This is a genomic window from Nocardia sp. NPDC004860 (assembly GCF_040609015.1).
In the GTDB taxonomy this organism is placed as follows: Bacteria; Actinomycetota; Actinomycetes; order Mycobacteriales; family Mycobacteriaceae; genus Nocardia.
The window spans coordinates 343,461-458,803 of sequence record NZ_JBEXJI010000001.1 but is presented as its reverse complement, the minus strand read 5'-3'; the positions used below and the strand labels follow the sequence as shown (position 1 = coordinate 458,803).

General features: G+C 69.4%; 83 protein-coding genes and 1 pseudogene (2 of these 84 cut by a window edge). 62 read left to right on the top strand and 22 right to left on the bottom strand.

Annotation, left to right across the window (positions count from 1 at the left end; all coding sequences use genetic code 11):
- On the bottom strand, positions 1-454 hold the 5' portion of the coding sequence (locus ABZV44_RS01860; RefSeq protein WP_354830657.1) for a nitronate monooxygenase. The gene continues 590 nt to the left of window position 1, outside the view; the window shows 454 of its 1,044 coding nt (coding positions 1-454); it begins with the start codon at positions 452-454; its stop codon lies beyond the left edge, outside the window.
- Between the two features lie 198 nt (positions 455-652).
- On the opposite strand from ABZV44_RS01860, the gene ABZV44_RS01855 reads away from it, so the two are divergent.
- The 7 genes from ABZV44_RS01855 (at position 653) to ABZV44_RS01825 (ending at position 35,261) form a co-directional block, all read left to right on the top strand.
- On the top strand, positions 653-1,492 hold the full coding sequence (locus tag ABZV44_RS01855; protein WP_354830654.1) for a M23 family metallopeptidase: 840 nt from the start codon (positions 653-655) through the stop codon (positions 1,490-1,492).
- A gap of 59 nt (positions 1,493-1,551) precedes the next feature.
- The gene (locus ABZV44_RS01850; protein ID WP_354830651.1) at positions 1,552-2,532 is read left to right on the top strand and encodes a helix-turn-helix transcriptional regulator; all 981 of its coding nucleotides are present in this window, start codon (positions 1,552-1,554) and stop codon (positions 2,530-2,532) included.
- A gap of 285 nt (positions 2,533-2,817) precedes the next feature.
- Positions 2,818-10,074: an amino acid adenylation domain-containing protein gene (locus ABZV44_RS01845; RefSeq protein ID WP_354830649.1), complete on the top strand. Its 7,257-nt coding sequence runs from the start codon at positions 2,818-2,820 to the stop codon at positions 10,072-10,074.
- Positions 10,075-10,335: 261 nt separating this feature from the next.
- On the top strand, positions 10,336-17,676 hold the full coding sequence (locus ABZV44_RS01840; protein ID WP_354830647.1) for an amino acid adenylation domain-containing protein: 7,341 nt from the start codon (positions 10,336-10,338) through the stop codon (positions 17,674-17,676).
- Positions 17,677-17,928: 252 nt separating this feature from the next.
- Positions 17,929-32,739 (top strand): amino acid adenylation domain-containing protein, encoded by a 14,811-nt coding sequence (locus tag ABZV44_RS01835; protein WP_354830645.1) that lies wholly within the window; start codon positions 17,929-17,931, stop codon positions 32,737-32,739.
- A gap of 147 nt (positions 32,740-32,886) precedes the next feature.
- On the top strand, positions 32,887-33,879 hold the full coding sequence (locus ABZV44_RS01830; RefSeq protein WP_354831603.1) for an alpha/beta hydrolase family protein: 993 nt from the start codon (positions 32,887-32,889) through the stop codon (positions 33,877-33,879).
- A gap of 131 nt (positions 33,880-34,010) precedes the next feature.
- Positions 34,011-35,261 (top strand): Nramp family divalent metal transporter, encoded by a 1,251-nt coding sequence (locus tag ABZV44_RS01825; protein WP_354830643.1) that lies wholly within the window; start codon positions 34,011-34,013, stop codon positions 35,259-35,261.
- A 9-nt stretch (positions 35,262-35,270) separates the two neighbouring features.
- Here the strand turns inward: ABZV44_RS01825 and ABZV44_RS01820 are convergent, their stop codons facing one another.
- Positions 35,271-36,065: an enoyl-CoA hydratase-related protein gene (locus tag ABZV44_RS01820; RefSeq protein WP_354830641.1), complete on the bottom strand. Its 795-nt coding sequence runs from the start codon at positions 36,063-36,065 to the stop codon at positions 35,271-35,273.
- A gap of 129 nt (positions 36,066-36,194) precedes the next feature.
- On the opposite strand from ABZV44_RS01820, the gene ABZV44_RS01815 reads away from it, so the two are divergent.
- Positions 36,195-37,445, top strand: coding sequence for a TetR/AcrR family transcriptional regulator (locus ABZV44_RS01815; protein WP_354830639.1), 1,251 nt, complete (start codon positions 36,195-36,197; stop codon positions 37,443-37,445).
- Positions 37,446-37,492: 47 nt separating this feature from the next.
- Here ABZV44_RS01815 and ABZV44_RS01810 read toward each other — a convergent pair whose 3' ends face one another.
- Entirely contained in the window at positions 37,493-38,974 is a 1,482-nt protein-coding gene (locus ABZV44_RS01810) for an aldehyde dehydrogenase family protein (RefSeq protein ID WP_354830638.1), read from the bottom strand.
- Between the two features lie 332 nt (positions 38,975-39,306).
- On the opposite strand from ABZV44_RS01810, the gene ABZV44_RS01805 reads away from it, so the two are divergent.
- The 4 genes from ABZV44_RS01805 (at position 39,307) to ABZV44_RS01790 (ending at position 43,130) form a co-directional block, all read left to right on the top strand.
- The gene (locus ABZV44_RS01805; RefSeq protein ID WP_354830637.1) at positions 39,307-40,329 is read left to right on the top strand and encodes an ATP-binding cassette domain-containing protein; all 1,023 of its coding nucleotides are present in this window, start codon (positions 39,307-39,309) and stop codon (positions 40,327-40,329) included.
- Positions 40,326-41,135, top strand: coding sequence for an ABC transporter permease (locus ABZV44_RS01800; protein WP_354830636.1), 810 nt, complete (start codon positions 40,326-40,328; stop codon positions 41,133-41,135). The genes ABZV44_RS01805 and ABZV44_RS01800 overlap by 4 nt, the downstream gene beginning before the upstream one ends.
- An 8-nt stretch (positions 41,136-41,143) precedes the next feature.
- Positions 41,144-42,031: an ABC transporter permease gene (locus ABZV44_RS01795; RefSeq protein WP_354830634.1), complete on the top strand. Its 888-nt coding sequence runs from the start codon at positions 41,144-41,146 to the stop codon at positions 42,029-42,031.
- A gap of 70 nt (positions 42,032-42,101) precedes the next feature.
- The gene (locus tag ABZV44_RS01790; protein WP_354830632.1) at positions 42,102-43,130 is read left to right on the top strand and encodes an SDR family oxidoreductase; all 1,029 of its coding nucleotides are present in this window, start codon (positions 42,102-42,104) and stop codon (positions 43,128-43,130) included.
- A 3-nt stretch (positions 43,131-43,133) separates the two neighbouring features.
- On the opposite strand, the gene ABZV44_RS01785 is transcribed toward ABZV44_RS01790, so the two are convergent.
- Positions 43,134-44,384: a lycopene cyclase family protein gene (locus tag ABZV44_RS01785; RefSeq protein ID WP_354830630.1), complete on the bottom strand. Its 1,251-nt coding sequence runs from the start codon at positions 44,382-44,384 to the stop codon at positions 43,134-43,136.
- A gap of 174 nt (positions 44,385-44,558) precedes the next feature.
- Between ABZV44_RS01785 and ABZV44_RS01780 the strand changes: the two genes are divergently transcribed.
- A complete protein-coding gene (locus ABZV44_RS01780) occupies positions 44,559-44,882 on the top strand; it encodes a hypothetical protein (protein WP_354830627.1) in 324 nt (107 codons plus the stop codon).
- A gap of 79 nt (positions 44,883-44,961) precedes the next feature.
- On the opposite strand, the gene ABZV44_RS01775 is transcribed toward ABZV44_RS01780, so the two are convergent.
- Both ABZV44_RS01775 and ABZV44_RS01770 read right to left on the bottom strand, forming a co-directional pair.
- Positions 44,962-45,507 (bottom strand): DUF5666 domain-containing protein, encoded by a 546-nt coding sequence (locus ABZV44_RS01775; RefSeq protein ID WP_354830625.1) that lies wholly within the window; start codon positions 45,505-45,507, stop codon positions 44,962-44,964.
- Between the two features lie 73 nt (positions 45,508-45,580).
- Positions 45,581-46,057: a hotdog fold domain-containing protein gene (locus ABZV44_RS01770; RefSeq protein ID WP_354830622.1), complete on the bottom strand. Its 477-nt coding sequence runs from the start codon at positions 46,055-46,057 to the stop codon at positions 45,581-45,583.
- 211 nt (positions 46,058-46,268) lie between these two features.
- Between ABZV44_RS01770 and ABZV44_RS01765 the strand changes: the two genes are divergently transcribed.
- From ABZV44_RS01765 to ABZV44_RS01705, 13 genes are all read left to right on the top strand, one after another.
- Positions 46,269-46,700, top strand: a complete 432-nt coding sequence (locus ABZV44_RS01765; protein WP_354830620.1) for a hypothetical protein — start codon at positions 46,269-46,271, stop codon at positions 46,698-46,700.
- Between the two features lie 493 nt (positions 46,701-47,193).
- Positions 47,194-47,499, top strand: coding sequence for a 30S ribosomal protein S10 (gene rpsJ / locus ABZV44_RS01760; protein ID WP_003938093.1), 306 nt, complete (start codon positions 47,194-47,196; stop codon positions 47,497-47,499).
- A 14-nt stretch (positions 47,500-47,513) separates the two neighbouring features.
- Positions 47,514-48,179 (top strand): 50S ribosomal protein L3, encoded by a 666-nt coding sequence (gene rplC, locus ABZV44_RS01755; RefSeq protein ID WP_354830589.1) that lies wholly within the window; start codon positions 47,514-47,516, stop codon positions 48,177-48,179.
- The gene (rplD, locus tag ABZV44_RS01750) at positions 48,176-48,847 is read left to right on the top strand and encodes a 50S ribosomal protein L4 (RefSeq protein WP_354830586.1); all 672 of its coding nucleotides are present in this window, start codon (positions 48,176-48,178) and stop codon (positions 48,845-48,847) included. Before rplC ends, rplD begins: the two co-directional genes overlap by 4 nt.
- A complete protein-coding gene (gene rplW, locus ABZV44_RS01745; protein WP_014981657.1) occupies positions 48,844-49,149 on the top strand; it encodes a 50S ribosomal protein L23 in 306 nt (101 codons plus the stop codon). Before rplD ends, rplW begins: the two co-directional genes overlap by 4 nt.
- A 33-nt stretch (positions 49,150-49,182) precedes the next feature.
- Positions 49,183-50,013: a 50S ribosomal protein L2 gene (rplB, locus tag ABZV44_RS01740; protein WP_354830583.1), complete on the top strand. Its 831-nt coding sequence runs from the start codon at positions 49,183-49,185 to the stop codon at positions 50,011-50,013.
- Positions 50,014-50,027: 14 nt separating this feature from the next.
- Positions 50,028-50,309, top strand: coding sequence for a 30S ribosomal protein S19 (rpsS, locus tag ABZV44_RS01735; RefSeq protein WP_019931198.1), 282 nt, complete (start codon positions 50,028-50,030; stop codon positions 50,307-50,309).
- The gene (gene rplV, locus ABZV44_RS01730) at positions 50,306-50,707 is read left to right on the top strand and encodes a 50S ribosomal protein L22 (protein ID WP_040855202.1); all 402 of its coding nucleotides are present in this window, start codon (positions 50,306-50,308) and stop codon (positions 50,705-50,707) included. Before rpsS ends, rplV begins: the two co-directional genes overlap by 4 nt.
- The gene (gene rpsC, locus ABZV44_RS01725) at positions 50,708-51,514 is read left to right on the top strand and encodes a 30S ribosomal protein S3 (RefSeq protein ID WP_354830580.1); all 807 of its coding nucleotides are present in this window, start codon (positions 50,708-50,710) and stop codon (positions 51,512-51,514) included. It abuts the gene before it with no gap.
- 3 nt (positions 51,515-51,517) lie between these two features.
- Positions 51,518-51,934, top strand: a complete 417-nt coding sequence (rplP, locus tag ABZV44_RS01720; protein WP_040804212.1) for a 50S ribosomal protein L16 — start codon at positions 51,518-51,520, stop codon at positions 51,932-51,934.
- Positions 51,934-52,173, top strand: a complete 240-nt coding sequence (rpmC, locus tag ABZV44_RS01715) for a 50S ribosomal protein L29 (RefSeq protein WP_040855205.1) — start codon at positions 51,934-51,936, stop codon at positions 52,171-52,173. The genes rplP and rpmC overlap by 1 nt, the downstream gene beginning before the upstream one ends.
- Positions 52,170-52,466 (top strand): 30S ribosomal protein S17, encoded by a 297-nt coding sequence (rpsQ, locus tag ABZV44_RS01710; RefSeq protein ID WP_354830578.1) that lies wholly within the window; start codon positions 52,170-52,172, stop codon positions 52,464-52,466. Before rpmC ends, rpsQ begins: the two co-directional genes overlap by 4 nt.
- A gap of 286 nt (positions 52,467-52,752) precedes the next feature.
- Complete coding sequence (locus ABZV44_RS01705) at positions 52,753-53,343, top strand: hypothetical protein (RefSeq protein ID WP_354830576.1); 591 nt, start codon at positions 52,753-52,755, stop codon at positions 53,341-53,343.
- A gap of 64 nt (positions 53,344-53,407) precedes the next feature.
- On the opposite strand, the gene ABZV44_RS01700 is transcribed toward ABZV44_RS01705, so the two are convergent.
- From ABZV44_RS01700 to ABZV44_RS01685, 4 genes are all read right to left on the bottom strand, one after another.
- A complete protein-coding gene (locus tag ABZV44_RS01700; RefSeq protein WP_354830574.1) occupies positions 53,408-53,803 on the bottom strand; it encodes a VOC family protein in 396 nt (131 codons plus the stop codon).
- Between the two features lie 101 nt (positions 53,804-53,904).
- Complete coding sequence (locus ABZV44_RS01695) at positions 53,905-56,169, bottom strand: caspase family protein (protein ID WP_354830572.1); 2,265 nt, start codon at positions 56,167-56,169, stop codon at positions 53,905-53,907.
- A 5-nt stretch (positions 56,170-56,174) separates the two neighbouring features.
- Positions 56,175-56,591: a hypothetical protein gene (locus ABZV44_RS01690; RefSeq protein ID WP_354830570.1), complete on the bottom strand. Its 417-nt coding sequence runs from the start codon at positions 56,589-56,591 to the stop codon at positions 56,175-56,177.
- 311 nt (positions 56,592-56,902) lie between these two features.
- Positions 56,903-57,361, bottom strand: a complete 459-nt coding sequence (locus ABZV44_RS01685) for a MarR family transcriptional regulator (protein WP_354830568.1) — start codon at positions 57,359-57,361, stop codon at positions 56,903-56,905.
- Between the two features lie 139 nt (positions 57,362-57,500).
- Between ABZV44_RS01685 and ABZV44_RS01680 the strand changes: the two genes are divergently transcribed.
- Positions 57,501-58,700 (top strand): MFS transporter, encoded by a 1,200-nt coding sequence (locus ABZV44_RS01680; RefSeq protein ID WP_354830566.1) that lies wholly within the window; start codon positions 57,501-57,503, stop codon positions 58,698-58,700.
- A gap of 79 nt (positions 58,701-58,779) precedes the next feature.
- A complete protein-coding gene (locus ABZV44_RS01675; RefSeq protein ID WP_354830565.1) occupies positions 58,780-62,154 on the top strand; it encodes a 3-carboxy-cis,cis-muconate cycloisomerase family FAD/NAD(P)-binding protein in 3,375 nt (1,124 codons plus the stop codon).
- 59 nt (positions 62,155-62,213) lie between these two features.
- Here ABZV44_RS01675 and ABZV44_RS01670 read toward each other — a convergent pair whose 3' ends face one another.
- Positions 62,214-62,633: a DUF5997 family protein gene (locus tag ABZV44_RS01670; protein ID WP_354830563.1), complete on the bottom strand. Its 420-nt coding sequence runs from the start codon at positions 62,631-62,633 to the stop codon at positions 62,214-62,216.
- Positions 62,634-62,693: 60 nt separating this feature from the next.
- Here ABZV44_RS01670 and ABZV44_RS01665 point away from each other — a divergent pair, with 60 nt between their 5' ends.
- The 4 genes from ABZV44_RS01665 to ABZV44_RS01650 all read left to right on the top strand — a co-directional run bounded on the left by ABZV44_RS01665 (position 62,694) and on the right by ABZV44_RS01650 (position 67,319).
- Positions 62,694-63,680: a LysR family transcriptional regulator gene (locus ABZV44_RS01665; protein ID WP_354830561.1), complete on the top strand. Its 987-nt coding sequence runs from the start codon at positions 62,694-62,696 to the stop codon at positions 63,678-63,680.
- A gap of 258 nt (positions 63,681-63,938) precedes the next feature.
- Positions 63,939-64,499, top strand: a complete 561-nt coding sequence (locus ABZV44_RS01660; protein ID WP_354830559.1) for an EXLDI protein — start codon at positions 63,939-63,941, stop codon at positions 64,497-64,499.
- 35 nt (positions 64,500-64,534) lie between these two features.
- Positions 64,535-66,697: an MMPL family transporter gene (locus tag ABZV44_RS01655; RefSeq protein ID WP_354830557.1), complete on the top strand. Its 2,163-nt coding sequence runs from the start codon at positions 64,535-64,537 to the stop codon at positions 66,695-66,697.
- Positions 66,698-66,908: 211 nt separating this feature from the next.
- Positions 66,909-67,319 carry a hypothetical protein gene (locus ABZV44_RS01650; protein WP_354830556.1) on the top strand — a complete coding sequence of 137 codons (411 nt, stop codon included), beginning with the start codon at positions 66,909-66,911 and terminating at the stop codon, positions 67,317-67,319.
- 132 nt (positions 67,320-67,451) lie between these two features.
- On the opposite strand, the gene ABZV44_RS01645 is transcribed toward ABZV44_RS01650, so the two are convergent.
- Positions 67,452-68,216, bottom strand: a complete 765-nt coding sequence (locus ABZV44_RS01645; RefSeq protein ID WP_354830555.1) for a CPBP family intramembrane glutamic endopeptidase — start codon at positions 68,214-68,216, stop codon at positions 67,452-67,454.
- A 46-nt stretch (positions 68,217-68,262) separates the two neighbouring features.
- A complete protein-coding gene (locus ABZV44_RS01640; RefSeq protein ID WP_354830554.1) occupies positions 68,263-69,231 on the bottom strand; it encodes an RluA family pseudouridine synthase in 969 nt (322 codons plus the stop codon).
- Between the two features lie 52 nt (positions 69,232-69,283).
- Here ABZV44_RS01640 and ABZV44_RS01635 point away from each other — a divergent pair, with 52 nt between their 5' ends.
- From ABZV44_RS01635 to ABZV44_RS01625, 3 genes are all read left to right on the top strand, one after another.
- Positions 69,284-70,180: a DUF4190 domain-containing protein gene (locus tag ABZV44_RS01635; RefSeq protein ID WP_354830552.1), complete on the top strand. Its 897-nt coding sequence runs from the start codon at positions 69,284-69,286 to the stop codon at positions 70,178-70,180.
- A 94-nt stretch (positions 70,181-70,274) separates the two neighbouring features.
- Complete coding sequence (locus ABZV44_RS01630) at positions 70,275-72,269, top strand: ABC transporter ATP-binding protein (RefSeq protein WP_354830551.1); 1,995 nt, start codon at positions 70,275-70,277, stop codon at positions 72,267-72,269.
- Positions 72,266-74,002 carry an ABC transporter ATP-binding protein gene (locus tag ABZV44_RS01625; RefSeq protein ID WP_354830549.1) on the top strand — a complete coding sequence of 579 codons (1,737 nt, stop codon included), beginning with the start codon at positions 72,266-72,268 and terminating at the stop codon, positions 74,000-74,002. Before ABZV44_RS01630 ends, ABZV44_RS01625 begins: the two co-directional genes overlap by 4 nt.
- Before the next feature lie 102 nt (positions 74,003-74,104).
- Here the strand turns inward: ABZV44_RS01625 and ABZV44_RS01620 are convergent, their stop codons facing one another.
- Positions 74,105-74,569, bottom strand: a complete 465-nt coding sequence (locus ABZV44_RS01620) for a hypothetical protein (protein WP_354830546.1) — start codon at positions 74,567-74,569, stop codon at positions 74,105-74,107.
- 136 nt (positions 74,570-74,705) lie between these two features.
- Between ABZV44_RS01620 and ABZV44_RS01615 the strand changes: the two genes are divergently transcribed.
- On the top strand, positions 74,706-76,022 hold the full coding sequence (locus tag ABZV44_RS01615; RefSeq protein WP_354830545.1) for a SidA/IucD/PvdA family monooxygenase: 1,317 nt from the start codon (positions 74,706-74,708) through the stop codon (positions 76,020-76,022).
- Here the strand turns inward: ABZV44_RS01615 and ABZV44_RS01610 are convergent.
- Entirely contained in the window at positions 75,977-76,633 is a 657-nt protein-coding gene (locus tag ABZV44_RS01610; RefSeq protein ID WP_354830544.1) for a GNAT family N-acetyltransferase, read from the bottom strand. The two genes, ABZV44_RS01615 and ABZV44_RS01610, sit on opposite strands and share 46 nt — an antisense overlap.
- A 158-nt stretch (positions 76,634-76,791) precedes the next feature.
- On the opposite strand from ABZV44_RS01610, the gene ABZV44_RS01605 reads away from it, so the two are divergent.
- Genes ABZV44_RS01605 through ABZV44_RS01585 form a run of 5 tightly spaced genes read left to right on the top strand, consistent with a single transcriptional unit; the run spans position 76,792 to position 91,883 of the window.
- Entirely contained in the window at positions 76,792-77,547 is a 756-nt protein-coding gene (locus ABZV44_RS01605) for an alpha/beta fold hydrolase (protein ID WP_354830542.1), read from the top strand.
- A complete protein-coding gene (locus ABZV44_RS01600) occupies positions 77,544-78,860 on the top strand; it encodes a polyketide synthase (protein ID WP_354830541.1) in 1,317 nt (438 codons plus the stop codon). The genes ABZV44_RS01605 and ABZV44_RS01600 overlap by 4 nt, the downstream gene beginning before the upstream one ends.
- Entirely contained in the window at positions 78,853-82,248 is a 3,396-nt protein-coding gene (locus ABZV44_RS01595) for an SDR family NAD(P)-dependent oxidoreductase (RefSeq protein WP_354830540.1), read from the top strand. The genes ABZV44_RS01600 and ABZV44_RS01595 overlap by 8 nt, the downstream gene beginning before the upstream one ends.
- An 18-nt stretch (positions 82,249-82,266) precedes the next feature.
- Positions 82,267-87,327, top strand: a complete 5,061-nt coding sequence (locus ABZV44_RS01590; protein WP_354830538.1) for an amino acid adenylation domain-containing protein — start codon at positions 82,267-82,269, stop codon at positions 87,325-87,327.
- The gene (locus tag ABZV44_RS01585) at positions 87,324-91,883 is read left to right on the top strand and encodes an amino acid adenylation domain-containing protein (RefSeq protein ID WP_354830536.1); all 4,560 of its coding nucleotides are present in this window, start codon (positions 87,324-87,326) and stop codon (positions 91,881-91,883) included. The genes ABZV44_RS01590 and ABZV44_RS01585 overlap by 4 nt, the downstream gene beginning before the upstream one ends.
- Before the next feature lie 128 nt (positions 91,884-92,011).
- Here the strand turns inward: ABZV44_RS01585 and ABZV44_RS01580 are convergent, their stop codons facing one another.
- Complete coding sequence (locus ABZV44_RS01580) at positions 92,012-93,106, bottom strand: AMP-binding protein (RefSeq protein WP_354830535.1); 1,095 nt, start codon at positions 93,104-93,106, stop codon at positions 92,012-92,014.
- A gap of 190 nt (positions 93,107-93,296) precedes the next feature.
- Here ABZV44_RS01580 and ABZV44_RS01575 point away from each other — a divergent pair, with 190 nt between their 5' ends.
- From ABZV44_RS01575 to ABZV44_RS01565, 3 genes are read left to right on the top strand one after another with little or no spacing between them, the layout of a single operon-like run.
- Positions 93,297-94,292: an ABC transporter substrate-binding protein gene (locus ABZV44_RS01575; RefSeq protein ID WP_354830533.1), complete on the top strand. Its 996-nt coding sequence runs from the start codon at positions 93,297-93,299 to the stop codon at positions 94,290-94,292.
- Positions 94,289-95,689 (top strand): SagB family peptide dehydrogenase, encoded by a 1,401-nt coding sequence (locus tag ABZV44_RS01570; RefSeq protein WP_354830531.1) that lies wholly within the window; start codon positions 94,289-94,291, stop codon positions 95,687-95,689. The genes ABZV44_RS01575 and ABZV44_RS01570 overlap by 4 nt, the downstream gene beginning before the upstream one ends.
- A complete protein-coding gene (locus tag ABZV44_RS01565) occupies positions 95,686-96,021 on the top strand; it encodes an MmcQ/YjbR family DNA-binding protein (RefSeq protein ID WP_354830530.1) in 336 nt (111 codons plus the stop codon). Before ABZV44_RS01570 ends, ABZV44_RS01565 begins: the two co-directional genes overlap by 4 nt.
- Positions 96,022-96,051: 30 nt before the next feature.
- Here ABZV44_RS01565 and ABZV44_RS01560 read toward each other — a convergent pair whose 3' ends face one another.
- Complete coding sequence (locus tag ABZV44_RS01560; RefSeq protein WP_354830528.1) at positions 96,052-98,106, bottom strand: M13 family metallopeptidase; 2,055 nt, start codon at positions 98,104-98,106, stop codon at positions 96,052-96,054.
- Between the two features lie 78 nt (positions 98,107-98,184).
- Positions 98,185-100,224 (bottom strand): M13 family metallopeptidase, encoded by a 2,040-nt coding sequence (locus ABZV44_RS01555; protein ID WP_354830527.1) that lies wholly within the window; start codon positions 100,222-100,224, stop codon positions 98,185-98,187.
- Positions 100,225-100,568: 344 nt separating this feature from the next.
- On the opposite strand from ABZV44_RS01555, the gene rplN reads away from it, so the two are divergent.
- Genes rplN through ABZV44_RS01535 form a run of 4 tightly spaced genes read left to right on the top strand, consistent with a single transcriptional unit; the run spans position 100,569 to position 102,011 of the window.
- Entirely contained in the window at positions 100,569-100,937 is a 369-nt protein-coding gene (rplN, locus tag ABZV44_RS01550) for a 50S ribosomal protein L14 (RefSeq protein ID WP_033090674.1), read from the top strand.
- Positions 100,938-100,939: 2 nt separating this feature from the next.
- On the top strand, positions 100,940-101,254 hold the full coding sequence (rplX, locus tag ABZV44_RS01545; protein ID WP_040804283.1) for a 50S ribosomal protein L24: 315 nt from the start codon (positions 100,940-100,942) through the stop codon (positions 101,252-101,254).
- Position 101,255: 1 nt separating this feature from the next.
- Positions 101,256-101,822, top strand: a complete 567-nt coding sequence (gene rplE, locus ABZV44_RS01540; RefSeq protein ID WP_354830525.1) for a 50S ribosomal protein L5 — start codon at positions 101,256-101,258, stop codon at positions 101,820-101,822.
- 3 nt (positions 101,823-101,825) lie between these two features.
- Complete coding sequence (locus tag ABZV44_RS01535; RefSeq protein ID WP_029923637.1) at positions 101,826-102,011, top strand: type Z 30S ribosomal protein S14; 186 nt, start codon at positions 101,826-101,828, stop codon at positions 102,009-102,011.
- Between the two features lie 87 nt (positions 102,012-102,098).
- On the opposite strand, the gene ABZV44_RS01530 is transcribed toward ABZV44_RS01535, so the two are convergent.
- Entirely contained in the window at positions 102,099-102,629 is a 531-nt protein-coding gene (locus tag ABZV44_RS01530; RefSeq protein WP_354830523.1) for a hypothetical protein, read from the bottom strand.
- Positions 102,630-102,838: 209 nt separating this feature from the next.
- On the opposite strand from ABZV44_RS01530, the gene ABZV44_RS01525 reads away from it, so the two are divergent.
- Complete coding sequence (locus tag ABZV44_RS01525; protein WP_354830522.1) at positions 102,839-103,048, top strand: type II toxin-antitoxin system VapB family antitoxin; 210 nt, start codon at positions 102,839-102,841, stop codon at positions 103,046-103,048.
- 8 nt (positions 103,049-103,056) lie between these two features.
- A complete protein-coding gene (locus tag ABZV44_RS01520; RefSeq protein ID WP_354830521.1) occupies positions 103,057-103,464 on the top strand; it encodes a PIN domain nuclease in 408 nt (135 codons plus the stop codon).
- A gap of 433 nt (positions 103,465-103,897) precedes the next feature.
- Here the strand turns inward: ABZV44_RS01520 and ABZV44_RS01515 are convergent, their stop codons facing one another.
- Positions 103,898-105,421 carry a plasmid pRiA4b ORF-3 family protein gene (locus ABZV44_RS01515; RefSeq protein ID WP_354830519.1) on the bottom strand — a complete coding sequence of 508 codons (1,524 nt, stop codon included), beginning with the start codon at positions 105,419-105,421 and terminating at the stop codon, positions 103,898-103,900.
- Between the two features lie 325 nt (positions 105,422-105,746).
- Here ABZV44_RS01515 and ABZV44_RS01510 point away from each other — a divergent pair, with 325 nt between their 5' ends.
- Positions 105,747-106,223, top strand: a complete 477-nt coding sequence (locus ABZV44_RS01510; RefSeq protein ID WP_354830518.1) for a DUF4254 domain-containing protein — start codon at positions 105,747-105,749, stop codon at positions 106,221-106,223.
- A 102-nt stretch (positions 106,224-106,325) separates the two neighbouring features.
- Here the strand turns inward: ABZV44_RS01510 and ABZV44_RS01505 are convergent, their stop codons facing one another.
- Entirely contained in the window at positions 106,326-106,643 is a 318-nt protein-coding gene (locus ABZV44_RS01505; protein ID WP_354830517.1) for a hypothetical protein, read from the bottom strand.
- Between the two features lie 951 nt (positions 106,644-107,594).
- Between ABZV44_RS01505 and ABZV44_RS01500 the strand changes: the two are divergent.
- A pseudogene (locus tag ABZV44_RS01500) lies at positions 107,595-107,732 on the top strand (serine protease); the annotation flags it as partial.
- Between the two features lie 89 nt (positions 107,733-107,821).
- On the opposite strand, the gene ABZV44_RS01495 reads toward ABZV44_RS01500, so the two are convergent.
- Entirely contained in the window at positions 107,822-108,922 is a 1,101-nt protein-coding gene (locus ABZV44_RS01495; RefSeq protein ID WP_354830515.1) for a LuxR family transcriptional regulator, read from the bottom strand.
- Positions 108,923-109,516: 594 nt separating this feature from the next.
- Between ABZV44_RS01495 and rpsH the strand changes: the two genes are divergently transcribed.
- The 10 genes from rpsH to ABZV44_RS01445 form a co-directional block, all read left to right on the top strand.
- The gene (gene rpsH / locus ABZV44_RS01490) at positions 109,517-109,915 is read left to right on the top strand and encodes a 30S ribosomal protein S8 (protein ID WP_213558035.1); all 399 of its coding nucleotides are present in this window, start codon (positions 109,517-109,519) and stop codon (positions 109,913-109,915) included.
- A gap of 14 nt (positions 109,916-109,929) precedes the next feature.
- Entirely contained in the window at positions 109,930-110,469 is a 540-nt protein-coding gene (gene rplF, locus ABZV44_RS01485; RefSeq protein ID WP_354830514.1) for a 50S ribosomal protein L6, read from the top strand.
- A 3-nt stretch (positions 110,470-110,472) separates the two neighbouring features.
- Positions 110,473-110,880: a 50S ribosomal protein L18 gene (gene rplR, locus ABZV44_RS01480; protein ID WP_354830513.1), complete on the top strand. Its 408-nt coding sequence runs from the start codon at positions 110,473-110,475 to the stop codon at positions 110,878-110,880.
- Positions 110,881-110,911: 31 nt separating this feature from the next.
- Complete coding sequence (gene rpsE, locus ABZV44_RS01475; RefSeq protein ID WP_354830511.1) at positions 110,912-111,556, top strand: 30S ribosomal protein S5; 645 nt, start codon at positions 110,912-110,914, stop codon at positions 111,554-111,556.
- 1 nt (position 111,557) lies between these two features.
- Positions 111,558-111,737 carry a 50S ribosomal protein L30 gene (gene rpmD, locus ABZV44_RS01470; protein WP_040855284.1) on the top strand — a complete coding sequence of 60 codons (180 nt, stop codon included), beginning with the start codon at positions 111,558-111,560 and terminating at the stop codon, positions 111,735-111,737.
- A gap of 2 nt (positions 111,738-111,739) precedes the next feature.
- Positions 111,740-112,183 carry a 50S ribosomal protein L15 gene (gene rplO, locus ABZV44_RS01465; RefSeq protein WP_354830509.1) on the top strand — a complete coding sequence of 148 codons (444 nt, stop codon included), beginning with the start codon at positions 111,740-111,742 and terminating at the stop codon, positions 112,181-112,183.
- A gap of 168 nt (positions 112,184-112,351) precedes the next feature.
- On the top strand, positions 112,352-113,674 hold the full coding sequence (gene secY / locus ABZV44_RS01460; RefSeq protein WP_354830507.1) for a preprotein translocase subunit SecY: 1,323 nt from the start codon (positions 112,352-112,354) through the stop codon (positions 113,672-113,674).
- Positions 113,671-114,216, top strand: coding sequence for an adenylate kinase (locus tag ABZV44_RS01455; protein WP_354830506.1), 546 nt, complete (start codon positions 113,671-113,673; stop codon positions 114,214-114,216). Before secY ends, ABZV44_RS01455 begins: the two co-directional genes overlap by 4 nt.
- Entirely contained in the window at positions 114,217-115,017 is an 801-nt protein-coding gene (gene map, locus ABZV44_RS01450; protein ID WP_354830504.1) for a type I methionyl aminopeptidase, read from the top strand.
- Positions 115,018-115,156: 139 nt separating this feature from the next.
- Positions 115,157-115,343, top strand: partial view of a nuclear transport factor 2 family protein gene (locus ABZV44_RS01445; RefSeq protein WP_354830502.1) — the beginning only. The gene runs 227 nt beyond the window's last position; 187 of the gene's 414 nt are visible here — the first part of the coding sequence; its start codon is at positions 115,157-115,159; the stop codon falls past the right edge of the window.

The following is a 115,343-nucleotide window of genomic DNA, read 5'->3' as shown; positions in this document are numbered from 1 at the left end:
CCGCTTGCCGGGCCTCGGCCACGGTCGTGACCGTCACCCACACCTCGGACCCGGCCGTGTGCAGGCGCGCGATCTCCCCGGCGGTCGGGCAGCCGAAGGTGGTGGACACCACCGGCACCGGATCGGCGATCAGCAGGTCCAGCTTGGCGGCCCAGCCGTCGCTGTCGTAGCGGGCCTCGCCGAGCGGGAACTCGGCCGCCAGCGTCCTTATATATGTATCGAACCGGTCGGTCGGACTCGGTTCGGAGGGATAGAACAGATTGACCCCGAACGCTCCGGAGGTCAGCGCCCGCGTGGCCTTGATCCGGTCGGCCAATTCGCTCGCGGGCAGGTATCCGGCGGCCACGAAGCCCAGCCCGCCGGCCTCGGTCACGGCGGCGGCCAGTTCGGGGGTGGACGGTCCGCCCGCCATGGGGGCAAGAACGATCGGCGTATCCAACTCGTCGAGAACCATCTCGCCAGTGTGCGCCTTCGGTTACGGTTTGTGACCGAGGGTTCGAGTACTCGACCTGGCGTTATCGCACAAAAGGTTGCGAATTGGTCACGAGCGAGTACAGTTTCCGTCACAGCGATGCCGAATCGTTACCGGACCCACCGAACGCTAGGACTTGCAGTGCCGCACCATCGAACGACCGCGAACTCTGTCACAGTCATGGAACTACTCGGTGATTCCGGTGTGGGCAGCACTGTCACCTTGTCGCGCCGACGCCACCGGGCCGAACCCTCCACCGCCGAGCGCGTGAAGACCGCCGCGGGTGTGGCCGTCGCCGCCGGCGCCCTGATCGGCACCGGAACCCAGCTGGTCCCGGCCCTGGCGCACGCCGCGCCGCTGCTACCCACGCACGACGAGAAGCCCGCCACCATCGGCGAGGACGTCGCCCCGGTCGAACAGGCCGACCTCGATCTGAAGCAGGCCAGGGACTCCGCCCCCGCGGCGCAGACCCCGCAGGCTCAGCCGATCGCGGCCACCACGCCCGACCCGGCCCCGTTCGGCTTGCAGAACCTGCCGCCGGAGATCTCCGCGCCGCTGCAGCAGGCCGAGCAGACCCTCAAGAACCTCCAGCAGCAGCTGAACCCGGGCCCGAACGTGGTCAAGCCGGTCGACGGCCAGCTCACCTCCGGCTTCGGCATGCGCTGGGGCGCAATGCATTACGGCATCGACTTCGCCGACCCGATCGGCACGCCGATCCGCTCGGTCATGGGCGGCGAGGTCATCTCCGCCGGCCCCGCCGCGGGCTTCGGCCTCTGGGTGCGCGTCAAGCAGGACGACGGCACCACCGCGGTCTACGGCCACGTCAACGACATGTACGTGACCGTCGGCCAGCGGGTGAACGCCGGCGATGTCATCGCCTCCGTGGGAAACCGCGGAAACTCCACAGGTCCCCATCTGCACCTCGAGATCTGGGACGCCGCCGACAACAAGATGGATCCGCTGCCATGGCTAGCCAGCAAGGGCGTTCTCATGCAGCAGCAGTGGGGACCGGACCAGTAGACCGTTCACCGCTGCCCTCGACCGGACGCTTTCCGGACCGGCGCCCGCCAGTGGGTGCGGTGACGACACTGGACGAACTCTTCGACCCGGCCTCCGTGCCCGGCCGCTCCTACGCGGTGCTCGTGCAGCACCCGCGCTCGACCGTGCTCGAGGTGGCCGAGCGGCTGGCCATCCCGCCGCGCGTGGCCGAGGCCGCGCTGGAGGCGCTGTGCCAGCTCGAGGCCGCGGTGCGCCTCACCGACGGCAAGGGCGTGGTGCGGTTCGACGCGCATGCGCCGGAAGCCTTGTCGGAGGCCGAGACTCGCCGGCGCAATCAGGACATGCTGCGCATGCAGTCGGCCGCCGCACGCCTGGGCGAGACCTTCCGCTCGGTGCGCCGCACCACCGATGCCGACGGCGCGGTGGTGGCGGTCTATGAACGCCGCCAGCTGCTGGCCGATTTCGAGGACCTGCAGCACACCGCGCACGCCTGCGTGAAGGTGGTGGAGCGCGGCCCGTTCCTCTCCGACGTGGAGACCGAGGAGCGGATGTTCGAGCTGAAGTCCTCGCGTATCACCGCGGGCATCGCCTACCGCACCCTGTACCAGGAGACCATCTACCAGGACCCGGAGCGGCTGCGCCACGTCCTGTCCACCAATGCGATTGGGGCGCAAGCGCGTACGCTGCCCGACCCGCCCATGAAGCTGATCGTCGCTGACGATCGGCGCGCGGTGCTGGTGCTGCACACCGACGAGCGCCGCGGCGACCCCATGGGCGTGCGCGTCGGCCCGTCGCCCACGCTGGACCTGCTGGTCAAGACCTTCGACTCGCTGTGGCTGATGGCCACGCCGATCTCGGTGAACCCGGCCGAAGCCCTCGACGAGCGCGACAAGGCCATCCTGACGCTGATGAGCATGGGCGCCACCGACGACACCATCGCCCGCCGGCTCGGCCTCTCGCGCCGAACGGTGGTGCGCCGCACCGCGAGTCTGCTCGAGCGCCTGGGCGCCAGCACGCGGTTCCAGGCCGGCGTGCAGGCGACACGCCGCGGCTGGCTCTGAACCGCTGTGGCGCAAGTCACTTCATAGCAACAATCATTGCTGCTCAGCGATAGTCACTGTGCTCGGGCCGCTCGAGGCCGCTCGCGAGCATCGATATGATTGTTTGATCCGCTCACCCGTTGGCGATCCATAGGGAACAAGACGCCATTTTTCGTGGGTCGGGCCGAGTGTCTTCGGCCTGCGGAAAAGATGAACCCGAGAGGTGAATGCACGCGAATGGATACTGCCCGCCGTACAGCTCGCGGTAATCGTCGGCGTCGGTCCGGCAGCCCACTCTTCGGGCAGTTGCTCACCGCCGCGGTCGAGTCCGCCGCCGACGACGTCGCCATCCGGTTCAATCCCACTGGAAACCCGGCCGACCAGCGCGAAATCAGCTACCGCGAACTCGATGCCGGGTCCTCGCAGCTCGCCCGGGAATTGATCGGCCGCGGCGTCGGCCCCGGCGACATGGTCGCGATCGGCATCACCCGCTCCATCGAATCGGTGCTGTCGGTCTGGGCCATCGCCAAGACGGGCGCCGCCTACGTGCCGGTCGATCCGGCCTATCCGCCCGATCGCATCGAACACCTGCTCACCGACTCCGGCGCGGTGCTGGGCCTGACGACGCGGGAGTACCGCGCCGCGCTGGGCACCGCCGCCGAGTGGATCGAACTGGACGATCCGGCGCACGCGCAGCGCATCGCCGCGCACCCGGATCACCCCATCTCCTACGCCGACCGGCCGGGCACGCTCACCGAGCAGCATCCGGCCTATGTCATCTACACCTCCGGGTCGACCGGAAAGCCCAAGGGCGTGGTGGTCACCCACACCGGCCTGGCCGGGCTGGTGGCCGCCGAGCGGGAGCACTACGCGGTCACCGCGGATTCGCGTGTGCTGCACGTCTGCTCGCCGAGCTTCGACGTCTCGGTGCTGGAACTGCTGCTGACCTTCACCGCCGGTGCGACCCTCGTCATCGCACCGGCCGGGGTTTTCGGCGGCGTGGAACTGGCCGAGCTGCTGGGCCGCGAGGCCGTCACCCATGTGCTGATCACCCCGGGCGCACTGGAATCGGTGGATCCGGCCGGGCTGACCGAGCTGACCACCGTGGTGGTGGCCGGTGACAAGTTCGGCCCGGAACTGGTGTCGCGCTGGGCGACCGCCGACCGTTCCTTCTACAACGGCTACGGCCCCACCGAGGCGACCATTCTCGCCACCTCGAGCGCCCCGCTGCTGCCCGGCGAGCCGATCACCATCGGCTCGGCCATCCCGGGTGTCGGTGCGTACGTGCTGGATTCGCGCCTGCGGCCGGTGCCGGACGGCGTGGTCGGCGAGTTGTACCTGTCGGGTCCGGCGCTGGCGCAGGGCTACAAGGGGCGGCCGGGGCTGACCTCGGAACGCTTCGTGGCGAGTCCCTTCGGCGAGGCCGCGGGCACGCCGGGCGCACGCCTGTACCGCACCGGCGACCTGGTGCGCCGCACCCCCGCCGAATCGGAAAACCCGGGCGTCATCGAGTACCTGGGCCGCTCCGACTTCCAGGTCAAGATCCGCGGCCTGCGCATCGAACTCGGCGAGATCGACAATGCGCTGAGCGCGCACCCCGACGTGGATTTCGCTGCGACACTGGGCAAGACGCTGCCCTCCGGCGCGACCGCGCTGGTGTCGTACGTGCTGCCGCGGCCGGGCGCGACCCTGGACACCGCGGCGCTGGCGGCGCACGTCGGCGAATCGCTGCCCGCCTACATGGTGCCCGCCGCCCTGCTGGTGCTGGACGAGATTCCGCTGACCCCGGTCGGCAAGCTGGACCGGAATGCCCTGCCGGAACCGGTTTTCGCGGCCCGCGAGTTCCGGGCCCCCGCCACCCGCGCCGAGGAGATCGTCGCGGAAGTGTTCGCCGCCTTGCTGATTCCGGACAACCCGGACGCGCGGGTGGGTGCGGACGACGATTTCTTCGAACTCGGCGGCAACTCGCTGCTGGCCGCACAGGCCGCCGCGCGCATCGGCACCGCACTCGGTGTGCGGGTTCCGGTCCACGTGCTGTTCGAGGGCTCGACCGTGGCCGAGCTGGCCCGGCGGCTCGACGGCGAATCGGCACCGGCCGCCGCCGGACCGGCGCTCGGCTCGCTGCCCCGCCCGAACCGCGTGCCGCTGTCGTTCGCGCAGCAGCGCATGTGGTTCCTCAACCGCTTCGACCCGAACAGCGCGGTCGACAATATGCCGCTCGCGGTACGGCTGTCCGGCGCCCTCGACGTGGACGCCATGCGCGCCGCGGCCGCGGATCTGGTTGCGCGCCACGAGGTCCTGCGCACCATCTACCCGGAGGTCGACGGCGAGGGCTACCAGCTGGTGCTGCCCGCCGGCGATCCGCGCGCGCTACCCGAACTGCCGGTCGCCGACATCGACGCCGCCGAGATCCCGGCCCGGGTGGCCGAGGTGGTCGGCGCCGGCTTCGACGTCACCGCCGCGCCGCCGCTGCGGCTGCGCCTGCTGCGGCTCGCACCGGACGAGCACGTGCTGGTGGCCGCGATCTATCACATTGCCGCCGACGGTGTTTCGATCGGCGTGCTGGCTCGCGATCTGGTCTCCGCCTACGCCGAGCGCATGCGCGGTGCCGCGCCGCAGTGGGCCCCGCTGCCGGTGCAGTACGCCGATTACGCGGTGTGGCAACGGGAATCGCTGGGCAGCGAGGACGATCCGGACTCGGCGCTGTCCCGCCAGATCGCCTACTGGCGCGAGGCCCTCGCGGACCTGCCCGACGAACTGGTACTGCCCTGGGATCGGCCGCGGCCCGCCGTCGCCTCCTACCGCGGCGGTACCCACTCCTTCCGCATCGACGACGAGATCTACGCGGCCGCCCGGCATTTCGCCGAGACGCACAACACCACCCTGTTCATGGTGGTGCACTCGGCGCTGGCCGTGCTGCTGGCCCGGCTCTCCGGCACCCGCGACATCGCCATCGGCACGCCGGTGGCCGGCCGCGGTGAGGCCGAACTCGACGACCTCATCGGCATGTTCGTCAACACCCTGGTGCTGCGCACCGACATCGACCCGGCCGTCTCCTTCGCGGACCTGGTGGCACGGGTGCGCGAGACCGACGTGCGCGCCTTCGGCCACGCAGACGTGCCGTTCGAGCGCCTGGTGGAACTGCTGGACCCGGCCCGCTCGCAGGCCCGCAATCCGCTGTTCCAGGTCATGCTGACCTTCCAGAACATGGCGCCCACCCGCCTCGAACTGCCGGGGCTCACGGTGGCCGGCGCGGACCTCGAGATCCCGTTCGCCAAGTTCGACCTGCAGCTCACCATGCAGGAGTCGCACGACGAGCACGGCGACGCCACCGGCCTGGCCGCCGAATTCTCCTACGCCCTGGACCTGTTCGACGTCGCCACGGTCGCCGAGCTGGCCGCCCGCTTCCAGCGAGTGCTCGCCGCGGTGACCGCTGCCCCGGCCGCCCCGGTCGGCGATCTCGCGCTGTTCTCCGCGGGGGAACGGCAGCGGGTGCTGGGCGACTGGAACGCCACCGCCTTCGACGTGGCGGCGACGCTGCCGGAAGGCGCTGCGGCGACCCTGGTTTCGCGGTTCGAGGCGCAGGCGGCGGCCACCCCGGACGCCGTCGCGCTGAGCTTCGCGGACGAGACCCTCACCTATCGCGAGCTGTCCGAACGGGCCAATCGCCTGGCGCGGCTGCTCATCGCCGAGGGCGTGGGGCCGGAATCGCTGGTGGCGCTGGCCCTGCGGCGCTCGACGGAACTGGTCGTGGCCATGTACGCGGTGCTGCACGCCGGCGCCGCGTACGTGCCGCTGGACCCGGACCAGCCGCTCGACCGCATCGGCCACATTCTCGACACCGCGCGCCCGCGTCTGCTGCTCACCGCCGAGCGGGACGAATTCGACTCCGGCGCACGCGATGTCGTGACGGTCACGGTGGAGCGGGCGGAGGCCGCGGCGGGGTCGCACAGCGGCGCGCCGATCACCGATGCCGAGCGCGTCCGGCCGCTGCGGCCGGAGCACACCGCCTACGTCATCTTCACCTCCGGCTCGACCGGCCGCCCCAAGGGCGTCGCCGTCGAGCACCGGGCCATCGTCAACCGCCTGGCGTGGATGCAGCACGAGTACGCGCTGACCGCGGAAGACGCCGTGCTGCAGAAGACTCCGGCCACCTTCGACGTGTCGGTGTGGGAGTTCTTCTGGCCCTTGCAGACCGGTGCGCGCCTGGTGGTCGCCAAGCCGGACGGGCATCGCGATCCGGTGTACCTGGCGCAGATCATCGCCGGACAGCGCATCACCACAGCGCATTTCGTGCCCTCCATGCTGTCGGCCTTCGTCGCCACCCTGGACAACGACAGCGAGCTCGCGAGTGCGGGCCGCGCGCTGCGGCAGGTGTTCGCCTCCGGTGAGGCGCTGCCCGCGCCCACCGCGCGGCAGCTGCGGGAGCTGACCGGTGCGCGGCTGCACAACCTCTACGGTCCGACCGAGGCCGCGGTCGACGTCACCTATCACGAGGTGACCGAGGCCGACACGGTGTCGGTGCCGATCGGCCGCCCAGTCTTCAACACCCGTGTCTACGTGCTGGATTCGCGCCTGAATCCGGTGCCCGTCGGTGTCGCGGGCGAACTGTATCTCGCCGGTGTGCAGCTGGCGCGCGGCTATGTCGAACGGCCCGACCTGACCGCCGATCGCTTCGTGGCCGATCCGTTCGGCACGGGTGAACGGCTGTACCGCACCGGCGATCTCGTGAAGTGGGATGCTGCGGGTGAGCTGGAGTACCTGGGCCGCACCGACTTCCAGGTGAAGCTGCGCGGTCTGCGCATCGAACTCGGTGAGATCGAGGCGGCGCTGCTGGCGCGGCCGGGCGTCGCGCAGTCGGTCGTGGTGGTGCGCGCGGACGCGCACACCGGTGACCAGCTGGTCGGCTACGTGGTGAGCACCGAGGCCACCGCCGAGGAGCTGAAAGCCGGTCTGGCCCGGGCGCTTCCGGCCTACATGGTGCCCAGTGCCATCGTGGTGCTCGACGCGTTCCCGCTCAATGCCTCCGGCAAGCTGGACCGCAAGGCGCTCCCGGCCCCGGTGTTCGAGGCCAAGACCTTCCGCGCGCCCTCGACCCCGATCGAGGAGAGCGTGGCCGATGTCTTCGCCGAACTGCTCGGCGCGGACCGGGTGGGCGCGGACGACGACTTCTTCGAGCTGGGCGGCAACTCGCTCATCGCCACCCGCGCGGTGGCCCGCATCAACGCCGCCCTCGACGCCAATGTGGCCGTGCGCGAACTCTTCGAGACCGCAACGGTTTCCGGCCTGGCGGCGCGTATCGTGCCGGGGGCGGCGACGGGGCTGCGTCCGCCGCTGGTGGCGGGGGAGCGGCCGGCGCGCGTCCCGCTTTCCCTTGCACAGCAGCGCATGTGGGTGCTCAATCAGCTGGACCCGGAGTCCCCGGCCTACAACATTCCGATGGTCATCCGCCTCACCGGCGCCCTGGATGTGCCCGCCCTGCGGCACGCCGTCGAGGATGTGCTGACCCGCCACGAGGTGCTGCGTACGCGCTACCCCGAATCGGCTCCGGGCGCACCGGCCTACCAGGAGATCCTCTCGGTCGCCGATGTGCTGCCGCACGGCCTCGAGGTGGAGCGGTCCGGCGATATCGGCGCCCGGGTCGCCGAGCTGGTCGGCACCGGATTCGATGTGGCCCAGCGGGTTCCGGTGCGGGTGCGCCTGATCACCGGCGACGACCCGGACGACTACCTGCTGGTCCTGGTGGCCCACCACATCGCCGCCGACGGCGCCTCCATGGCCCCGCTGGCCCGCGACCTGATGACCGCCTACCTCGCGCACGCCGCCGGCGAGGCCCCGGCGTGGGCGCCGCTGCCGGTGCAGTACGCCGACTACGCGGTGTGGCAGCGGGCTGCCATCGGCGTCGAGGACGACGCGGACTCGCCCGCCGCCGCGCAGGTCGCGTTCTGGCGTGAGCAGCTGGCCGGACTGGCGGACCGCCCGATCCTGCCGCTGGACCGGCCGCGTCCGGCGGCGGCCGCCATGCGCGGCGCGCTGCTCGACTTCACCCTGCCCGCCGAGGTGCACGCGGGGCTGAATCGCCTGGCGCGCAATCACAATGCGTCGCTGTTCATGGTGGTGCACGCGGCGGTGGCGGCCTGGCTGTCGCGGCTGTCGGGCAGCGCCGACATCGTCCTGGGCACGGCGGTCGCCGGGCGCGGCGAGCGCGCGCTCGACGATCTGGTCGGCATGTTCGTCAACACCCTCACCCTGCGTACCCGGGTCGACGCGGCCGCGCCGTTCGACGAGCTGGTCGAGCGGGCCCGCGAGACCGACCTGTCGGCCTTCGCCCACGCGGACGTGCCGTTCGAACGGGTCGCCGAACTCGTCGCGCCCGGCCGGACCGCGGCGAATCCGCTACTGCAGGTGGTGCTTTCGCTGCAGAACACCGAGACCCCGGTGCTGGAGCTGCCGGGCCTCACGGTGGCGGCGGTCGATACCCAGCTGGCGACGGCCAAGTTCGATCTGCAGATCAGCGTGGAACCGCGCCCCGGCGCGGCGGGCGCTGCGGGTGAGCTGGCCGTGATCCTCAACTACGACACCGAGCTGTTCGAGGCATCCTCCATGGAGTCCTTCGGCGGGGCCCTCGAGCGGGTGCTCACCTCGGTCGCCGCGGATCCACAGCTGCCGGTCGGCGACATCGTGCTGGCGGACGCCGCGGAATCCGCTGCGGTGCAGGCACTGTCGCAGCCCGCGCCGGAACCCGCCGGGCTCGGCGTGCGTGGTGCCGCCCTGGCCCAGGTGCTCACCACCGCCGCCGAGGACGACCCGGACGGCCCGGCGCTGGTGTGGGGCGACGAGGCGCTCACCTATCAGGAACTCGACGCCCGCTCCTCCCGGCTGGCCCGGGTGCTCATCGCCCGCGGCAGCGGTCCGGGCACCGGCGTGGTACTGCGCCTGGACCGCGGCGTCGACCAGGTGGTCGCGGTGTGGGCGGTGCTGAAGGCGGGCACCATGGTGGTGCCCTTCGCCGCCGCGGAAGTCCCGGGCCGGGATGTGAAGGTCGGCATCACCGTCGGCACCGCGCCCGACAGCGTGCGCGGCATCGAGTGGCTGTCGCTCGACGACTCCGAGACGGCGGCCGAGATCGCCGCCGAATCGGCGCGACCGGTCACCTACGCCAACCGGATTCGCGCACTGAGCGGCACCGACATCGCCTACGCGGCCGCGGACCGGACACTCACCTACGACGGCCTGGCCGCCGCGGTGGACCGGGCCCGCGCCCTCGACCTGACCTTCGAGTCGCGCACCTTCCACCACGGTGCGGCCGATTCGGCGCTGACCCTGATCGAAGTGGTCGCGGCGGGCGCGGTCGGAGCCTCCGTGGTCCTGGTGAATTCGGCCGGACCGGATCTCTCGGAGGCGCTGGCCGACGAGTGGGTCACCCACGTCTTCGCCGACCACGATCGCCTCGGCGAGCTGAATCCCGCTCCGCTCGAGGATCTTCGGGCCGTGGCGCTCGACGCGCCGACGACGGCCGCCGAGCTTTGGACGGACGCCGCCGTGCTCGTCCTGCCCGAATAGCCGAGCGCTAGCGGGTCGTGGTCGCGCCGCCGGATCCACCTCCCGGCGGCGCGAGTAGTAGCGAACAGCAATCGCTATGGTGCAGGTCACATGGTGCAACGCCGGGGCCGGGCCGCCGATAGTCCCTCCAGTTCGAGCCGCCGTAGCTGCTGTGCGCGGCTATGCTGTGCCGGTTCGCCCGGGCGAGTCGGTTCGTCGGCCCGGGCTGTCGAAGAAATTCGACGTGTGTGGATTGCTGGACGTGTGAGGTGGACAACACGGATGGATACAACCCGTAGATCAGTCCGTGGGAGCAGACGCCGCCGGTCCGGCAGCCCCTTCTTCGGTCAACTGCTCACCGCGGCAGTCGAATCCGCCGGCGATGCCGTCGCCATCAGCTTCAATCCCACCGGAAACCCTTCCGACCAGCGCGAACTCACCTACCGGGAGCTCGACGAGCAGTCCTCGCGGGTGGCGCGCGAACTCATCGCCCTGGGCATCGGCCCAGGTGATGTGGTGGCCATGGGCATCGCGCGCTCGGTGGAATCGGTGCTGGCCATGTGGGCCATCGTGAAGACCGGCGCCACCTATCTGCCGGTGGACCCGACCTATCCGGGCGACCGGATCGAGCACATGCTCACCGACTCCGGTGCCAAATTCGGTGTCACCCTGGCGACCCACCGGGCCGGGCTCGGGACCGCGGCCTACTGGATCGAACTCGACGATCCCACCCGGGCCGAGCGCATCGCGGCCCGGCCCGCGCACCCGATCTCCTACGCCGACCGCACCCGGCCGCTGACCGAGCAGCACCTGGCCTACGTCATCTACACCTCGGGCTCGACCGGCAAGCCCAAGGGGGTGGCCATCACCCACTCCGGGCTGGCCGGACTGGCCGCCCGCCGGGAAAGCCGTGCGGTGACCGAGGATTCCCGCATCACCCAGCTCACCACCCCGAGCTTCGACTTCTCCATCGTCGAGATGCTGTACGCCTTCACCGCGGGCGCCACCCTGGTCGTGGTGCCGCCGGACGTGTTCGGCGGCCACGAGCTGTCCGAGCTGCTCCGCCGCGAACGGATCACCCACATCTGTATCACCCCGGCGGTGCTGGAATCGCTGGATCCGGCTGTCCCGCAGGACCTGCGCGCCATCATGTGCGGCGGCGAGCGGGTGCCGCCCGCCCTGGTGGACCGCTGGATCACCCCCGACCGCGACTTCCATATCGAATACGGCCCGACCGAGGTCACCGCGTTGTCCACCGGTACCGCGGCGCTGCCGCGCGGCGGCGGCACGCACATCGGCACCCTGCTGCCCGGCATCGGCGCGTACGTGCTGGACGCGGGCCTGCGGCCGGTGCCGCCCGGCGTGGTCGGCGAACTCTATCTGGCCGGACCGGCACTGGCCGCGGGCTATCTGAACCGGCCCGTGCTGACCGCGGAACGCTTCGTCGCCGGACCCTACGGCGAACCCGGGCAGCGGCTGTACCGGACCGGCGACCTGGTCAAACGCCTGGAGAACGGGAACTTCGAACATCACGGCCGCACCGACTTCCAGGTCAAGATCCGTGGTCTGCGCATCGAACTCGGCGAGATCGACAGCGCCCTCACCGCGCACCCCGGCGTGGACTTCGCGGTCACCCTGGGCACCACCCTGCCCACCGGCGCCGCCGCCCTGGTCAGCTATGTGCTGCCCAGCCCCGGAACTGACCTGGACACCGTGGAATTGGCGGACTTCGCGGGAGAATCCCTGCCCGCGTACATGGTTCCCGCCGCCATCATGGTGCTCGACGAGATCCCGCTGACCCCGGTCGGCAAGGTCGACCGCGAGCGGCTGCCGGAACCGGTCTTCACCACCCGGGCCTTCCGCGCCCCCGCCACCGCCGCCGAGGCCGCTGTCGCGGAGGTCTTCTCCGGCCTGCTCACCCCGCCCGGCGCCGAGCCGCTGCGCGTCGGCTCCGACGACGACTTCTTCGAGCTGGGCGGCAACTCGCTGCTGGCCACCCAGGCCGTGGCCCGCATCGGTACCGCGCTGGGCCTGCGGGTTCCGGTGCGCGTGCTGTTCGAGGCGTCCACCGTCGCCGACCTGGCCGCGCTGCTGGCCGGGGAGGCGGCCGGGAACACCGCCCCCGCACTGGTATCCGGGCCGCGGCCCGATCGCGTGCCGCTGTCCTATGCGCAGCAGCGCATGTGGTTCCTCAATCGGTTTGCACCCGACAGCGCGGTCGACAATGTGCCGCTCGCGGTGCGGCTCTCGGGCGAACTCGACCTCGAGGCGATGCGCGCCGCCGTCCGGGACCTGGTCGAGCGGCACGAGGTGCTGCGCACCGTCTACCCGGAGGTGGACGGCGAGGGCTATCAGCAGGTGCTGCCGCTGACCGATCCCCGTGCGATACCCGACCTGCCGGTCGAGGACATTGATGCCGCGGAGCTGGCCACCCGGGTGCTGGCACTCGGCGGGACGGGCTTCGACGTCACCGCCACCCCGCCCATCCGGTTGCGGGTGCTGCGCCTCGGACCCGGCGAGCAAGTGCTGGTCGGCGTGGTGCACCACATCGCCGCCGACGGCTTCTCCATGGGCCCGCTCACCCGGGACCTGGTGACCGCGTACGTATCCCGCAGTTCCGGGGCCGCGCCGCACTGGGCTCCGCTGCCGGTGCAGTACGCCGACTACACCCTGTGGCAGCGCACGGCACTCGGCGCCGAGGACGACGAGAACTCCACGCTGGCACGGCAGATCGCCTTCTGGCGCGAGACACTGGCCGAGCTACCCGACGAACTGGTGCTGCCGTCGGATCGCCCGCGCCCGCCGGTCGCCTCGTATCGTGGCGGCACCTACCGCTTCGAACTCGCCGACGACGTGTACGCCGCCGTGCGCCGGCTGGCCCGCGGCCACAACGGCACCACCTTCATGGTCGTGCACACGGCACTCGCGGTCCTGCTGGCTCGGCTGTCCGGCACCCGGGACATCGCCGTGGGCACGCCCGTGGCCGGGCGCGGTGAGGCCGAATTGGACGACCTCATCGGCATGTTCGTCAATACCCTCGTGCTGCGTACCGACGTCGATCCCGCCGCCGGGTTCGCCGACCTGCTGGACCTGGTGCGCGACATCGACGTCCGCGCCTTCGGCCACGCCGACGTGCCCTTCGAACGACTGGTGGACCTGCTCGACCCGGCCCGGTCGCAGGCGCGCAATCCGCTGTTCCAGGTGATGCTCTCGTTCCAGAACCTGGCGCCCGCCGAATTCCGGCTACCCGGGCTCACCGTCTCCGGCACCGACCTCGAGGTGCCCTTCGCCAAGTTCGACCTGCAGCTGACCGTGCAGGAGACGGTGGACGAGCGCGGCGACGGCACCGGGATGGCGGCCGAATTCTCCTATGCGCTGGACCTTTTCGACGAGCCGACCATCGCGTCGTTCGCCCGCCGCTTCGCCCGCGTGCTGGAACTGGTCGCGGCCGACCCGGGTGCGCCCGTCGGGGATCTCGACCTGCTCGCGCCCGAGGAACGCCGCCGCGTCCTGACCGACTGGAACGCCACCGGCTTCGACGTCACCGCCGCGGCCGGCCTGCCGAACGATGTCGCGCCGACCCTGCTCTCGATGTTCGAGGCGCAGGTCGCCGACACTCCGGATACCGTGGCACTGGTCTGCGCGGACGAGCGCCTCACCTATCGGGAACTGGCCGACCGCGCCCGCCGGCTGGCCCGCGAACTCATCGACGGCTACGGGGCCGGGCCGGAAACCTCGGTGGCCCTGGCCATCCGGCGCTCCACCGAGCTGGTGGTGGCCATGTACGCGGTCCTCATGACCGGCGCCGCCTACCTGCCGCTGGACCCCGACCAGCCGCTCGACCGCAACGAGCACATTCTCGGTACCGCCGCGCCGCGCCTGGTGCTGACCACCCGGCGGGACGGCTTCGACAGCGGGAGCGGCACTCCCGCCCGCTTCGTCGAGGAGGCCGAGGAGCGGGCGCGGACCCGGTGGACGAGCACACCGATCTCGGACGCCGAACGGACCCGTCCGCTGCGGCCGGGGCACCCGGCCTATGTCCTGTTCACCTCGGGCTCGACCGGCCGGCCCAAGGGCGTGGCCGTCAGTCACGCCGCCATTGTCAATCGGCTGGTCTGGATGCAGGCGCAGTACCGGCTGACCTACGCGGATGTGGTGCTGCAGAAGACTCCGGCCACCTTCGACGTCTCGGTGTGGGAGTTCTTCTGGCCCTTGCAGACCGGTGCGCGCCTGGTGCTCGCCACCCCGGACGGCCACCGCGATCCGGTGTACCTGGCCCAGGCGATCGCCGAACATGGCGTCACCACCGTGCATTTCGTGCCGTCCATGCTCGCGGTCTTCCTTGCGGCACTGGGTGAGAGCAACCCGCCCGGAGCGGAGCGGAGGGCAATCGAACTCCGTCAGGTGTTCGCCTCCGGCGAGGCGCTACCCGCGCCGACGGCGCAGCGACTACGGGAGCTGACCACCGCCCGACTGCACAACCTCTACGGTCCGACCGAGGCCGCGGTGGACGTCACCTATCACGAGGTGACCGATGCCGACACCGTGTCGGTGCCGATCGGCCGGCCGGTCTTCAATACCGCTCTCTACGTGCTGGATTCGCGGCTGCGACCGGTCGCCCCCGGCGTCGCGGGTGAGCTGTATCTGGCCGGTGACCAGCTGGCCGTCGGCTATGTGGCCCGCCCGGACCTGACCGCCGACCGGTTCGTCGCCGACCCCTTCGGTCACGGGGCGCGCATGTACCGCACCGGCGACCTCGTGAAGTGGCGTGCCGACGGCGAACTGGAATACCTGGGCCGCACCGACTTCCAGGTGAAACTGCGCGGCCTGCGCATCGAACTGGGCGAGATCGAGGCGGCCCTGCTGGCCCAGCCCGGGGTGGCCCAGTCGGTCGTGGTTGTGTGCGCCGACGCGCAGGGCGGTGAGCAGCTGGTCGGCTACGTGGCCCGCGAGCCCGCCGCGGAGGTCGATCCTACCTTGGTGAAAGCCGCTCTGACGCAGCTGCTTCCGGCCTACATGGTGCCCTCCTCGATCGCGGTCATGGACGCCTTCCCGCTCAACGCCTCCGGCAAGCTGGACCGCCGGGCACTGCCCGCCCCGGTGTTCGAGCCCCGGCGTTTCCGCGCGCCGTCGACCCCGATCGAAGAGATCGTGGCGGGCGTCTTCACGGATCTGCTCGGCGCGGACCGGGTCGGCGCGGACGACGACTTCTTCGAGCTGGGCGGCAACTCGCTGATCGCCACCCGGGCGGTCTCGCGGATCAACGAAGCGCTGGAAGCCACCGTCTCGGTGCGCGAACTCTTCGAGACCGCAACGGTTTCCGGTCTGGCCGCCCGGATCGTGCCGGGCACCGCGACCGGTGCGCGTCCGCCGCTGGTGGCGGGGGAGCGGCCGGCGCGCGTCCCGCTTTCCCTTGCACAGCAGCGCATGTGGGTGCTCAATCAGCTGGACCCGGAGTCCCCGGCCTACAACATCCCGATGGTCATCCGCCTCACCGGCACTCTCGACGTGCCCGCCCTGGCACGGGCCGCGGAGGACGTCCTGACCCGCCACGAGGTGCTGCGCACCCGCTACCCGGAATCGGGCCCCGGCGGCGCTCCCTATCAGGAGGTGCTCTCGGTCGCGGAGGCGCTGGCGGGTGGTCTCGAGACGGAGCGCGCCCGGGACATCGGCGCGCGGGTGCAGGAGCTCATCTACGCCGGATTCGATGTCGCGCACCAGGTTCCGGTGCGCATGCGACTGCTCACCGGGGACGCGCCCGACGACTACCTGCTGATCCTGGTCGCCCATCACATCGCCGCCGACGGCGCCTCCTTCGCGCCGCTGGCCCGCGATCTCATGATCGCCTACACCGCGCGCGCCGCGGGCGAGACGCCCGGCTGGGCGCCGCTGCCCGTGCAGTACGCCGACTTCGCACTGTGGCAGCACGCGGTGATCGGCTCGGACACCGACGAGGATTCCGTCGCCGCGGCGCAGGTGGACTACTGGCGCGGACAGCTCGCCGGTCTGCCCGCGCGGCCGCTGCTGCCGCTGGACCGGCCCCGCCCGCCGGCGCCGTCCATGGCGGGCGCGCTGGTCGACTACGTGGTGCCCGCCGAGATCCACGCCGAGCTGAATCGCATTGCGCGCCGCCACAATGCGTCACTGTTCATGGTGATGCACGCGGCCGTCGCGGTCCTGCTGGCGCGGCAGTCGGGCAGCGCGGACATCGTCGTCGGCACCCCGATCGCGGGGCGCGGCGAGCAGGTGCTCGACGGCCTGGTCGGCATGTTCGTCAATACCCTCACCCTGCGCAGCACGGTCGATCCCGCCGCCTCCTTCGACGATCTGGTGGCCGCCGCCCGCGAAACCGATCTGGCGGCCTTCGCGCACGCGGACGTGCCGTTCGAGCGTGTGGTGGAGGCGGTCGCGCCCGGCCGTGGCCAGGCCGATCCGCTGCTGCAGGTGGTGCTGGCGCTGCAGCACAACGAGGTGGCCGAGCTCGAGCTGCCCGGCCTATCGGTCTCCGGGGTGGACGCGGCGGTGGAGGCCGCCAAGTTCGACCTGCAGATCGGCGTCGAGGCCGGGCCGCTCGCCGCGGACGGCACCCCCGGCGACCTCGCCGTCGTCTTCTCCTATGCCACAGAGCTTTTCGACGAGTCCACCATCGAGACCCTGGGTGCGCGCCTGGTGCGCATCCTGGCCGCGGTGGCCGCCGATCCGCACATGCCGGTGGGCGACATCGACCTGCTGAGCCCGGCCGAGCGCGCCCGCGCCCGGGCACTGCCCGCGCCCGCCCCGGCGGTGACCGCCACCGCGCACGGCACGGCGCTGCCGCAGTCGCTGTCCGCCGCGGTCGAGGACGACCCCGACGGTCCGGCCCTGGTCCGGGGTGAGGAGACGGTGTCCTACCGGGACCTGGACGCCCGCTCCTCGCGCCTGGCCCGCTTCCTGATCGGGCGCGGCTGCGGCCCCGGTACCGGCGTCGCCGTGCGGCTGGACCGGGGAGCCGACCTGGCCGTGGCCACCTGGGCCGTGCTCAAGACCGGTGCGGCGGTGGTGCCGCTGGCCGGTCTGGACCGGCTGCCGCCCAGTGGACTGGATGTGAAGGTGGGCCTGACCGCCGGGAAACCGGTCGCCGTGCCCGGCATCGACTGGCTCGCCCTGGACGATCCCGCGGTGATCGCCGAGGTCGCCACCGAATCGGCGCGGCCGGTCACCTACGCGCACCGCATTCGCGCACTGCGCGGCGATGACACCGCCTTCGCGGCGCCGGGCCGGGCGTCGCTGAACTACGACGAGGTCGCGGCCATGGTGGATCGGGTGCGGGCCGAGTCCGAGCTCACCTTCGAATCACGCACCTACTGGTCCGGTTTGGCGGATCACCCACTCGCGCTCATCGAACCGGTCGCCGCCGGCGGCGTCGGGGCGTCAATGGTCCTGGCGGGGGCCGGAGCCGATCTCGCCGAGACCCTCGCCGACGAATGGGTCACCCACCTGTTCGCCGACCGGGCCCGGCTCGACGGGCCGGACCCCGCGGAACTGGACGATCTCACCGCCCTCGTGGTGGACGGGCTGCCCGTCCCCGCCCGGTGGTCGGGTCTGACCGTCGTCGCCGTCCCGGGGGCCGCCACCGCCCGATGAGCACCTGGTGAGCGGCCCGGAGTGGCCCTCCCGCCCGCAGGACTGAATACTCCTTTGGGGAAGCGCGCGTGACCGGTCCCCCCGCGGGGGCCGACAGCCCTGCCACCAGCAGGGTCGAGTAACGCGGCCTGCGTGAACCCGATGAACAATGTCGGTGCACGCGGCGGTATGGGCAATGACGGACAGGATGAGGACAGGCTGCATGATTCGGGTGGTCGGGGACCGGAAGATCGAGCTCGTGGCGGTGGCGGCATGACCCGCACGGCTCGCGTACGTCCCACCCGGACCCGCCGTGGACCCCACATTCCGACATTGCCGCAGCTGCTGGCGACCGCGGTCGAGGCCAATCCGGGCGGCCTCGCCATCACGGTCGCCGACGCCGAGCGCAGCCTGGCCGCGCTGAGCTACGCCGAACTCGACGAGCGATCGAACCGGTTGGCGCGCCTGCTCATCACCCGCGGCATCGGCCCGGAGGATCTGGTCGCGGTCGGTATCCGCCGCTCGCTGGAGTCGGTGGTGGCGGTGTGGGCGGTCGCCAAGACCGGCGCGGGCTTCGTCCCCGTGGACCCCAACTATCCGGCCGACCGCGTGCGGCACATGATCTCGGACTCGCGGGCGGTACTGGGCCTGACCGTGGCCGATACCCGCTCGGGCCTGCCGACCACGCTGCCCTGGCTGGAACTGGACACCGAGGAGATCGCGGCCGCCGCCCAGGGCTATCCGGCCGAACCGGTCACCAATGCCGACCGCGCGCGCCCGCTGCGGGCCGAGCATCCGGCCTACGCCATCTACACCTCGGGGTCGACGGGCCTGCCCAAGGGCGTGGTGGTCACCCACACCGGCCTGGCCGCGCTGACCGCGGAGATGCGCGAACGTTTCGGCATCGGGCCGGAGTCGCGGGTGCTGCAGGTCGCCACCCCGTCCTTCGACGCCTCGATCATGGAACTGCTGATGGCCATCGGCGCGGCCGCGACCATGGTGGTCGCGGTGCCCGAGGTGTACGGCGGTGACGAACTGGGCCGCCTGATCGCCCGGGAGCGGGTCACCCACGGCCTGATCACGCCGTCGGTGCTGGCCTCGCTGGACCCGGATCAGCTCACCACCATGGAGGCCATCGTCGGTGGCGGCGAGGCCATTTCGGCCGAGCTGGTGCGCCGCTGGTCCGGCGACCCGTCCGGTCGCCGCCGCTTCCACAATGCCTACGGCCCGACCGAGGCGACCATCGCGACCAATATCTCCGATCCGCTGTCCCCGGACCGGCCGGTGACCATCGGCGCCCCCATTCGCGGCGCCGGCGCGTACGTGCTGGACGAATGGCTGCGGCCGGTGCCGGTCGGCACCCCGGGCGAGCTGTACATCGCCGGTGCGCTGCTGGCGCGCGGATATCACGCCCGGCCGGAACTGACCGCGGCCCGCTTCGTCGCGAACCCGTTCGACGGGGGTGCGGGCGCCCGGCTCTACCGCACCGGTGACCTGGTGCGCGCCAATGCCGCCGGTGAGCTGGAGTATGTGGGCCGCAACGACTTCCAGGTGAAGATCCGCGGCCTGCGCATCGAGCTGGGCGAGATCGACGCGGTGCTCGCCGGGCACGAGTCGGTCGACTTCGCGGTCACCGTCGGTCACGAGGTGAACGGCCGCGCCACCGCGCTGGTCTCGTATGTGCATGCGGCCCCGGGCTTCCCGGTGGACACCGCGGTGCTGTCGGAGCTGGCCGAGCGGACGCTGCCCGCGCACATGGTGCCGGCCGCCATCATCGTCCTCGACACCATCCCGCTGACGCCCGCGGGCAAGCTCGACCGCCGCGCGCTGCCCGAGCCGCAGCTCGAGGTCACCGAATACCGGGCCCCGGAGACGGCGGCGCAGCAGGCGGTGGCCGAGGTCATCGCCGAGGTGCTGCGCCTGGACCGGGTCGGTCTCGACGACGACTTCTTCAGCCTCGGCGTGGATTCCATCACCGCCATCCAGATCGTGTCCCGGGCCCGCGCCCGGGGTCTGGGCTTCAAGCCCAAGGAGATGTTCGCCGCCCGCACCGTGGCCGCGCTGGCCGAGCTCGCGGTGCCGGTCGACACCGCCGCCGCCACCGAGGAACTCGCCACCGGGCCGCTGGTCGAGCTGAGCGCCGACGACGAGGCGCGGCTGCGCGAGCGCTACCCGAACCTGTCGGAGGTGTGGCCGCTCACCCCGCTGCAGACCGGCATGCTGTTCCACGCGCGGCTGGCCGAATCCTCCGTCGACGCCTACATGGTCCAGTTCGCCCTCGACCTGGCCGGTGAGATCGACGTGCCGCGCGTGCACGCCGCCGCCCGCGCCATGCTGGACCGGCACGTGAACCTGCGGGTGGTCTTCGCCGAGGACAGCGCGGGCAATCCGCTGCAGGTCGTCCTCGACGAGGTCGAACTGCCCTGGCAGTACCTGGATCTCAGTGACCGGGTGCCCGCCGAGGCGCTGGCCGAGACCGACCGGCTGATGGCCTTCGACGTGGGCCGCCACTTCGACATGAGCACCGGGCCGCTGCTGCGCGTGGCGCTGTACCGCACGGCCGCCGACCGCTACCGGGTGTGCGTCACCAGCCACCACATCCTCATCGACGGCTGGTCCATGCCGCTGCTCATCCAGGACATGCTGCTGCTGTACGCGGCCGGCGGCGACGCGGCGCAGATCCCGGCGGCGCGGTCCTACCGTGACTACCTGGCCTGGCTGGCCGCGCGCGATCACGCCGCGGCGCGGGAGGCGTGGCGCGAGACCCTCGACGGGTTCACCGAGCCGACGCCGCTCGCGGCCGTCGATCCCTCGCGCGAGATCACCTCGGGCATCGGCGAAGTCGCCTTCCAGCTGTCCGAGGACGACACCACCGCGCTCACCAGGGTGGCGCACGAGGCGGGCGTCACCCTCAATACCGTCGTGCAGGCCGCGTGGGGTCTGCTCATCGGCCGCAGCACCGACCGCGACGATGTCGTCTTCGGCGCCACCGTGTCCGGCCGTCCGCCGCAGCTGGCGGGCATCGAGACCATGATCGGCCTGTTCCTCAACGCCATCCCGGTGCGGGTGCGGCTGACCCCGGGCAGCACGCTCACCGAGGTGCTGCGGGCGCTGCAGGACGAGCAGGCCGCGCTGCTCGACCACCACTACGTCGGGCTGGGCGAGATCCAGGAGATCGCCGGAGTCGACGGGCTTTTCGACTCCATCGTGGTGTTCGCCTCCTTCCCGGTGGACGAGGAGTCCCTCGACGACGCCGCCGCGCCCATCGACGGCGCGGGCATTCTCGGCGCGTCCGCCGTGAACGGCACCCATTACCCGCTCACCGTCATGGTGCAGCCGCGCGGCAAGGGCCTCGGCTTCGGCGTGAAGTACCTGCGCGACCTCTTCGAGGAGGACGCGGCCCAGGCCATCGCGCACCGGCTTTCGGCGCTGCTGTCCCGCATCGCCGCCGACCCGCGGGCGCGGGTGGCCGCGGTGGACGCGCTGCTCGACGGCGAGCGCCGCGAGCTGGCGGCCGTCAATGCCACCGAAGTGCCCGAGCTGCTGGACGATTCGACGCTGCTCACCCTGTTCGACGCCCAGGTGGCGCGGACCCCGGACGCCCCGGCCGTGATCTTCGGCCGCACCACCCTGACCTACGCCGAGCTGGACGCCCGCTCCCGCCGGCTCGCGCAGGAGCTCACCCTGCGCGGTGTCGGCGCGGAATCCCGGGTGGCCGTGGCCATGCGGCGCGGCATCGATCTGGTGGTCGCCGTCTACGCGGTGCTGCGCTCCGGCGGCGCGTACGTGCCGGTGGATCCCGATCACCCGGCCGAGCGCAACGAGTACGTCCTCGCGGGTTCCGCGCCGGTGTGCGTGCTCACGCGCGCGGCCGACGACTTCGAAACCGCCTCCGGCGTACCGCTGTTCTTCGTGGACGCGCTCGCGGGCGCGGATCCGTTCGTGGAGGTCGCACCCGCGGGCGTGCGCGCGGACAACGCCGCCTACGTCATCTACACCTCCGGCTCCACCGGCCGCCCCAAGGGCGTGGTCATCACGCACCGGCAGATGGCCAACCAGTTCCGCTGGGCCCAGCGCACCTACCCGCACCGCGCGGGCGACGTGGTGCTGCACAAGACGCCCATCACCTTCGACATCTCCACCTGGGAGCTGTTCTGGCCGTTGCAGACCGGCGCGGCCGTGGTGGTGGCCGAACCGGACGGGCACCGCGACCCGGCCTACATCGCGCGCACGATCGACGAATACGCCGTCACCTCCGTGCATTTCGTGCCGTCCATGCTCGACGCCTACCTCGACGGCGCGGCCCGGCGGCACCCCTCGCTGCGCTGGGTGTTCGCCGCCGGTGAAGCCCTCACGGCGGAGAGCGCCACGAAATTCGCTGCCGCGCTGCCGGATACCGAGCTGGTGAACTGGTACGGCCCGGCCGAGGCCACCGTGGTCACCGCGCATCCGGCCGAGCGCACCCACGGCGTCGCCGTGCCGATCGGCAGCCCTGTCGCCAATACCCGGGTGCTGGTGCTGGATCGGCAGCTGCGGCCGGTGCCCTTCGGCGCGGCCGGTGAACTCTATGTCGCGGGCGTGCAATTGGCGCGCGGCTATCTCGGCGCGCCCGCGCTCACCGCCGAGCGCTTCGTCGCCCACGAGGACGGGCAGCGGCTCTACCGCACCGGTGACGTGGTCCGCTGGATCCACGTCGGCGAGGCCGAACCCGTCGGCTCGGCCGGCGCCTCGTATGCGCTGGAGTACCTGGGCCGCAGCGACTTCCAGGTCAAGCTGCGCGGCCAGCGCATCGAGCTGGGTGAGATCGAGACCGTGCTGCTCGGCCACCCGGCCGTGCACCGGGCCGCGGTCTCGCTGGTGCGCGGCGCGAGCGGCGACCGCCTCGTCGCCTACGTGGTGCTCGAGGACGGCGCGCAGGTCACCGACGCCGAACTGCTCTCGCACACCCGCGAATCCGTGCCGTCCTACATGGTGCCCTCCGCCGTGGTGCGGCTGGACGCCATGCCGCTCAACGCCTCCGGCAAGCTGGACCGCAAGGCACTGCCGGTGCCGCAGTTCCAGGCCCGCGAATACCGCGAGCCCGCCACCGCCGCCGAGCGCACGGTGGCCGAGGTGTTCGCGACCGTGCTGCACCTGGACCGGGTGGGCGCGGACGACGACTTCTTCGAGCTGGGCGGCAACTCGCTGAACGCCACCCGGGTGGTGGCGCGGCTGGGCGCCGCGGTCGGCACCCGGGTGCCGGTGCGCGCCCTGTTCGAGGCGCCCACCGTCGCCGAACTCGCGAATTCGCTGGGCGCACTGGACGATTCGGCCGTCGCGCCGCTGCGGCCGATGCCGCGGCCGGAGCTGGTGCCGCTGTCCTACGCGCAGCAGCGCATGTGGTTCCTCAACCGCCTCGACACCGATGCCGCCACCTACAACCTGCCCATCGCGCTGCGCGTCACCGGACCGCTCGACGTGCCCGCGCTGCGCGACGCCGTGGCCGACCTGGTCGCCCGGCACGAGGTGCTGCGCACCTACTATCCCGAGCACGAGGGCGTCGGCCACCAGGTGATCCTGGACGTCCACGAGCCCGACGCCATGCCCTCGCTGCCGGTGGTTCCGGTCACCGAAGCCGAGGTGGCGCAGGTGGTCTCGGAGGTCGCCTTCGCGCCCTTCGACGTGACCGCCGCCCCGCCGCTGCGGCTGCGGCTGCTGCGCCTGGACGCCGAGGACCACGTGCTGGTCTGCGTCGTCCACCACATCGCCGGCGACGGCTTCTCCGGCGGCCCGCTCACCCGCGACCTGATGACCGCCTACTTCGGCCGCATGCAGGGGCAGGAACCGTCCTGGACCCCGCTGCCGGTGCAGTACGCCGACTACGCGCTGTGGCAGCGCGAAAGCCTCGGCGACGAACACGATTCCGGCTCGCTGCTGGCCCGCCAGTTCGACTACTGGCGCTCCGCCCTGACCGGACTGCCCGATCAGCTGGAGCTGCCCACCGACCGGCCCCGGCCGGTGGTGGCCTCCGGGCGCGGCGCGGTGCACGCCTTCGATATCGACCCGCACGTGCACGGCGCCCTGAACCGGGTTGCGCAGCAGCACAACACGACGCTGTTCATGGTGCTGCACGCCGCCTTCGCGGTGCTGCTGGCGCGGGTGTCCGGCACCGGCGACATCGCCATCGGCGCGCCCATCGCGGGCCGCGGCGAGGCCGAGCTGGACAACCTGATCGGCATGTTCGTCAACACCCTGGTGCTGCGCACCGAGGTCGACTCCAATGCCAGCTTCGCCGAGCTGCTCGCCGCCGTGCGGCAGACCGACCTGGCCGCCTTCGAGCACGCCGACGCGCCGTTCGAACGCATTGTGGAGCTGCTGGATCCGCCGCGCTCGCAGGCCCGGCACCCGCTGTTCCAGGTGTCGCTGACCGTGCAGAACATGACGCCGGCCGTGTTCGAACTACCCGGCGTCACCGTCTCCGACGTCGACCTGACCGTGCCGGTCGCCAAGTTCGATCTGGACCTGACGCTGGTCGAGCGGACCACCGCCGACGGTGTGGCACAGGGCATTTCGGCCGCGTTCACCTACGCCACCGACCTGTTCGATCCGGAATCCCTGGATCGGCTGGCCGAGCGGCTGCGCCGCACCCTGGTCGCGGCGGCCACCCATCCGGAGCGGGCCGTCGGCGACTTCGACCTGCTGGCCGTGGACGAACGGCAGCGGGTGCTGTCGGACTGGAACGCCACCGCCGTCGATGTGGCGGCCGGGCTGCCCCGCGCGGCCACCACGACCCTGGTGTCGCTGTTCGAGACCCAGGCGCTGCGCACCCCCGACGCCATCGCCCTGGTCCACGACGGCGAGCAGCTCACCTACGCCGAGTTCTCGGCCCGCGTCCACCGCCTGGCCCGTCGCCTCATCGCCACGGGCGTCGGACCGGAATCGCTGGTGGCCCTGCACATCCGGCGCTCGCTGGACTTCGTGACCGCCGTCTACGCCGTGCTGGCCGCGGGTGGCGCGTACGTGCCGCTGGACCCGGACCAGCCCGCCGAGCGCATCGCGCACGTGCTCGACACCGCCGAACCGGTGTGCGTGCTCACCACCTCCCGCGACACCTTCGACGCGGGCGCGCACCCGGTGCTCGAGATCGACACCGCCATCCTCGCGGGCTACGCCGACCATCCGGTCATCGACGTGGAACGCCGCGCGCCGCTGCGCGCGGAGAACACCGCGTACGTCATCTTCACCTCCGGCTCCACCGGCCGGCCCAAGGGCGTGGCCGTGCCGCACGCCGCCGCCGTGAACCAGATCCGCTGGATCACCGCCGAATACGCGCTCGACGGCGACGACATCGTGCTGTTCAAGACCCCGGCCACCTTCGACGTGTCGGTGTGGGAACTGTTCGGCCCCTTGGCCACCGGCGGCCGCATGGTCGTCGCCACGCCCGACGGGCACCGCGACCCGCTGTACCTGGCCGATGTCATCGCCGCCGAACGGGTCACCCTCACCTCGTTCGTGCCGTCCATGCTGCGCGCCTTCTCGGCGGCCGCCGATCCCGCGCTGCTGACGTCGCTGCGGGCGCTGCTGGTGGCCGGTGAGGCGTTCACCTCCGACGCGGTCGACGCCTTCCGCGCGATCAGCCCGGCGGAGCTGCACAACCTGTACGGCCCTACCGAATTCACCGTGCACGCCACCTACGCGCCGGTCGCCGACGACGTCTCCGGCGCCGTGCCGATCGGCGGCCCGGTCTGGAACGCCCGCGCCTACGTGCTGGACTCACGCCTGCACCCGGTCGCCCCCGGCCTGGTGGGTGAGCTCTACCTGGCGGGCGCGCAGCTGGCCCGCGGTTACGTCGGCCGCCCCGACCTGACCGCGGATCGCTTCGTGGCCAGCCCCTTCCGCCGCGGCGAGCGCCTGTACCGCACCGGCGACCTGGTCCGGTGGAACGCCGACGGCGAGCTGGTCTACCTGGGCCGCACCGACTTCCAGGTGAAGCTGCGCGGCCTGCGCATCGAGCTCGGCGAGATCGAGGCCGCCCTCACCTCGCACGCCTCCGTGGACCAGGCGGTCGTGGTCATGCGTTCCGACGCGGACCGCGGCGACCAGCTCGTGGCCTACCTGGTTCCCGAGAGGTCGAACCCCGCCCGGAGCGAATCGGAGGGCAAATTCGACACAGCCGCGCTGAAGGCGCACCTGGCCGCCCGGCTGCCGTCCTACATGGTGCCCGCCGCCCTGGTGGTGCTGGACGCCATGCCGGTCAACGCCAACGGCAAGCTGGACCGGAAGGCGTTGCCCGCACCGGAATTCGAGGCCCGCGAGTTCCGCGCCCCGGTCTCCCCGGTCGAGCAGACCGTCGCCACCGTCTTCGCCGAGACCCTCGGCCTCGGGCAGCCGGTCGGCCGCGACGACGACTTCTTCGCCCTCGGCGGCAATTCCCTGGTCGCCACCCAGGTGGTGGCCCGCCTCGGCGCGACCCTCGACACCCGCGTCCCGGTCCGCATCCTCTTCGACGCGCCGTCGGTGGCGGCGCTGGCCGCCGCCCTCGAATCGGTCACCGGCACCGGCCGCCGCGCCCTGGTGGCGGGTCCGCGCCCGGAGCACATTCCGCTGTCACCGGCGCAGCAGCGCATGTGGTTCCTCAACCGCTTCGACACCGAGTCCGCCGCCTACAACATCCCCGCCGCGGTCCGGCTCACCGGCGCCCTGGATGTGGCTGCGCTGCGCGCGGCCGTCGCGGATGTGGTTGCGCGCCACGAGATCCTGCGCACCATCTACCCCGAGACCGGCAACGGTCCCGTGCAGGTGGTGCTTCCGGTCGCGCAGGCGACGCCCGTTCTCGAGGTTCGCGCCGTCGCCTCCGGCGAGGTTCCGGGCGCGGTGCTCGCGGTGGCCTCGCACCTGTTCGACGTCACCACCGAGGTGCCGCTGCGCATCGCGCTGTTCGAGATCACCGACGCCCCGGGCGAATACGTGCTGGCCCTGGTGATCCACCACATCTCCGGCGACGGCTCGTCGGTGACCCCGCTGACCCGGGACCTCATGGTGGCCTACGCCGCCCGGTCCATGGATCTGGAACCGGCCTGGCAGCCGCTGCCGGTGCAGTACGCCGACTACGCCATCTGGCAGCGCGAACTGCTGGGCGACGAGCACGATCCGCAGTCGGTCGCCGCCGCCCAGATCGGCTACTGGCAGCAGGCCCTGGCCGGACTGCCCGACCAGCTCGACCTGCCCTCGGACCGGCCGCGTCCGGCCGTGCAGTCCTTCCACGGCGGCAAGGTCGAGCTCAGCATCGACGCCGCCGCCCACCGCGCGCTGGTGGAGCTGGCGCGCGCCGAGGGCGCGACGCTGTTCATGGTCGTGCACACCGCGCTGGCCGTGCTGCTGGCCCGGCTCTCGGGCACCGACGACATCGCCATCGGCACCCCGATCGCGGGCCGCGGTGAGGAGGCGCTCGACGACCTGATCGGCATGTTCGTCAACACCCTGGTCTTCCGCACCCGGGTGGACGCGGGCGCGAGCTTCACCGAACTGCTGGCGCGGCAGCGCGAAACCGACCTCGCCGCCTTCGCGCACGCCGACGTCCCATTCGAGCGCCTGGTGGAGGTGCTCAACCCGGTGCGCTCCACCGCCCGGCACCCGCTGTTCCAGGTGGGCCTGTCCTTCCAGAACCACAGCCAGGCCGGTCTGGAACTGCCGGAGCTGACCGTCGCGGGCCTCGACATCGACACCGAGCTGTCGCAGTTCGACCTGCACCTGATCGCCGCGGACCGCTACAGCGAAACCGGTGAGCCCGCAGGCATTCTCGGCCACTTCACCTACGCGACGGCCCTGTTCGACCAGGCCACTGTCGCCGGGTTCGCCGAGCGCTTCGTGCGGCTGCTCACCAGCGTGGTGGCCGAACCGGCCGCCCCGGTGGGCGAGGTGGAGCTGCTCGCGTCTGCGGAACGGGCCCGAATCCTGCAGGGCTGGAACGACACCCGGCACGAGGTCGACACCCGTGCCACGCTGGCGTCCCTGCTCGACCGGACCGCGAGCGCCCACGCCGGGCGGACCGCCCTGGTCGCCGACGGCGAAGGCGAGCTGACCTACGCCGAACTCGCGCAGCGGGTCAACCGCCTGGCGCGCCACCTGATCTCGCTGGGCGTCGGCCCCGAGTCCCGGGTGGCGCTGGCCCTGCGGCGCTCGACCGACCTCGTGGTGGCCATGTACGCGGTCACCGCGGCGGGTGGCGCGTACGTGCCCGTCGATCCGGATCAGCCCGCCGAGCGCACCGGCCACATCCTGGAATCGGCCGCGCCGGTGTGCGTGCTCACCACGAGCGCGACCGGCTTCGTGACCGGTCTCGCACCGATGGTCCGCCTGGACGAGCTGGCGACGGATTCGGTTCCGGCCGGGCCGATCACCGACGCCGAGCGGGTCGCGCCACTGCGGCCGGCGAACACCGCCTACGTCATCTTCACCTCGGGATCGACCGGCCGCCCCAAGGGCGTGGCCGTGCCGCACGCAGCGATCGTCAACCAGTTGCTGTGGAAGACAGCGGAATTCGACCTCGGCGTCGACGACGCGGTACTGCTGAAGACGGCGTCCACCTTCGACCTGTCGGTGTGGGAATTCTGGTCCGCCGCCGTCTCGGGCGGCCGCCTGGTCATCGCCGAGGCCGACGGCCACCGCGACCCGGTGTACCTCAACGCGCTCATGGCCCGCACGGCCGTGACCGTGCTGCACACGGTGCCGTCCATGCTGGACGCGCTACTGGCCGAACCGAATTCGGCCGTCGGACTGGGCGCGCTGCGGCGCGTGCTGGCCATCGGTGAGGCGCTGCCCGCGACGCTCGCACTGCGGTTCCGCACCGCCTTCCCGGCGGTGGGGCTGTACAACCTGTACGGCCCGACCGAGGCCGCGGTGTCCATCACCAACCACGAGGTCACCGCCGCGGACCGCGTCTCGGTGCCGATCGGCGCGCCGGAATGGAACAGCCGCGTCTACGTCCTCGACGCCCGGCTGCGGCCGGTGCCCGCCGGGGTGCCCGGCGAGTTGTATCTCGCCGGTGCGCAATTGGCGCGCGGCTACTTCGGGCGACCGGATCTGACCGCGGATCGCTTCGTGGCCGACCCGTTCGCGACCGGTGAGCGCATGTACCGCACCGGTGACCTGGTCGCGTGGAACTCGACCGGCGAGCTGGAGTACCGGGGCCGCACCGACTTCCAGGTGAAGATCCGCGGTTTCCGTATCGAGCTCGGCGAGATCGAGGCGGCGTTGCTGGCGCTGCCGGAGATCGCCCAGACCGCGGTGCTCGCCAAGACCGACGCCAAGACCGGCGACCGGCTGGTCGCCTACCTGGTCCCGTCCGGCTCGGATATCGAGGTGCCGCAGGTGAAGTCGGCCCTGTCGGCGGCGCTGCCGTCGTACATGGTCCCGGCCGCCTTCGTGGTCCTCGACGCCCTGCCGTTGAACGTGAACGGCAAGCTGGACCGCGCCGCGCTGCCCGACCCCGAATTCGAGGCGGCCGTCTTCCGTGCCCCGGCCACCGCCCTGGAACAGACCGTGGCGGAGGTCTTCGCCGACGTGCTCGGCCTGGAGCGGGTCGGCGCGGACGACGACTTCTTCACCCTCGGCGGCAATTCGCTGCTGGCCACCCAGGTGGCGAGCCGCCTGCGCACGCTGACCGGCGCCGAGGTCCGGGTGGCGTGGTTCTTCACCGCGCCGACCGTGGCCGGACTCGCCGCGCAGATCCTGGCCGCGCTCGAGGGTGAACACGACTTCGACTCGAATTCCGAAGCCGGACTGCAGGTCGTGCTGCCGATTCGCGCCACGGGCACCCGGACGCCGATCTTCTGTGCCCCGCCCATGTCCGGAATGTCGTGGTGCTACGCCGGTCTGGCGCGCTTCCTCCCCGAGGACCAGCCGCTGCTCGGCCTGCAGTCGCCCGCCCTCACCGAGGCCGACTACGACCCGGCCGATCTGGCCGACGTGGCCCGCCGCTACGCCGCCGAAATGCGCGCCATCCAGCCGGAGGGCCCCTACCGGGTGCTCGGCTACTCGCTCGGCGGCATCCTGGCCTACGCCATCGCCACCGAGCTGCAGGCCGCCGGACAGCAGGTCGACCTGGTCGCCATCCTGGACTCCTACCCGGAGTCGAAGTCCGACTTCCGGACCTCGATCCTGGACGAGTTCGCCACCATCGGCATCGGCCCCGAGGCCTTCCCCGACGGCGACCTGCTGAACCTGAGCGAGGAGGCGCTCACCGCGCTGCACGGGGCGGTGCCGCCGGACCTCGGCGTCCTCACCCTGGACCGCCTGCGCCGCATCTACCGCGGCGCGGTGCGCAGCCTCGAGCTCGAATCGCAGTACCGGCCGCGGCATTTCGACGGCCGCGTCGAGCTGTTCCGGGCCGAGTTCCTGAGCGCCGGTGTCCCGCAGGCGAAGTCGTCCGCCGACTGGCGGCCCTACGTCAGCGGGACCGTGGGCGAGCACCCGGTGCCCGGCACCCACCAGATGATGACCACCGCGGAATCCCTCGCCGTGATCGGACCGGTGCTGGCCGGCCTCATCGAGCGCGCCGACACCGAACCGGCCGGCGATACCGCCGCTGCCGCCGAGCCGGTGGGCACCCTGCCCGAGCTCATGGCCGCCGCCGTCGAGGCGAATCCGGACGGCGCGGCGGTGATCATCCGCGGCCGGGCCTTCACCTACGCCCAGCTCGACGCCGAGTCCTCGCGTCTGGCACGGGTTCTCATCGATCAGGGCGCGCGCCCGGGCACCCGGGTGGCCGTGGCGCTGCCCCGCTCGGTGGCGCTCATCCTCGCGGTGTGGTCGGTCGCCAAAACCGGTGCGACCGTGCTGCCGGTGGATCCTGCCACCGGTGACATGGGTGCGATCGACGACCGGACCACGCACGGCCTGACCCTCAGCGCCGCCACGGCCGCGCTGCCCCCGCTGGCCGCCGGCGGGGAGTGGCTCGTGGTCGACGATCCGCGTGTGGGCGCCGACGTCGAATCCCGTTCGCCCGCACCGGTTGCCGACTCGGACCGCCGCGCACCGGTCGCGCCGGGCGACGCGGCCTGGGTCGATCGCGCGGCCGACGGCTCCGGCGAGGTGGTGCTCGCCCAGGCGGACCTGTACGCGATCGCCACCCGGACGCTGTCCTTCGGCCTGCACGGCGAGGCGCGGGCGATCTATCTCGCGGCGGCCGGGTCGAGCCTGTCGCCGCTGGAACCGCTGCTGCCGCTCGGCGCCGCCGCCGCACTGGTGGTCGCGCAGCACCGCGCCTACGAGCCGGCCGAACTCACCGAGCTGCTCACCCGCGAGGCGGTGACCCACCTGGTCCTCGCCGAACCGGTGCGGGACCCCCTGTCCCCGGCGGTCCCCGCGGACGTGCGGGTCATCGCCGCCGAGGACCTGCGCGCCCGGCCCGTGGCCGGCACCCGCGACGCCGCCGTGCCCGCTACCGGCGAGCCGGCGTCCGCCACGGACGAATCCGCGTCCGCCGCAGGGCAGTCCGAGGAGCTCGAGGTCGACTGGGCCACCACCGCGGTGCTGCCGGTGATCAGGCCCGAGGATCTCGAGCGGTCGGTGAAGCTGCGCGATCCGGAACAGGCCGCCGAACCCGAATCGCTCCGGGAGTCCGAGCCGGATCCCGATATCGCGTTCCGGTCGGTTGCCGAGCCCGAGCGGGTGAGCCCGGCCGCCGCCATCACACCGGAGAACGACGCGACGGCCGCACCGGAGGAGACCGCACCGGCCGCGCCGCCGCGCGTGGCCGTCAAGAACCCGGTCATGGGGCCGAGACTCAGTGCGGTGGGCGAGGTTTCGCCGCTGCCCGCGGGCGCCATGGGCCTGCTCGAGGTGGAACCGTCCGGAGTCTGGGTCCGGGCCATCACCCTCGATATCGCCGCCGGCATCTCCGGCACCCGGGTACGCCGCTCGGTCGCCGGACTGCTGGACCGGCATCCGGGCCTGTGGGCGCGACTGCGCCGCAATGGCGACGCGGTGGCGCTCGACATTCCGGCCGCCCAGCCGCGCGGCGCCGCGGTGGTCTGGCAGATCGACCCCAACCTGGAGGCTGTCGGTGACCCCATCGAGGCCGTGATCCACGCCGCCGCCGCCGAATTGGACCCCGAGAAGGGGTACAACATGCGCTTCGTGCTGGTGGAGAACGTGGCGACCGACTCGGCGGAGGACCCGCAGGACCGGCCTGCCGCCGTGCTCGTCGTGGTCGCCAACGGCCTGGTCGTGGACGACGCCTCCTGGCGCACCGTCATCGAGGACCTCACCGCCTCCTGGTCGGGCGGCCACGCCACCCCGCACAGCGCGGACGCCCACCCGCTCGGCATCGCCCGCGCGCTGGCCGAACGCGCCGTGGACGCCGACACCATCGACGAATTGGACTGGTGGCGTGACCAGCTCGCCGGCGTCGCGGAGGGCGTGTCGCCGGAGCTGGTGCTCGGCGACGCCGATTCCGGTGCCCGCGGCCGGGTCTCGGTGTCCATCACCGGCGAGGGCGCGGCGGCCGTCGACGGCGTGGCGCGCCGCTACGGCGCCAGCATCGACGACGTGCTGCTGGCCGCCCTGGCCGCCACCCTGCTCGACCCGGGCGCCGAAACCCTGCGCGACACACTGGGTTCGGTGGTGCGGCTGATCGCCGACGGCCGCACCCCCGGCGATCCGGCCGGGCTGCGGACGGTCGGCGCGTTCAGCACCACCTACCCGTTCCCGCTGCGCCTGGACGGCGTCGACCTCGCCGAGGTGCGGGCCGGCGGCCCGACCGCGGGCGCGGTGATCGAGCAGATCCGCGACCGGGCGCGCGAAGTACCCTCGCAGGGAGTCGGTTTTGGGCTGCTGCGGCACCTGAACCCGGAGACGGTGGCGGAGATCGCCGTACTCCCGGTGGGCCGCATCGGCTTCCGCTACCGTGACCTGCGCCCGGCCCGGGTCTACCCGGAACCGGTCGCCGACGACCTGTACCTGGACGTCACCGTGGACACCAGCCAGGACGGCCTGATCGCCCGCTTCGATTTCGTGGGCACGGTGCTCGGCCTGGACCAGGTCAAGCAACTGGTGGAGGGCTGGGTGCAGGCGCTGGGTGGACTCGCCGAACACGGGCGCTGACGCCCGCGGTGTGAGCGACCCGTAGTATCAGCTGAATTCGACACGAGATGAAGGTGCGAAACATTGATTCGTCGACATGTCCGGAACGGGCGGCGCGGGCTGCGAGCCGCGGCCTTCCTTGCTGCCACAGCGGTTCTCACCGGTCTGATGACCGGCGTCGGTGGCGGCACCGCCTCCGCTGACCCGATCATCGACGGCAAGAAGCTGCTGGCCGATCCGGTCTCGGCGGATGGTTCGAAGATCACCAAGGCCGAGATGAAGGACGACCGGAACATCCGGCTCTACGTCTATTCGGCGGCCATGGGCGCCACCTACCCGGTCGACGTGCAGCGGCCCGCGGACGCCTCGGTGCCGCGCCCGACCCTGTACCTGCTCAACGGCGCGGGCGGCGGTCAGGACGACGCCTCCTGGGTCAAGAAGACCAATATCGTCAACGGCTTCCTGGGCGACAAGAACGTCAACGTCATCCAGCCCATCGGCGGCAAGTGGTCCTACTACCAGGACTGGGACAACGACGATCCGGTGCTGGGCCGCAACAAGTGGACCACCTTCTTCAGCGAGGAACTGCCCCCGCTGATCGACGCCGCGCTCGGCACCAACGGCGTCAACGCCATCGCCGGCATCTCCACCTCCGGCACCACCGTGCTCACCCTGGCCGAGGCCAAGCCGGACCTGTACAAGTCCGTCGCCGCCTACTCCGGATGCGCTCAGATGGCCGACCCGCAGGGCCAGGAGTTCATGCGCCTGACCGTCGAGACGTGGGGCGGCGGCAAGCTCGAGAACATGTACGGCCCGGCGGATTCGTCCGAGTGGGCCCAGCACGATCCGGTCATCAATGCCGACAAGCTGCGCGGCATCAACCTCTACATCTCCTCCGGTAGCGGTCTGCCCGGCGTATACGACACCCTCAACGGCCCGTACGCGCTGCCCGGCGCCTACGGCCTGGCCAACCAGATCATCATCGGTGGCGTGATCGAGGCCGGCACCAACTTCTGCAGCCACAACCTGGCGAACAAGCTGAACTCGCTCGGCATCCCGGCCACCTACAACTTCCGGGCCACCGGCACCCACTCGTGGGGCTACTGGAACGACGAGTTCATCAACTCGTGGCCGGTCCTGGCCCAGGGCCTCGGTATCTGACCGAAAGTCCACGCGGACAACGCAAGACAGCCCGGCACCGGCAAGGTGCCGGGCTGTTGCGCGTTATGGCTGTGGTCACAGCTTGGTAGGAAGTGCTAAACAAAAAGTTCGGGTACCCGTAAAATCGGTGTGTGAGTACCAGCCTGGCCTATCAGCGCAGCCCGTTGCAGCGAGCGCGGTCGGCCGCGGTGCTACTCGGCCCGGCCTTCGTCGCCGCCATCGCGTACGTCGATCCGGGCAATGTCGCCTCCAATATCAGCGCCGGCGCGCAATACGGCTACCTGCTGGTGTGGGTGGTGGTCATGGCCAATGTGATGGCCGGGCTGGTCCAGTTCCTGTCGGCGAAACTCGGTCTGGTGACGGGCAAGTCGCTGCCGGAGGTGGTGCGGGAGAAGTCCGGCCGTCCGGTGCGGCTCGCGTACTGGGCGCAGGCCGAGACCGTGGCGGTGGCCACCGATCTCGCCGAGGTGGTGGGCGGGGCGATCGCACTGAACCTGCTGTTCGGACTGCCGCTCATGATCGGCGGCATCATCACCGGCATCGTGTCGATGATCCTGCTGCTGATCCAGAATCTCCGCGGGCAGCAGCCCTTCGAGCGCGTCATCATCGGCCTGCTCGGCATCATCGCGATCGGATTCCTTGCCTCCCTGGTGTTCTCGCCGCCATCGGCCTCGGAAACGGTGGGCGGCCTGGTGCCCCGCTTCGACGGCTCCGGCAGCGTGCTGCTGGCCGCGGCCATGATCGGTGCGACCGTCATGCCGCACGTGGTCTACCTGCACTCCGGCATGGCCCGCGACCGGCACGGGCATCCGGAGGTGGGCGCCTCACGAAACCGGTTGCTGCGCGTCACCCGGTACGACGTCGGCCTGGCCATGCTGCTGGCGGGCACGGTGAACCTGGCCATGCTGCTGATGGCGGCCGGCACGCTGCGCGGCCGCGACGGGGTGGACACCATCGAGGGCGCGCATGCCGCGGTTCAGCAGGTGCTCGGCCCGGCGGCCGGGCTGTTGCTCGCGGTCGGCCTGCTCGCCTCGGGCCTGGCGTCCACGTCGGTAGGGGCCTATGCGGGGGCCATGATCATGCAGGGCCTGCTGGACCGGCACATTCCGCTGGCCGTGCGCCGCGTGATCACGCTGATTCCCGCCCTGGTGGTGCTCGCGCTGGGCGTCGATCCCACTCGCGCCCTGATCATTTCGCAGGTGGTGCTGTCGTTCGGCATTCCGTTCGCGCTCATCCCGCTGGTGCGCCTCACCAGCGATGTCGCGCTCATGGGCGCGAACGTCAACCACCGCGTCACCACCGGTCTGGCCTGGCTGGTGGCCGCGGTCATCACCGCCCTGAACGTGGTGCTGATCTACCTGACCGTCGCCGGAAAGGGCTGACGCGCCGCGCTATTCGGCGAAGACCGCCCGGCGCTTCTGCAGCATGGCGGCCGCGCCCTCGGCGAAATCGGCCGAGCCGAGCAGTTCGCACTGGCCGGCCTTCTCGGCGGCCAGGGCGGCGTCGAGCGAGGTCAGCGCCGCCGCATTGAGGGCGCGCTTGGTGAGCTCCAGGGCGCGGCGCGGGCCGTGCGCGAGCTTGGCGACGGCCGCCTCCACCTTGGCGTCGAGCTCCTCGTCGCCGTACACGCCCGCGATCAGGCTGTGCTCCACGGCCTTTCGCGCCGGGAGCCGCTCGCCGAGCAGTGCCATCTCCGCGGCCAGCGGGCGACCGGCCGCGGCCGCCACCAGGGCCGCCGCACCGCCGTCGGGCATCAGGCCGATATTGATGAAGGCCAGCAACAGGTAGGCGTCCTCGGACGCGTAGGCCAGATCGGCGGCCAGCGCGAAGGCCACGCCCACCCCGGCCGCCGCGCCCTTGACCCGGGCGACGACCGGAACGGGGGAGTCGACGATCGCTCTGATCATCCGGTTGGCCACGTCCATCGTCATCTCGGGCGTGATGCCGCGTTCCTTCTCGCCCGGTGCGGCGGCCAGATCCGCGCCGGTGCAGAAGTCGCCGCCCGCTCCGGTCAGTACGATGACCCGCACGGCGGGATCCTGCGCAGCCGCGAGCACGGTGTCGCCCAAACCGGCCATGGTGTCGTAGCTGAGCGCGTTCTTACGCTTGGGATTGGTGATGGTGATGCGCAGTACCCGCCCGTCCTGAACCGCTGTGTACCCCGGCGTGGTCGCGATGTCCGTCATCGGGCACTCCCCAGATATATATGCGGCGGCAATGCCGCAGACTGTGTTCGGATTTGCGAATTGTGGTTAACTTAGGGGGGTTCGTCCGGCACTGTCAACAGCCGGTGTTCGTCGAGAAGGAGAAACTGTATGGTCGCCGATCGCAGCGAGGCCACCCTCGCTTCCGCGCGACCGGACAGTAACTCCGGGCCATCCGACAGCGAATCCGGTCCCCGCCGCCGCCCCAAGAACCGCAAGGCCCAAATCGTGCGGGTAGCGGCCCGGGCGTTCGCCGAACGCGGCTACCACCCGGTCGGCGTGGACGAGATCGCGGCCGAGGTCGGCATCTCCGGTCCGGCGCTGTACCGCCACTTCACGAATAAATACGCGCTGCTGGTGGCCGCCGCGGAAATGGGCGCACAGCAATTGCTGGACGCCGCCAAGGCCGCCGACCATCCCGAGCTGGAAGCGGAACCGCGACTCACCGCGCTGATCCGCGGCATCGCCGAGTACACCATCGACGTGCGCCGCGAGGGCGGGCTGTACCGGTGGGAGCGCCGTTACCTGGAACGCGCCGACCGCGACCGCATCCGCGTCATCTACAACGAACTGCGCGCCACCCTGGCCGCCGCGATCGCCGAGCTGTACCCCGACGCGGACACCGCCGACATCGAGCTGCGCGCGGCCGCGGTACTGAGCGCCATCGGCTCCATCACCGCGCACCGCACCGCGCTGTCCACCACCCGCCTGGTCAACCTGATCACCGAGATCTGCTGGGACCTGCTGCGCTGCGACCTGCCGCCCGCGCCCGCCCCGGCCACCGGCGACCCGCTGGTGCGCGGCCTGCCCGTCATCTCCAAGCGCGAGCAGCTGCTCACCGAGGCCATCCGCATCTTCGGACGGCAGGGCTACCACGAGGCCAGCATCGAGGAGATCGGCGCCGCCGCCGGCATCAACGCCTCCAGCGTCTACCGCTACTTCGCCAGCAAAGCCGACCTGCTGGCCGCCGCCTTCCACCGCACCGGCGAACGGGTCGCCATCGGCAACAACGAGGCGCTGGCCGAGGCCACCAGCCGCGCCGACGCGGCCGTGCGGATCGCCGACCGGTTCTCCCGCATGACCTTCGCCATGCCCGAGATCCTGCCGGTCTACTTCTCCGAATTCTCGAATCTGCCCGCCTCCGAACAGCATCGGCTGCGCTCGGTGCAGCGGCAGAACGTGCTCGAATGGGCCAACCTGCTCGAGGGCGACCAGGTCGAGGCGCGCTTCCGGGTGCACGCGGCCATCGCCCAGGTCATCGATGTGGGCCGGCGCATCCGCTTCGACGGGCGACCCGAGAACCTGGCCCGGGTGAGCGCGCTCATGCGCGCCGTGCTGCTGGGCGTGCCCGCCGCCGAATAGCCTTCGGCGCACCGCCGAATAGTCTCCGGCGGCAGCCACTTCCACCGTCAGACCCGGTGCCGCATCCGGAACAGCGCGCGGGCCACCCGCAGACGGCGCGGATGCTTCTCGAAGGTGCCCGAGGTGATCTGGTCCGGCGGATGCTTCTCGGTGATCGTCTGCGGCCGTGCGAATTCCCGCAGCGTGCGCGGATCGCGAATGCGGCCCGGCCCGTTGACCCCGTAGACCGGGGCCGCGTTGACCGTGATGAGCTCGCTGCGCAGCCGGGCCGCGAACTCCGGGACGCTGCGGGTGTCACGCGTGAAAACCGAGACGGCGCGCGGCCTTTCGGCGGCATTCACCCGATCGGCGGCCTCGTCCATGGTGGCCACCCGATTCACCACCAGCACCGGCCCGACCGCGTCCCCGGTGACCGCGGTGCTCACCTCGGGCACCTCGGTGAGCACGATCGGCTCGATATACGGTTCGCGGATCGACTCCAGGCTCCCGACCACCAGCCGCGCGCCCCGGGTGACGGCGTCGCGCACCTGGCGGCGCACCACATCGATCTGGGCGTCCAGGATCATCGGCCCGTAGGAGGCGCGGCGATCCGCGCCGGGGCGCAGCCGCCGGGCCTGATCGGCCACCAGTTCCAGGAACGGTTCGTACACCGAGTCGGCCACGTACACGCACTGCACGCCCGCGGGCTGCTGACCGGAATTGGCCATGGCGCCGTACACCGCGGCCGCCGCGGCGGTATCGAGCTTGGCGTCGACCTGGACCACCATCGACCCGCGTCCGCCCTGCTCGACGAGCAGGGGAGTGGACGCCTGCGCGGCCAGCATGGCCACCTCCCGGGCCCCCGCGCCGGATCCGGCGTAGGCCAGCTTGTCCACGCGGGCGCGGCACAGGGCGGCGGCGGTGCCGCTGTCACCGGTGACCACCTGCAGCACAGGCTGATTCGGGGCCAGATGGTTCCAGGTGTCGGCCAGCCAGGCGCCCACGCCGGGGGTCAGCTCACTGGGTTTGAACACGACCGCATTGCCCGACGCCATCGCGCCGGCGATCGAATTCATCGGTGTCAGAACGGGATTCTGCCAGGGGCCGAGTACGCCGACCACGCCCAGCGGCAGGTAGCCGACGGTGCCGGCCGCTTCGCGGCGCAGTGCGGCGCCCAGCCGGGTGGTGCGGCCCAGCGTCTTCTCCGCATGCCGCGCAACCCAATCCAGATGTTCCACGGCCAGCGTCACCTCGATGGCCGCGTCGATGCGCGGCTTGCCGGTCTCGCTGCTGATCAGCTCGACCAGATCGCGGGTGCCGCGGGCCAGGCTGCGTTTCCAGTCCAGCAGCCAGCGTTTGCGCGCGGCGAATCCCAGTGCCGCCCACCATTGTTCGGCACTGCGTGCCGAGCGGACGGTCCGGGTGAGCTCGCCCGCGCCCATGCTGGCGTATTCGCCGACGACCTCCCCGGTCCGTGGGTCGAAGGACGTCAGCACCTTGGATCGGCGCGCACCGGCGCGCCCTGTTGCCGGCTGCGCCGACTCGGCCATGGTCAACCTCTCGTGGCCTGTGAATGTCTCTCCCCGCCAACGCCAGACTATGGTTCGAGTCGCAGATGCGACAAGGTAGCGAAATTGCCGCATACCGGCCGGTCTGCGCCTGGATCAGCAGCTATACCGGAGCACTTCGGTTTGTGACCAAGCACACAGTTTGGAGAATGCTGCTTCGGCAAAGAAACGGCCTTGTTTGGGATGCGCCGGTAACATCACGCCCGGCGGTGTGGATCATCCCGGCGGGCGGTAACAACTCGTCCCCGCGGGATGTGGGGACCCGCCGCACGGGGCGACATCGTTCAGCCCGACCAGTCGATAGTGGAGAGTTGATGCCCAGCTTGGACAGACCGCAACCCGGAGCACCCGATGATCCGGCCGTTTTCGTCGAAGACGTCCGTAAGTCCTTCGGCGAGGTGCACGCGCTGCAGGGGATCAGCTTCACCGCCGCCCGCGGACAGGTCCTCGGCATTCTCGGCCCCAACGGGGCGGGCAAGACCACCACGGTCAAGATCCTGTCCACCCTGCTGCGTCCCGACTCCGGCATCGCCCGCATCGCCGGGCACGACGTGCGCTCGGACCCCGCCGCGGTGCGCCGATCGATCATGATGACCGGCCAGTACGCGGCCCTCGACGAGAACCTCTCCGGCCGCGAGAACCTCGAACTCTTCGGCCGCCTGATGGGCCTGCCGCGCAAGGCCGCCCGGCAGCGCGCCGACAACCTGCTCGAGGAATTCGACCTCACCGGCGCGGGCCGCCGCGCGGTGCGCCACTACTCCGGCGGCATGCGCCGCCGCGTCGACATCGCCTGCGGCCTGGTGGTCCGCCCCGAGGTGGTGTTCCTCGACGAACCCACCACCGGCCTGGATCCGCGCAGCCGCCAGGGCGTCTGGGATCTCGTCACCGCCCTCAAGAACCAGGGCATCACCGTCCTGCTGACCACGCAGTACCTCGAAGAGGCCGACGTGCTCAGCGACAACATCATCGTGATCGACAAGGGCACGGTCATCGCCGAGGGCACCGCCGACGCTCTCAAGGAGAAGACCGGCGGCAGCTACTGCGAGGTCGTGCCGCTGGACCCGACCCAGCTGACCACTGTCGCCGACGCGCTCGGCGATCTGGTGCCCGACGCGGTCCGCGCGGATATGGATGGCGGCGACCGGCTTTCGATTCCCGCCCCGAACGGTGCGGCCACCCTGTCGGAGGCCCTGCGCCGGCTCGACGCCGTCGGCGTCAAGCTCGCCGACATCGGACTGCGGCGGCCCTCCCTCGACGACGTCTTCCTCTCGCTCACCGGGCACTCCGGCAGCCACGAGGCCGCCGCCGACACGGCCGACACCGCGGGCGTGGCATGAGTGCCCCCGCGGCCGACGCCGCCGACCTGTTCGCCGGCGTGCCACCCGCCCGGCCCAGCAGTTTCGCCCAGTGGCGCGCGCTCACCGGACGCGTCGTCTGGGTGATGGCCACCAAGGGCGAACTCGCCGTCGCGGTGATCGTGCCGCTGGTGTTCACCCTCGGCTTCTACCTGCCGCTGAAGTACGTCATGCAGGTCCGCGGCATCCACTACGCGCAGTTCGTCATGCCGATCATCGTGCTGCAGACCATGTCCTTCACCATGATGTCGAACGCGCAGCTGGCCGCGTTCGAGGCCATGACCGGGCTCAACACCCGCATGCAGACCATGCCCATCGGCAAGCTGGTGCCGCTGCTGTCCCGGCTGTCCGCGGGCCTGGTGCGCTCGGTGGTCTCGCTCATCGCGGCACTCGGCTGGGGCCACCTGATCGGATTCCGATTCGTCGCCGGCTGGGGACAGGCCGTGCTGTTCTGCGTGTTCTCCCTCGCCGTCGGCACCATCCTGGCCATCGGCGCCGACGGGCTCGGGTCACTGACCAAGAGCCCCGAATCACTGAGCCAGGCCCTGACCCTGCCGACCCTCATCTTCGGCATGCTGTCCTGCGGCTTCGTGCCCGAGTCCGGCTTCCCCGCCTGGGTACGGCCGTTCGTGCGCAATCAGCCCATCTCGCAGTTCTCCTTCGCGCTGCGCGACATGGCCGAGCACGGGGTGACCTGGCAGGTGTTGTGGGTGCCGCTGGTGTGGCTGGGCGGCCTCGCGGTCGTCTTCACGCCGATGGCGATCTGGGCGAGTGTGAGGCGATCATGAGCAGTGCGATGACGGCCCAAGTGGACGAACAGGATTCGGTGGTCGAAAAGGATTCGGCGGTCGACGTGGAATCGTGGGCGGGACATCAGCCGCTGCCCGTGGTGAAACCGCGGTCGGAGCGCGCGCTCTCGATCTGGCTGGAACAGAGCCTGATTCAGTGCAAGCGCCTGCTCATCGGCTGGATGCGCGATCCCGCGACCACCATTCAGACCCTCGTCTACCCGGCGGCCACGCTGATCATGTTCCGGATCGTGCTGGGCGACTCCATCACCCAGGCCACCGGCATGCCCAGCATCTACGGCACCGTGCCGATGGTCATGCTGGTCGCCGCCATGTCCGGTTCGGTGGTGAGCGCGCTCGGCTTCAAGACCGAGAAGGCCACCGGACTGCTCGGGCGGTTCTACACCATGCCCGTCCATCGCGCGGCCGGACTCACCGGGCGGCTGCTGGCCGAGGCGCTGCGGGTGCTCATCACCTCGCTGTTCGTGCTCGCCGTGGGCGTGTGCATCGGCTTCCGGTTCTGGTACGGGCCCGCGGCTTCGATTGCCATGCTGGGCATTCCGATCCTGTTCGCCATCGGGTTCGCGGTGCTGGTGACGGCGCTGGCCACGCTCACCGAGGGGGTGCTGCTGGTCTCGCTGATCGGCATCGTCAACACCCTGCTGATGTTCTTCAACTCCGGCTTCGTGCCGGTGTTCGCCTACCCGGTCTGGCTGCAGAAGACGGTCGAGAACCAACCCATGAGCACCGCCATCGACGCCATGCGCGGACTGTCCTACGACGGGCCGATCGCGACCCCGCTGTGGAAGACCGTGGCGTGGTCGGTCGGCATGATCGTGGTGTGCGCCTACCCCGCGATCCGTGGGTACCGGCGGGCGGCGGAGACCGGAGCCTAGACACGCCCGACCCGTTTCCCCGGGGCCGCACCGGAGTTGGAGTGGCGCGCGTCACGTTAAGGTGGGCGCCATGACTTACCTGGTTACCGGGGCAACTGGGTTCATCGGTCGATTTCTGCTTCCCGAACTCCTGAAACGCGGCGCGGACATCCACGTCCTGGTGCGCCCGGGCGAAGACTCCGTGCTGCGTTTCAACCGCTGCCTGCGCGACTGGGGCGCCGCCGACCGGGTGCGCCCGGTGCGCGGCGACCTCGGCGCGCCCGGGCTCGGCATCGACACGGGCTGGATTGCGGCGCACCGCGGTTCGATCGACCACGTCTTCCACCTGGCCGCCGGCTTCGACACCCGCGGCGCGGGCGGCGGCACCCGGCGGGTCGCCGAACTCGCGGCGGCGCTGGAAGCCGGACGGCTGCACCATGTTTCGACGGTGCGTGTCGCGGGAGCCTGGGAGGGCCTGTTCACCGAGGACATGACCGACGTCGGGCAGCTGCTCCCCACCCCCTCCCAGCGGGCCATGCTGCGGGCCGAACAGGACGTGCGTGAGCAGACCGCGGTGCCGTGGCGGATCTACCGGCCCGCCATCGTGATCGGCCATTCCCGCACCGGCGAGATCGACCGCATCGACGGCCCCTACTACTTCTTCCGGCTGCTGCGCATGGCCGCGCAGCTGCCCCGCATCCTGCCCGTGATCGCGCCCGAACTCGGCGAAACCAATCTGGTGCCGGTCGATTTCGTGGCCCGCGCCCTCGACCACATCGCGCACCGGCCCGGCGACACACCCGCCACCTACCACCTGGCGGATCCGCGCGAGCAGAGCGTCGCCGACGTGTTCAACCTCTTCGCCGACGAGGCCGGGGCGCCGCACCTCATCCAGGTCATGCCCAAGCAGACCCTCGACCTCACCCTGCGCGTGCCCGGCATGGGCTGGGTGTTGCGCCAGGTCGGCATCCCCATGGACGTCATCGAGGACACCGAACTGTCCTGCCGCTTCGACTCCCGCCGCACCGCGGCCGCGCTCGCCGGCACCGATATCAAGGTGCCGCCACTGGCCGCCTACGCCGCGATCGTCTGGAAGTACTGGATCGAGAACTGGGTCTGAGCCCTACCGCGGACCGGTGTGCTTCTGCGCGGTTTCCCCGGGTCGCAGCTCCTCCCGGGGCAGCAGCAGGTCGTCCAGGGGGCGCGGGCGGCCGTAATCCCAACCCACCCAGCGGTTCCGGTTCCGCCAGCCGACCAGGTCGTAGCGCCAGCGGAACGGCCGGGTGGTGCCGACCGTCATGAACAGCGCCGTGCCCAGCGCCGAGTAGTCGGCGTGTGCCGACAGCAACGCGCGCTGCTGCCGGGGCGGGCGGGTGAAGAACGCGTCGAACATGGCGATGGACTGCGCGGTCGTCAGCCGGCCCAGGCCGTACACGCCCCGCATGCGCATCCAATAGACCAGGCGCGCCTGCCACGGCCACAGCGCCTGGACCGGATCGTCGCCGCGGCGCACCGCGGCCAGGGCGGTGTCCACCAGCGACAGCGAATCCGCCACGCAGTAACCGGTGATCGGATGCATCATGCCGCCGCGCGAGCCGAACGGAATCACCCGGCCGCGACCGGCTTTCGGGGGCAGCTCGTCGAGCGGATAGTGGGCGGCCTCGGTCGGCTCGTCGCCGCGCAGCCGAATCCCGTGCGCCGCCAGCCGATTCAGGGTGCGCCGCCGCAGCTCATGCTGCGGCATGCCGCCGCGCAGGCCCAGGCTGGTCTCCTCGAAGATCACCGTGCCGTCGCCGAGCGGCACCGAGTACAGGAACGACGGCGGCTCGTCCGGGCCCGCGCCGTTCTCGTCGCGCCAGTCCAGCAGCAGGCCCTCGCCGGCGGTCACCATCGGGGCCGCGGTGTCCTCGTCCACGAAGATGCCGTGCGCGCTGGCGGTGCGCCGGGCCCCCGGCGCGGCCTGGCCGCGAGTGTCGAACACGGTGGCGGCGCGCACCTCGGTACCGTCGGCCAGCTCCACCCGGTGCGCCTCCACCGTGCGCGCGCGGCCCGCGATGACCGTCGCGTCGTCCAGCGGCAGCGCGTCGAACAGGCCCTGCTTGGACAGCACGCAGTAGGGCCGGAGAATCCGATGCTCGGTGGTGGTCCACACCGCGGGCGCCTCGATGCGGCTGGCAATCGCGCCGTGCCCCAGCCACTCCGGCAGCTCGTCCACCCAGCACGAGAACGTCGGCGCCCACAGCCGTGCCGGCCGCGGATCCACCGCGACCACCCGCATCCCCGCCACCATGGCGCGATGCGCCAGCGCCCGCCCTGTGGGACCGAGCCCCACCACGCACACGTCGGCCGCCCCGCCGACCTCACGGCCACTCATACCCGCATTCAAACAGTCGCGTCCAGGCCCCGCCAGGCCGACTCCGACTTCGCACCCCCGCGCGCTGTGCGGCCGAATCCTCGCCGCGCGCGCCACCCTTCGATGGTCATTGCCGCTTGCTATCGTGCGGGCCGTGAGCGACCGGCGGATGCGACGCGGTGGGGGAGCGGCGGAATGAACACCGGCAAGCGGTACTGGTGGGTGCCGCCGACCGCGTCATCGGTGCTGTTCGGGTTCGGCCTGCCCGTCTACTTCGCGCTCTTCGTGCTCAGCGGGTTCGCCACCGACTCGTGCAACGGCCGCGATTCCTGCCCGAAAACCTTCGGCCACCTCGACGACGCGCAGCAGCTGCTGCTGTTCGGACTGCTCGCGGTGACCGCGCAATGGGTCGTCGCCTACTGGTCGCCGTGGGCGGTGCGGATCGTGCTGGCGATGGTGCCGATCGGGCTGGGTTTCGCGGCCCTGGTCATGCTGATGAGTACCCCGGTCGGTCAATAAAAGAACTGGGGAGGGGCGGCAAGTCCATTGCGGCACAACGGACTTGCCTGCCATCGAAGGCTCGGTGTGACGGAACGGCTCACTTGGCCGGCGTCGACGACGGCGCCGCGGGCGGGGTACCGCCGGGTGCGGCCGGCGGGGTGGCGCCGGGCGAATTCGGCGGCGTCCCGTTCATATTGGCGTGCTCGCGGGCGTGAGCGATGCGGGTCGCGGCAATGGCGCCGTCGGATTCCTGCCCCTGCACCATGATCTGATCGCCGACCGCGAACTGCGCGGCGGTCTCGCTCTTCGCCTTGGTGCCGAATTCCGTGGTGGAGGAGATGTTCACGGTCTCGGTGCTGCCGTCCTGCTTGGTGATCACCCAGGATCCGGACCCCTCGCTGGTGATCTTGCCGCCGACGCCCCGGCCGCCCTGACCGCCCTGGCCGTCGCCGTGGCGTCCGCCGGGTTCCTGCTGCTGATTGCCGTCGCCCGCGGAGTTGTGATCGCTGGACCCGCAGGCGGCCAGACCGAGCGTGGCCGCCAGGGCCAGCGCCGCGCCGGCCACGGAGCGGGTGACACGACCGGGCCGGCGTCGTCCCGGAAGCGAGTGGGAACTGTCTGCGGCGGGAATTGAATCTGTCATGGCCGCAACGCTATTGATGGTGGCTGTGAGGTTCCTCGGCGTCGGCTGGTGAGTCACTTCCAGTCGGGTGTGACTACTTCGGCGTCACCCAGGTGGTGATGTCGGCGTGCACGACCTCCAGGCCCGCCCGGTCGAAGATCGACACCGGCACCACCAGATCCCGCCCCTCGGTGATCTGCGAGAAATCCGGAACCTCCGGCAACTTCGCGACCGCCCGCAGTCCCGAGTTCGCCTTCGCCAGATACTGCACGTTCATCGCCTTGGGGATCCACCGATGCGTCTCCGGCACCGTCGCCTCCGACAGCATGCCCATCGCGACCTCGGCCAGGTTGCACGCCGCGATCGCGTGGAACGTCCCCAGATGATTGTGAATCCCGAACCATTTGGGTGCGGTCACCTCGCACAGCCCCGGTTCCAGCCGCACCACGCTCGGCAGCACGGTCCCGAAATACGGCACCCGCGCCACCATCCCGAGCGAGAACAACGTGTGCCCGATCCGATTGTCGGGAAGCTTCTTCCACCCGCGATAGGTAGCGGTTTCTTTGGCCATGCCGATATCTTACTCGAAAGTAAGTTCTGTGACGGCGTCCCTCCGGTCCAGCTCTCGGACTCTCGCGAATAGGTCATCGAATCGGTAGGTGGGTTGCCTCGGCGCGCGAAACCAACTGGTTGCTTGTTATCTGAGTTGGCCGCGCCGGAGGTGCGGCTGGAGCCGACGCCACACGGGTCGGCTATCGGGGAAATCGGGAGTTCTAGAAATCATGCGTATTCGCACCGCGATGGCCACCGTTGGCATCGCACTCGCGGGGGCGGCCCTCGCCGTCACCGCATCCGCCGGTTCGGCCGCGGCCTTCACGCCGTACATCAATCCGGGTAACGGCATCTACGTGGCCGTGGACCTCAACCACGACGAGACGGTGGCCCTGTCCAACACCTGGATCCCGGCGGCGATCGACCAGATCAACATGACCCACAACCGGGTCGCCGTCGACCCGTACTTCTCGGATATCCCGTTCATCGACGGGAAGGTGTACGGCAATCTGACCCAGATCGTCGGCGAGGCCGCGGACACTCCCGGCGGGCAGATCAGCATGGCCCTGGTCGACCCCGCCGTGCATCATGGCGGCAACTTCGTCTTGGTCGAGGACCTCGGCGGCTGGGACTACTACCTCCAGAACCTCCGCGACCGCTGAGGTGTGAAATGGCCGGTGCGGGAGCCGAGTTCCGCACCGGCCATCGCGCTCTCCGGGCCGGGCGGCGCGACCCGGTGTGACCAGGGCCATCGAGTCCGGGTGGGGGAGGGGGCGATTTGAAGTGGGCTGGGGACTCGAGGCATACTGTTCGGGTTGCCCACACCGGGTTGCGTCTTTTCCGTTGGATCGGCGCTGGTCGTGGGTGAGCAAGACCCAATTTTGCACCCCGCTGGATTGCGGCGTGGGTGCGTCCGGAACAATGTTCCGAGGCTTACAGGATTTTGGTCCGGGCTGAGGAATGGGCGGCGGAGCGACACGCCCGACCGCGTGGACCGGATGAACCATGACAGATGAACAGCGGCGATGGATCGGGCCCAGGTGGCCGGTCGTGTGGTGGCTGATGCGTCTTCGTGTGTTCGGGCTGTGCAAATGAGGGTGGTGTGAGAGCGAAAGCTCTTGGACCACAACGTAAGCGGAGAAAAGGACACTCAGCGTGGCGGGACAGAAGATCCGCATCAGGCTCAAGGCCTACGACCATGAGGCGATCGACGCGTCTGCGCGCAAGATCGTCGAGACGGTGACCCGTACCGGTGCCCGCGTCGTCGGCCCGGTGCCGTTGCCCACCGAGAAGAACGTGTACTGCGTCATCCGTTCGCCGCACAAGTACAAGGACTCGCGCGAGCACTTCGAGATGCGTACGCACAAGCGGCTGATCGACATCCTCGACCCGACGCCGAAGACGGTTGACGCCCTGATGCGTATCGACCTGCCGGCCAGCGTCGACGTCAACATTCAGTGACGGGGACTTCGAATATGACTGACAACAAGAGCCGTCCGGCCGCGGGCATCCTGGGCACCAAGCTCGGCATGACCCAGGTCTTCGACGAGAAGAACCGCGTCGTTCCCGTGACCGTCGTCAAGGCGGGCCCGAACGTCGTTACCCAGATCCGCACCGTGGAGCGCGACGGTTACTCCGCCGTCCAGGTCGCCTACGGCGCGATCGACCCGCGCAAGGTGAACAAGCCGGTCTCCGGCCAGTTCTCCAAGGCCGGTGTCACCCCCCGCCGCCACATCGCCGAGCTGCGCGTCGCCGACGCGTCGGCCTTCGAGGTCGGCCAGGAGATCAACGCCGATGTCTTCGAGGCGGGCTCCTACGTCGACGTGACCGGCACCTCCAAGGGCAAGGGCTTCGCGGGCACCATGAAGCGCCACGGCTTCCGTGGCCAGGGTGCCTCGCACGGTGCGCAGGCCGTGCACCGTCGTCCGGGTTCCATCGGTGGTTGCTCCACCCCGGGCCGCGTGTTCAAGGGCATGCGCATGTCCGGCCGGATGGGTAACGACCGCGTCACCACGCAGAACCTCTCGGTCCACAAGGTGGATGCCGAGAACGGTCTGCTGCTGATCAAGGGCGCGATCCCGGGCCGCACCGGCGGCGTCGTGATCGTCAAGAGTGCAGTGAAGGGTGGTGCCCGGGCATGAGCACCGAGACCAAGACCAACCTGACGCTCACGGTCAAGGCCGCTGGCGGCAAGACCGAGGGCACCGTCGAGCTCCCCGCGGAGATCTTCGACGTGACCGCGAACATCGCGCTGATGCACCAGGTCGTCGTGGCCCAGCAGGCCGCGGCTCGCCAGGGCACGCACGCCACCAAGACCCGCGGCATGGTCCGCGGTGGTGGCAAGAAGCCGTACCGCCAGAAGGGCACCGGCCGTGCGCGCCAGGGTTCGACCCGTGCGCCGCAGTTCGCCGGCGGTGGCACCGTCCACGGCCCGCAGCCGCGTGACTACACCCAGCGCCTGCCCAAGAAGATGAAGGTCGCCGCGCTGCGTGGCGCTCTGTCGGACCGGGCTCGCAACGAGCGCATCCACGTGATCACCGAACTGGTTGCGGGACAGACCCCGTCGACCAAGTCGGCCAAGTCCTTCCTCGCCGAGCTGTCGGACCGGAAGAACATCCTGGTCGTCGTCGGCCGTGAAGATGTCACCGCGTGGAAGAGCGTGGCGAACCTGCAGGGCGTGCACCCGATCGCCCCGGACCAGCTGAACACCTACGACGTTCTCAAGAGCGACGAAATCGTGTTCTCGGTCGAGGCGCTCAACGCCTTCGTGCACGGCCCCGCCGAAGCTGCACAGGAGGAGAGCAAGTGACCACCATCGCCGATCCCCGCGACATCCTGCTCGCGCCGGTGATCTCCGAGAAGTCCTACGGACTGATCGAAGAAGGCACCTACACCTTCCTGGTGCACCCGGACTCGAACAAGACGCAGATCAAGATCGCCGTTGAGAAGGTTTTCGGTGTGAAGGTCACGAGCGTCAACACCGCCAACCGTCAGGGCAAGCGCAAGCGGACCCGCTTCGGTTACGGCAAGCGCAAGGACACCAAGCGCGCGCTCGTGACCATCTCGGCCGACAGCAAGCCCATCGAGATCTTCGGAGGCCCGGTCGCGTAAGCGGCTGGAGCTCCAGAAAGTAGAGAAGAACTCATGGCAATCCGTAAGTACAAGCCGACAACCCCGGGCCGCCGCGGTGCCTCGGTCTCGGACTTCGCCGAGATCACCCGCTCGACCCCCGAGAAGTCGCTGCTGCGTCCGCTCACCAAGACCGGTGGCCGTAACGCGCAGGGCCGCATCACCACTCGTCACAAGGGTGGCGGCCACAAGCGCGCCTACCGTCTGATCGACTTCCGTCGACTGGACAAGGACGGCATCCCGGCCAAGGTCGCGCACATCGAGTACGACCCCAACCGCACCGCCAACATCGCGCTGCTGCACTTCGCCGACGGCGAGAAGCGCTACATCATCGCGCCCAAGGGCATCGCCCAGGGCACGAAGATCGAGTCGGGTGCCGGCGCGGACATCAAGCCGGGCAACAACCTGCCGCTGCGCTCCATCCCGACCGGTACCACCGTTCACGCGGTGGAGCTGCGTCCGGGCGGCGGCGCCAAGCTGGCTCGTGCCGCGGGCATGTCCATCCAGCTGCTGGGTAAGGAAGGCGCCTACGCCGTCCTGCGTATGCCCTCCGGTGAGATCCGTCGCGTCGACGTGCGCTGCCGCGCCACCATCGGCGAGGTCGGCAACGCCGAGCAGTCGAACATCAACTGGGGTAAGGCCGGCCGTATGCGGTGGAAGGGCGTTCGCCCGACCGTCCGTGGTGTGGTCATGAACCCGGTCGACCACCCGCACGGTGGTGGTGAGGGTAAGACCTCCGGTGGTCGCCACCCGGTCTCCCCGTGGGGCAAGCCCGAGGGCCGCACCCGTAAGCCCAACCGTCCCAGCGACAAGCTCATCGTCCGCCGCCGCGGCAAGAAGCGTTAAGGAGGAGGTTAGACATGCCACGCAGCCTGAAGAAGGGCCCGTTCGTCGACGAACACCTCCTCAAGAAGGTGGACGTTCAGAACGAGAAGGGCACGAAGCAGGTCATCAAGACCTGGTCGCGTCGTTCCACCATCATCCCGGATTTCATCGGCCACACGTTCTCGGTCCACGACGGCCGCAAGCACGTGCCGGTGTTCGTGTCCGAGAACATGGTTGGACACAAGCTCGGTGAATTCGCGCCGACTCGCACGTTCAAGAGCCACGTCAAGGAAGATCGGAAGAGCAAGCGGCGATGAGCACTGAAACTCAGAACCCGACCGCGCGCGCGACCGCCAAGCACGTTCGCGTGACGCCGATGAAGGCCCGCCGAGTCGTGGACCTGGTCCGTGGCCGCCGTGTCGAGGATGCGCTGAACATCCTGAAGTTCGCGCCGCAGGCCGCGAGCGAGCCGGTCGCCAAGGTGGTGGCCTCGGCCGCTGCCAATGCGGAGAACAACCTCGGCCTGAACCCGGCCACGCTGGTCATCTCGACCGCGTACGTCGACGAGGGCGCGACCATGAAGCGTTTCCAGCCGCGTGCCCAGGGCCGCGCGTTCCGGATCCGCAAGCGCACCAGCCACATCACCATCGAGGTCGAGAGCGTGCCCACCGCCGGCGCTGCCACTCGTAGCCGCCGGAAGGGAGGGGCAAAGTAAATGGGACAGAAGATCAATCCCCATGGCTTCCGCCTCGGTATCACCACCGACTGGAAGTCGCGTTGGTACGCGGACAAGCAGTACGCGGACTACGTGAAGGAAGACGTCGCGATCCGCAAGCTCCTCGCCACCGGCATGGAGCGGGCCGGCATCTCGAAGGTCGAGATCGAGCGCACCCGTGACCGCGTGCGTGTGGACATCCACACCGCGCGCCCGGGCATCGTGATCGGCCGTCGTGGCGCCGAGGCCGACCGCATTCGCGCCGAGCTGGAGAAGCTCACCAAGAAGCAGGTTCAGCTGAACATCCTCGAGGTCAAGAACCCCGAGTCGGATGCGCAGCTGGTTGCTCAGGGTGTGGCCGAGCAGCTCTCGAACCGTGTGGCGTTCCGTCGCGCGATGCGCAAGGCCATCCAGTCGGCCATGCGTTCGCCGAACGTCAAGGGCATCCGTGTGCAGTGCTCCGGCCGTCTCGGCGGCGCGGAAATGTCGCGCTCGGAGTTCTACCGTGAGGGTCGGGTGCCGCTGCACACGCTGCGCGCCGACATCGACTACGGCCTGTACGAGGCGAAGACCACCTTCGGCCGCATCGGCGTGAAGGTCTGGATCTACAAGGGCGACATCGTCGGCGGCAAGCGTGAGGTCACCGCGGTGGCCCCGTCCGGCCGCGAGCGTGACGACCGCCCGCGTCGCGAGCGTCCGAGCCGTCCCCGTCGCAGCGGTGCCCAGGGCACCACCGCGACCAGCACTGAGGCCGGGCGTGCCGCGACTGCTGTCGCGGAGGCTCCGGCAGAGAACCAGGAGGGCTGACCTATGTTGATGCCCCGCAAGGTCAAGCACCGTAAGCAGCACCACCCGAAGCGCTCCGGTATGGCCAAGGGCGGCACCGCGGTTTCGTTCGGCGAGTTCGGCATCCAGGCTCTGGAGCCCGCCTACGTGACCAACCGTCAGATCGAGTCCGCTCGTATCGCGATGACCCGCCACATCAAGCGTGGCGGCAAGGTCTGGATCAACATCTACCCGGACCGCCCGCTCACCAAGAAGCCGGCCGAAACCCGAATGGGTTCCGGTAAGGGTTCGCCGGAGTGGTGGATCGCGAACGTGAAGCCCGGTCGGGTCATGTTCGAGCTTTCTTACCCGAACGAGGAGACCGCTCGTGAGGCCCTGCGCCGCGCGATGCACAAGCTCCCGATGAAGTGCAGGATCGTGACCCGAGAGGAGCAGTTCTGATGGCTACTGCCAATCCGGCCGCAGAGCTCCGCGAGCTCGACAATGACGCGCTCGTCGCGAAACTGCGCGAATCCAAGGAAGAGCTGTTCAACCTGCGCTTCCAGATGGCGACCGGCCAGTTGCAGAACAACCGGCGCCTGCGTGTGGTCCGCCACGAGATCGCGCGCATCTACACGGTCATGCGTGAGCGCGAGCTCGGCCTGGCCTCCGGTCCTGAAGGCAAGGGAGACGCGGCATGAGTGACGCCAAGGGCCCGGCCAAGACGCCGGCCAAGCAGGAGGAGCGGGGCCAGCGCAAGGTGCGCATCGGCTACGTCGTCTCCGACAAGATGACCAAGACCATCGTGGTCGAGCTGGAAGATCGCGTGAAGCACAAGCTTTACGGCAAGATCATCCGCACCACCTCGAAGGTGAAGGCCCACGACGAGAACGAGATCGCCGGTGTCGGCGACCGCGTGCAGCTGATGGAGACCCGTCCGCTGTCCGCCACCAAGCGGTGGCGTCTGGTCGAGGTCCTGGAGAAGGCCAAGTAAGCCTGCTCCATGACTTCGAACAAGTCATAGAACAGTGGCCCGCTTCCCGAAAGGGAAGCGGGCCACTGTGTTTTGCGGGTGTGGGCGGAGTGTTTCGTGGGTGTCGGCGGACTCCGCTCCCCTTTGGGCCACCGTGGTTCGGGGGATACGTCGCATATGTGTGGTTGTTTTTCTGTGGGTCGATAGGTTCTATGCGCGCCCCCGCTCGAGTGTGATCAAACCGAAACCCGGTATATCCGAACGGAATTGGCGTGTCGCCCCGGTGAGGCGCTAGTTTTGTCTGGCTATGAGGGATGCTGCAACAACTTCCGGGGCTTGGCGGATCGACGACCGGACCGCGGTGACATTCCGCGATGCGGCGGTGGGCTGGGCTCTGGCCGCCCACGAGGTGCTGGCCGAATGCGCCTCCGGCTACGGCCATTTCGTGACCATCAATGAGCTCGCCGAGCGGGTGCAGGAGATGTCGGGCATCCGTACCGACGCCCCCACCCGCACCTGGATGGACGCCATCCTGCGCAAGGTCGCCCGCCGCTGCCACAATGCCGGCGAGCCGCCACTGACGGCATTGTGCGTCAAGCAGAACCACAAGGTCAGCGACAGCTACAAGTACGTGCTGGAGCTGGCCCACCTGCCCGTCCCGGCCGACCTCGAGGTGCATGCCGCCTACGCCCGCTGGCAGTGCTACGCGGCCTACGGCGCGGACATCCCCTCCGACGGCGGCATCCCGCCCCTGATCCCGCGCAATGGCGGCGCGCCCCGCCGGGTCACTCCGGCCGGCCCGGTCTCCACCCCGAAGCCGGAACCCGAGGCTCGCAAGGCGGTCTGCAACTCCTGCTTCACCGAACTCCCCGCCAACGGCGTCTGCTACTACTGCTGACGCGGTCGAGCCGGAACTCGAAGGCCCGCTTCCCCCGGAGCGGGCCTTCGCGTCTCCAGAGTCGTCACGCGTCCTTGTGGCAGACCGCCTCCAGCATGATCCCGTCGTAGCCGGTCCAGAAGGTCGCGTAATAGGGCGGCGGGTACTGCGGGAATTCCTGTGGCGCGTGCAGGATTTCGGCTCCGCGTCCAGCCGCCCACTCGTGCACCCGCCGTACCGCCGCGCGCGTGGGCACCATGAACGCCAGGTGCTGAAGTCCCGGCAGCACCCGCGAATACTCACCCGACGCCGCCGGGTAGAAGAACACGTAGGTACCGATCTTCCGGGCCGCGGGCCAGTAGGCGAACTGGGTGTCGTCGGCCAGCAGCGGTTCGTAGTCCAGCAGCGGCATCAGTTCGTCGTAGTACTTCCGCGCACCCGCCAGATCGCTGACATTGATCCCGAGATGTCCGAGAGGCATGCCCCGAACCTACGTCCGGAACTTGTTGCGGTGTCCCGAATTGGTCGCACAATTGCCGCTGCGGATACCGACTCATGTCAGTCCCGAGTGGCGTTGCGGTACTAGCCGGCCTCTTTCTGGAACCAGGCGAGCAGGTCTGACTCGGTGGTGATCGAGGTCGGGGGAGCTCCTGCGGGCGTGGCGCAGTACTCGCGCATCATGGCCCGGCTCTCGAGGATCGCGAGCAAGCAGGGCGGATGGTCGTCGGGGTGGGACGAATCGCCGGGGGACGGGTAGCAGGCGAACCGTCCGACCGGCTGATTCTGCTGGGTCCAGACGCTGTCCTGCCCCGGTCGGCCGTTGCACGCATGGCCCCCGTGCTGATTGATCGTGTCCTGGTATATCGACTGGGCGTCGTCGGCGGTGGGATAACTCAGGAACGCTGCGCTGGGGTAGTTCACCGGTGTGTCACAGAGGATTTCCGCCTGCGCCGGTTTCGCCGGATCCGCGTGCCGGCAGTTCGCGCGGGTGAAGTCTCGCCCGAGCATCGACAGCAGTTCTTTGTCGCCGGAGGTGAATACGTCAGGGTCGTTCGCCTCGTCTGGAGTCCGGAACGGCCGATAACCCCGCGCCGCGTCGTAGTCGCGCAATTGTTCGGCGAGAGGTGAAGTCCACTCGGCGGGCGCGTAGAAGAAAATGCTGACCGCGAGGTCGGGTTCGTCGGTCACGATCAGCACCGAGGTGGCCGGGCTGACCGAACGATTGAAGCCACACGCTTTGCGGCCCACCGGCTTGCGCAGATTGTCGAGGGCGGGCGCGTCGGGTCCTGGCGGGTCGCCCGGGCAGTTGCCTGCGTGCAGAAGCCGACTCGTCCTTTGGTAGAAGTCGGCCAGTTTGTCGCCGTTGGCGAATCGGAAGAACCGCGCGAAGGGCGCGCCCGCCGCCTTGTTGGTATCGCAGGCGATATGGGCGATCTGGCCCGGGTCCGGGTCGGCATGGCCGCAAGTGCTGCGGTGTCTGCCGTTCGTGGCGATCAGCCCGAGCAATTCGATGTCGGGCCCGCGGAGTGCTTGCGCGTCGGCGATAGCGTGTCCGGGCACACCTCCGGTGACGAAGTGCCACCCGCCTACCGCTACCGTGCAGGCGATAGCCACTGCGGCGGCTGTCGCCGGTATCGCCCATCTCCGATCGCGGAATCTGCGCCGCGCCCAGCCGAAACGGCGTTCGGGTGTCCGGGTTTTCGGCGGGAGCGGCGGCTCGGGTTTGCCGAACAGCGCTGCCGGTGCTGTCGTCCTGTCGGCATGCGGTGATACCTCGCTGTCCGTCCGCGCGGCCTCGTTGCCGCGCGCCGGCGTCGTTGCCGGTACGGTCGCGCCGACCGTGGGGGAGCCGGGATCGGTGGCTGGTTCGGCGCCGTCACCGGCCGGCGGCGTTGCCGTGCCGGTGGGGTTGACGTCGAGCCAGTGGGCGGCCGCGGCGGCGATGGCGCGGCTGTCGTCGTCCAGGAGTCGGGTGATGGCGTCGCGGACGCGGGACCGGACAATGGCGCCGCCGGTGCGGTGCAGCTGGTCCAGGTCATCGAGCGCGTTGCGCCGATCACGGACGGCCGGACTCTCGAGTGCGGTTCGAATATGTTGCGGTACTTGCCAATTGCGGTTGCGGGCCAGGAGGGTGCGGCCTTCGATATTGTCTTGTTTCTTGGGCCGCTGGCGGGGGCGTTCGGCGACGACATGGTCGTGTACGTAGCTGTAGAGCTCGTCGACGGTGATGTCGCCGTCCTGGTCGAGGTCGGCGCCGCCGTCGCGCAGACCGGCGACGAGGTGCCGGGTGAACACCGACTGCGTCGCCTGCCCGTGGGGAGTGTTGCCCTCGAAGGCGAACTGGGTGGCGTCGGAGGCGGTGAGCACGGTCCGGCCGCGTCCGCTGAAGGTTTCCAGGGCGTGGACCTGGTCGTCGGCCTTGGCGATGGTGCCGACGGGGAAGGCGCCGCTGTAGCAGCAGTCCAGGATCAGCACCTGACGGTTGGAGTCGCATCCGGTCATGGCGTAGTCGATCTGATCGGCGGGGACCGAGGTGAACAGGGGGTTGAGCGGGCGGGTGTCGGTCATCGCGAGGTAGAGCTTGCCGGCGTCGTCCTTGAGCCCGTGCCCGCTGAAGTACAGCAGCGTCAGATCATCGCGCCGCCGGTCCGAGAAGAAATCGCCGATCGCGGCACCGACCACGTGGTGCGGCTGGTTGATCAGGGTGGTGACCTCGAACCCGCCGATCGTGGGGTCGGCCAGCACCTCGGCGAGTGCCTCGGCGTCGTGCGCGGGTGCGGTCAACTGCCGCAATCCGGGATCGTGGAACGTGTAGGTCGCCACTACCAGGGCGAATCGGCCGGTCATTGCCGTCACCCCGCCACGACGCCGCCGTGGCGGCGAATATAGGCGTCGACCAGTGCGCGCTGCTGGTCGTTGCTCGCGGCCCCGAGCTCGATGCTCTCGCCGTCGATCGTGACCGTCACCCGGTGGGTGCCCGGGTGGCGGCCCAGCCAGTCCCGCACCGTCTCGATCAGGGTGGTGAACACTCCGCCGGAAGCACTCAGCGCCAGCACGATCGCGCCGATCGTGACGGGGTCGGCCACCTTCGTACCCGGGGCCGTTCCGGCGCTGTCCCGCGCCAGCGCCGCCGATTCGACGCCGTCCATCGCGGCCAGCTCCGCTCGCAGCATCCGGGTCTGCCCGTCCAAGCGCTCGTCGTCGATCTCCGTGGCGGCCATCGATACTCGAACTGTCACGCCGCGGTGGTCGTTCTGCGCGATACCCATCGGAAACCTCTTTCCTGCCTGGGCGGCCGACGCCGACCAGGATGTGAATCGACAAGACCGATTCTCATCGCTCGTATCCGGCGTCTCACGGGTACGCGACTACCCGAACCTGGCAAAACGGGCAATGCGGCTCGCGCAATGTCATCACCCGCAGCGGGATGCTGCTGGGCATCGCCCGCGCGGCGCACCGAGTCCGTTGTGGCACAACAAGATCGACAACCTACGAGCCGACCCTTCGCTGCGTGATGTAGGTAGCCGACTACTTGCGGACGGCTATCGCAGGGCTCCGCGACGCGGGCCGGTCCTGGGAATCAGGCTGGGGTGCGGAGGGATTCGAGGGTGTGGACGAGCGGTGCCAGTTCGGGATTGCGGGAGGCCGCGGTGAGCGCCTCCCGGAGGGCGGTGGCATTGGTGGGGCGGGCCGCCTCGAGGAGCTCGTGGCCGGCGTCGGTGACCTTGGTGTAGATGCCGCGGCGGTCGTGGGGGCAGAGGTAGCGCGCGAGAAGGCCGCGGTCCTCGAGCCGGGTGACCAAGCGGGTGGTGGCGGATTGGGAGAGCACGACCGCGTCGGCCACCTGTTTCATCTGGAGCATGCCGCCGTCGCCGTCGTGCTGGCGGGAGAGGACGTCGAGCAGGGAGTATTCGCGGACGCTGAGGTCGTGGGCCGACTGGAGGGCGCGTTCGATGTGGGCCTCGATCGTGCCGTGCAGCAGCGAGAGGGCGCACCAGCCCTGGGCCAGGGTGGTCATGGCGGGATCGGTGGCTGTCATCGCGTTTCCTCGGGTCGGAGGGACTCCCACCAGGATAGACCAACTCCGCAATAGCCAGCGCTTGCAAGTAATATGCGTATGCAACTGTTGTTGGCGCACGTAAAGCGCTCTTGCAACTCTTTGCTCGGAAGGTGTATCCATGCCACTCGCGCTGCTCGCCCTCGCCATCGGGGCCTTCGGGATCGGCACCACGGAATTCGTGATCATGGGCCTGCTGCCCGAGGTCGCCGGGGACTTCGGCGTCTCCATCCCGACCGCCGGCTGGCTGGTCACCGGCTATGCGCTGGGCGTCATGCTCGGTGCGCCGGTGATGACCGCGCTCGGCACCAAGATCTCCCGCAAGCGCATGCTCATGCTGCTGATGGGATTGTTCATCGTCGGAAACCTGTTGTCCGCCATCGCTCCGGTCTTCGGGGTCATGCTGCTGGGCCGGGTGGTCGCCTCGCTGGCGCACGGCGCGTTCTTCGGCATCGGCTCGGTGGTGGCCGCCGATCTGGTGGCGCCGGACAGGAAGGCCGGGGCCATCGCCCTGATGTTCACCGGCCTCACCGTCGCCAATGTGGTGGGCGTGCCGCTGGGCACCCTGGTGGGCCAGACCGTCGGCTGGCGCAGCACGTTCGCGGTGGTCGCCGCGCTGGGCGTGGCCGGGCTGGTGGGCGTGGCCAAGCTGGTGCCGGACCTGCCCAGGCCGGAGGGCGTGCACCTACGGCACGAACTGGCCGCCTTCAAGAACATTCAGGTGCTGCTGGCCATGGCCATGACGGTGCTGGGTTTCGGCGGCGTGTTCGCGGCCCTCACCTATATCGCCCCGATGATGACCGAGGTGACCGGTTTCGCCGACGGGTCGGTGACCTGGCTCCTGGTGCTGTTCGGCCTCGGCATGTTCGCCGGAAACCTGGTGGGCGGCAGGTTCGCCGACCGGGCGCCGATGCTCATGCTGGTCGCGCCGCTGGCGGGGCTCGCGGTGGCGCTGGGTCTGTTCACGGTGACCGCGCACGACCGGATCGGGGCCGCCGTGACGATCTTCGTGATCGGCGTGCTCGGCTTCGCGACGGTGCCGTCGTTGCAGAAACGGGTGCTCGATCAGGCGCACGCGGCGCCGACGCTGGCCTCCGCCATGAACATCGGCGCGTTCAACCTGGGCAATGCCATCTCGGCGTGGCTGGGCGGGCTGGTGATCGCGGCCGGATTCGGTTACACGGCCCCGAACTGGGTCGGTGCCGCGCTGGCGGTTTCGGCGCTGCTGCTGGCCTGCCTGTCGGAGGCGCTGGAGCGCCGTGCCGCACAGCAGTTTTCGACATTCCAGACGAACCAGGCGTACCGTACCGTCCATTCTTGAGCGCTTGTCCGTGCCGCGCTAACCTCGCCGACGTGCCCGGATTCGGTCACGGCTAATCGAGCGCGATCGGTGAGTTTGCATGCTCGACAATGTTTTACGGATCGCCATAGTTGGAGTGGGACCGCGGGGTCTGAATGTTTTCGAACGCATTTGCGCCAACGCTCGGCAGTTAGGCATCTCGGCCGGCGTCGAACTGGTGCTCATCGATTCGACGCGGGTCGGTACCGGCGCGGTCTGGCGCACCGACCAGCCCGCGCACCTGCTCATGAACACGGTCGCCGAGCAGGTCACCATATTCACCGACGACACCGTCGAGATGGCGGGCCCGGTGGAACGCGGCCCCAGCCTCTACGAATGGTCGAACTTTCTGGCGAAGATCGGCAATTTCGCGGGCCTGCCCAGCGACGCTTTCGGTGCGGCCCTGCGGATTTCCCCGGAGAGCTATCCACCACGCGCCTTCTACGGTCATTACCTGCGCTGGGCCTTCGAGCGCACCCGCGACAGATACGCCGATTGGGTGCGAGTAAGCGAAATCGTGGCAACCGTGGTGGATATGCGCGACGGCCCCGGCGGGTTCCAGGAACTGGAACTCGATACCGGCGAACGCGTGCGCGGATTGCACGCGGTGGTGCTCACCCAGGGCCACCTGGCCGAAGCGCCGCCCGGCACGTCCGGTTCGCTCGCCGACACCGCGGATCGCCTGGGCCTCACCTACATTCCGCCCGGCAATGCCGCCGATGTGGACCTGGACCGTATTCCCGAGGGGGACCCGGTCATCATCCGCGGCCTGGGCCTGACCTTCTTCGACTACCTCGCTCTGCTGACGGTGGGCCGCGGCGGCCGGTTCAAGGAGTCCGAGGCCGGGCTGGAATACGTCGCCTCGGGCCGGGAGCCGCTCATCGTCACCGGCTGCCGCCGCGGCGTCCCGCATCACGCGCGCGGCGAGCATCAGAAGGGGGTGGCCGGCCGCTACGAGCCGTTGCTGCTCAATGCCGACCGCATCGCCCGATTGCGCCACCGCGCAAGGAAATTCGGCGACGTCTCCTTCCGCCGCGACGTCTGGCCGCATATCGCGCGCGAGGTCGAATCGGTCTACTACACCCGCCTGATCGCGGACCGGGTGAGCCCGCACCGCCTGGCCTCCTTCCGCGACCGCTACCTGATCGCCCCGACCGCCGAGGACGCCGAGGAGCTGCTGAACCGCTTCGGCGTGCCCCCGCAGGACCGCTGGGACTGGAGCACACTCGCCGACCCCACCGGCGGTCGCTGCTTCACCGATCCCGCCGACTTCCACGCCTGGCTGCTGGCCTACCTCGACGCCGATGTGCAGCAGGCGCGCCTGGGCAATGTGCACGGCCCGATGAAGGCGGCCCTGGATGTCCTGCGCGACCTGCGCAATGAGGTCCGGCTGGTGGTCGACCACGGCGGCATCGCGGGCTCCTCCTACCGCGACGACCTGGATCGCTGGTACACACCGATGAACGCCTTCCTGTCCATCGGGCCACCGGCGCAACGTATTTCGGAACTGGCGGCACTGATTCGCGCGGGTGTGGTGCGAGTCGCCGGTCCCGGCATGCGGGTCCGGGCGGACACCAGGCACGAGTGCTTCGTCGCCGATTCACCCCTGGTGGGTGATTCGGTGGCGGCGGCACAGACTCTCATCGATGCCTGGATGCCCGCACCGGACCTGCATCGCACCGCGGATCCATTGCTGCGCAACCTGTTGCACCGCGAGGAGGTGCGCGGCTACGTCATCGCCTCTCCGGACGGCAGCCGCTATCGCACCGGCGGCCTGGCGCTCGCGCCGGGTTCGTTCCATCCGGTGGACACGATCGGGCGAATCCACCCGCGCCGCTACGCCTTCGGAGTGCCGACCGAGGCGGTGCGCTGGGTGACGGCGGCGGGCGCGCGCCCCGGGGTCAATTCGGTGACGCTGGCCGACGGCGATGCCATCGCCCGCGAGATCCTCACCGCCCACCGGTACGAGGGCCCGGCGATCTCGCCGGATCAGTATGGGGTGCAGCGGCATTCCGAACTCCGGCACGACAGTGAAAGGCACGATGACATGGCGTTGGAATGCGGTCTGCTGGCCCCCGTCGGGGTGGGCACGCCGGTGGAGTCCCTGCTGAGCGACGACGCCTGGATCGAGGCCATGCTGGAGGTGGAGCTGGCGCTGGCGCGGGCCGAGGCCCGCCTGGGCATGGTGCCCGACACCGTCACCGATCATCTGGCGATGGCGGTCCGCGAGCACGCGTTCGACGCCCGCGAGATCGCCCGGGCCTCGCGCGGCGCCGCGAATCCGGTGGTGACCTTCGTGGAGCGCCTGCACGACGCGGTGGCGGACGTGGATCCGGTGAGTGCGAACTACGTGCACTACGGCTCCACCAGCCGGGACATTCTCGATACCGCGACCATGATGATCGCCGCCCGGGCGCTGGCCGTGCTGATCGCGGACCTGGACACCATCGTCGGCTCCCTGGCCGAGCTGGCGCGCCGCCACCGCACCACCCCGATCGCCGGCCGCACCCTCGCCATGCACGCGGTGCCGACGACCTTCGGCGCGAAGGTGGCGGTGTGGATGCAGGGCCTGCTCGACGCCCGCGAACGCCTGGACCGCGTGCGCGGCACGCTGCCGGTCCAATTGGGCGGCGCGGCGGGCACTTTGGCGTCCTATATCGAATGCGCGCACTGCGCGGATTCGGAACTGTCGCAGGCGCCCGCCGGCGAGATCATGGAGCGCCTCACCGGCGAGTTCGCCGCGGAACTCTCCCTCGCCGTGAGCGCCACCCCCTGGCACACCGTGCGCACCCCGATCGCCGATCTGGCCGCGGCGCTGGCCCTCACCTCCGGCACCCTGGGCAAGCTGGCCGTGGACGTGATCTCCCAGTCCCGCACCGAGACCGCCGAACTGCTCGAGCCCGCCGCCCCGGGCCGTGGCGAATCCTCGGCCATGCCGCAGAAGCGAAACCCGGTGCTGAGCACCATGATTCGCGCGGCGGCGCTGCAGGTCCCCGCGCTGGCCTCGACGCTGTTCGGCGCGCTGCTGGCCGAGGACGAACGTCCCGCCGGCGCCTGGCACGCCGAATGGCAGCCGCTGCGCGAATGCCTGCTCCTGGTCGGCGGCGCCGCCCATACCGCGGTCGAACTCGCCGCGGGCCTGATGGCCGATGCCGACCGCATGACCGAGAACCTCGCGCTCACCGAGGGGCAGATCGTCGCCGAACGCCTCTCGATCCGCCTGGCCCCCTTGCTCGGCAAGCCGATCGCCAAGAAGGCTCTGCAGGCAGCCTCTTTCGAGGCGCGGACCACTACCCGGCCGCTGGCCGACATCCTCGCCGAATGCCCCGATATCGCCCTGCACCTGACCAAACCCGAACTGGCCGAACTCCTCCGCCCCGAGAACTATCTCGGCGCGGCCCCCGACCTGGTCGACCGGGTGCTGCGCCGGATCTGATCCGATTCGGCGGTGGTGGAAGGGAGTTCAGCGCAGATGACCGGGCCGGGGCGTCGCGTTCAGTTGCCGAAGCGGTTCTTGGGCGGGCGGTTGGAGGCGGCGCGGCGGGCGGCCTCCTTCTCCTTGACGCGCTCGGCTTCCTTGCGGACGGCGACGAGATTCTCCCGTTCGCGGAGCAGCCATTCGGGCGGGTCGGCGAGCAGGGCCGCGATCTCGTCCGCGGTGAGTGCGTCGGCGACGCCGGCGCGGGCCAGACCGGAGTTGGAGATGCCCAGCTTGCGGGCCACCACATCGCGCGGGAAGGGGCCGTTGGCCCGCAACTCGAGCAGCCACTGCGGGGGATCGGTGCGCAGTTCTTCGAGCTGGGCGCGGGTGACGGGTGAGTTCCGGAACTCCGCGGGGGTTGCCGGGAGGTAGATGCCGAGTTTGTTCGCCGCGGTGAGCGGCTTCATGGTCTGGGGGTTCTTGTCCGGGCTCACCGATCAAGGGTATCGGGCGGGTGGGGTGAACCTGCTGGCCGGTGCAATACCGTGGACGCCATGAGCCGGTTGGAGTCCATCGATCTGACGCGCCTGCGCTGGTTCGTCGCGGTTGCCGAGGAATTGCATTTCGCCCGGGCGGCGCGTGGCCTCGGTATTTCGCGGCAGCGCTTGAGCGGGACGGTCATCGAGCTGGAGGAAGAGCTCGAAACCAGACTGTTCGTGCCGGGCGCGCAGCCCACCCGGCTGAGCGAGGACGGGCGGGCGCTGCTGGACGAGGCCCGCGCCCTCATCGCGGCCGCCGCGGCCGCGGAGCCGGAGCCGGCACCGGCCGCGGCTGACCGCCTGCGCGTCGGCTTCGTCCCGGGCGTGACCGTCACCAAATGGGAGCGTATCTGGCGCGAGCGGTTCCCCGAGGTCGCGCTGGAGTTGACGCCGATCCCGATGAAGGAGCAGGAGCAGGCCCTGCGCACGGACGCGGTCGACATGTGTTTCGTGCGGCTGCCCATCGAACGTGATGGGGTGAGCGCGATTCCGCTCTACCGCGAGGTCCCGGTCGTGGTCGTCCCCAAGGATCATCCGATCGCCCTGTTCGATCAGGTCGCCACGGCCGATCTGGCCGATGAGCGCATGCAGGACGCCGCCGACCTGGACGACGCCGCCATGACCATGGAGCTGGTGGCCGCGGTGAGCGGGGCGGCCATCGTGCCGCACTCGATCGCCCGCCTGCACCACCGCAAGGACCTGGTCTACCGGACCGTCACCGATGTGCCCGAGACCGAGATCGCGCTGGCCTGGCCCGCCGACCGCACCACCGAGCTGGTGGAGGAGTTCGTGGGCGTGGTGCGCGGCCGCTCCCAGCGCAGTTCCCGTTCGCCGTCCGGTCAGCAGCCGGACAAGCCTGCGCGGCAACAGAATTCGCCCAGGCGGACGGGTGCCGCCAAGGCGGGCGGGACGCGCAGTCAGGCCGGGGGGAAGAAGCCGCAGACCGCCGCGAAGTCGAAGCAGGGCGGTGCGAAGAAGCCGGGCAAGCGGCGCGGGCGCTAGCGCGCGGACGACCCACGAGGGCCCGCCTCCCGTTCGGGAGGCGGGCCTTTTCGTGTCCGGATGCTCAGGGAAGCATCTGGAGAAAGTTCAGGGTCGAGTCAGGGTTGCGCTATACGTATACGTCTACTTATAGTGCCTGAAGGCGGGGAATGACCGTCCGGAACCCTGAGAAGTGCAGCGGCACAGCGGGTATCGCCCCACAGCGCCGTGCTGTACACGCATGCCTATATGCGCATTCACTGATGATTTGGAGCACCCATGGCCCTCGATATGGACAAGTCCAACGACGACCCGCAGGACGCCCCGGCGCCGGAGGCCCCGGCCGCGACCGGCACCGACCTGGTGCCCGACCCGCTGCCCGAGGGCATGCGCGAGATCACGCTGCGCGTCGGCCCCGGCGGTGGCCGCACCCAGCGCTTCGTCGGCCGGTTGCTGGCCGAGGCCCAGCACGTGACCAAGGAGGGCAGCGAGTCCGTGCAGGTCTTCCTGAGCCGCAAGGGCAAGCTGGTCGTCCACCGGCACTATGTCGAGTGGTCGGATTTCGCCCAGGCCTCCAAGAACGCCGCGCGCGAGCGGAAGGAGGAGTTCCTCACCGCCCGAAACGGTTCCGACCAGTCGGACCTTGCGGTGTTCACGAACTGGGCCAAGGGATTTAAGAACTGGCGCGAATTCCTCGGCCTGGGTGAGGATGGCTACGGCGACTTCACATTGGAGATCGTGGACTCGCTCGCGGAACTGCGCGACCGCATTCCGGCGAAGGTCTATCGCATCGTCGCCGACGTGGTGGAGAACCCCTCCTCGCAGGTCCTCGACATCTGAATGACGCGGCCGAACCCGGAAAGGACTTCTCCCGCATGTTCTCCCGCTTGGGACGCTTCGTCGTCCGATTCCCGTGGCTGGTGATCGCCGCGTGGGCGATCGCCATTGTCGCGGTCGTCGCCACCGCGCCGAAGCTCACCGCCACCACCGACCAATCCGACTTCCTGCCTTCGCATTACGAATCCATCCAGGCAGCGAAGTTGCAGCAGCAGGCATTTCCCAACAGCAATACCCCCGCTGCGCTCATCGTCTTCGAACGCTCCGACGGAGCCCCGATGACCGATGCCGACTCGACCGCGGTGACCGCCGCCGCGACCAAGCTGTCGGAGCGGAACATCAAGGATGTCACCGGAATCCAGGCGGTGCCCCCGGCGCAGAACCGGGCGGTCGAGGTGGTCGCGGTCCAGATGACCAAGGTCACCAGCGCCAATGACACCCATCAGTCCGACGCGGTGAAGTCCCTCCGGGACGCGCTGAAGGAACAGGTGAACGGCACCGACCTGAAGGCCGGCATCACCGGCACCGCCGCGCAGACCCTGGATCAGCAGGATTCCAGTACCAAGGGCCTGATCATCATCGGTGTGGCGACCGTGGTGCTGATCCTGGTGTTGCTGCTGCTCATCTTCCGCAGCCCGATCATCGCGCTGCTGCCCATCCTGGTCATCTTCATCGCGGTGTCCCCGCTGGCCAGCGGTCTGATCGCGATCGCCAGCAACACCTTCGACCTCAAGATCGACAGCTCGGTGCAGTCACTGCTGGTCGTGGTGCTCTTCGGCGTCGGTACCGACTACATCCTCTTCCTGATGTTCCGCTTCCGGGAGCGCCTGCGCGCCGGTGAGGACGCCAAGACGGCCGTGGTCAGCGCGGTCACCCGGGTCGGTGAGGCCATCACCTCGGCGGCCGCGGCGGTGATCATCGCCTTCGGCGCACTGACGCTGTCCACCCTGGGCATGTTCCGGTCCATGGGTATCGCCCTGGCCATCGCGGTCGCGGTGGCGCTGCTGGCCGGGCTCACGCTCATCCCCGCGATCGTTTCCCTGTTGGGCACCAAGGTTTTCTGGCCTTCGAAGGCCTGGCAGGTGGAGCCGACGGGTGCGCGGTTCGCGGCCGTGGGCGGCGCGCTGGGCAAGCGGCCGGGCCTGTTCGCCGTGGCGTCCGGTGGTGTCCTGATCGCCCTGGGCGTCTTCGCCTTCGGCTTCAATCCGACCTTCGACCTGAGTTCGGGTTCGACCTCGGGCAGCTCCGAATCCGTGGTCTACGGCAAGGAACTGCTCAAGGGCATGCCCGCGGGCAGCACCCAGCCCTCGCAGGTGTATCTGCGCAGCGAGCACGGCGCGCTGAGCGCCGACGAGCTGAACGCCTTCGGCGCGGCGCTGCACGTCCATGGTGTGGGCGAGGTGGGTCCGCAGCCGGCACTGTCGGCCGACAAGACGGTCGCCGAATATCAGGTGACGCTGTCCGACAAGCCGGAATCCGATGCGGCCCTGAAGACCGTGAAGGGTCCGCTCCGGGATGCCGCGCATGCGGCGGCCCCGGTCGGCACCTCGGCGGTGGTGGGCGGCATGACCTCGGTGTTCGTCGACTTCCAGCACGCCATGAACCGGGACTACACGGTGGTGTTCCCGGTGGCGGCCATCCTGATCATGATCGTGCTTGCCCTGCTGCTGCGCAGCGTGGTGGCGCCCTGGTACCTGATGGCCTCGGTGTTCCTCGGCTTCGCCGCGACGCTGGGTTCGGCGGTGCTGGTCTTCCAGCATCTGCAGGGGGATTCGGGTCTGATCTTCACGCTGCCGCTGATCATGTACCTGTTCGTGGTCGCCCTCGGGACGGACTACAACATCCTCATGGTCGCCCGGTTGCGTGAGGAGGCGCGCGAGGGCCACGACCCGCACCGCGCGGCCGCCCTGGCCCTGCGCCACACCGGCCCGACGGTGGCGGCGGCCGGTGTCATCCTGGCGGGCACCTTCGCCTCGATGATGCTGGCGGGCAACGACACCCTGTCGCAGATGGGCTTCGCCATCTCGGTCGGCATCGCCATCGCCGCGTTCGTCATGGCGATGTTCTTCACCCCCGCGGTGACCGCGCTGATCGGCCGCCGCGCCTGGTGGCCGGGCCACGGCGGTGATGCGGAACAGCAGCAGTCGCAGTGGGACACGGAATGGACGCCGTCCGATGTGGTGAGTGACGCTCGCCGCTGACGATCCGAGTTTGCTCCGAACGGGCCGGCCCGCTTCCCCTCCGGGGAGGCGGGCCGATCTCGTTGCTGCGATCATGCCGCTGACCTGCATGGGACCGCATCTGACAGAAACGTGTTTCAGTATTTTCGCAAAAGTGCCACGGAATGAACTGGACAACCGATACAGTTCGCCGGACCGCATCGAAGCGGGTTGGCACCAAGGAGTTGAAGACATGACAGTGTCCCTGAGCAAGCGCATCGCCCGGCGGGCCGGCGTCGGCCTCACCGCCGTCGCCGCGATGGCCTGTTCCGTGGGCCTGACCGCCTCCACCGCCTCGGCCGTACCCACCGGCCTGTCGGTGAACGCCCGCAATATCTACATGGGCTGCGTGTACCAGATCACCGCGACCTATGACAGCTGGATCCAGGCCTGGTTCTACGACAATGGCGCGATCATCTCGGGCAGCCCGATCACCCCGAGCAACGGGCAGGCCACCATTCAGTGGACCCCGCACAGCGCGGGCACCCACACCCTGTCGACCCTGCAGGGTTCGGCCTGGGAGCTGAAGGTGAACGTCCTCGAGCCCACCCTCACCGGCAGCGCCACCTGCGGCGCGGGCCCGCTGGGTTTCCTCGGTTCGTAGCAGAGCTTCCCGGCTCGTACAAGACTCGGTTCGGTGTGGGTCCGACCCGCCGAACCGTTCCCGGGCCGACTGACCATAATCCTCTGTTCCCAGGTCAGTCGGCCCCCTCTGCGTTCGCGCGCCCGGCCGCGGTCAGTGCACGGTCACGTGCCAGACCACGGCCGCGGCCAGCGCGCCCGCGCCGTTCACCGCCCAGTGCAGTGCGATGGGTGCGAGCAGGCTGCCGCTGCGTCGCCGCAGCCAGGTGAAGACCACCCCCGCCCCGGCGGTCGCGAGGACCGCGAGCCCGATGCCGAGCAGCTGTCCGGCCGGGCCGCCGCCGAGGAATCCGGTCAGTCCCTTGTTCCCGCTGGTCAATCCCAGCGACGAGGCAATGTGCCAGAGCCCGAACAGCATTGACCCCGCCGCGAACACCCCGCGTGCCCCGGCCACCCGGTCCAGGGTGCCGTGCAGCACGCCGCGGAAGGCGAGCTCCTCCGGGATCGCGGTCTGCAGTGGGATCACGATCATGGACGCGATGAGCGCGCCCGAGACCGCGGCATAGCGGTCGTTGAGGAAGAAGGGCCGGGTGATCGGCAGTGCCGCGCCGATGACGACGGCCGCGAGCACCACGCCGACCGCCGCCAGGGCCCACAGCGACCCGCGCCGCCACTGTCGCGGCGACAGGCCGAGGTCCTCCCAGCCCAGCCCGCGGCGGCGCACCAGGGCGACCAGCACCAGTGCGGCAATCGGCACCGCGACGATGCTCGCCCACCGATTGGTGAAGTGCGCGATGAGATTCGTGCAGATCAGGACCGCAACGACGACGGCCACATCCACGTAGGCGTGCAGCTTGTGGCCGGGCAGCGAGGGCGAGTCGGGGAGCACCGCGACCGCACCGTTATCGTTTCGCGACATCCCGGCCAGTCTACGAGCGGATTCTTGGAACGGCCTTCGATTGTGGTTAATCCCGCTGTGCGGAATACCCGGCGGCCGGCGCTCGTCCGCTCGCCCAGCCATCGGGATCGTCCCAGGCCTGCAGCGTGCGCGCGGTGTCGAAGCGGCGCGGTTCCCGGGTGATCGGATCGATGAACTCCAGCGCCGAGGCCAGCAGTTGCAGTGGCCGGGTGTAGTCGTCGACCGGTTTGTCGGTGAGTTCGGGATAGAAGTCGTCACCGAGGATCGGGACCCCGAGGCTGTTCATGTGCAGCCGGATCTGATGCGTCCGCCCGGTCCGCGGCCGGAGCCGGTAGCGCCCCAATCCGTCCCGCTGCTCGGTCAATTCGACGAGGGTCTCCGCATTCGGTTCGCCCGCGGTCTCGTAGGCGCGCAGCACCTGCCGCTCCTTGACGATCCGGCTGATGATCGTGCGCGGCAGTCCGAGCTCCGGATCGAAGCGCGCGACGGCCTCGTACTCCTTGTGCACCAGCCGCTTGTGGAACATGGTCTGATACGCCCCGCGCACCGCCGGATTCACGATGAACAGCACCAGCCCGGCGGTGACCCGGTCGAGCCGGTGCGCGGGCACCAGATCGGGCAGGTCCAGGTCGCGGCGCAGTTTCACCAGGGCGGTCTGCAGAATGTGCTGCCCGCGCGGGATGGTCGAGAGGAAGTGCGGCTTGTCCGCGACGAGGATGTCGTCGTCGCGGTAGACGATGCCGATCGGGAACGGAACCTCGGTCTCGTCCGGCAGATCGCGGTGGAACCACACCGCTCCGCCCGGCGCGTAGGGCGTGTCGAGGGTGATCGGGCCGTCCAGATCCACGATGCCGCCGGTGGACAGCAGTTCGTCGATGCGTTCGGGGCGCACCCGCGGCAATCGCTCCACGAGGTGGTCGCGAATGGTCGCCCAGTGGCCGTCCTCGGGTAGCCGCAACCGGGCCGGGTCCAGCCCGTGCCGCTTGGGTAGCGGTGGTTGCTGCCTGCGTCTCACTCGCCAAACCCTAGTCCCCGAGTTTGTCCGGACCAGGGGGTACGGTTGGCCGATGCCCGGAATGTCCGGGTCTGAACGAGTGATCGGGGGTCTCGTGTACCCGAACGACCAACAGCCGCAAGGGTACCCGGGCCAGCCCGGTCAGCCGGACTACGGCCAGATTCCACAACCCCCGCAACCGGAGTACGGCCAGCCGCAGCCGGGATACGCCCAGCCCGCCTACGGCCAGCCGGGTCCATGGGATTACAGCCAAGGCGGTCAGCCCGGCTACCCGCCCGGGTATCAGCCGATGCCACCGGGCTATCCGATGGCTCCGCCTCCGCAGGGCACCAATGGCCTGGCCATCGCCGCGCTGTTCCTCGGTCTGCTCGGCGGGTGTCTGCTCGCCGTCCCGTTCGGCATCATCGCGCTGACCCAGATCAAGCAGCGCAATCAGAACGGCAAGGGGCTGGCCATCGGCGGCCTGGTCGCCTCCGGCGTGTGGGCCCTGATCGTCGTGATCCTGTTCGCCGTGGGCGCGGTGAACGGCTCGGATACCTCGGCATCACAGGACAATACGACCCGCACCTCGGCCCTGCCGGATTCGCCCACCTCCATCTCGGTCGACGAGGTGAAGGTCGGCGACTGCCTGCAGACCGTCGAGGAGAACAACCACATCCGCAAGGTGACCGTGCTGCCCTGCGATTCCGCGCACGATGCCGAGGTGATCGCCCAGGTGCATCTGACCGGTTCCTGGCCGGGTTCGCTGGATGCCTCGTTCCAGCAGGCCAATGACGCCTGCCTGGACGAGATCGACAAGCAGCTGGGCAAGAGCCCGATGTACGACCAGCTGGAGACCTTCATTCTCTACCCGGCCAACGAGACCCAGTGGAACAAGCTCAATGGCCGCGCGACGTGCATGGTCCACGATGCGAACGGCCAGAAGTTGACCGGAAAGGTGCCGCGCTGACCGACGGTATGGTCGTTCAGCAAAAGTTAGCCTAACCTATCTTCTCGCCGGCGTTCGTGGGAGCGCCGGACCGAGGAAGGTGGGAGGCGGACTGATGACGGTCGAGTCACCGCCCGCGGTCGAGGCGCACGCCATCGATCCGGGCCCGGCGGCAGCCGACACGGACGGGCCCGGCGCGAAAGCGGAGGTGAAGGCGCGCCGGCGGCGAGAGGCCGCCGCGCGCAAGGAGATTCTCGCCCCGGTGCGCGGGCCGCTCACGGTGGCCGGGCTGATCGTGGCGGTGGCCGCGGTGTGCTCGGTGTTGCCGTTCCTGCTGATCGTCTCGGCCTGCCGTGAGCTGCTGCGGGATACGCCCGACACCGACCGGGTGTGGCGGCTGCTGCTGATCGCGGTGCTGGTGCTGGTGGTCCGGGCGGTGCTGCAGGCGGTCGCGCTGACCTGGTCGCACGCCGTGGACGCCCGCTACCAGCTGACCCTGCGCCGGCTGCTGGCCGACAAGCTGACCCGGGTGCCGCTGGGCTGGTTCGGCGCCCGCACCTCCACCGAGGTGAAGAAGTACCTCCAGGACGATGTCGAGGCGCTGCACTATCTGGTGGCGCATGCGCGGCTGGACTTCATCGGTTCGGTGACGATCCCGCTGGTCACCCTGGTCTACCTGGCGACCGTGGACTGGCGGCTGACGCTCATTCTGCTGCTGCCGCTGGTCGTCTACGCGCTGTGCATGCGCGCGATGCTGGACGAGCCCGGCCGCGAACGCCTGCTGGCCTACAACGCCGCCGAGCAGCGCACCCGCGCCGCGACCGTCGAATTCGTGGACGGCATCCAGGTGGTGCGGGCTTTCGGGCGAGCCGGCCGGGCGCACAGCGAGTTCCGGGCCGCCGTCGAGGAGCAGACCGAGCGGCTGCGGCGGCTGAAAATGCCGGTGATGACGGTGCAGTCGATCTCGGACACGGTGGTCTCGCCGGTGTTCGTCATGCTGCTGGTCGTGGTGGCCGGGCTCGCGGGCGTGCGCCTCGGGTGGATCGAGCCGCTGGATGTGCTGCCGTTCCTGCTGGTCGGGCTCGGGCTGGGCAGTTCGCTGCTGGGTCTGGGCTACGGCACCCAGGCGCTGCGCACGGCCGGTGACGCGGCGCTGCGGCTGCACGATCTGCTGCAGACCGCCGAATTGGCGTCCGGCACGGGCGATTCCGCACCGCAGCAGGCTCCCGCCGGGCTGATCCGTTTCGAGGGCGTGAGTTTCGGCTACCGCGCCGACCATCAGGTGCTGCGCGATCTCGACCTCGAGCTGGCGCCCGGCACCATGACCGCCCTGGTGGGCCCGAGCGGTTCCGGCAAGTCGACGCTGGCCAAGCTGCTGCCGCGCTTCTACGACGTGGATGCGGGCCGGATCACCCTCGGCGGCCGCGATATTCGCGACTTCCCGAGCGAGGAGCTCTATCGCACGGTCGGATTCGTCTTCCAGGACGTCCGGCTGATCCGCGGCACCATCGCCGACAATCTGCGCCTGGCCCGCCCCGACGCCGATGCCGCGGCCCTGGAACGCGCGGCCCGCGCGGCCCGCATCCACGACCGCATCCTGGCGTTGCCGCGCGGCTACGACTCCGAGATCGGGGTGGACGCCGTGCTGTCCTGTGGTGAGGCGCAACGGCTTTCGATCGCCCGCACCCTGCTGGCCGACACCCCGATCCTGGTGCTGGACGAGGCCACCGCCTTCGCCGACCCCGAATCCGAGGCGGCGGTGCAGGACGCGCTGGCCGAACTGGTGGCCGGTCGCACCGTGCTGGTCATCGCGCACCGGCTGCACACCATCACCGGTGTGGACCGAATCCTGGTGCTGGAGAACGGAATCCTGGTCGAACAGGGTGACCATGCCGGTCTGCACACCGCGGGCGGCCTCTACCAGCGGCTCTGGGAAGTCAATGAGGCGGCCCTGGCGGCCGTCGCCGGCGCCGACCGCGCCGCCGGGAGCGCCGATCGGCCTTCGGGCGCATGGTCGGACGGAACCGACCCGGTGGCAGGCGATCTCGGGGACGGCCGAGCCGGGATGAAGGCCGGCCGCACCGCCGCCGCTGAGGAGGGTAATCGATGATCCGCAAGGTGCTCGGCCTGGTGCCGGGCGAATTCGCGCGGCTGACACCGCGACTGCTGCTGGCCATCGTGGTCCAGGCACTGTCGCAGGCCGCCGCCTATGTGCTGCTGGTGCCGGTCTTGCAGGCCTTGTTCGACAAGGATCTGGGCCGGGCCTGGTGGTGGACGCTGTGGCTGGCGCTGGCCGTGGCCGGGGTCGTGGTGTTCGGTTACCTGCAGTCGGTGCTGGGCCTGCGCGTCGGCGTGGGCATGCAGCACGGTTTGCAGACCCGGCTCGGTGATCACCTGAATGCCCTGCCGCTGGGCTGGTTCGACGACCGGCACGCGGGGGAGCTGTCGCGGGTGATGGTCGAGAATGTCCGCGAGGTGCAGGGCCTGATCGCCTATCTGCTGGCGAAAATGCTGACCGGCGTGCTGGTTCCGCTCGGTGTGGCGGTGGGCATGCTGGTCGTCGACTGGCGTATTTCGCTGGCCATGCTGGTGACGGCCCCGGTGCTGTTCCTGGTGAATCTGTGGGCCAACCGCTCCTATGTCGCCGCCGATGAGCGCATGCACGAGGCCGCCGCCGAGGCGAACGCCCGGGTCCTGGAATTCGCGCAGGCGCAACCGGTGCTGCGTTCGCTGGGCGCGGTCGGCGCTGGTAATCGCGCGTTGGACACGGCATTGGCCCGCCAGCGCCGGGCCGCCAATGGCCTGCTGATCGCCGCGGTGCCCGGCCTGATCGTGTTCTCGCTGGTGGTGCAGGCCGTCTTCCTGGTGCTGGTCTACCTGGTGGTGGGCCGGGCCACCGACGGCGCGCTCTCCGCCGCCGCGGCGATCGCCCTGATCGCGGTGAGTTCCCGTTTCATCGAGCCGCTGACCCAGGCCGCGCAGCTGGGTGGCGCCCTGCGCTCCGCCGCCGCGGCGGCCGACCGGGTGAGTGCGCTGCTTGCGGAACCGGCACTGCCGCAGCCGGATTCACCGGTGACGCCAGGTGCGCCGCAGGTGGAGTTCGACCGGGTCAGCTTCGGCTACGGCGCGGACAAGACGGTGCTGCAGGACATCTCGTTCACCGCGGCGCCCGGCACCACGACCGCCATCGTGGGTCCGAGCGGCGCGGGCAAATCCACGCTGCTGCGCCTGGCTGCCCGCTTCCACGACACCGATTCCGGTCTTGTCCTGGTCGGCGGCCACGATGTGCGCGAGCAGCCGGCGGCGGCCTTGCTGAACCGGCTGGCGCTGGTCTTCCAGAATGTCTACCTCTTCGATCGCTCTGTGCTGGAGAACATCCGGGCGGGCCGTCCGGACGCGACCGAGGCCGAGGTCCTCGCGGCCGCCCGGGTCGCGCGGGTGGACGAGATCGCCGACCGGCTGCCCGACGGCTGGCAGACCGCGGTCGGCGAGGGCGGTTCCGCGCTGTCCGGTGGTGAGCGCCAGCGTGTTTCGATTGCCCGCGCCCTGGTCAAGGCTGCTCCGATCGTGTTGCTGGACGAGGCCACGAGCGCCCTCGATCCGCACAACGAGGCGGCGGTGGTGCGCGGTGTGCACGAACTCACCCGTGGCAGAACCGTTCTCGTGGTGGCGCATCGTCTCGCGACCATCGCGCACGCCGATCAGATCCTGTTCATGGACTGCGGTCGCATCGTCGAGCGCGGTACGCACGCCGAGCTGCTCGCGCTCGGCGGCCGCTACGCCGCCTTCTGGACCGAGCGCACCCGTTCCTCCGGCTGGCGTCTGGCGCCGGTACCCGCGTAGCCGGACGGCCCCGGATTCCGCGCGAGTCCGGGGCCGTCCGGGTGGGTCACTCTCGAATTGGCAGAGTCATTGCCGACGGGTCAGAGGGTCATTGCCGACGGGTCAGAGGCTGCAGGGCAGCATCGCGACGCTCGCGACGGTGCACTCGCCCTCGCGGGACAGCTTCCAGTCGCCGTCGATGAGCTTCCAGGTCAGCGGGAAGGTGAACGGATCGAAGCCGTCCACGGCCGTCTGCAGGGTGGCCGAGAGGGTGTCGCCGTTCTCGGTGACCGGGCCCAGGATGGTCCAGCGGAAGCTCGGCGGGGCGGCGTTCATCGCGGTGCCGATCTGGTCCAGCAGCGGCAGTCCGGCCTCGCCGGCCTCGAGCTCGGCGGCGCGGGTGGCGGCCGGGGCACCGGTGTTGAGGGCGGTCTGCAGCTTGGCCTTCAGATCGCCGGTGCTCGGGGCGGCGGTGCGCACGGGGGCGAAAGCCGGTGCGGCCGTGGCGGTGACGGCGCTGACGCCGGTTCCGGCGAGCAGGGCGGCGGTGGCGAGGGCGGCACCGAGGAGGCGCGAGGTACGGGGCATGGTTTCCAGTCCAATCGTTTTCGTCACGAGCGCTTCGCAAGCGCTGCCAAGCAATATAAGGTAAGGCTATGCAAACCTAAAGCGGTTGGTGGGTTGTGCGAGGCAGACAACAGTGAGCAACTGGGACGGAGAAGCGGTGGAGACACTTCTGGTGGTCGGTGCGGGGCCGAAAGCCCTGGCGGTAGCGGCCAAGTCGCATGTGCTGCGGGAACTCGGCCTGCCCGCACCGCGGGTGACCGTGGTCGAGGCGCAGACGGTCGGCGGCAACTGGCTACCCACCGGCGGCTGGACCGACGGCCGGCACCGCCTGGGCACCAGCCCCGAGAAAGACGTCGGCTTCCCGTACCACTCGACCTGGGCGCGCGGCCACAACCGCGAGATCGACGCGGCCATGCGGACTTTCAGCTGGACTGCCTTCCTGGTCGAGCACGGCACCTACGCCGAGTGGATCGACCGCGGCCGGCCCAGCCCCCAGCATCACGTGTGGGCCAAATACCTGCAGTGGGTGGCCCGGCGCATCGACCTGGATCTGGTCCAGGGCACGGCGACCGGCATCGCCGCCGCGGCCGACGGCTGGCTGGTGTCGGTCGCCGACACCGCCGGCCGCACTGACGTCACCGCCGGCCACGTGGACGAGATCGATTGCGACGCGGTCATGATCACCGGGCCCGGCCGCAGCGACCGGGCCCTGGCCGAGCATCCGAAGGTGCTCAGCATCTCCGAATTCTGGGAGCTGGCGGGCCGCCGTGAACTGCCCCCGTCCTCGCGGGTGGCGGTGATCGGCGGCGGCGAGACCGCGGGTTCGGCGCTGGACGAGCTGGTTCGCCACGAGATGCTCACCGTCTCGGTGATCTCGCCCAAGGCGACGTTGTACACGCGTGGTGAAAGCTATTTCGAGAACTCGCTCTACAGCGATCCGACCAAGTGGGCGGGCCTGGGCATGGCCGAACGCCGCGATGTCATCCGGCGCACCGATCGCGGGGTGTTCTCGGTGCGGGTGCAGGAAAGCCTGTTGGGGGACAACCGGGTTCACCATCTGCAGGGCCGGGTGGTGAATCTCGCCGACCAGGACGACCGGGTCGCCCTCACCCTGCGCAACGACCTGCGCGCCGATCAGGTGCACACCTTCGATCTGGTGGTGGACGCCACCGGCGGTCAGCCGCTGTGGTTCCTGGATCTGTTCGATTCGGCCGCGACCGATCTGCTCGAACTGGCGGTGGGCGGACCGTTGGAGACCGCGCGCATCGAGGCGGCCATCGGCTTCGATCTGGCGGTGTCCGGGCTGGACGCCAAGCTGTACCTGCCGAACCTGGCCGCCATGGCGCAGGGTCCGGGCTTCCCGAATCTCAGCTGTCTGGGCGAGCTTTCGGACCGGATCCTGCAACCGGCGGTGAATCCCGCGCCGCGCTATCGGATCTCGGGCAGGTCGGCGGCGCTGCGTGGCAGCGCGTAGAGCGAGATGCGCCGATCCGGCCGGATGTCGAAGTCGCCCAGGTGCTGCCACCCGATCTTCTCCAACGCTTTCCGCATGGGGGTGTTGCGATGATCGGGTTCGCACAGCAGCCGGCGGCATTCGGGTTCGGCGGCCAGGATCGCCTGCCCCAGCAGGCGCATCCAGCCCGACATGACGCCGCGGCCCAGCAGCGTCGCGTCCGCGGTGGCGATGTGGAAGCCCATGTCGCGGGCGTCGGCGTCGTAGAGGCGCGCGATCTCGTCCTTGGCGGGGCGGTACAACTCCACATACGCCACCTCGCGGTTGCCCAGGTCGGGGCGGTCCAGGGCGGCGAAGTCGTATTCGAGAATGCACGGGCGGGAGAAGGTTCCGGCCAGCTGGGCCGCGCAGTCGGCGCGGCGGCGATCGGCGTCCCAGGCCTGTTCCCAGGTCTCGAGCAGGTGTGGCCGGTGCATCCACTCGGTGATGGTCTCCGGATCGCGGGAGCCGACGTCCACCGGCCGCAGCGTGAACGGTGCGGCGAACTCGGGCAGCACCGGTGCGGGCGCGCGGCGGATGTGGTCGGGAAGGTCCGTGAGTTCGCGCGCGAGGACGTAGGTCGTCCGGTTCATCGCTGTGGCGCTCCGTTCGTCGGTTAGCTTGATCACCCTGCTTGGTAAGGCTAGCCTATACTAAGTAGGCGGTGTTACGGTTGCCCGGACATTGCAAGGGGGACAAGCGGAACCGACGCCGAATGCGGTCGGGCAGTTGCGTAGGAGAGATGCGGGAAATGCCACGGGAACTCGGCTGGATCAGGCAATTTCAGGCCCCGAGTGCGGAATCCGCGCCACCGCTGCTGATCTTCCCGCACGCCGGTGCGGGCGCCTCCGCCTATCGGGTCTTCGCCAGGACGCTGGCTGCCGAATTCGATGTCGTGGTGTTCCAGTACCCGGGCCGTCAGGACCGGGCCCGCCAGGCGGCTCTGGAAACGCTGCCCGACATCGCGGCCGGGGCCTTCGCCGAATTCCGGGAATCCGCGCATGAAACCGGTGTTCCCCTCACGGTTTTCGGGCACAGCATGGGCGCGGTGATCGCGTTCGAATTCGCCCGCCTGGCCGAGGCCGCGGGGCTGAGCGTGCGACTGCTGGTCGCCTCCTCGGCCGCCGCACCCGCCCGGGTCGCCGCGCTGCCGGGGCATCCCACCGAGGACGAGGCCCTGCTCGACCACATGTCGGCGCTCAATGGCACCGGTGCGGAGGTGCTGGGGAGCCGCGAGGTACTACGTATGGCGCTGCCGGTCATGAAGGCCGATTACCGTGCCTTCGACGCGTATTCGTGCGCGCAGGATATTGCCGTGGACGCGCCGATCCTGGTGCTGGGTGGCGACGAGGACGAATTCGTCGCGCCGCGTGATCTGTACGCGTGGGAAAGCCACAGCCGCGGCGGAATTCGGGTCACCCTGTTCGCGGGCGGGCATTTCTATCTCAACGACCATGTCGACGGTATCGCCGAACTGCTGGTAGCCGAGAAGAGCGTCGTCGCGTGAGCGCGCTGGATTCCGGCGATCCCGTTGTGATCGTCGGCATGGGTATCGAGGCGCCCGGTGGCATCGACACCCTGCCGGAATTCTGGGCGGCCCTGGCGTCCGGGCGGGAATTGCTCGGCCCGTTTCCTCGTGATCGGGAATGGCCGCTGGCGGAATTGCTGTCCCTGGACCGGCACGAGGGCTGGGGCGCGGTGCCGGACGCCGGCGGGTTCCTCACCGGCGCCACCGACTTCGATGCGCTGTTCTTCGGCATCACGCCGCGCGAGGCCGTGGCCATGGATCCGCAGCAGCGGGCCGGTCTGCGGGTGGCCTGGCGGGCGCTCGAGCAGGCCGGGATCAATCCCGGTGCGGTGGACGGTGATTCGGCCGGATGCTGGATGGGCGCCTCGGTGATGGAGTACGGGCCGCGGGTGGCCTCGGTCAACGAGTACAGCGGGTACCGGGCCACCGGCACCGCGCTGGGTGCGGTGGCCGGGCGGATCTCGCACGGGCTGGGCCTGACCGGGCCGTCGGTCACCGTCGACACCGCGTGCGCGTCCGCGCTCACCGCCGTGCATCAGGCGGCCGCCGCCATCCGGGCGGGGGAGTGCGAGTGGGCGCTGGCGGGCGGGGTGTGCGTCATGGGTTCGCCGGGCGCGTTCTACGAGTTCTCCAAGAACAATGCGCTGGCCGCCGACGGCCACTGCCGGTCCTACTCCGCCGACGCCACCGGCACGCTGTGGGGTGAGGGCGCGGGAGTCGTTGTGCTGGAACGGGAGTCGCGGGCGCGGGCGCTCGGGCATCGGGTGTACGGGCGGCTGCTGGGTTCGCGCGTGAACCACAATGGCAAGGGCGCGCCGATCGCGGTGCCGAGCGCGGCGGCGCAGGAGCGGCTCATCCGCGACACCCTGGCCGTGTCCGGGATTTCCGCCGGACAGGTCGGGCTCATCGAGGGTCACGGCACCGGTACTCCGGTGGGTGATCCGCTCGAATTGACCGCGCTCGCAGCCACTTACGGTCTCCCGTCCGCCGCGGGGGCGCGGCTGGGATCGGTGAAGTCCAATGCCGGTCACGCGCAGGCCGCCTCCGGAATCCTGGGCCTGATCAAGGTGCTGTTGGCAGGAGCGCACGGGCAGATCCCGCCCACCCTGCACGCCGACCGGCCGACCGCCGACATCGATTGGGCCGAAACCACTCTGCGGCTCGCCACCGAACTCGAGCCCTGGCCGGCCGTGGACGGCATGCGATACGCGGCGGTGTCCTCGTTCGGTGTCGCGGGCACCAATGCCCACGCCCTCGTGAGCCTGCCCGAGCTGGAGGAAAGCGATGTGTAGCCACCGGCTGCCCGATGGCAGCATCCCCGTCCTGCTCTCGTCCGACACCGCCGACGGCGTGCGCGCCGAGGCCGCGGGCATCCTGGCCTACCTGGAGCAGCGGCCCGCCGTCGCCCCGGATCGGGTGGCGGACATGCTGTTCCGCACCCGCACGGCCCGCCGCTACCGGGCGCTGGCCATGGTCACCGGGCGTGCGGAGCTGCTCGATGCCCTGCGCGCCATCGCCGACGGGACCTCGCATCCCGCGGTGGTGCTGGGTGACGGTCCCGCGACCGTGCGCCGGATCGGCTTCGTGTTCCCCGGTCAGGGCAGTCAGCGTACCGGCATGGGCGCGCTGTACTACGACCTGTCCCCGCACTACCGGGCCGCCGTCGACGAGTGCGCGGCCGTGCATGCCGAGCGCTTCGGCCACGATCAGCCGCTGCACTATCTGCTGGGCACCGCGGGCGCGTACCAGGACACCGTGTGGGAGGTGCAGCCCGCCTTGATGTTCCATATGGCCGGTCTGGCCGCCATGTGGCAGGCCGCCGGCGTGCGCCCGGCCGCCACCATCGGTCACAGCCAGGGCGAGCTGGCCGCGGGCGCGGTCTCGCGGGTCATGTCGGTGCGTGACGCCGTGCTGGTGGTGACCCACCGCGCGCGCCTGGTGGAGCGTCTCTCGCCGCGTGGCTACGCCATGGCCGTGCTGGCCATGAACCGCGAGGACTGCGAGGCGCTGCTGGCCCGCCACTCGGGCTGGGCCGAGCTGTCGGTGGTGAACGCCCCGCACATCATGGCCATCTCCGGCGACCGCGACACCATCGCCGACATGGTCGCCACCGCCACCGAGCGCGGTCATTTCGCCCGCGAGATCGGCGTCGCCTACCCCGCGCACACCTCGATCGTGGCGGAGCTGCGCGCAGAATTCGAAGGGTTCCTCGGCGGCGAGCTGAGTGACCCGACCTTCACCGACACCGACATCCCTTGCTACGGGGCGACTCTCGGCGCCCCCATCACGGCAGACCTGGTCCAGGAACAGTACTGGTACTGGAACCTGCGCAACCGGGTCCGCTTCGACCGCGCCGTGGTCGCCGCCGCCACCGACGGCATCGACACCCTCATCGAGGTCGTCGAACACCCCGTCCTGCAACTGGCCCTCCAGGAGAACCTCTCCCTGGTCCCGCGCGACCCGTCCCGCGGCCCCCGCGACTTCAAGGTCCTCGGCACCTCCCTGCGCACCGCCACCTCCCTGCGCGAATTCACCCGCAACCTGGCCGCCATCGCCGTCCACGACCTCGCCTACGACTGGACCGCCCTGCGCACCGACGCGCCCCCGGCCCTCCCGCTGCGCGACTTCCCCCACACGGTCATGAATCCCAAGCGCCTGTGGGCCGACCCGGGCTACGCCCCCGAGACAGTGCACCCGCCGACCCCGGCCGTCCCCAAACCCCAACGCCTGGTGGAGAAGTGGACCCCCTGGGAGCGCCGCACCCTGACCCCGCCCCGCCGCCTGGCCTTCCTCGACCCCACCGGCCGCTGCGCCGACCAATTGTCCGCCCTCCTCGCCGCGGCAGATCGCTACGGCGCCACCGCCACCGCCCTCGAGCCGACGGCGGTCGCGGGCACAACTCAGGCCGCCGGCGCACGCGAGGCCTTGCACCAGAGTGAACCCTCCACGACCGAAGGCACGACGGCACAATCACCCTCGAGCGGCCTCGCACGGGAGACCTTGGGCCGCAGGTCAGTCGGTCGCTTCGATGTCGGCGCGGTGCTGGATCTGGCCGAGATGGCGGCGGTCGCCGCGGAGAACGCCGGTCCGGGCGCGCTCAGCGAGGCGCTGGCAGCCGAAGCCGCCTCGACGCTGTCCGGCTCGGGTCTCAGCAGCGGAAAGGAATCACCGCAGCAGGCGGACTTCGACAGCGTGGTGATTCTGTGGCCCGCGCTGCCCGAGTCGACCGTCGTGGACGCGGTGGCCGAGCTGACGGAGTTCTTCGCCGCGCGCACCTGGCTGTCCGCGGTGTCGGATGTGCGTGCGGGCGGTGAGGTCTGGCTGGTGACGGTCGGGGGTGAGGTTGTGGTGCCGGAAGATACGGTGCCGCAGTTGTTCCACGGGGCCGTGGCGTCCGGGTTCCGGTGTGTCGGTGTGGAGAAACCCGGGGTGCTGTTCCGGCATCTGGATCTTGCGGCCGATGCGGGGGTCAGAGAAGCGAATCGGGTTGTGGCGGCGCTGCATACGGCGGGTGAGCCGGAGGTGGCGCTGCGTGGCGGAAAGGTGTTCGTCAAGCGGTTGGTCGCGGACGAGTCTGTGCCGGGGGAGGCCGCTGAACTCGATCATGTGCTGATCGTGGGTGGCACCGGCAAGCTCGGGCTGTTGTTCGCCGAGCACTTCGTGCGGCAGGGCGCCGGGCGGGTCACGCTGGTGAGCCGGTCCGGCGAATCCAGCTCGGCTGCCGCGGAAGTGGCGCGACTGCGCGCACTCGGCGCCACCGAGATCGTGGTCGCGGCCTGTGATGTCAACGATGCGGACGCTGTCGCGCGCCTCGCGGCAGGACTGGGGGAGCGGCCGGTGAGCCTGCTCGTCCATGCGGCGGTCAACTATGTGGACGCCGGGATCGAGGAGATCACCGCCGAGATGGTCGGCACCGCCGCGGCGTCGAAGGTGCTGGGCCTGGAGGCGGTGCTCGACGCGGTGCCGTTGCGTCCGAACGGCCGGGTGCTGCTGTGCTCGTCCATGGCCGCGACACTCGGTGGGCGCGGGCAGATTCTGTATGCCGTCGCCAACCGGATGCTGGATATTCTCGCCCGCCGCCTGCGCGAGCGCGGGATCGATTGCGCCGCACTGGAGTGGGGCCTGTGGAGTGTCGCGGGTCCGCTCGATGCGGCGGGTATGGCGCGGGTCGAGGGTGCGGGGGTGTACCCCATGAATCCGGCCGACGCCATCGCCGCGGGATTCGCCGGGCAGCCGACCGACGCGGTGGTGATCTCCGCCGACTGGCCGTTCCTGCGTGATGTCATGGGAGCCTTCGGCCAGGCTGCTGTGCTGTCGGAGGTGCCGGAGCCCGAGACGATCATGCCGCCGCGCATCGCGGCAGCGGATGTGTGCGCGAATCAGACTGTCACAGAGACGAATCCGTCATCGCCCGCTGCTGATCAGCCGGTGGCGTCGGCACCGGACCGCCCGCTGGCGGACCAGGTGCTCGCCGAGCTCGAGCGGGTGATGGGCATCGATGCCGGCGACACCATCGACCGCTCCACGCCGCTGGTCGCACTGGGCCTGGATTCCTTGCAGGCCTTGGACTTCCGCAAGCGGGTCCAGGCGTCGCTGGATCGGGAGCTGCCGGTCGCGGCGATCCTGGGCGGCGCGTCGCTGGACGATGTCGTGCTGCTGATGGCAGAGAACACCAACTAGGGCTAGGGGCCAGATTTCATGTCAGACACCGATGCCACCGTGACCGTGGCCGGAACCTCCGTCGCCGACCGCCGCCGGGAACTGCTGCGGCGCAGGCTCGCCGAGCAGGGCCTGGCCGCCGCCACCACCGCGCCGGTGCGCCGCACCCGGGTCGGGGAGCGGCGTCCGCTGTCGGCCGGGCAGCGCCGCATGTGGTTCCTGCAGACGCGCGACCCCGAGGACACCACACTGAATATCTGTGTGGCGTACCGGCTCACAGGCGCACTCGACGAGCAGCGCCTGCGGACCGCGGTGGCGGCGGTGTTCGCCCGGCACGACGTGCTGCGCACCACCTTCGGTACGGATGCGGACGGCGAGCCGTTCCAGGTGTTCGCCGACGACATCACCCTGCCGTGGCAGTCGCACGATCTGACCGACCTGGCCGAGTCCGCCCGCCCGTTGCGGGTGGAGGTGCTGGCCCGCCGGGAATTCGGCCGCCCCTTCGACCTCGCCACCGAGCTGCCCCTGCGGATCACGCTGGTGCGCACCGGAACAGCGGAGTGGGTGCTGCTGCTGGCCGCACACCACAGCTGCTGGGACGACGACGCCTGGGGCGTGTTCTTCGCCGACCTCAACGCCGCCTACAACGGAGCCCGGACCGCCGCCCCGGCCGCGCAGTTCGTCGATCTCGAGGTCCTGGACGCCCCCGCCGAGGACGAGGCGGACATCGCCTACTGGCGGAACACCCTGCGCCCCTTGCCGGAACCCCTCGAACTTCCCGGCTCGGCCGTGGTCGCGCCGTCGAAGCGCGCCGACCGCTGCACCGTCGCGCTGCCGGCCGATCTCCTGAACCGGGTGGACGTCTTCGCCCGCGAGCAGGCGGCCAGCCCGTTCATGGTGCTGCTCGCCGGCTACGCCGCCCTGATCCAGCGCTACACCGCCGCCGACGATTTCCTGGTCTCCATCCCGGTCACCAATCGCCGGTCGGCGGCCGCCGAACAGCTCATCGGCTACTTCGGCAACACCCTGCTGCTGCGCGAAACCGTCGACCGCGCCGAGACTTTCACCGGCCTGGTCGCGGCCACCAAGCGCACCTGCCTGGACGCCTTCGCCCATCAGGCCGTCGGCATCGACCGCGTGGTGCGCGAGGTGAACCCGGAACGCGTCGCCGGACGGGACGGCATGGATCAGCTGGTGCGCCTGGGCTTCAGCGTCCGCAAGAGCGCCGACGGTTTCGCGCTGGACGGCGTCACCTCGACCCAGCTGGACGAACTGGGCGCCCCCACCGCACAGGTCCCGCTGGCCGTCGCGGTCGTGACCGAGAGCGCGCACGGCGCGGTGCTCGAGGCCGAATACCAGGTGGACGTGCTGCCCCGGCCGCTGGTGCAGCGCATGCTGGAACACTATGTGCGGCTGCTGGATCGGGCGCTGAGCACCCCGGGCGGCCGGCTCGCCGACCTCGACATGCTGGGCGGCGACGACCGCCTCGCCATCCTGGAACAGTCGCGCGGCGCGGACGTGCCGGCCGGCCCGGCCACCATGGTCGGCCTGTTCGAGGCCAGTGTCGCCGCCGGACCCGGCACCCTGGCCCTGGTCTCCGACGACCTCGAACTCACTTATGCCGACCTGAACCGCCGCGCGAACCGCCTGGCGCACTGGCTGATTCGCGAGGGCATCGGCAGCGAGGACATCGTCGCCCTGCGCATGAGCAACTCGGTCGAGTTCATCGCGGCCGTCTACGGCGTGCTCAAGGCGGGCGCGGCCTACCTGCCCATCGACCCGGCCTACCCGGACGACCGCATCGACTACCTGATCGCCGATGCGGGCCCGCGCCTGGTGCTGGGCCGCGTCGAACTCGACGCCGCCGAGGACGCCGCCGCCGCGCTGCCGGACACCGATCCCGCCGACACCGACCGCGTCCGCCCGCTGCTCCCGGCGAACCTGGCCTACGTCATCTACACCTCGGGTTCGACCGGCAAGCCCAAGGGCGTCCCGGTCTCGCACGCCGCCATCGCCGAGCACGTGGTGAGCTTCACCGCCGAATGGGGCATGACCGCCGACGATCGGCTGCTGCAATCGTCCTCGGTGAGCTTCGACGCCTCCCTGCTGGACATCTTCGTCACCCTCGCGCTGGGCGCGCGGCTGATCGTGCCGAAACCCGATGCCTTCCGCGACATCCGCTATGTCGCCGACCTGATCACCCGCCGCGGCGTGACCGTGCTGCACATGGTGCCGTCCATGCTCGGCACCTTCCTGCTGCTGCCCGAGGTGAGCGAATGGCGTGCGCTGCGCCATGTCCCGGTGGGCGGCGAGGCGCTGCCGGGCGAGGTGGCCGACCGGTTCGCCGCCGTCTTCGACGCCGAGCTGCGCAATCACTACGGGCCGACCGAGGCCGTGGTCTGCGCGACCCATCAGCCGGTGGCGGGCCCGCAGGGCACCGGGATCGTGCCCATCGGCGTACCCAATCAGAACGTGCACGCCTACGTGCTCGACGAGGCCCTGCAGCTGGTGCCCGCCGGGGTGGTCGGCGAGATCTACCTGGGTGGTGCGCAATTGGCGCGCGGCTACCTGGGCCGGCCCGCGCTCACCGCGAGCCGCTTCGTCGCCGACCCGTTCACCGCCGGCGCGCGGCTCTACCGCACCGGAGATCTGGCCCGCCGCAACGAGTTCGGGGAACTGGACTTCGTCGGCCGCGCCGATGAGCAGGTCAAGGTGCGCGGCTTCCGGATCGAGCTCGGCGAGGTGGAGTCGGCGCTGACCGCACACCCGAGCGTGGGGCACTGCGTGGTGATCGTGACCGAGGATCCGGCCGTCGGCGCACAGCTCGCCGCCTACCTGGTGCCCGCGGCCGGTGCGACGGTCGAGGTGGACCAGGTGCGCGCCCACGTCGCCGCCGCGCTGCCGGAGTACATGGTGCCCAGCGCTTTCGCCGTCATCGACGAGATCCCGCTGACCGTCAACGGCAAGCTGGACAAGCGGGCGCTGCCCGCGCCGGCGCCCGCGGTGGGGCGGGTGCACCGCGCGCCCGCCACCGCCACCGAGCGCCGCCTGTGTGCCATCTACACCCAGCTGTTCGGCATTCCGACGGCGGGCGCGGATGATTCGTTCTTCGAACTGGGTGGGCATTCGCTGCTGGCCGCGCGCCTGGTCGCGCAGATCCGCGCCGAATTCGGTGTGGAGCTGGATGTGCGGATCGTATTCGACACCCCGACCCCGGCCGGGCTGGCCGCCGGTCTGGTCGCGCGGTTCCGCGACGAGTTCGGCATCGACCTGGATGCCATGGACGACGACATCGAGTCGGTCGAGACCGCCTGTGCCGCACCGGCTTCCGCACGTCCGGCCGTCACCTCGCGCCCGCGTCCGGACCGGCTGCCGCTGTCCTACTCGCAGCTGGCCATGTGGTTCCAGTACCGCATGGAGGGCCCGAGCGCGGTCGGCAATCTGCCCTTCGCCGTCCGCTTCGACGGCGGCATCGATATCGCCGCGTTGCGCGCCGCGCTCGCCGATGTGGTGGCGCGGCACGAGGCGCTGCGCACCGGTTTCGGTGAGCAGGACGGCGTTCCGTACCAGGTGGTGCGAGCCGCCGGGGCGGTCGAGCTCGAGATCACCGGCATCGACGCCGACCGGTTGACGGACGAGCTCGCCGAGATCGGCCGCTACCCCTTCACGGTCGAATCCGAACCGCTGCTGCGGGCCCGCCTGCTGGTCCTCGACCCGGGCACGCACGTGCTGTCGCTGCTGGTCCACCACATCGTGGCCGACCACGCGTCGCTGGGCATCCTGCTCGAGGACCTGGTCGCCGCCTACCGTGCGCGGGTCGAGGGCGGGCGGGCGCCGCAGTGGACCCCGCTTGCCGTGCAGTACCCGGATTACGTGCTGTGGCAGCACGATGCGTTCGCCTCCGGTGCGGATGGCCTGCCCGGCGACTACGGCCGGGCGCAGCTGGACTTCTGGCGCGCCGCCCTCGCCGGTGTGCCGGACCAGATCGATGTCGCCCCTGATCGGCCGCGGCCCGCGGTCCTCGGCAAGCGCGGCGAGGTCGCCACCTTCGCGGCGCCCGCCGCCCTGCGCTCCGGGCTGGCCGCGCTCGCCGAAGCCTGCGGCGCAACGGAATTCATGGTGTACGAGGCCGCCGTCGCGACCCTGCTGCACAAGCTGGGCGGCGGCACGGACATCACCCTGGGCACCCCGGTGGCCTGCCGCGTCGACGACGCGACCGCACCGCTCGTCGGTCTGTTCGCCAATATGGCGGTGCTGCGCAACGATCTGTCGGGCACCCCGACCCTGCGCGACACCGTGCTGCGCGGCCGCGACGTGGTCCTGGATGCCCAGGCGCACCAGGAACTTCCGATCGAACGCCTGGTGGAGGCGCTCAACCCGCCGCGCTCGCGCTCCCGCAACCCACTGTTCCAGAGCATGCTGCACTTCCGCGGCGCGGACTGGGCGCCCGCCACCCTGGCCGTGGCGGGCACGACCACCGCCACCGTGCTGCCGGTCGACTTCGACGTCTCCTTCCTGGACCTCAATGTCTCCGTGAACGTCACCGGTGATGGCGGCCTGGCCGTGCGCGTGGTCGCCAATGCCGACCTGTACGACCCGGAGACCGTGCAGCACATCGCGACCGCGCTGGCCACCACCCTGGCGGCGTACGCCACCGCGCCCGACCGCACCGTGGCCGAGCTCGAGGTGCTGCCCGCCGACCGGCTGGAGCGGCTGCTCGCCCCGCCCGCGCCCGCCGCGGCGACCCGCGCCGCCGCCACCGGCGACCACGCCCGCACCGAACGCGCGCTCATCGACCTGCTCGAAGAGCTGCTGGACATCAGCGAGGTCGAGCCCGACGACAACTTCTTCGCCCTCGGCGGCGACAGCGTCATCTCCATCCAGTGGTCGGCCCGCGCCACCGAGCTCGGCCTGCCGCTCAGCCCGCAGCTGGTGTTCGAGCATTTCACCATCGCCGAACTCGCCGCCGCGGTCGACGCCGCAGAACCCGTTGCCGTGCAAGCGGAGTCGATCCCGCAGGAGGAATCCGCCCCCATGAGCGCCTCCGGCCTCGACGCCGACGCCCTCGCCGCCCTCACCTCCTCCTGGCAGGCCCGATGACCACCACCGAAAACCGCACCCCGCCACCGCAGATCGAGGACGTGCTGGCGCTGAGCCCGCTGCAGGAGGGGCTGTTCTCGCTGTCACGCCTCAGCGGCGACGACCTCGACCTGTACACCATGCAGTTCGTGGTCGACATCGACGGACCGCTGGACACCTCGCTGCTGCGGCGCAGCGCGCAGGCCATGCTGGACCGGCATCCCAACCTGCGCGCCGCCTTCTGGGACGAGAACGTGCCGCGGCCGGTGCAGATCGTGCCCGCACAGGCCGAACTGCCCTGGACCGAAAAATCTGCGCGGCCAGCGGAATTCGACGCCATCGCGGCGACCGAACGACACGCGCCGTTCGACCTGAGCCGCGGTCCGGCCCTGCGTATCCTGCTGCTCACCGTGCCCGACACCGGCACCCGGCGCATGATCCTCACCGCCCACCACATCCTGATGGACGGCTGGGCGGTGGCGGTGTTCTTCACCGAACTGCTCGCCGTCTACCGATCCGGCGGATCCGTTGCGGCACTGCCGAAACCGCGCCCCTACCGCGACTACATCGCGTGGCTGGGCGCACAGGACACCGCCGCGGTCACCCAGCGCTGGGTCGACTACCTCGCGGGAGTGAGCGGTCCGCTCATGCTGGCGGACGGCGCGCCGGCCGGCCCGAACGCCGTGCCGGAGAAGACCCGCCTGCTGCTGTCCGCTGCCGACACCGACCGGGTCCGTACCTGGGCCGGTGCGCACGGGCTGACCCTCAACACCGCCGTGCAATTCGCCTGGACGGTGCTGCTCGGGCGGCTCACCGATCGCCGCGACATCGTGTACGGCACCACCATCTCCGGTCGGCCCGACCAGCTTCCGGGCGTGGAGGGCATGGTCGGGTTGTTCATCAACACCGTGCCCGTCGCCCACCATCTGGACTCCGGCACCTCCATCGCCGACCAGTGCGCACGCCTGCAGCGCGAGTGCGCCGCCATGCGCGACATCGGCTTCCTGAGCCTGTCGGCCGTGCAGCGCGCCACGGGGCACGGCACCCTCTTCGACACGCTGTTCGTCTTCGAGAACGCCCCCATCGACGACGCCATCCGCACCGTCACCGCCCCCGATGGCGCCTGCTTCCGTCCGATCGAGATGGAGAGCCTCGCGCACTACCCGCTCACGGTGGTCGCGCACATGAGCGGCGACCAGCTGCTGGTCCAGCTCGAGGTGATGCCCGCCGCGCTCCCCTACTTCCCGGCCGCGGACCTGGGCGAGCGGCTGCTCGCGCTGCTGCGGCAACTACCGGAAACCGGCACGGCCACACCCGATTCGCTCAGCGTGCTCACCGCGTCGGAGCAGGAGCTGCCCGCAGCGCCGCATTCCACGACCGCAGGCGCCGACGCTGCCTCGGTCTGGGAGCTGTTCGAGCGGCAGGTGGCCGCCACGCCGGAAGCCGTTGCACTCCAGGACAGCTCCGGCTCCCGGTACACCTACCGCGCCCTGCATGACGCGGCCGTCCGGCTCGGCGCCGAGTTCGCCGCGCAGGGTGTCGGCCCGGAAACAGTGGTAGCGCTGCTGCTTCCACGCACCGTGCGATCGATCGTCGCGGTGCTCGCGGCCTTCGCCGCGGGCGGAGCCTATGTGCCGGTGGATATCACGCTGCCCGTCGCACGCGTAGAATCGATCCTCCGGCAGGCGCGGCCGACGTTGGTGGTCACCGACGACACCACCCGCGATCTGCTCGAAACCGCCGAATCCCCGGGGTCCGGCGCAGGTGTCGCAGCTGTCGGCGAGCAGCGGGTGCCGATGCTGCTCCTCGGCGATCCCCTTGCCGCCGAACGACCCTCCGCCGCCCCTGTCGAACTCCCGCGCGTCGTCCGCCACCCGGACCAGCTCGCGTACCTCATCTTCACCTCCGGCTCGACGGGCGAACCCAAGGGCGTCGCCGGGACCAATGCCGCCCTCATGGCCTACTTCGCCGACCATCGCGACCGGATCTACCGGCCCGCCATGGCCCGCCTGGGCCGGCCACTGCGCATCGCGCACGCCTGGTCGCTGAGCTTCGACGCCTCCTGGCAGCCCATGGTGGGCCTGCTCGCCGGACAGACCATCCACCTGTTCGACGCCACGGAAATGCGTGACGCGCAGCGGTTGTGCGCGGGCATGATCGCCCACGACATCGACATGATCGACACCACCCCGTCGATGTTCGCCCAGCTCAACGCCGCTGGGCTGGTGGACCGCGTGCTGCCCGTGCTGGCGCTGGGCGGTGAGGCCATCGACGCCGCGCTGTGGTCGCGGCTGCGCGCGCTGGCCCCGTCCGAAGGCCGGTCCGGCACCGCGGTCTACAACTGCTACGGACCCACCGAGACCACCGTCGAGGCCGTGGTGGCCCCGGTCGCGGACTTCGACACCCCGACCATCGGCACCGCGAACGCCGGAATGTCCGGCTACGTCCTGGATTCCGGGCTGCGCCCGGTACCCGGCGGCGTCGTCGGCGAGCTGTACCTGTCCGGGCCGCAGCTGGCCCGCGGCTATATCGGCCGCGCCGCAACCACATCCGACCGCTTCGTCGCAGACCCCTTCCGGCCCGGCCGCCGCATGTACCGGACCGGCGATCTGGTCCGCCGGCTGCCCCACGGTGGCTTCGGCTACCTGGGCCGCGCCGACGCGCAGGTGAAGGTGCGCGGCTACCGCATCGAGATCGGTGAGATCGAGACCGCCCTGCGGCGACTGCCCGGCGTGGACACCGCCGCCGTCACCGTGGTGCGCCGCGCGGGCGGGGCGAGCCTGGTCGGATTCGTCGTGGGGGAGCGGGGCGAGTCCGTCGATCCCGCGCGCACCCGCGCCGCGCTCGCGGAACGCCTGCCCGCCTACATGATTCCGGCCCGCGTGCTCGCCCTGCCACGGCTGCCGGTGAACGCCAACGGCAAACTCGACGGCCCCGAGCTGACGCGGCTCGCCGAAGCCGCCCTCGCCGACGCCGGGTCGGGCGCCGCGCCCAGCACCGCCACCGAGAAGGAGCTCGCCGAGGTCCTCGCCGAACTCTTCGACGGCCGCACCCCCGGTCTCGACGACGACTTCTTCGCCCTCGGCGTGGACAGCATCGTCGCCATCTCCCTGGTCAACAAGGCCCGCCGCCGCGGCCTCACCCTCACCCCGCGCATGGTGCTGGCCACCCCGACCCTGCGCGAACTCGCCGCGGCCCTCGACGCCGCGGACTCGGCCCCCGCGGAGCGGGTGGCGGATTACGGTGCGGTGCATCCGCTTCCGGTCGTGTCGTGGATGTACGAGTACGGCAACTACCGCCGCTTCACCCAGACCGCCCTGCTCCGGCTGCCCGACGGCATCGACCGCGGCACCCTCGGGGCTTCGCTGCAGGCCGTCCTCGACGGCTACGACACCCTGCGCTCACGCCTCGTCGACACCGACGACGGCCCGCGCCTGGTCACCGCCGCGCCGGGCACGGTCCGCGCGGCCGACATCCTCACGCACACAGCCGATCCCGCCGACACCGCCGCGGCCGTGCACGCCGCGGCCCGGACGGTCATGGACCAGATCGACCCGCGCACCGGCGATATGGTGCGCGCCGTCCGGTTCTCCGGCACCGAACACGGCGATGTCCTGCTGCTCACCGTCCACCACCTGGCAGTGGACGTGGTCTCCTGGCACCTGCTCATCGCCGCCCTGAACGAGGGCGCCGCCCTCCCCGAATCCACCTCGTACCGCGAGTTCTCCCGCCGCATGGCGGAGCGGGCGGAGTCCGTGGAAGTCCTTGCACAGCAGGACTATTGGCGCGACCAGCTCGCCGCTCCCGACCCCGCCATCGGCCGCCGCATCCCGTACCCGCACACCGACACCTGGTCCGCTCTCCGGGTCGCCACCGCCGTGACCCCGGTCGAGGTCACCGCCCGCCTGCTCGCCGCGCTCACCCGCGACGAGGGTGTGCGCGAACTGCTGCTCACCGCCCTCACCATCACCCTGGCGAGCTGGCGGCGCGAACGCGCCCAGGATCCTTCCCACGGCGCTCTCCTCGCCCTGGAGGGCCATGGCCGCGCCGACGACCTGCTCGGCACCGACACCAGCAACACCCTCGGCTGGTTCACCACCGTGTTCCCGATCCGACTCGGCGCGGGTGAGACGGTGGATGCCGAACGGGCGGAACAGGATCCGGCCGCGGCCCGCGCTCTTCTGGAATCGGTGACCGCGCACCTGGCCGCCATCCCCAACCGGGGCGTGGACTACGGCCTGCTCCGCTACACTGCCCGCGTCCCCGAACTGGCCACCGCACGGCACCCCCAGATCGAGTTCAACTACCTCGGCCGAGTCGACCTCAGTGGCCAGGACTCCCGATCCTGGTCCCTGCTCACCGGCCCGCTCAACGAGGCACTGCCGCTGGACCCGGAACCCGAGCTCCCCCTGCGCTACGCACTGGACGTCATCGCCGGCATCGGCTCGACCCCGGAGGGCCCGCAACTCACCACCAATTGGCGCTGGAGCGAAACCCTGTTCACCGCAGCGGAAGCCAACCGGCTGACCGAACTCTGGCAGCGCAGCCTGGTTGCCGTGGCAGTCGCCGTGTCCTGATCACCCAGGCGGTAAGGGCCGTCCGCCGCGCGAGAGTGGGCGGGCGGCCGGTATCGCGGACGAAGTTCGGCGGTCGGGCCGCCGCAGGAGAGGCTGCGCGGCCGGCCGAAGATACGGGCGGGGCGCGGTCAGGCCGCGGCGTAGCCGGTGGTGTCGCCCCGGCCCGGCGCGGGGATCGGCTCGGTGGCCGAAGGCGCTGCGGGAGACACGGATTCGATCATGTCCAGCAGCAGCCAGCCATCGGCGGTCCAGCCGCCGTGCGTGTCGGTGCGTACCAGCCGCCCGCCCGGCACGAAGGGGTCGTCCACGAAACCCTCAGCGGCACCGTCCAATTCCAGCGCCAGCGCGGAACCACCCAGGTACACCTGCCCGGAGCGTCCCGGCGGCACCAGCCGCAGCGACTCGTCCAGCACCAGCAGCCGCGCGCCCGGAATCGGCCGCACCCGGCCGGAGCCGTCCAGCGGTCCGCGCGCCGCGACGCCCGCGTATTCCGGTGTGGTGTAGGCGAATCCGGTGCACGACCCGGGGGCCAGTTCGCGCAGCAGGGCGGAAAGCGCGGCCGGGCAGTCGTTTCCGAACACATCCCAGCGCCGCACGGTCGGCAGCGCTGGGGAGGGCAGGAAGGCCAGGTTCGCGAGGGTCCCGGCGTCGGCCACCACATGGGTCGAGGCGCTCAGGGCGATCAGCTCGGCCAGGGCGGCCGCGTCCGCGCGCTGAGCGGCGGTGGCCAGTACCAGGGTCGCGCCGTCGGCCAGCGTGGCCAGCAGTTCCACCGCGGCGTCGGTGGTGTCCCAGTGGATGGCCAGCAGCCGCACATCCGGCGAGCCGTAGGCCCGGTCGATGGGGCAGGAGCGTTGATCAGCGGCAACCGCGCGGCGATCGTCGGCGGCCGCGGCCACCGCGACCGGCTTCATGCCGGTGCCGTGCGGCCCGAGTTCGGACAGCACCGAGCCGAATTCGGCGGCCGCGGCGATATCGCACAGCACGCGGGCCAGATCGTCGAGCGTGGGCCCGGCGGTCCCGGTGACGCCGCCGTCGAGGCGTTCGAAGAGTTCGGCATAGGTGAGGATGTGATCGCCGCAGCGCACGGCGGTCCGCAGGGAGGGCACGCGGCGCCCGCACTCGATGAGCATGGAGACCGACGGCACGTCGTACAGTTCGACGCCATTGGCCCATTCGTCCACGAGCCGATGACGCTCGACGGCGGACAAGATTTCCGGCACCGCTCGCTCCATCGTTCCAAACCCCCGGTTCTAACTTATGCAACCCTAACCTAATCGATCGAGGGCACGATCAACCACCCCTTAGGGGATCGAATCGGCGACAACGGTCCCCACTCCTCGGGAAAATTAGGCTAGGCTCACCTACCGCTCGCCCTCGAACGGGCGGGCATCGGCAGACAGGAGAGTCACGATGAAGTCGGCGTTCACCGCGCGCAGCGGGCGATCGATCACCGCGCGAGCCGCCATTGCGGCCGTGGTGAGCCTGCTCGCCCTGGGGCTCGCGGCCTGCGGATCGAAGTCCAACGACTCGGCCGCCGGCGGTGGCGAACCGGTCACCATCACCCACGCCCTCGGGCAGACCACCGTGAACGGGACCCCGGCCCGCATCGTGGCGCTGGGCAATCAGTGGCTCGATACCGCGCAGGCGCTCGGCGTCACCCCGGTCGGCTACATCGACAACATCGCGGTGCTCAGCAAGGGCGCACCGCCGTGGGAACCGGCCGCGCTGGCACAGTCCACCGCGCTGCAGACCACCGGCAACCTCGCCGAACAGGTGGCCGCGCTGAACCCGGACCTGATCCTGGCCGACCCGTTCATCGCCGACGCCAAGACCTACGGCGACCTGTCCAAGGTCGCGCCCACCCTGCCCGGGCTCACCAAGGAGGCCGTCACGCCCTGGGCCGACCAGGTGCGCGCGCTCGGCCAGGTGCTGCACAAGACCGACGCCGCCGACAAGCTGATCGCCGACCTGAACGGCCGCATCGACGGTATCGCGCAACGCAATCCGGGCCTGAAGAACAAGACCTTCATCAGCTCCTGGCTGGCCGGGCCGTCGCAGCTCATGGTGCTCACCGACCCCAAGGACGGGTCCAGCCGCCTGTTCACCCAGCTCGGCATGACCATCCCGCAGCATCTGGTGGACCAGGGCGGCTCCGGCGGCCGCCTGGCCCTCTCGCCCGAACGCCTCGACGAACTCGACTCCGACCTGCTGCTGGCCGGCTACTCGCCCGGCATGGACGAGAAGTACCGCGGCCTACCGGGATTCGGCGCGCTGCCCGCGGTCAAGAAGAACTCCGCGGTCTTCCTCACCGTCCAGGAGATCAGCGCCATCAACCAGCCCACCCCGCTGGCCCTGCCCTACCTGCTCGACAAGCTCGAACCGGCTCTCGCCAACGCCGCCAAATGATCCGCACCCACGACTTCCGCTACGCCCTCCGTCCCGGCGTCACCTGCCTGACCGTCCCCGGCGGCGCGGTCCTGTTGAACCCGCCGCACAACGAGAAGCTGACCGGGCTCACCCCGGCCCAGAGCCAGGCGCTGAAGACCCTCAATCGGGGTCCGGCGACTGCGGGCGAACTCGCGGCCGAATCCGAGTCGGTGGCAACCCTTCTCGACCGGCTGGCCGGGACGGGCTGGCTGGAGGTCACCGTCCGCGACGGCGACCGGGACCTCTACACCCTGCGCCCCTTCGTCACCCCGCCCGCGCGTCCGAGCGCAGGCGGACCGCGCCCGGTCCTGTCGAAATTCACTGTCATCCACCGTGATCCGGACGGCCTGGTCCTGGAGCACCCCACCTCCTGGTGCGACCTCCGCGTCCACGACCCCCGCCTGCTGGCCCTCGCCGCCGGCGCCGATCCCACCGAACTCGGCCTGCCCGAGGCCCTTTCGGTCCGCATCGCCGCCGACCTGCGCTGGGGCGGCTTCACCGCCGACCCCGCCGCCGAGGACCGCGACTTCACCACCCGCAGCTGGAGCGCCCCCGACCTCTGGTTCCACCGGCGCAGTACCCTCGGCTCCCGCACCGTCACCTGGGACAACTTCGGCCCCACGGCATGGGCGAAAGACGAGTTCCCGCAACGCCCGGCGCGGCGCGCGCCCTACCCGGGCGCCCCGATCGCGCTCCCGGCGCCGGACCTCGCCACTCTCCGCGCCACCGACCCGGCCCTGACCGCCGTCCTCGAGGACCGTCGCTCCTGCCGGTCCTTCGACGACGCCCGGCCGATCACCCTCGCCCAGCTGGCCGAACTGCTCTACCGCAGTGCCCGCACCCGCTCGGTGGAGTCCACCCCCGACGGCGGCGAACTCCCTTCCCGCCCTTACCCTTCCGGCGGCAGCGTCCACGAACTGGAGCTGTATCCGGTGGTCCGCAATGTCGAGGGCCTGACCCCCGGCATGTACCACTACGACTCCTTCGAGCACGCCCTGCGCCCCGTCGCCCCCGCCGATTCCGCCGCGGTCCAGCGACTCGTGCGCACCACCACGGCCACCCTCGCCAACGCCGCCGAACCCCAACTGCTGCTGCTGATCTCGGCTCGGGCAGGTCGCGTCATGTGGTCCTACGAGTCGGTCGCCTACGCGAATATCCTCAAACACGTCGGGGTCCTCATGCAGACCCTCTACCTCACCGCCACCGCCATGAACCTCGGTGCGGTGGCCCAGGGCTTCTCCGACACCGCCGCCTTCACCGCCGCCACCGGTGCCGACGAACTGGAGGAATGCAATGTGGGCAGCATGATCCTCGGCACCCCCGCGGGGGACCGCTGGTCCGGGTGTCATACCCGGCTGGGAGCATCGAGATCATGACGGCGACCGGGGATCAGGTGCGGGCGGTGGCGCTCGCGCTGGCGCGCACCACCGAGCAGTTCGAATGGCAGATGCCCACCTTCCGGGTGGCCGGGAAACTGTTCCTGACCCTGCCCGAGAACGAGACCTCCATGGCGGTCCGGTGCCCCATCGTGGATCGGGACGAGCTGGTGCAGGCCGAGCCGGAGAAGTTCTGGATCGCCCCGCACGAGGCCGGGAACGCGTGGGTGCGGGTGCGACTCGCCGCCCTGGACGACCACGATGAACTGACGGCCATCGTCACCGACTCCTGGCGGCTGGCCGCACCCCGGGAACTGGTGGATCCGGTCTGAACGGCCGGATCCCGCCGCGATCGGGGTGGGTCAGAAGGTGACGCGCTGGTCCTCGGCCAGGAAGAGTTTGTCGCCGTCCTTGGTGGTGAAGGCCGCGTGGTACTCGGCCTGGTTGCGGACCACCTGGTTGGCACGGAACTCGTCGGGCGAATGGGAGTCGTTGGCGAGCAGATTCTCGGTGTACTGCGAGGTCTGCTTGGATCGCCAGTTGCGTCCCCAGGATTCGAGCATGGGCTGATAGTCGGGGTTCTCGACGCCGGCCCGCTTCTGGTTGATGCGATAGGCGGCGAAGGCCATCTGCAGGCCGCGGTTGTCGGCCACGTTCTCGCTGAGGGTGAGGGTGCCGTCGACGTGGTGCGCGGGGTCGAGACCAGCGGGGACCAGGCCGTTGTACTGGTCGACGAGCTTCTTGGTACGGGCGTCGAACTTCGCCCGGTCCTCGGCGGTCCACCAGTCCTTCAGGTTGCCGTCCGCGTCGTACTTGGAGCCCTGATCGTCGAAGCCGTGGCCGATCTCGTGACCGATGACCGCGCCGCCCGCGCCGTAGTTGACCGCCGCCTCGGCCTTCGGGTCGAAGAACGGCGGCTGCAAAAAGGCTGCGGGGAACACGATTTCATTGTTGACCGGCTGGTAGTAGGCGTTCACCGTCTGCGGCGTCATACCCCACTCGGTCTTGTCCACCGGCTTGTCCAGCTTGTCGAACATCTTCTTGGCGCCGAAAACATTGGCGGCGCGCAGGGATTGGATGAGCTGGCCCCGGGTGATCTTCAGCCCGGTGTAGTCCTCCCACTTGTCCGGATAGCCGATCTTCACGCCCATCTTGCCCAGCTTGACCAGCGCGGCGTCCCGGGTGGGCTGCGACATCCACGTCGAATTGGTGAAGTTGTCCTTGTAGGCCGCGACCAGGTCGGCCACCATGTCCATCGCCCGATTCTTGGCCTCGGGCGGGAAATGCTTGGCCACGTACAGCTTTCCGAGCTGCTCGCCCACCGTGCTGTCGACGGTGCCGACCGCCGACTTCCACCGCTCCGGCCGCTGCTGCTGCCCGCTCATCACGGTGCCGAAGAATTCGAAGTTGGCGTCGGAGAGCGTCTTCGGCAGGAACCGGGCGAACTCCCGCACCAGCGACAGTTTCAAGTAGTCCCGCCACACCGCGATATCCACGTCGTGCCACAGCTGCCCCGCCGCGGTGACGAACGACGGCTCGCCGACGATCACCGTCGCGAACAGGCTCTTGGGCCGATCGGTATTCCCGGAAAGCCAGGGCTCCCAATCGAATTGCGGCGCCAGCGCCACCATGTCGGTCCACGACATCCTGTTGTAGCTGGCCTCGGTGTCGTGCAGTTTGATGTTGTCCCAGAACCCGGCCGCGATCCGCTTCTCCAGATCCAGTACCCGGCCCGCCATGGCCACCGGGTCCGGGAATCCGGCCCCGGTCGCGATCTTCTCCAGGTATGCCTTGTATCCGGCCAGCTTGTCGGCGTATTCGGGCTTGCGATAGTACTGCTCGCTCAAGCCGATTCCGGATTGACCGACCGAGGCGATGTACGTGCGGGAGTTCTTCCGGTCCACCGAGACGCCCAGCCCGATCAGCCCGCCGATCGGCAGCGCGCCCATCACCTTGGCCAGCTCCGGCTTGCCCGTGGCCTTGTCGATGTCGGCGAACATGTCGGCGAGCGGCGTGAGGCCCAGCTGCTCGATGGTGTCGACATCCATCCGGGCGTCGTACAGATCGCGGATCTGCTGCTCGGGTGTGTCCGGCTTGGGATCCTTGATGTCCTCGATGATCTCGCGCAGCTGGCCCTGGACCCGATCCGCGACATCGTCGAAGGTCCCGAACGACACCTTGTCCGGCGGCAGCTGATACTCCTGCAGCCACTTGCCGTTGACGAACCGGTACAGGTCGTCCTGCGGCCGCACCGTCGCGTCCGACCCGGACATGTCGGGGCCGGTGAGCTGGGTCGAGGTGACCGTGTTCTTCGTATCGCTGCTACACGCCGCCAGCGTGGCGACGGCCGGCGCGAGACCGAGCGCGATCAGAAAACGACGACGGTCCATACCGGCCGGACGATCCGACGAACTCACAGGCACTACCTCTCCCCGAAGCTGCGATACCGACGCGAGGCTACCGGGGACGGCGGCCTCGCGCGGGTTGTCACGTTCTCAGAGGGTGACGCGCTGGTCCGGCGGCAGGTATGCTTTGTCGCCGTCCTTCAGGTGATAGGTGCTGTAGAACTCGCCCAGATTCCGTACCACCTGATTGCACCGGAATTCGGCCGGAGAGTGCGGATCGGACGCGATCTGACTCTGCAGCGCCTCGGCGGTCATCTTGGTGCGCCAGGTCCGGCCCCAGGATTCGAACATCGGCCGATAGTCGGGAGTATCCGTCCCCTTGCGCTTCTCGGCCATCCGATAGGCCGCCAGGGAAATCTCGAGCCCGCGCAGATCCGCCAGATTCTCACCGACCGTGAGCTCGCCGTTGACGTGCTGATCGGGCGGCAGGCCCGCCGGCACCAGCGCGTTGTACTGCGCGATCAGCTGGTTGGTCTTGGCCGCGAAGGCCGCCTTGTCCTCCGGTGTCCACCAATCCTTCAGATTGCCGTCCCCGTCGTACTTGGAGCCCTGATCGTCGAACCCGTGGCCGATCTCGTGCCCGATCACCGCACCGCCCGCACCGTAGTTCACCGCGGGCTGGGCATCCGGATCGAAGAACGGCGGCTGCAGAAAGGCCGCGGGGAACACGATTTCATTGCCGCTGGGGTTGTAGTAGGCGTTCACCGTCTGCGGCGGCATGACCCATTCCGACTTGTCCACCGGCGTCCCCAGCCGATCGAACATCCGCTTCGCCTCGAAAGCGTCCGTGGCGCGCAGGGATTCGACCAGCCTGCCCCTGGTGACCGTGAGTTTGGAGTAGTCCTTCCACTTGTCCGGGTAGCCGATCTTGGCGTTGATCTTCCCGAGTTTCGCGATGGCCGCGTCCCGGGTGGGTGGCGACATCCACGTCGAATTCTGGAAGTTCTCCCGATACGCCGCGCGCAGATCGTCGACCATCTCGAGTGCCCGCTTCTTGGCCTCGGCCGGGAAATGCTTGGCCACGTACTGCTTTCCGAGCGCTTCGCCCACGGCGTCGTTGACCGTTTCCACGGCCCGCCGCCACTGCTCCGGCTGTTCCCGCAGCCCCTGGACCACCTTGCCCGTGAAATCGAAATTGGCGTCGGCGATCGCCTTGGGCAGATAGGGCGCGTACGCGCGCACCAGGCTCAGCTTCAGGTACTCGCGCCAGGCGGCGAGGTCGACGTCGGCCCACAGCTGCCCCGCGCCGGTCACGAACGACGGCTCGGCCACATCGACCTTGCCGAACATGTTCTTGGGCCGGTCGGTGTTCCCCGAAAGCCAAGGGTCCCAGTCGAATTGCGGTCCCAGCGCGGTCAGCTCGGTCCAGGTCATCAGGTTGTAGGTCGCGTCGGTATCGCGGGTTCTGACATTGTCCCAATGGAATCCGGCGATGCGGGTCTCCAGGTCCACCACCCGGTCGGCCAGCGCGGTCGGGTCCGGGAACCCGGCTCCGGCGGCGAGGCGCTGCATGAACGTCCGGTACGCGGCGAGCCGGGCGGCGTATTCGGGCTTGCGGTAGTACTGCTCGCCCATGCCGAGCCCGGACTGCTCGATCGAGGGGAGATAGGCATTGGAGTTCTTCGGGTCCGGGCCCACGCTCAGGCCGATGAGACCCACAGTGGTGAATCCGCCCATCACATGCGCGAGATCCGGCTTGGTCGCGGCCTTGTCGATCTGATCGAACAGATCCTGCAGCGGCGTCATGCCGAGCGTCTCGATCTCGTCCCGGTTCATCCGCGCGTCGTAGAGGTCGCGGATCTTCTGCTCGTCCGACCCGGCCTTGGGATCGCGGATCCCCTCGATGATCTCCCTCAGCTGCCCCTGGACCCGCTCCTGCACGTCGTCGAAGGTCCCGAACGACGACTTGTCCGGTGGCAGCTGATACTCCTGCAGCCACTTCCCGTTGACGAACCGGTACAGATCGTCCTGCGGCCGCACCGTCGGATCCGACCCGGACATGTCCGGCCCGGTCGGCGGTTTCGAGGACTGGGAGTCCGGGGAGCAGGCGGGCAATACGGCCACGGCGGGCGCCAGGCCCAGGGCGATCAGGAACGTACGGCGGTCGAGAGCGATGGGGCGCTCGGACAACGCGAATCTCCTCTACCGGATGATCGGAACAGCTCGGACGTTGCTCGCGCCGACGCTAGTTGACCCGACTGAGGAAAATCTGAATCCGCGCCGAGCCATCTGCTCCGCCCCGATTTCACCCTGAACAGGGTCTTCGCTAAACTGTTCCGGTTGCCTGCGGGAGCTATGCCCGCACTTCGGCCGCGAACCCACAGTGGTTGTTCTCCTGTTCGGTGAAAAACCGCTGGCAGGCGCTGCCCCGCGTACCTGCGGAGCGGGCCATTGGCTCAGCTGAAGGGCAACTGACCATGCCCGTCGGGTCGGCAATCCGGCGTGCATATCGTCCAGGTCTAGGAGGAGCTGAAGTGATTCAGCAGGAGTCGCGGCTGCGCGTCGCCGACAACACGGGTGCCAAGGAGATCCTCTGCATCCGCGTTCTCGGTGGTTCGTCGCGCCGCTATGCCGGCATCGGCGACATCATCGTCGCCACTGTCAAGGACGCCATCCCCGGCGGCAATGTCAAGAAGGGCGAGGTCGTCAAGGCCGTCGTCGTGCGCACCGTCAAGGAGCGTCGTCGCCCGGATGGCTCGTACATCAAGTTCGACGAGAACGCTGCGGTGCTGATCAAGGCGGACAACGATCCGCGTGGCACCCGCATCTTCGGCCCGGTCGGCCGTGAGCTGCGTGAGAAGCGCTTCATGAAGATCGTCTCGCTGGCCCCGGAGGTGCTGTAACCATGAAGGTGCACAAGGGCGACACGGTCATCGTGATCTCGGGCAAGGACAAGGGCGCCAAGGGCAAGGTCATCCAGGCCTACCCGGCGACCGGCAAGGTCCTCGTCGAGGGCGTGAACCGCATCAAGAAGCACGTCGCGAACTCCGCGAACCAGCGTGGCGCCAGCTCGGGCGGCATCGTCACCCAGGAAGCGCCGATCCAGGCCTCCAACGTGATGGTCGTCGACTCCGACGGCAAGCCGACCCGCGTGGGCTACCGCACCGATGAGAACGGCAAGCGGGTCCGCATCTCCCGTCGCAACGGGAAGGACATCTGAGATGACTTCTACTGAGAACAAGGTGCAGCCGCGCCTGAAGACCCGCTACCGCGAGGAAATCAAGCCGGCCCTGAACAACGAGTTCAACTACGCCAACGTGATGCAGATCCCGGGCGTGGTGAAGGTCGTCGTCAACATGGGTGTCGGCGACGCCGCCCGTGACGCCAAGCTGATCAACGGTGCGGTCGCCGACCTCACCCTGATCACCGGCCAGAAGCCCGAGATCCGCAAGGCGACTAAGTCCATCGCGCAGTTCAAGCTGCGTGAGGGCATGCCGATCGGCGCGAAGGTCACCCTGCGCGGCGACCGGATGTGGGAGTTCCTGGACCGTCTGATCTCGATCGCGCTGCCGCGTATCCGCGACTTCCGCGGTCTGTCGCCGAAGCAGTTCGACGGCAACGGCAACTACACCTTCGGTCTCTCCGAGCAGTCCATGTTCCACGAGATCGACGTCGACAAGATCGACCGTCCGCGTGGTATGGACATCACCGTGGTGACCACCGCCACCAACAACGAAGAAGGCCGGGCCCTGCTCAAGCACCTCGGCTTCCCGTTCAAGGAGAACTGATCCATGGCTAAGAAGGCTCTGATCAACAAGGCCAACGCCAAGCCGAAGTTCGCGGTGCGCGCCTACACCCGCTGCCAGCGCTGCGGCCGCCCGCACGCCGTCTACCGCAAGTTCGGCCTGTGCCGCGTGTGCCTGCGCGAGATGGCCCACCGCGGCGAACTCCCGGGCGTCCACAAGTCGTCCTGGTGACTTGCCGGTCCTGGTGACCGCGTAATACCAAACCCGAAGGCCCCCACCGAGATCCGTCTCGGCGGGGGCCTTCGACGCGATGAGGCTTCAGCTGCCGCCGCTGGGGAGATGGCCGCCGAATCCGCCGCGCAACACCCGGCCGCCGGCCGCGGGGACGCCGCGGTCGAGGACGCGGCCGGTGGCGGGGCGGATGAAGCTGCCCAGCGTCAGGCCTACGACCGCGCCGACGGCGGGGTAGATCAGCGACGAGGAATGATGCAGCCAGAAGCGTGAATACGTGTCCTCGTCGGTGTCGCAAAGGTCATCGTCGACCCGTACGTTGGTTTCCGGGTCCATGCAGATCGCCACATCGGTCGGTTCGGTGTCCGCGTAGGTGGTGGTCGGGGCCTGTGTGGTGGTTGTCGGGACCGTAGTGGTCGGGACTCGTGTGGTGGTTGTCGGTCGCACAGTGGTGAGGGCGATCGGCGGCAGGGTAGTGCTCGGGGCCGCACGCTCCGAGGGGGCGGCGACGCACCCACTCGATACCAGCGCGGCCGCCACCGTCGCCGGTAGCAGATATGACACCCGAAGTGAGCGCTTGCGCGGTCTATCGGTGGCTGTCCCGATCTTCCCTGGCATGAAAACCGGTCCTTCCCCCATCGTCAGAGCGGGGAGCCTAGCAGTACCGGGCGGGCCAGACACTGGCTTCGTGGTGACCGACCGATTGCTCAGCCGATTCGAATCGGCATTGGCGCAACTACTTGCCGGCTTGGCGCACGTTGCGCTCGATATCGGGTATATTTGAATCTGATATTGCATATATAGGCGAATCGGTGAGGAGTTCGTCCATGTCCAAACTTCTGATCGAAGTCGATGATGAGGCACTCGCGGAGGCCCAGCGCATTCTGGGCACATCCACCAAGAAGGACACGGTGAATGCCGCACTCATCGAGGTCGCGAAGCGGATCAAACGAGCCAAGGCTCTCGCGGAGCTAGCGGAGATGGGGGAGCGGGGTGATTTCGACATCCTGCTCGAGAAGGGCAACTACCGCCCATGATCCACTACTTGATCGACACTTCGGCCGCGGGACGGTTGTTCTCGAATCCATCTCTGCGCAAGGCTTGGGAAGAGCCACTGACCGCCGGGGTGATCGCCGTCTGCGACGTTGTCGAACTCGAGTTCCTCTTCAGCGCGACTTCCCTGGCGGACCGACTGCGCAAGAAGGAGCTCATGTCCGAGCTCTTCGGATGGGTTGTCATGCCCGACGATGGATGGCAGCGGGCTCATCGCATACAACAATCCCTCACCGAATCCGGCCGACATCGCAGCGCAGGCGTCACGGATCTGTCGGTAGCGATCACAGCTGCCACCCATAATCTCACAATTCTCCACTACGACCATGATTTCGAGACGGTTGCCGGCGTGACCGGCCAACCGACACAGTGGATTTCACCGCCCGGCTCGATTCCGTGACTCCGCTCTGGCTCTCTAGGCCCGCTTCGCGACCTCGGCACCCGCCGAATCCGATCTCGACGCCGCCTCGGAGGCCCACCAGATCAGAAGGCCGCGCCCTGCTCGAGCACATCGGCTTCCCGTTCAAGGAGAATTGATCCACAGTCGGAGAGCGAGCAGCGGTTGGAGTGCGCTGCCATGCGCAGCCGGGCGGCAAGTCCAACCGTTCCAAACTCGCACTACAACTGAGAAATTGGCGCGAGAACACCATTCGATGGCGGATATTGCGGGGCTACACCGGTCGTCGGTGACTCGGCAGGTTCACCTTCGGCGACCGGCCACCGGTGCGGGCGGACGATATCTACGCCGATGGGCTGACCAGCAAGCACCACAGGGCGAGAGCGGGGTTGCTGGACTCCGTCCGCTGCGAAGGTCTGCGACTTCAGCATCGAAGCTACCGACGCTTGCGTGTCGTTCGCGCGCCACGCATTCGCTCCAATGCCGAGTTGACAGCGTTCTTGTCGAATTGCGCGGGATCGAAATCGTCGGCGGTGTCGAGGCCGAGCCATTCCAGCACGTCTTCGTGATCGTGGCCGTTCGGGTCGGCGAGGGTCGCCAGGATGTTCTCGTATCCCCAGATTCCGCCGCAGTCTTCCGGCGGAGCTGCGCGCCTTCCGCCGGTGCAGCGAGGGTACTCGGCCGTGGCTTCGGCGGGGCCGATGTGCTCGACGAGAATGGTGTGCTCCCAGTCATCGCCGAAGTCGTAGGTGTAGACCAGCTTCGCGCCGCCGCTGGCGACCTGTTCCAGCGTCGCCTTGGTCTCGGCGCGACGACCCAACTCGGGGTTCGGCTCGCCGAAATCGCCGAAATCGGTTTCGAACACGTGCAAATGGTCGTCGTCCCATTCGAACGCGGCTTGCAACACATCGTGCAGTTCGTTCAGCGGGATGTCGCCCGGTACCTCGAGTCGCCGCCAGATCGGCGGCTTGGCACCGCGTAGATCGACCCGCAGCCGGTAGATCGGCGCCCGGCCGTCGCGGGTCTTGCGCTTGGCCGGCAGCTTGCGGGGTCTGGGCGAGCCGAGGGGGCGGCCGGCCGCAGTCGTGAACTGGCGCAGCATGTCCAGCAGGTCGTCGGGTGACGACTGCGGGTGGGCCGGAATCGGTTTCGGTGACCTCGGCAGCGCGCGCAGCCGGGCCTGCAACAGCGGGAGCACGATGTGGTAGCCGGGGCCGTCCTCGTCGCCCAGGTCGATGATGTCGGCCAGGTCGGCGGTGTCGAGATCCTCGCGGTCGTGCGTTGCGCGGCGATCCAGCGCCACCTCGGCGCGCCAGCGGAATTCGGCTGGGCTGAGCGATGTTTCGTGGAAGGTGAGTCCGGCCTCGCATGCCTGTTGCCGGATGGTGTCGAGTGCGTCCGGCAAATGGTGCGAGTCGATCAGATTGATGCTGGCCGCCGCGCCGCAGTGGTCTGGTTCGACGAGCAGGATGATCGCGTGTGACCGGTCCGATCGGTCGAAACACACTGACAGTACGAAGGTTTCGTCGTCGGGCTCGGTGATGGCCAGGAAGTCTCGGGCGGTCACCGGTTGGGCCAGTTCCACGATCCACGGCGCGGATCCGCGCGCCGGCAACCGGTCGAGTTCGGCGGCGGCCTCCTGCCCGAGGCGGCCCGTACTGAGGGACACCAGCACAGCCAGCACCGCGGACGCGTTCTCACCCAGGGCGAGGATCGCCGGAAGCATTGGGGCGATTCCTGTTTCCTCCAGGTCGTCACCGGCCAGGCGGGTGGTCGCCAGCAGCATTCCGCCGAAGAGTTCGGCCTCTACCGGATCGATGAAGTGCTCGAGTGCGTGCAGGATCTCCTGCCTCGCGTTCTCGGGGTCGGCGCCGCCGCACTCGCCGCATTCACACCCGGTCGGAGCCTCCGCCGAACCCACCACTCGAAGGCTGCCGCGTGTCTCTCGCTTCCGGTTCACCCGCACTACCCTATGTGCGAGCGGCCGCCCGTTCCATCGATTGCGCTCACGTCCGGAACCGATCAATCTTGGGGCTCCGGTTGAGGGCTGGACGGCCTCGTCCCCACTCAGTTCCGATGCGGTGGCATCGCGCTCGACCGCGTGAACCCGCTGGCGGCCAGGGCCGGGGCCCGCAGCATCATCGCCGGGGGCACCGGGGGAGCGCTGTCGACGGGTTCGCCGCCCATCGCCGTCCGGTGTGGTGAAATCCCGATGGCCCACCGGGTTTTCGAGCACGGGGGACGTGCCGAAGTAGACGGTGCCGGTCCAGCGGCGGATGTGGTCGGTGGCCGTATTCAGTTCGGCCGCCTGGGCGGCCAGCATGGAGCGCAGGGCGAACGCGGCCGCGAGCGGCGGACTCCTGAGGGTGGGTGTCGGGATGCTCGAGCCGCTGCTGCCGACGAAACGGCAAGTTCTGCAAGCCTGTCAGGGCCTCGGATGTGTTCGGCATCCGCTGTTGGACGCACTGCGCCAGCTCACCGAGCCGCACGCGGAATGGGCTGCGCAAGACCGCCGATTTCGTGAAAGTGAGCGGCGCAGAGTCGAACTCATCGATTTCATCGATGATTGGGTGCATTCGGCGCTACCGCCCGCGCACGGCTGTGTGGCCCTGCACGCCGAATCGCTGGGGTCGATCGCAGACCGGCTGGCGCACCTCGCGGCGTGCGCCGCCGCACATCTGGCCCCCACCCTGGTTGATGTCTGGGGCCGGCTGGCCGAATTGGCGGTCGGCTACCGCGGTGTCATGTCACGTACGTGGTGACTCACACCGGTACGACGGTCAGCAGCGGTTCCAAACCCTTGAAGTCGTCCGCGTTGCGGGTGAACAGAGGCAGGTCGTTTGCCGAGGCGATGGCAGCGATCATCAAGGCCATTTTGCGGGGTTTCGGGCTACGGCCTGATGCGACAACGAGTTTCGCCATCGACGTGAACCGTCGAGCGGATGCGGTGCAGAATGGCAGCGCGTAAAGCCGTGTTCGATCGCTAGTAGACGCTCCGTACGAAGGGCGAGTGCCTGGGGTGTTGCCGCTAGAGCTATCCCCAAACCGAGCTCGGCCAGCGTCACCGTGCTGATCCGCGGTCGCACGGGCAGTCTGGAATCCTCGATGAGATCGATATCGATGAGAACGCAGGTGTCGAACAGTCCCTCGGCGAACCGTCCAGCCGATATCGGATCAGTCATCGAGGCGATCCTCGCCGAAGGCGGAGTCGATCTCCGCGCGTTCTTCGGCGGTGGAGCTGCTGCGTCCGAGCATACCGCGCTACCCCTATCGCGGGGGAGTCGAATCTCTCACCGGCACAAGGGTTCACGCAGGCAGTACACCGAGACCGACGGGCCCGCTCTGCTGCTGGGACACGGGTTCCGTCATCGGTGGTCACGTAGGGCACCGGCCCAACTCCCTTGTCGAATAATCGAACTCGCGTGCTGGATGGCCGCCCTAGCGGACGGTTCCGCCAGCTGGAGGCGTCGTACTGTGCAGAGGGACGCGGGGAAGGTGGTGGCCGCCCGCGATCATCCGAGCCACCGACCCCGCAATGTCCGAGGTCGATACCGAACGGCTGCTCGAGTTGGCCGCGCGACGGCTGTGAACGTTGCTCCGGCGCTTTCTCTCTACACGGGGCGTGGAATCTCATCTGTTCGCATGAGGATTTTCCGGGCGGCCGGTGCTGTGCTGATGAGCGAGGAAAACTCCGGATGGGTTGACCTTCGTACACCAGGATTGCATGCAGTTAGGAAAGGTCATGAGGATGAATAAGATTCGCGCGACCGTGGCAGCGTTCGCGTGTGCGCCGTTGATCGTGATAGGCACCGGAGTCGCCGCGGCGTCGCCCGCTCCCGACCCTGCCCCCACCCCTGCGGTACCGGTACAGGTCGAGCCTGCCGTTTTAACGCTGGTGCCTTCATTGGGGCTCAGCCTACTTCTCGTTCCGGGCTGCATTGCCGCCCTCACCCCCCCGTTCACCGCGATCGGGGTTGCCTGCCTGGTGGCCGTCTGACCTGGAGAAATCCGCAGCGCGCTCTCGCATTTCGGTGCGAGAGCGCCCCTCGGTTACAGCGCGACACTTCGGGAGAGCAATATTCGGCAGATGTCCACCAGGGGCCGCAGGTGTCATCGGCCTGACACTCGCAACCATGGGGGGCGTGCACGCGGCGCCCCCGGCGGAACTGGGCGGTGGATCGGGGATAGTTCTCGACGACGGCTCACTGTGCACCCACACAGCGATTGGCTGGGACGCATACGGCCGGATGGTCGGATTGACTGCGGGCCATTGAATGCGCGTGGCGGTGTGGGTTCGGGGTTCCGCCCGGCCTAGGCGTGCGGGCGAGTGCGCCGCCGCAATGGTCGTGATCTCCGAGAGTTATTGCGCGGCATTCGCGACAGTCAGCAAGAGCCGCACCAGCTCGGCCTGCCGGTGGGTCCCCGTCTTGATGAAGATGTGTTGCAGGTGCGTGCGGGCCGTGGCCAAGGAGACCGAGAGCTGGTCGGCGACAGCCGGTAAGCCTTCACCGTGCAGCACTCCGTTGGCGACCATGGTCTCGGCTTCGGTCAGCTCATACAGTTCCTGTAGCACTTCCGATTGCGGTCCCGGATCGTGATCCGGATCGACGACCAGCAGTAGCGCGGCTCGATGCCACGGCAAGCCTCCGGCCATACCGTCCAGAGGTGTGACATGCACCGTGAGAGCACGCTTTCCCGATCGTCGAGCGACTGCGATAGTGCCGCCCGCACCCGCCGGGGCGGCGGCCTCGCGGATGAGCCGGCACAGCTGCATATGCTTCGCGGGCGGTGTGGCGCGCAACCTCCCGAAGGAGTCCACCGCCAGCCCGTCGATATCGAGTGTGATCTCTTCGGCCATGGAGTTGGCGAACATCAGCGTGGCATCCTCGGCGACGATCAGGATTCCGTACTGCGCCTTTTCCAGTGTCGCGAACGCGAATGCGCGCTCACGGGCCAATTCGACCAGCTTCGACTGCGTGTGAAGGGCCTGCTCCAGGTGCGGCACCAGGGCGCGCATGAGTGCTCTGCCCTCGGAGTGACGGGATACATCGATGCTTTCGGGCAAGACAACGCAGATCCACGATGCCGGGATCTCGCCGCTGATGCGAGCGATGAGGCTGTTCGCCAGGCCGTCCGGACTGGTCTCGTCGGCACCGGGGCCGTTTCGCCGATGCTGGACCGCGAGGACTTCGTCGCTGGTCGCAATGGTGCCGACCGGAAGTTTATGGACGCGTTTGGCGACACGGGTCAGCTGTTCGCCGACGTCGTCTGCGGTGGCATCGGCACCGAACGCCTGAATGGTGAGCCGTCGGGTTGCCGGATCGGCGATGATCAGAAAGCCGTGAACGGCACCGAAAGCGGCCGCGATCTCACCGATTACCCCGGCCCATCGGTCCGGATTGGCGCCCGCGTCATAGATTCCGGAGATCAAGTGCGAGAACCGCTGGAGGGCGATCTGCACGTTCAGCCCTCCCACTCTCGGACTGGGGGCCACTGCGGTTGATCATCTGCGATGCATTGCATAGGCATTTACCAGCCGGTCGGAATGCAACCTTCCGTCAAACGTAAGATCGTTTTCGCAGTCGTCGTCGGTACAAACCGTCTACGTGGTCACTGGCACTGGCAGATGGATCTCCGGAGCCGCCGCTCACGTGCCCATCGTGAGGAAACGTAGCTCGTATCAGACCAATTCGGACGACTGGTTTCAAGTGCGACTCGCCGGTCGATGGGTCTGTGGCCGTGTGTCGGCCGGCGTCGGACAGACCACTCGGTGTAAAGCTCGGTGACTCGGTCGAAAGACGCCACGTGGTGCAGGTCACCGGCTTCGGATCTGGGCACCCCGATTTGGGGTGGACCAGGACGATTGCCTACACTGGTCCGGTTGCTTGGGCACCTGTGTGTCCGCAGGCGTCTGTCTGCGGCGTGTTCCGGGCGCAAGCGAATCATCCGGTCGGGCGTTCCCGGCTGGACCGCCCCGAATTGTCGTAGGCCCACGACCGCCGATCTCAGACGGTGCTGAATGGGAACCGCGGCAGGAAGGTACCGGTCAAACAACATGACCATGACTGATCCCATCGCAGACTTCTTGACCCGTCTGCGCAACGCCAACTCGGCGTACCACGATCAGGTGAAGGCTCCGCACTCGAAGCTCAAGGTGAACATCGCCGAGATCCTCAAGCGCGAGGGCTACATCGCCGACTTCCGCGTCGAAGATGCGCCCGTCGGCAAGAACCTGATCGTCGACCTGAAGTACGGCCCGAGCCGTGAGCGCTCCCTGCAGGGTGTGCGCCGCGTGTCGAAGCCGGGCCTCCGGGTCTACGCGAAGTCCACCAACCTGCCCAAGGTGCTCGGCGGCCTGGGCGTGGCGATCATCTCCACGTCCTCGGGTCTGCTCACTGACCGTCAGGCCAAGCAGCAGGGCGTGGGCGGCGAAGTCCTCGCCTACGTCTGGTAAGGGAGGTAGGAACAATGTCGCGTATCGGTAAGAAGCCGATCCCGGTTCCCGCCGGCGTCGAGGTGACCATCGACGGCCAGAACATCACGGTGAAGGGTTCCAAGGGCACCCTCTCGCACGTGATCGCCGAGCCGATCACCGTTGCCAAGGCCGAGTCCGGTGAGCTGGAGGTGGTTCGTCCCAACGACGAGCGCCAGAACCGCTCCCTGCATGGTCTGACCCGCACCCTGATCAGCAACATGATCGTGGGTGTGACGCAGGGCTACGAGAAGAAGATGGAAATCTTCGGCGTCGGTTACCGCGTGCAGGCCAAGGGCTCGAACCTCGAGTTCGCCCTGGGCTACAGCCACCCGGTTCCGGTCGACGCGCCCGAGGGCATCACCTTCGCGGTGGAGTCCCCGACCAAGTTCTCGGTGTCCGGCATCGACAAGCAGAAGGTCGGCCAGATCGCCGCGGTGATCCACGGCCTGCGTAAGCCCGATCCGTACAAGGGCAAGGGCATCCGCTACGCCGGCGAGGTCGTTCGCCGCAAGGTCGGAAAGACGGGTAAGTAAGCCATGGCACAAACCGAAAAGCAGAAGGCCGCTCGCAAGCCGATCGGCAAGGACGCCTCGACCGCGCGCCGCCTGTCCAAGACGCGCCGTCACTTCCGTCTGCGCAAGAAGGTCGTCGGCACCACCGCGCGTCCGCGCCTGGTGGTCAACCGCTCCGCGCGCCACATCCACGCCCAGCTGATCGACGACTCCGCCGGCAAGACCATTGCCGCCGCGTCGACCATCGAGGCCGATGTGCGTGCTCTCGAGGGTGACAAGTCCGCCAAGGGCGCCAAGGTCGGCGAGCTGATCGCCGCCCGCGCCAAGGCTGCCGGTGTCGAGGCGGTCGTGTTCGACCGTGGTGGTCACGACTACCACGGCCGTATCGCGGCTCTCGCTGACGCCGCCCGTGAAGGTGGGCTGAAGTTCTGATGATCAACACTGCGAACGGAAGGAACGTCTGATGCCGGGACGTCAGCGGCGCGACGGCGGAAACGGTCCCGCCGGACAGAATGGTGGCAGCGACAACCGCGATCAGCGCGGTGGCGGTCGCGACCGCCGCGGCGGTAGCGACCGTCGCGACAATGCCGCCGAGAAGAACCAGCTCGAGCGCGTCGTCGCGATCAACCGCGTCTCCAAGGTCGTGAAGGGTGGTCGTCGCTTCAGCTTCACCGCCCTCGTGATCGTCGGTGACGGCAATGGTCTCGTCGGCGTCGGCTACGGCAAGGCCAAGGAAGTTCCCGCGGCCATCCAGAAGGGTGTCGAAGAGGCTCGCAAGAACTTCTTCCGCGTTCCGATGATCGGCTCCACCGTCACCCACCCGGTTCAGGGTGAGGCGGCCGCCGGTGTCGTCATGCTGCGTCCGGCTTCGCCCGGTACCGGTGTGATCGCCGGTGGCGCGTGCCGTGCCGTGCTGGAATGCGCGGGCATCCATGATGTTCTGGCCAAGTCGCTCGGTAGCGACAACGCCATCAACGTCGTGCACGCCACCGTTGCGGCTCTCAAGATGCTGCAGCGTCCCGAAGAGGTCGCCGCTCGCCGCGGTCTGCCGATCGAGGACGTGGCCCCGGCCGGCATGCTGCGTGCGCGCGCGGGACAGGGAGTCTGATATGGCACAGCTGAAAGTGACCCAGGTCAAGTCCAGCATCGGCGCCAAGGCGAATCAGCGGGACTCGCTGCGCACCCTCGGGCTGCGCGGCATCCGCAAGGTCGTGGTGCGTGAGGACAACGCGCAGAACCGCGGCCTGATCAACGTCGTGCGCCACCTCGTTCAGGTTGAGGAGGTCTAAGCATGACCATCAAGTTGCACCACCTGCGTCCTGCCCCCGGTGCCAAGACCGAGAAGACCCGTGTGGGTCGCGGTGAAGGCTCGAAGGGCAAGACCGCGGGCCGCGGTACCAAGGGTACGAAGGCTCGCAAGAATGTCCCGGTCCGCTTCGAGGGCGGTCAGATGCCGATTCACATGCGTCTGCCCAAGCTCAAGGGCTTCACCAACCCGTTCCGCACCGAGTACCAGGTCGTGAACGTCGGTGACATCGCCCGCGTGTTCCCGGAGGGCGGCACCATCGGCAAGGCCGAGCTGGTCGCCAACGGCCTCGTTCGCAAGAACGAGCTCGTGAAGGTGCTCGGCGAGGGCGAAATCGCTGTGGCCGTTCAGGTCTCGGCCGACAAGTTCTCCGGCTCCGCCAAGGAGAAGATCACTGCGGCGGGTGGCACTGCCACCGAGCTGGCCTGACGGTAACCTGAAATAGCAATGGCACCGGGCGAGTCGCGAGCTCGCCCGGTGCCGCTGTTAGAGTTCAAGTGTTGTCTGCCAACACCGTCATGGTTCTCGGCGTTTTTCGGCTAAACCAGCCCATCGCTGAATCCGTGGCCTGACCCATGTCGTTAGCCAGGAGGATCTGTGCTTTCCGCCTTCGTGTCGGCTTTCCGGACCCCGGACTTACGGCGGAAGATTCTCTTCACGCTGGGACTGATCGCGCTCTACCGGCTCGGTGCGTCGCTGCCCTCGCCGGGCGTCAGTTACAAGAACGTTCAAGAATGCATCAACCTGGTCAACGGCGGCAATGACGCCGGTATCTACCAGCTGATCAACCTCTTCTCCGGCGGCGCGTTGCTGCAGCTGTCCGTGTTCGCGATCGGCATCATGCCGTACATCACGGCGAGCATCATCATCCAGCTGCTGACGGTCGTCATCCCGCGGTTCGAGGAACTGCGCAAAGAAGGCCAGTCGGGTCAGAACAAGATGACCCAGTACACGCGGTATCTGTCGATCGCGCTGGCCGTGCTGCAGTCGACCGGTCTGGTCGCGCTCGCCTCCCGCGGTCAGCTGCTGCGCGGCTGCCAGAAGGACATCCTGGACGACACCTCGATCTTCGGCATGATCATCATCGTGCTGGTCATGACCGCGGGCGCGGCCCTGGTCATGTGGTTCGGCGAGCAGATCACCGAGCGCGGCATCGGTAACGGCATGTCGCTGTTGATCTTTGCCGGTATCGCGGCGCGAGTTCCGTCGCAGGGCAAGCAGATCTACGACAGCCGTGGCCTGCTCACCACGATCCTGGTCGGTTTCGCCGCATTCGTGGTCATCGTGGGCGTCATCTTCGTCGAGCAGGGCCAGCGCCGGATTCCGGTGCAGTACGCCAAGCGCGTGGTCGGCCGGAAGATGTACGGCGGGTCCTCGACCTATCTGCCGTTGAAGGTGAACCAGGCCGGTGTCATCCCGGTCATCTTCGCTTCCTCGCTGCTGTATCTGCCGAACCTGTTGGCGCAGTTGACCCAGAAGAGTTCCGGTAACCCTGCCAAGTGGCAGGAGCTGATCCAGAAGTACCTGGTCAACCCGAGTAACCCGGTCTATGTGGCGATCTACTTCGCCCTGATCGTGTTCTTCACCTACTTCTATGTCGCGATCACCTTCAATCCGGAGGAGCGCGCGGACGAGATGAAGAAGTTCGGCGGCTTCATTCCCGGCTACCGCCCGGGCAGGCCGACCGCCGATTACCTGAACTTCGTCCTGAGCCGGATCACCCTGCCCGGCTCGCTCTACCTCGGCGCTGTTGCGGTGCTACCGAACCTGCTGCTGGGCATCGGCTCCGGAGGCGGCGGCGTGTCCAGCCTGCCGTTCGGTGGTACCTCCGTGCTGATCATTGTGAGCGTCGGCCTCGATACCGTGAAACAGATCGAGAGCCAGTTGATGAACCGAAACTACGAAGGGTTCCTGAAGTGAGACTCGTACTGCTCGGACCGCCCGGTGCCGGTAAAGGCACCCAGGCCGAACTGTTGTCGGAAAAGCTCGGTGTTCCGCACATCTCCACCGGGAACCTCTTCCGCACGAATATCGCGGAGCAGACTCCGCTGGGCCGCGAGGCGCAGCAGTACCTGGACGCCGGCAACCTGGTCCCGTCGGACGTGACCAACCGCATGGTCGAGGCGCGCATCGCCGAGCCGGACGCTGTCAACGGCTTCATCCTGGACGGCTACCCGCGCACCGTGGACCAGGCCGAGGCGCTGGAGAAGATGCTCAAGGAGGCCGGCAAGGAGCTCGACGCCGTCATCTCCTTCGTGGTCGACGAGGACGTGGTGGTCGAGCGCATGCTGGCCCGGGGCCGCGGCGACGACACCGAAGAGGTCATCCGCAACCGCATGCGCGTGTACCGCGAGGAGACCGAGCCGCTGCTGGAGCACTACGACGGCCAGGTCGTCTCGGTCGAGGGTGTCGGCGACGTCGCCGAGGTCAACGATCGGGCGCTGAAGGCCCTGGGCCGCTGAATGGTCTTCGGACGCAAGAGCAAGCGGGTGGTGCCCTTCCGCACCGCCGGTGAACTGGACGCCATGGCGGCGGCCGGCGCTATCGTCGGCCGCGCGCTGGTGGCGGTGCGCGCCGCCGCCGCGCCCGGCGTCTCCACCTGGGAGCTGGACGAGGTGGCCGAGCAGGTCATCCGTGAGGCCGGTGCGATCCCGTCCTTCAAGGGCTATCACGGTTTCCCGGGTTCCATCTGCTCATCGGTGAACGACCGGGTGGTGCACGGCATCCCGTCCAAGGACGAGGTCCTCGCCGAGGGCGACCTGGTATCCATCGACTGCGGCGCCATCCTCGAGGGCTGGCACGGTGATTCGGCGTGGACGTTCGGCGTCGGCACCATCATCGAGGCGGACCGTCTGCTCAGCGAGGCGACCCGGCTGTCCATGGAGGCCGGCATCGCCGCCATGCTCCCGGGCAACCGGCTCTCGGACGTCTCGCACGCTATCGAGCAGGGCACCTACGCCGCCGAGAAGCTGCACGACCGCAAGTACGGCATCGTCTCCGGTTACGGCGGCCACGCCATCGGCCGTGAAATGCACATGGACCCGTTCCTGCCCAACGAGGGCGCACCCGGCAAGGGCCCCGAACTCCGTGTCGGCTCCGTCCTCGCCATCGAGCCCATGCTCACCCTCGGCACCACGGAAACCCATGAGCTGGACGACAACTGGACCGTCGTCACCGACGACGGCACCCGAGCCGCCCACTGGGAGCACACGGTCGCGGTCACCGAAAACGGCCCGCGCATCCTGACCCTGCGCCCGGAGTAGGCTCCGCACAACACTTTCCGCGCCCGCTTCAGCCCCAGGCTGAGGCGGGCGCGGTCGTTCCGGCCCATGCGAGTTGGTGATACCGGGTATGCGGGATTCTCGCTGTTCGCATACCCGCACCGCTCGTAGCGTCGACCGTATGAGCAACACCGACAACCGAGAACTCCTCCGGGCCGTCTTCGAGCAGCTGGCGCTGGGCAACGGTCGTGCCCTGACCGACGCGATGGCCGACGATTGCCGCTGGACCTTTCCCGGATCGTGGTCGTGGTCGGGCACCTGGGGTCCGAAAACCGCTGTGGTGCACGGTCTTCTGCGTCCCCTCATGG

What these genes read in the sequence shown, in the direction of transcription:
- ABZV44_RS01855 (WP_354830654.1), top strand. Translation starts at nt 653, where the DNA reads ATGGAACTACTCGGTGATTCCGGTGTGGGCAGCACTGTCACCTTGTCG.
- ABZV44_RS01840 (WP_354830647.1), top strand. Translation starts at nt 10,336, where the DNA reads ATGGATACAACCCGTAGATCAGTCCGTGGGAGCAGACGCCGCCGGTCC.
- ABZV44_RS01835 (WP_354830645.1), top strand. Translation starts at nt 17,929, where the DNA reads ATGACCCGCACGGCTCGCGTACGTCCCACCCGGACCCGCCGTGGACCC.
- ABZV44_RS01830 (WP_354831603.1), top strand. Translation starts at nt 32,887, where the DNA reads ATGACCGGCGTCGGTGGCGGCACCGCCTCCGCTGACCCGATCATCGAC.
- ABZV44_RS01820 (WP_354830641.1), bottom strand. Translation starts at nt 36,065, where the DNA reads ATGACGGACATCGCGACCACGCCGGGGTACACAGCGGTTCAGGACGGG.
- ABZV44_RS01815 (WP_354830639.1), top strand. Translation starts at nt 36,195, where the DNA reads ATGGTCGCCGATCGCAGCGAGGCCACCCTCGCTTCCGCGCGACCGGAC.
- ABZV44_RS01810 (WP_354830638.1), bottom strand. Translation starts at nt 38,974, where the DNA reads ATGGCCGAGTCGGCGCAGCCGGCAACAGGGCGCGCCGGTGCGCGCCGA.
- ABZV44_RS01805 (WP_354830637.1), top strand. Translation starts at nt 39,307, where the DNA reads ATGCCCAGCTTGGACAGACCGCAACCCGGAGCACCCGATGATCCGGCC.
- ABZV44_RS01800 (WP_354830636.1), top strand. Translation starts at nt 40,326, where the DNA reads ATGAGTGCCCCCGCGGCCGACGCCGCCGACCTGTTCGCCGGCGTGCCA.
- ABZV44_RS01795 (WP_354830634.1), top strand. Translation starts at nt 41,144, where the DNA reads ATGACGGCCCAAGTGGACGAACAGGATTCGGTGGTCGAAAAGGATTCG.
- ABZV44_RS01790 (WP_354830632.1), top strand. Translation starts at nt 42,102, where the DNA reads ATGACTTACCTGGTTACCGGGGCAACTGGGTTCATCGGTCGATTTCTG.
- ABZV44_RS01785 (WP_354830630.1), bottom strand. Translation starts at nt 44,384, where the DNA reads ATGAGTGGCCGTGAGGTCGGCGGGGCGGCCGACGTGTGCGTGGTGGGG.
- ABZV44_RS01780 (WP_354830627.1), top strand. Translation starts at nt 44,559, where the DNA reads ATGAACACCGGCAAGCGGTACTGGTGGGTGCCGCCGACCGCGTCATCG.
- ABZV44_RS01775 (WP_354830625.1), bottom strand. Translation starts at nt 45,507, where the DNA reads ATGACAGATTCAATTCCCGCCGCAGACAGTTCCCACTCGCTTCCGGGA.
- ABZV44_RS01770 (WP_354830622.1), bottom strand. Translation starts at nt 46,057, where the DNA reads ATGGCCAAAGAAACCGCTACCTATCGCGGGTGGAAGAAGCTTCCCGAC.
- ABZV44_RS01765 (WP_354830620.1), top strand. Translation starts at nt 46,269, where the DNA reads ATGCGTATTCGCACCGCGATGGCCACCGTTGGCATCGCACTCGCGGGG.
- rplC (WP_354830589.1), top strand. Translation starts at nt 47,514, where the DNA reads ATGACTGACAACAAGAGCCGTCCGGCCGCGGGCATCCTGGGCACCAAG.
- rplD (WP_354830586.1), top strand. Translation starts at nt 48,176, where the DNA reads ATGAGCACCGAGACCAAGACCAACCTGACGCTCACGGTCAAGGCCGCT.
- rplB (WP_354830583.1), top strand. Translation starts at nt 49,183, where the DNA reads ATGGCAATCCGTAAGTACAAGCCGACAACCCCGGGCCGCCGCGGTGCC.
- rpsS (WP_019931198.1), top strand. Translation starts at nt 50,028, where the DNA reads ATGCCACGCAGCCTGAAGAAGGGCCCGTTCGTCGACGAACACCTCCTC.
- rplV (WP_040855202.1), top strand. Translation starts at nt 50,306, where the DNA reads ATGAGCACTGAAACTCAGAACCCGACCGCGCGCGCGACCGCCAAGCAC.
- rpsC (WP_354830580.1), top strand. Translation starts at nt 50,708, where the DNA reads ATGGGACAGAAGATCAATCCCCATGGCTTCCGCCTCGGTATCACCACC.
- rplP (WP_040804212.1), top strand. Translation starts at nt 51,518, where the DNA reads ATGTTGATGCCCCGCAAGGTCAAGCACCGTAAGCAGCACCACCCGAAG.
- rpmC (WP_040855205.1), top strand. Translation starts at nt 51,934, where the DNA reads ATGGCTACTGCCAATCCGGCCGCAGAGCTCCGCGAGCTCGACAATGAC.
- rpsQ (WP_354830578.1), top strand. Translation starts at nt 52,170, where the DNA reads ATGAGTGACGCCAAGGGCCCGGCCAAGACGCCGGCCAAGCAGGAGGAG.
- ABZV44_RS01705 (WP_354830576.1), top strand. Translation starts at nt 52,753, where the DNA reads ATGAGGGATGCTGCAACAACTTCCGGGGCTTGGCGGATCGACGACCGG.
- ABZV44_RS01700 (WP_354830574.1), bottom strand. Translation starts at nt 53,803, where the DNA reads ATGCCTCTCGGACATCTCGGGATCAATGTCAGCGATCTGGCGGGTGCG.
- ABZV44_RS01695 (WP_354830572.1), bottom strand. Translation starts at nt 56,169, where the DNA reads ATGACCGGCCGATTCGCCCTGGTAGTGGCGACCTACACGTTCCACGAT.
- ABZV44_RS01690 (WP_354830570.1), bottom strand. Translation starts at nt 56,591, where the DNA reads ATGGGTATCGCGCAGAACGACCACCGCGGCGTGACAGTTCGAGTATCG.
- ABZV44_RS01685 (WP_354830568.1), bottom strand. Translation starts at nt 57,361, where the DNA reads ATGACAGCCACCGATCCCGCCATGACCACCCTGGCCCAGGGCTGGTGC.
- ABZV44_RS01680 (WP_354830566.1), top strand. Translation starts at nt 57,501, where the DNA reads ATGCCACTCGCGCTGCTCGCCCTCGCCATCGGGGCCTTCGGGATCGGC.
- ABZV44_RS01675 (WP_354830565.1), top strand. Translation starts at nt 58,780, where the DNA reads ATGCTCGACAATGTTTTACGGATCGCCATAGTTGGAGTGGGACCGCGG.
- ABZV44_RS01665 (WP_354830561.1), top strand. Translation starts at nt 62,694, where the DNA reads ATGAGCCGGTTGGAGTCCATCGATCTGACGCGCCTGCGCTGGTTCGTC.
- ABZV44_RS01660 (WP_354830559.1), top strand. Translation starts at nt 63,939, where the DNA reads ATGGCCCTCGATATGGACAAGTCCAACGACGACCCGCAGGACGCCCCG.
- ABZV44_RS01655 (WP_354830557.1), top strand. Translation starts at nt 64,535, where the DNA reads ATGTTCTCCCGCTTGGGACGCTTCGTCGTCCGATTCCCGTGGCTGGTG.
- ABZV44_RS01650 (WP_354830556.1), top strand. Translation starts at nt 66,909, where the DNA reads ATGACAGTGTCCCTGAGCAAGCGCATCGCCCGGCGGGCCGGCGTCGGC.
- ABZV44_RS01645 (WP_354830555.1), bottom strand. Translation starts at nt 68,216, where the DNA reads ATGTCGCGAAACGATAACGGTGCGGTCGCGGTGCTCCCCGACTCGCCC.
- ABZV44_RS01635 (WP_354830552.1), top strand. Translation starts at nt 69,284, where the DNA reads ATGCCCGGAATGTCCGGGTCTGAACGAGTGATCGGGGGTCTCGTGTAC.
- ABZV44_RS01630 (WP_354830551.1), top strand. Translation starts at nt 70,275, where the DNA reads ATGACGGTCGAGTCACCGCCCGCGGTCGAGGCGCACGCCATCGATCCG.
- ABZV44_RS01625 (WP_354830549.1), top strand. Translation starts at nt 72,266, where the DNA reads ATGATCCGCAAGGTGCTCGGCCTGGTGCCGGGCGAATTCGCGCGGCTG.
- ABZV44_RS01620 (WP_354830546.1), bottom strand. Translation starts at nt 74,569, where the DNA reads ATGCCCCGTACCTCGCGCCTCCTCGGTGCCGCCCTCGCCACCGCCGCC.
- ABZV44_RS01610 (WP_354830544.1), bottom strand. Translation starts at nt 76,633, where the DNA reads ATGAACCGGACGACCTACGTCCTCGCGCGCGAACTCACGGACCTTCCC.
- ABZV44_RS01605 (WP_354830542.1), top strand. Translation starts at nt 76,792, where the DNA reads ATGCCACGGGAACTCGGCTGGATCAGGCAATTTCAGGCCCCGAGTGCG.
- ABZV44_RS01595 (WP_354830540.1), top strand. Translation starts at nt 78,853, where the DNA reads ATGTGTAGCCACCGGCTGCCCGATGGCAGCATCCCCGTCCTGCTCTCG.
- ABZV44_RS01590 (WP_354830538.1), top strand. Translation starts at nt 82,267, where the DNA reads ATGTCAGACACCGATGCCACCGTGACCGTGGCCGGAACCTCCGTCGCC.
- ABZV44_RS01585 (WP_354830536.1), top strand. Translation starts at nt 87,324, where the DNA reads ATGACCACCACCGAAAACCGCACCCCGCCACCGCAGATCGAGGACGTG.
- ABZV44_RS01575 (WP_354830533.1), top strand. Translation starts at nt 93,297, where the DNA reads ATGAAGTCGGCGTTCACCGCGCGCAGCGGGCGATCGATCACCGCGCGA.
- ABZV44_RS01570 (WP_354830531.1), top strand. Translation starts at nt 94,289, where the DNA reads ATGATCCGCACCCACGACTTCCGCTACGCCCTCCGTCCCGGCGTCACC.
- ABZV44_RS01565 (WP_354830530.1), top strand. Translation starts at nt 95,686, where the DNA reads ATGACGGCGACCGGGGATCAGGTGCGGGCGGTGGCGCTCGCGCTGGCG.
- rplX (WP_040804283.1), top strand. Translation starts at nt 100,940, where the DNA reads ATGAAGGTGCACAAGGGCGACACGGTCATCGTGATCTCGGGCAAGGAC.
- rplE (WP_354830525.1), top strand. Translation starts at nt 101,256, where the DNA reads ATGACTTCTACTGAGAACAAGGTGCAGCCGCGCCTGAAGACCCGCTAC.
- ABZV44_RS01535 (WP_029923637.1), top strand. Translation starts at nt 101,826, where the DNA reads ATGGCTAAGAAGGCTCTGATCAACAAGGCCAACGCCAAGCCGAAGTTC.
- ABZV44_RS01530 (WP_354830523.1), bottom strand. Translation starts at nt 102,629, where the DNA reads ATGCCAGGGAAGATCGGGACAGCCACCGATAGACCGCGCAAGCGCTCA.
- ABZV44_RS01525 (WP_354830522.1), top strand. Translation starts at nt 102,839, where the DNA reads ATGTCCAAACTTCTGATCGAAGTCGATGATGAGGCACTCGCGGAGGCC.
- ABZV44_RS01505 (WP_354830517.1), bottom strand. Translation starts at nt 106,643, where the DNA reads ATGACTGATCCGATATCGGCTGGACGGTTCGCCGAGGGACTGTTCGAC.
- rpsH (WP_213558035.1), top strand. Translation starts at nt 109,517, where the DNA reads ATGACCATGACTGATCCCATCGCAGACTTCTTGACCCGTCTGCGCAAC.
- rplF (WP_354830514.1), top strand. Translation starts at nt 109,930, where the DNA reads ATGTCGCGTATCGGTAAGAAGCCGATCCCGGTTCCCGCCGGCGTCGAG.
- rplR (WP_354830513.1), top strand. Translation starts at nt 110,473, where the DNA reads ATGGCACAAACCGAAAAGCAGAAGGCCGCTCGCAAGCCGATCGGCAAG.
- rpsE (WP_354830511.1), top strand. Translation starts at nt 110,912, where the DNA reads ATGCCGGGACGTCAGCGGCGCGACGGCGGAAACGGTCCCGCCGGACAG.
- rpmD (WP_040855284.1), top strand. Translation starts at nt 111,558, where the DNA reads ATGGCACAGCTGAAAGTGACCCAGGTCAAGTCCAGCATCGGCGCCAAG.
- rplO (WP_354830509.1), top strand. Translation starts at nt 111,740, where the DNA reads ATGACCATCAAGTTGCACCACCTGCGTCCTGCCCCCGGTGCCAAGACC.
- map (WP_354830504.1), top strand. Translation starts at nt 114,217, where the DNA reads ATGGTCTTCGGACGCAAGAGCAAGCGGGTGGTGCCCTTCCGCACCGCC.